This window comes from Halomonas sp. LBP4, assembly GCF_003202205.1.
GTDB classification, from domain to species: Bacteria; Pseudomonadota; Gammaproteobacteria; order Pseudomonadales; family Halomonadaceae; genus Halomonas; species Halomonas flagellata.
This window is the reverse complement of sequence record NZ_PDOG01000002.1, coordinates 413742-526545: the sequence shown is the minus strand read 5'-3', so window position 1 is coordinate 526545 and position 112804 is coordinate 413742. Positions and strand designations below refer to the sequence as shown.

The 112804-nt window shown below is 66.5% G+C and carries 101 protein-coding genes and 11 tRNA genes (1 of these 112 running past the window's edge); 44 read left to right on the top strand and 68 right to left on the bottom strand.

Annotated elements, in window-relative coordinates; genetic code table 11:
- The 4 genes in view from CR157_RS09505 to CR157_RS09490 are tightly spaced (each overlapping or abutting the next) and all read right to left on the bottom strand, a layout consistent with a single transcriptional unit that may run on beyond the window.
- Positions 1-346, bottom strand: partial view of a Na+/H+ antiporter subunit D gene (locus CR157_RS09505; protein WP_110283280.1) — the beginning only. 1190 nt of this gene lie to the left of the window's left edge; only the first 346 of its 1536 coding nucleotides appear in the window; the start codon lies at positions 344-346; the stop codon falls past the left edge of the window.
- Positions 343-690, bottom strand: coding sequence for a Na+/H+ antiporter subunit C (locus tag CR157_RS09500; RefSeq protein ID WP_110283279.1), 348 nt, complete (start codon positions 688-690; stop codon positions 343-345). Before CR157_RS09500 ends, CR157_RS09505 begins: the two co-directional genes overlap by 4 nt.
- Positions 678-1130, bottom strand: coding sequence for a Na+/H+ antiporter subunit B (locus CR157_RS09495; RefSeq protein ID WP_110283278.1), 453 nt, complete (start codon positions 1128-1130; stop codon positions 678-680). Before CR157_RS09495 ends, CR157_RS09500 begins: the two co-directional genes overlap by 13 nt.
- Positions 1123-3453, bottom strand: coding sequence for a putative monovalent cation/H+ antiporter subunit A (locus CR157_RS09490; RefSeq protein ID WP_110283277.1), 2331 nt, complete (start codon positions 3451-3453; stop codon positions 1123-1125). Before CR157_RS09490 ends, CR157_RS09495 begins: the two co-directional genes overlap by 8 nt.
- Positions 3454-3660: 207 nt before the next feature.
- Here CR157_RS09490 and CR157_RS09485 point away from each other — a divergent pair, with 207 nt between their 5' ends.
- The 6 genes from CR157_RS09485 to CR157_RS09460 are packed head-to-tail and all read left to right on the top strand — an operon-like array spanning position 3661 to position 9573.
- Positions 3661-6552 carry a monovalent cation/H+ antiporter subunit A gene (locus CR157_RS09485; protein ID WP_110283276.1) on the top strand — a complete coding sequence of 964 codons (2892 nt, stop codon included), beginning with the start codon at positions 3661-3663 and terminating at the stop codon, positions 6550-6552.
- Complete coding sequence (locus CR157_RS09480; RefSeq protein WP_110283275.1) at positions 6552-6896, top strand: Na+/H+ antiporter subunit C; 345 nt, start codon at positions 6552-6554, stop codon at positions 6894-6896. The genes CR157_RS09485 and CR157_RS09480 overlap by 1 nt, the downstream gene beginning before the upstream one ends.
- On the top strand, positions 6893-8401 hold the full coding sequence (locus CR157_RS09475) for a monovalent cation/H+ antiporter subunit D (RefSeq protein ID WP_110283274.1): 1509 nt from the start codon (positions 6893-6895) through the stop codon (positions 8399-8401). The genes CR157_RS09480 and CR157_RS09475 overlap by 4 nt, the downstream gene beginning before the upstream one ends.
- Positions 8398-8895 (top strand): Na+/H+ antiporter subunit E, encoded by a 498-nt coding sequence (locus tag CR157_RS09470; RefSeq protein ID WP_110283273.1) that lies wholly within the window; start codon positions 8398-8400, stop codon positions 8893-8895. Before CR157_RS09475 ends, CR157_RS09470 begins: the two co-directional genes overlap by 4 nt.
- Positions 8889-9158: a K+/H+ antiporter subunit F gene (locus tag CR157_RS09465; protein WP_110283272.1), complete on the top strand. Its 270-nt coding sequence runs from the start codon at positions 8889-8891 to the stop codon at positions 9156-9158. Before CR157_RS09470 ends, CR157_RS09465 begins: the two co-directional genes overlap by 7 nt.
- A 22-nt stretch (positions 9159-9180) precedes the next feature.
- Positions 9181-9573: a Na+/H+ antiporter subunit G gene (locus tag CR157_RS09460; RefSeq protein ID WP_110283271.1), complete on the top strand. Its 393-nt coding sequence runs from the start codon at positions 9181-9183 to the stop codon at positions 9571-9573.
- A gap of 27 nt (positions 9574-9600) precedes the next feature.
- Here CR157_RS09460 and hemH read toward each other — a convergent pair whose 3' ends face one another.
- The 10 genes from hemH to rnr all read right to left on the bottom strand — a co-directional run bounded on the left by hemH (position 9601) and on the right by rnr (position 18989).
- Positions 9601-10695, bottom strand: a complete 1095-nt coding sequence (hemH, locus tag CR157_RS09455; protein ID WP_110283270.1) for a ferrochelatase — start codon at positions 10693-10695, stop codon at positions 9601-9603.
- 200 nt (positions 10696-10895) lie between these two features.
- Positions 10896-11198 (bottom strand): DUF6482 family protein, encoded by a 303-nt coding sequence (locus tag CR157_RS09450; protein WP_110283269.1) that lies wholly within the window; start codon positions 11196-11198, stop codon positions 10896-10898.
- A gap of 149 nt (positions 11199-11347) precedes the next feature.
- On the bottom strand, positions 11348-11641 hold the full coding sequence (locus CR157_RS09445) for a hypothetical protein (RefSeq protein ID WP_110283268.1): 294 nt from the start codon (positions 11639-11641) through the stop codon (positions 11348-11350).
- 68 nt (positions 11642-11709) lie between these two features.
- The gene (gene dnaB / locus CR157_RS09440) at positions 11710-13098 is read right to left on the bottom strand and encodes a replicative DNA helicase (protein WP_110283267.1); all 1389 of its coding nucleotides are present in this window, start codon (positions 13096-13098) and stop codon (positions 11710-11712) included.
- A 344-nt stretch (positions 13099-13442) separates the two neighbouring features.
- On the bottom strand, positions 13443-13889 hold the full coding sequence (rplI, locus tag CR157_RS09435) for a 50S ribosomal protein L9 (protein ID WP_110283266.1): 447 nt from the start codon (positions 13887-13889) through the stop codon (positions 13443-13445).
- 15 nt (positions 13890-13904) lie between these two features.
- Complete coding sequence (locus CR157_RS09430) at positions 13905-14756, bottom strand: hypothetical protein (protein WP_110283265.1); 852 nt, start codon at positions 14754-14756, stop codon at positions 13905-13907.
- 11 nt (positions 14757-14767) lie between these two features.
- The gene (gene rpsR, locus CR157_RS09425; protein ID WP_016853668.1) at positions 14768-14995 is read right to left on the bottom strand and encodes a 30S ribosomal protein S18; all 228 of its coding nucleotides are present in this window, start codon (positions 14993-14995) and stop codon (positions 14768-14770) included.
- A gap of 33 nt (positions 14996-15028) precedes the next feature.
- Positions 15029-15400, bottom strand: a complete 372-nt coding sequence (gene rpsF / locus CR157_RS09420; RefSeq protein WP_110283264.1) for a 30S ribosomal protein S6 — start codon at positions 15398-15400, stop codon at positions 15029-15031.
- 374 nt (positions 15401-15774) lie between these two features.
- Positions 15775-16575 carry a 23S rRNA (guanosine(2251)-2'-O)-methyltransferase RlmB gene (gene rlmB, locus CR157_RS09415; RefSeq protein WP_110283480.1) on the bottom strand — a complete coding sequence of 267 codons (801 nt, stop codon included), beginning with the start codon at positions 16573-16575 and terminating at the stop codon, positions 15775-15777.
- A gap of 32 nt (positions 16576-16607) precedes the next feature.
- The gene (rnr, locus tag CR157_RS09410; RefSeq protein ID WP_110283263.1) at positions 16608-18989 is read right to left on the bottom strand and encodes a ribonuclease R; all 2382 of its coding nucleotides are present in this window, start codon (positions 18987-18989) and stop codon (positions 16608-16610) included.
- A 237-nt stretch (positions 18990-19226) separates the two neighbouring features.
- Between rnr and CR157_RS09405 the strand changes: the two genes are divergently transcribed.
- The 3 genes from CR157_RS09405 to CR157_RS09395 all read left to right on the top strand — a co-directional run bounded on the left by CR157_RS09405 (position 19227) and on the right by CR157_RS09395 (position 19616).
- Positions 19227-19313, top strand: a tRNA-Leu gene (locus CR157_RS09405).
- A gap of 68 nt (positions 19314-19381) precedes the next feature.
- Positions 19382-19468, top strand: a tRNA-Leu gene (locus CR157_RS09400).
- 61 nt (positions 19469-19529) lie between these two features.
- Positions 19530-19616 (top strand) — tRNA-Leu (locus CR157_RS09395).
- Positions 19617-19742: 126 nt separating this feature from the next.
- Here CR157_RS09395 and CR157_RS09390 read toward each other — a convergent pair.
- The 3 genes from CR157_RS09390 to CR157_RS09380 all read right to left on the bottom strand — a co-directional run bounded on the left by CR157_RS09390 (position 19743) and on the right by CR157_RS09380 (position 21536).
- The gene (locus CR157_RS09390) at positions 19743-20612 is read right to left on the bottom strand and encodes a DNA/RNA non-specific endonuclease (protein WP_110283262.1); all 870 of its coding nucleotides are present in this window, start codon (positions 20610-20612) and stop codon (positions 19743-19745) included.
- 84 nt (positions 20613-20696) lie between these two features.
- Positions 20697-20972: an Lrp/AsnC family transcriptional regulator gene (locus CR157_RS09385; protein ID WP_043510462.1), complete on the bottom strand. Its 276-nt coding sequence runs from the start codon at positions 20970-20972 to the stop codon at positions 20697-20699.
- A gap of 102 nt (positions 20973-21074) precedes the next feature.
- A complete protein-coding gene (locus tag CR157_RS09380; protein ID WP_110283261.1) occupies positions 21075-21536 on the bottom strand; it encodes a methylated-DNA--[protein]-cysteine S-methyltransferase in 462 nt (153 codons plus the stop codon).
- 236 nt (positions 21537-21772) lie between these two features.
- On the opposite strand from CR157_RS09380, the gene CR157_RS09375 reads away from it, so the two are divergent.
- On the top strand, positions 21773-22087 hold the full coding sequence (locus CR157_RS09375) for a high-potential iron-sulfur protein (RefSeq protein WP_110283260.1): 315 nt from the start codon (positions 21773-21775) through the stop codon (positions 22085-22087).
- A gap of 88 nt (positions 22088-22175) precedes the next feature.
- Here the strand turns inward: CR157_RS09375 and CR157_RS09370 are convergent, their stop codons facing one another.
- From CR157_RS09370 to CR157_RS09325, 10 genes are all read right to left on the bottom strand, one after another.
- Positions 22176-23726, bottom strand: a complete 1551-nt coding sequence (locus CR157_RS09370; protein ID WP_110283259.1) for a SpoVR family protein — start codon at positions 23724-23726, stop codon at positions 22176-22178.
- Positions 23727-23744: 18 nt separating this feature from the next.
- Positions 23745-25028 carry a YeaH/YhbH family protein gene (locus CR157_RS09365; protein WP_110283258.1) on the bottom strand — a complete coding sequence of 428 codons (1284 nt, stop codon included), beginning with the start codon at positions 25026-25028 and terminating at the stop codon, positions 23745-23747.
- Positions 25029-25058: 30 nt separating this feature from the next.
- A complete protein-coding gene (locus CR157_RS09360; protein WP_110283257.1) occupies positions 25059-26981 on the bottom strand; it encodes a PrkA family serine protein kinase in 1923 nt (640 codons plus the stop codon).
- A gap of 279 nt (positions 26982-27260) precedes the next feature.
- Entirely contained in the window at positions 27261-29270 is a 2010-nt protein-coding gene (locus CR157_RS09355; RefSeq protein WP_110283256.1) for an NADPH-dependent 2,4-dienoyl-CoA reductase, read from the bottom strand.
- Positions 29271-29501: 231 nt separating this feature from the next.
- Positions 29502-29578, bottom strand: a tRNA-Asp gene (locus CR157_RS09350).
- A 3-nt stretch (positions 29579-29581) separates the two neighbouring features.
- Positions 29582-29658: transfer RNA gene (locus CR157_RS09345), tRNA-Val, on the bottom strand.
- 39 nt (positions 29659-29697) lie between these two features.
- A tRNA-Asp gene (locus CR157_RS09340) sits at positions 29698-29774 on the bottom strand.
- A gap of 28 nt (positions 29775-29802) precedes the next feature.
- Positions 29803-29879 (bottom strand) — tRNA-Asp (locus CR157_RS09335).
- Positions 29880-29922: 43 nt separating this feature from the next.
- A tRNA-Val gene (locus CR157_RS09330) sits at positions 29923-29998 on the bottom strand.
- A gap of 135 nt (positions 29999-30133) precedes the next feature.
- Positions 30134-30826, bottom strand: coding sequence for an alpha/beta family hydrolase (locus CR157_RS09325; RefSeq protein ID WP_258364121.1), 693 nt, complete (start codon positions 30824-30826; stop codon positions 30134-30136).
- Between the two features lie 194 nt (positions 30827-31020).
- Between CR157_RS09325 and ccoN the strand changes: the two genes are divergently transcribed.
- The 11 genes from ccoN (at position 31021) to fnr (ending at position 42105) form a co-directional block, all read left to right on the top strand.
- Entirely contained in the window at positions 31021-32445 is a 1425-nt protein-coding gene (ccoN, locus tag CR157_RS09320) for a cytochrome-c oxidase, cbb3-type subunit I (RefSeq protein WP_110283254.1), read from the top strand.
- Between the two features lie 22 nt (positions 32446-32467).
- A complete protein-coding gene (gene ccoO / locus CR157_RS09315) occupies positions 32468-33076 on the top strand; it encodes a cytochrome-c oxidase, cbb3-type subunit II (protein WP_110283253.1) in 609 nt (202 codons plus the stop codon).
- Position 33077: 1 nt separating this feature from the next.
- Positions 33078-33305: a cbb3-type cytochrome oxidase subunit 3 gene (locus CR157_RS09310; protein ID WP_110283252.1), complete on the top strand. Its 228-nt coding sequence runs from the start codon at positions 33078-33080 to the stop codon at positions 33303-33305.
- Positions 33302-34231: a cytochrome-c oxidase, cbb3-type subunit III gene (gene ccoP, locus CR157_RS09305; protein WP_110283251.1), complete on the top strand. Its 930-nt coding sequence runs from the start codon at positions 33302-33304 to the stop codon at positions 34229-34231. Before CR157_RS09310 ends, ccoP begins: the two co-directional genes overlap by 4 nt.
- A gap of 126 nt (positions 34232-34357) precedes the next feature.
- Entirely contained in the window at positions 34358-35797 is a 1440-nt protein-coding gene (gene ccoG / locus CR157_RS09300) for a cytochrome c oxidase accessory protein CcoG (protein ID WP_110283250.1), read from the top strand.
- A 2-nt stretch (positions 35798-35799) separates the two neighbouring features.
- Positions 35800-36315, top strand: a complete 516-nt coding sequence (locus tag CR157_RS09295; RefSeq protein ID WP_110283249.1) for a FixH family protein — start codon at positions 35800-35802, stop codon at positions 36313-36315.
- Between the two features lie 37 nt (positions 36316-36352).
- The gene (locus CR157_RS09290) at positions 36353-38821 is read left to right on the top strand and encodes a heavy metal translocating P-type ATPase (protein WP_110283248.1); all 2469 of its coding nucleotides are present in this window, start codon (positions 36353-36355) and stop codon (positions 38819-38821) included.
- A complete protein-coding gene (gene ccoS / locus CR157_RS09285) occupies positions 38818-39051 on the top strand; it encodes a cbb3-type cytochrome oxidase assembly protein CcoS (protein WP_110283247.1) in 234 nt (77 codons plus the stop codon). Before CR157_RS09290 ends, ccoS begins: the two co-directional genes overlap by 4 nt.
- On the top strand, positions 39051-39749 hold the full coding sequence (locus CR157_RS09280) for a sulfite exporter TauE/SafE family protein (protein ID WP_110283246.1): 699 nt from the start codon (positions 39051-39053) through the stop codon (positions 39747-39749). Before ccoS ends, CR157_RS09280 begins: the two co-directional genes overlap by 1 nt.
- Positions 39750-39844: 95 nt before the next feature.
- Positions 39845-41260 carry an oxygen-independent coproporphyrinogen III oxidase gene (gene hemN, locus CR157_RS09275; RefSeq protein WP_110283245.1) on the top strand — a complete coding sequence of 472 codons (1416 nt, stop codon included), beginning with the start codon at positions 39845-39847 and terminating at the stop codon, positions 41258-41260.
- Positions 41261-41361: 101 nt separating this feature from the next.
- On the top strand, positions 41362-42105 hold the full coding sequence (gene fnr / locus CR157_RS09270; RefSeq protein WP_110283244.1) for a fumarate/nitrate reduction transcriptional regulator Fnr: 744 nt from the start codon (positions 41362-41364) through the stop codon (positions 42103-42105).
- A gap of 170 nt (positions 42106-42275) precedes the next feature.
- Here fnr and ttcA read toward each other — a convergent pair whose 3' ends face one another.
- From ttcA to CR157_RS09255, 3 genes are all read right to left on the bottom strand, one after another.
- The gene (gene ttcA / locus CR157_RS09265) at positions 42276-43178 is read right to left on the bottom strand and encodes a tRNA 2-thiocytidine(32) synthetase TtcA (RefSeq protein ID WP_110283479.1); all 903 of its coding nucleotides are present in this window, start codon (positions 43176-43178) and stop codon (positions 42276-42278) included.
- 131 nt (positions 43179-43309) lie between these two features.
- Positions 43310-43936 carry a 3'-5' exonuclease gene (locus tag CR157_RS09260; RefSeq protein ID WP_110283243.1) on the bottom strand — a complete coding sequence of 209 codons (627 nt, stop codon included), beginning with the start codon at positions 43934-43936 and terminating at the stop codon, positions 43310-43312.
- Positions 43937-43984: 48 nt separating this feature from the next.
- Entirely contained in the window at positions 43985-45808 is a 1824-nt protein-coding gene (locus CR157_RS09255) for a DUF294 nucleotidyltransferase-like domain-containing protein (protein WP_110283242.1), read from the bottom strand.
- 526 nt (positions 45809-46334) lie between these two features.
- Between CR157_RS09255 and CR157_RS09250 the strand changes: the two genes are divergently transcribed.
- The 4 genes from CR157_RS09250 to CR157_RS09235 all read left to right on the top strand — a co-directional run bounded on the left by CR157_RS09250 (position 46335) and on the right by CR157_RS09235 (position 53065).
- The gene (locus tag CR157_RS09250; RefSeq protein WP_110283241.1) at positions 46335-46595 is read left to right on the top strand and encodes a DUF4212 domain-containing protein; all 261 of its coding nucleotides are present in this window, start codon (positions 46335-46337) and stop codon (positions 46593-46595) included.
- A 6-nt stretch (positions 46596-46601) separates the two neighbouring features.
- The gene (locus CR157_RS09245; RefSeq protein WP_110283240.1) at positions 46602-48398 is read left to right on the top strand and encodes a sodium:solute symporter family protein; all 1797 of its coding nucleotides are present in this window, start codon (positions 46602-46604) and stop codon (positions 48396-48398) included.
- Positions 48399-48493: 95 nt separating this feature from the next.
- Positions 48494-49009 carry a hypothetical protein gene (locus tag CR157_RS09240; RefSeq protein WP_110283239.1) on the top strand — a complete coding sequence of 172 codons (516 nt, stop codon included), beginning with the start codon at positions 48494-48496 and terminating at the stop codon, positions 49007-49009.
- 105 nt (positions 49010-49114) lie between these two features.
- Complete coding sequence (locus CR157_RS09235) at positions 49115-53065, top strand: hybrid sensor histidine kinase/response regulator (RefSeq protein WP_110283238.1); 3951 nt, start codon at positions 49115-49117, stop codon at positions 53063-53065.
- Between the two features lie 373 nt (positions 53066-53438).
- On the opposite strand, the gene CR157_RS09230 is transcribed toward CR157_RS09235, so the two are convergent.
- The 3 genes from CR157_RS09230 to CR157_RS09220 all read right to left on the bottom strand — a co-directional run bounded on the left by CR157_RS09230 (position 53439) and on the right by CR157_RS09220 (position 57020).
- Positions 53439-54101, bottom strand: coding sequence for a LuxR C-terminal-related transcriptional regulator (locus CR157_RS09230; protein ID WP_110283237.1), 663 nt, complete (start codon positions 54099-54101; stop codon positions 53439-53441).
- Positions 54102-54351: 250 nt separating this feature from the next.
- Positions 54352-56301: an acetate--CoA ligase gene (acs, locus tag CR157_RS09225; protein ID WP_110283236.1), complete on the bottom strand. Its 1950-nt coding sequence runs from the start codon at positions 56299-56301 to the stop codon at positions 54352-54354.
- Positions 56302-56465: 164 nt separating this feature from the next.
- Positions 56466-57020 carry a SprT family zinc-dependent metalloprotease gene (locus CR157_RS09220; protein WP_110283235.1) on the bottom strand — a complete coding sequence of 185 codons (555 nt, stop codon included), beginning with the start codon at positions 57018-57020 and terminating at the stop codon, positions 56466-56468.
- A 166-nt stretch (positions 57021-57186) separates the two neighbouring features.
- Here CR157_RS09220 and CR157_RS09215 point away from each other — a divergent pair, with 166 nt between their 5' ends.
- Positions 57187-57840, top strand: a complete 654-nt coding sequence (locus tag CR157_RS09215; RefSeq protein WP_110283234.1) for a YecA/YgfB family protein — start codon at positions 57187-57189, stop codon at positions 57838-57840.
- Between the two features lie 263 nt (positions 57841-58103).
- Here the strand turns inward: CR157_RS09215 and CR157_RS09210 are convergent, their stop codons facing one another.
- Complete coding sequence (locus tag CR157_RS09210) at positions 58104-59225, bottom strand: phospholipase D-like domain-containing protein (RefSeq protein ID WP_110283233.1); 1122 nt, start codon at positions 59223-59225, stop codon at positions 58104-58106.
- A gap of 128 nt (positions 59226-59353) precedes the next feature.
- Between CR157_RS09210 and plsB the strand changes: the two genes are divergently transcribed.
- Entirely contained in the window at positions 59354-61813 is a 2460-nt protein-coding gene (gene plsB / locus CR157_RS09205; RefSeq protein WP_258364120.1) for a glycerol-3-phosphate 1-O-acyltransferase PlsB, read from the top strand.
- A gap of 12 nt (positions 61814-61825) precedes the next feature.
- On the opposite strand, the gene CR157_RS09200 is transcribed toward plsB, so the two are convergent.
- From CR157_RS09200 to ampD, 6 genes are all read right to left on the bottom strand, one after another.
- Entirely contained in the window at positions 61826-62530 is a 705-nt protein-coding gene (locus CR157_RS09200; RefSeq protein WP_258364132.1) for a class I SAM-dependent methyltransferase, read from the bottom strand.
- 62 nt (positions 62531-62592) lie between these two features.
- A complete protein-coding gene (tsaB, locus tag CR157_RS09195) occupies positions 62593-63297 on the bottom strand; it encodes a tRNA (adenosine(37)-N6)-threonylcarbamoyltransferase complex dimerization subunit type 1 TsaB (RefSeq protein WP_110283231.1) in 705 nt (234 codons plus the stop codon).
- Between the two features lie 267 nt (positions 63298-63564).
- On the bottom strand, positions 63565-64221 hold the full coding sequence (gene adk, locus CR157_RS09190) for an adenylate kinase (RefSeq protein WP_110283230.1): 657 nt from the start codon (positions 64219-64221) through the stop codon (positions 63565-63567).
- A 250-nt stretch (positions 64222-64471) separates the two neighbouring features.
- The gene (gene aceF, locus CR157_RS09185) at positions 64472-66445 is read right to left on the bottom strand and encodes a pyruvate dehydrogenase complex dihydrolipoyllysine-residue acetyltransferase (protein WP_110283229.1); all 1974 of its coding nucleotides are present in this window, start codon (positions 66443-66445) and stop codon (positions 64472-64474) included.
- Positions 66446-66506: 61 nt separating this feature from the next.
- Positions 66507-69179 carry a pyruvate dehydrogenase (acetyl-transferring), homodimeric type gene (aceE, locus tag CR157_RS09180; RefSeq protein ID WP_110283228.1) on the bottom strand — a complete coding sequence of 891 codons (2673 nt, stop codon included), beginning with the start codon at positions 69177-69179 and terminating at the stop codon, positions 66507-66509.
- A 335-nt stretch (positions 69180-69514) separates the two neighbouring features.
- Positions 69515-70111: a 1,6-anhydro-N-acetylmuramyl-L-alanine amidase AmpD gene (gene ampD, locus CR157_RS09175; protein WP_110283227.1), complete on the bottom strand. Its 597-nt coding sequence runs from the start codon at positions 70109-70111 to the stop codon at positions 69515-69517.
- Positions 70112-70197: 86 nt separating this feature from the next.
- Between ampD and nadC the strand changes: the two genes are divergently transcribed.
- Positions 70198-71040 carry a carboxylating nicotinate-nucleotide diphosphorylase gene (nadC, locus tag CR157_RS09170; protein ID WP_110283226.1) on the top strand — a complete coding sequence of 281 codons (843 nt, stop codon included), beginning with the start codon at positions 70198-70200 and terminating at the stop codon, positions 71038-71040.
- A gap of 17 nt (positions 71041-71057) precedes the next feature.
- On the opposite strand, the gene CR157_RS09165 is transcribed toward nadC, so the two are convergent.
- Positions 71058-71603: a GNAT family N-acetyltransferase gene (locus tag CR157_RS09165; RefSeq protein WP_110283225.1), complete on the bottom strand. Its 546-nt coding sequence runs from the start codon at positions 71601-71603 to the stop codon at positions 71058-71060.
- A 128-nt stretch (positions 71604-71731) separates the two neighbouring features.
- On the opposite strand from CR157_RS09165, the gene tsaA reads away from it, so the two are divergent.
- A complete protein-coding gene (gene tsaA / locus CR157_RS09160) occupies positions 71732-72466 on the top strand; it encodes a tRNA (N6-threonylcarbamoyladenosine(37)-N6)-methyltransferase TrmO (RefSeq protein ID WP_258364119.1) in 735 nt (244 codons plus the stop codon).
- A gap of 59 nt (positions 72467-72525) precedes the next feature.
- Here tsaA and purC read toward each other — a convergent pair whose 3' ends face one another.
- Genes purC through dapA form a run of 4 tightly spaced genes read right to left on the bottom strand, consistent with a single transcriptional unit; the run spans position 72526 to position 75985 of the window.
- The gene (purC, locus tag CR157_RS09155) at positions 72526-73239 is read right to left on the bottom strand and encodes a phosphoribosylaminoimidazolesuccinocarboxamide synthase (RefSeq protein ID WP_110283224.1); all 714 of its coding nucleotides are present in this window, start codon (positions 73237-73239) and stop codon (positions 72526-72528) included.
- Between the two features lie 41 nt (positions 73240-73280).
- Positions 73281-74072: an MBL fold metallo-hydrolase gene (locus tag CR157_RS09150; protein WP_258364118.1), complete on the bottom strand. Its 792-nt coding sequence runs from the start codon at positions 74070-74072 to the stop codon at positions 73281-73283.
- Positions 74073-74083: 11 nt separating this feature from the next.
- Complete coding sequence (locus tag CR157_RS09145; protein WP_181422022.1) at positions 74084-75052, bottom strand: lipoprotein, NlpB; 969 nt, start codon at positions 75050-75052, stop codon at positions 74084-74086.
- A 48-nt stretch (positions 75053-75100) separates the two neighbouring features.
- Positions 75101-75985, bottom strand: a complete 885-nt coding sequence (dapA, locus tag CR157_RS09140; protein WP_110283222.1) for a 4-hydroxy-tetrahydrodipicolinate synthase — start codon at positions 75983-75985, stop codon at positions 75101-75103.
- Positions 75986-76197: 212 nt separating this feature from the next.
- Here dapA and CR157_RS09135 point away from each other — a divergent pair, with 212 nt between their 5' ends.
- Positions 76198-76674: a peroxiredoxin gene (locus tag CR157_RS09135; protein WP_110283221.1), complete on the top strand. Its 477-nt coding sequence runs from the start codon at positions 76198-76200 to the stop codon at positions 76672-76674.
- A gap of 30 nt (positions 76675-76704) precedes the next feature.
- Here the strand turns inward: CR157_RS09135 and CR157_RS09130 are convergent, their stop codons facing one another.
- Positions 76705-77805 carry an AI-2E family transporter gene (locus CR157_RS09130; RefSeq protein ID WP_110283220.1) on the bottom strand — a complete coding sequence of 367 codons (1101 nt, stop codon included), beginning with the start codon at positions 77803-77805 and terminating at the stop codon, positions 76705-76707.
- A complete protein-coding gene (locus CR157_RS09125; RefSeq protein WP_110283219.1) occupies positions 77802-78050 on the bottom strand; it encodes a sulfurtransferase TusA family protein in 249 nt (82 codons plus the stop codon). The genes CR157_RS09130 and CR157_RS09125 overlap by 4 nt, the downstream gene beginning before the upstream one ends.
- 151 nt (positions 78051-78201) lie before the next feature.
- On the opposite strand from CR157_RS09125, the gene CR157_RS09120 reads away from it, so the two are divergent.
- On the top strand, positions 78202-79665 hold the full coding sequence (locus CR157_RS09120) for a M48 family metalloprotease (RefSeq protein WP_373681014.1): 1464 nt from the start codon (positions 78202-78204) through the stop codon (positions 79663-79665).
- A gap of 117 nt (positions 79666-79782) precedes the next feature.
- Here the strand turns inward: CR157_RS09120 and nadA are convergent, their stop codons facing one another.
- Entirely contained in the window at positions 79783-80811 is a 1029-nt protein-coding gene (gene nadA, locus CR157_RS09115; protein ID WP_110283217.1) for a quinolinate synthase NadA, read from the bottom strand.
- Between the two features lie 349 nt (positions 80812-81160).
- Between nadA and CR157_RS09110 the strand changes: the two genes are divergently transcribed.
- From CR157_RS09110 to CR157_RS09100, 3 genes are all read left to right on the top strand, one after another.
- The gene (locus CR157_RS09110; protein ID WP_110283216.1) at positions 81161-81406 is read left to right on the top strand and encodes a hypothetical protein; all 246 of its coding nucleotides are present in this window, start codon (positions 81161-81163) and stop codon (positions 81404-81406) included.
- Between the two features lie 188 nt (positions 81407-81594).
- On the top strand, positions 81595-81753 hold the full coding sequence (locus CR157_RS09105; RefSeq protein WP_110283215.1) for a YqaE/Pmp3 family membrane protein: 159 nt from the start codon (positions 81595-81597) through the stop codon (positions 81751-81753).
- A gap of 9 nt (positions 81754-81762) precedes the next feature.
- Positions 81763-82149, top strand: a complete 387-nt coding sequence (locus CR157_RS09100) for a DUF4112 domain-containing protein (RefSeq protein ID WP_219999921.1) — start codon at positions 81763-81765, stop codon at positions 82147-82149.
- A gap of 116 nt (positions 82150-82265) precedes the next feature.
- Here CR157_RS09100 and CR157_RS09095 read toward each other — a convergent pair whose 3' ends face one another.
- Complete coding sequence (locus CR157_RS09095; RefSeq protein ID WP_181422020.1) at positions 82266-83330, bottom strand: endonuclease/exonuclease/phosphatase family protein; 1065 nt, start codon at positions 83328-83330, stop codon at positions 82266-82268.
- A 521-nt stretch (positions 83331-83851) separates the two neighbouring features.
- On the opposite strand from CR157_RS09095, the gene CR157_RS09090 reads away from it, so the two are divergent.
- Entirely contained in the window at positions 83852-84454 is a 603-nt protein-coding gene (locus tag CR157_RS09090; protein WP_110283213.1) for a PAS domain S-box protein, read from the top strand.
- Between the two features lie 57 nt (positions 84455-84511).
- Positions 84512-87064 (top strand): chemotaxis protein CheB, encoded by a 2553-nt coding sequence (locus tag CR157_RS09085; RefSeq protein WP_219999920.1) that lies wholly within the window; start codon positions 84512-84514, stop codon positions 87062-87064.
- A gap of 102 nt (positions 87065-87166) precedes the next feature.
- Here the strand turns inward: CR157_RS09085 and CR157_RS09080 are convergent, their stop codons facing one another.
- From CR157_RS09080 to CR157_RS09070, 3 genes are all read right to left on the bottom strand, one after another.
- The gene (locus CR157_RS09080; RefSeq protein ID WP_219999919.1) at positions 87167-87421 is read right to left on the bottom strand and encodes an AI-2E family transporter; all 255 of its coding nucleotides are present in this window, start codon (positions 87419-87421) and stop codon (positions 87167-87169) included.
- 96 nt (positions 87422-87517) lie between these two features.
- A complete protein-coding gene (locus CR157_RS09075; protein ID WP_110283210.1) occupies positions 87518-87910 on the bottom strand; it encodes a PRC-barrel domain-containing protein in 393 nt (130 codons plus the stop codon).
- Complete coding sequence (locus tag CR157_RS09070) at positions 87907-88086, bottom strand: CsbD family protein (RefSeq protein WP_110283209.1); 180 nt, start codon at positions 88084-88086, stop codon at positions 87907-87909. The genes CR157_RS09075 and CR157_RS09070 overlap by 4 nt, the downstream gene beginning before the upstream one ends.
- Before the next feature lie 471 nt (positions 88087-88557).
- Here CR157_RS09070 and CR157_RS09065 point away from each other — a divergent pair, with 471 nt between their 5' ends.
- Positions 88558-88995: a PRC-barrel domain-containing protein gene (locus tag CR157_RS09065; RefSeq protein ID WP_181422019.1), complete on the top strand. Its 438-nt coding sequence runs from the start codon at positions 88558-88560 to the stop codon at positions 88993-88995.
- A 114-nt stretch (positions 88996-89109) separates the two neighbouring features.
- On the opposite strand, the gene CR157_RS09060 is transcribed toward CR157_RS09065, so the two are convergent.
- Entirely contained in the window at positions 89110-89832 is a 723-nt protein-coding gene (locus CR157_RS09060; protein WP_219999918.1) for a Crp/Fnr family transcriptional regulator, read from the bottom strand.
- A 213-nt stretch (positions 89833-90045) separates the two neighbouring features.
- Positions 90046-90765, bottom strand: coding sequence for a Crp/Fnr family transcriptional regulator (locus CR157_RS09055; RefSeq protein ID WP_110283206.1), 720 nt, complete (start codon positions 90763-90765; stop codon positions 90046-90048).
- Positions 90766-91331: 566 nt separating this feature from the next.
- Between CR157_RS09055 and CR157_RS09050 the strand changes: the two genes are divergently transcribed.
- From CR157_RS09050 to CR157_RS09045, 3 genes are all read left to right on the top strand, one after another.
- The gene (locus CR157_RS09050; RefSeq protein ID WP_110283205.1) at positions 91332-92759 is read left to right on the top strand and encodes a diguanylate cyclase domain-containing protein; all 1428 of its coding nucleotides are present in this window, start codon (positions 91332-91334) and stop codon (positions 92757-92759) included.
- Positions 92760-92964: 205 nt separating this feature from the next.
- Complete coding sequence (locus tag CR157_RS23010; RefSeq protein WP_258364117.1) at positions 92965-93099, top strand: hypothetical protein; 135 nt, start codon at positions 92965-92967, stop codon at positions 93097-93099.
- A gap of 91 nt (positions 93100-93190) precedes the next feature.
- Positions 93191-94522 (top strand): peptidoglycan-binding protein, encoded by a 1332-nt coding sequence (locus tag CR157_RS09045; RefSeq protein WP_181422018.1) that lies wholly within the window; start codon positions 93191-93193, stop codon positions 94520-94522.
- 69 nt (positions 94523-94591) lie between these two features.
- On the opposite strand, the gene CR157_RS09040 is transcribed toward CR157_RS09045, so the two are convergent.
- The 8 genes from CR157_RS09040 to CR157_RS09005 form a co-directional block, all read right to left on the bottom strand.
- A tRNA-Lys gene (locus CR157_RS09040) sits at positions 94592-94667 on the bottom strand.
- Between the two features lie 30 nt (positions 94668-94697).
- Positions 94698-94773 (bottom strand) — tRNA-Lys (locus tag CR157_RS09035).
- Positions 94774-94852: 79 nt separating this feature from the next.
- Positions 94853-95710 (bottom strand): 23S rRNA pseudouridine(2605) synthase RluB, encoded by an 858-nt coding sequence (rluB, locus tag CR157_RS09030; RefSeq protein WP_110283203.1) that lies wholly within the window; start codon positions 95708-95710, stop codon positions 94853-94855.
- Positions 95707-96573: an SMC-Scp complex subunit ScpB gene (scpB, locus tag CR157_RS09025; RefSeq protein WP_110283202.1), complete on the bottom strand. Its 867-nt coding sequence runs from the start codon at positions 96571-96573 to the stop codon at positions 95707-95709. Before scpB ends, rluB begins: the two co-directional genes overlap by 4 nt.
- On the bottom strand, positions 96570-97496 hold the full coding sequence (locus CR157_RS09020) for a segregation and condensation protein A (RefSeq protein ID WP_110283201.1): 927 nt from the start codon (positions 97494-97496) through the stop codon (positions 96570-96572). Before CR157_RS09020 ends, scpB begins: the two co-directional genes overlap by 4 nt.
- A 106-nt stretch (positions 97497-97602) precedes the next feature.
- Positions 97603-97851: a DUF2442 domain-containing protein gene (locus CR157_RS09015; RefSeq protein WP_110283200.1), complete on the bottom strand. Its 249-nt coding sequence runs from the start codon at positions 97849-97851 to the stop codon at positions 97603-97605.
- Entirely contained in the window at positions 97835-98077 is a 243-nt protein-coding gene (locus CR157_RS09010) for a DUF4160 domain-containing protein (RefSeq protein ID WP_110283199.1), read from the bottom strand. The genes CR157_RS09015 and CR157_RS09010 overlap by 17 nt, the downstream gene beginning before the upstream one ends.
- Before the next feature lie 63 nt (positions 98078-98140).
- Positions 98141-99934 (bottom strand): DEAD/DEAH box helicase, encoded by a 1794-nt coding sequence (locus CR157_RS09005; RefSeq protein ID WP_110283198.1) that lies wholly within the window; start codon positions 99932-99934, stop codon positions 98141-98143.
- Between the two features lie 379 nt (positions 99935-100313).
- Here CR157_RS09005 and CR157_RS09000 point away from each other — a divergent pair, with 379 nt between their 5' ends.
- Positions 100314-100862, top strand: a complete 549-nt coding sequence (locus CR157_RS09000) for a hypothetical protein (RefSeq protein WP_110283197.1) — start codon at positions 100314-100316, stop codon at positions 100860-100862.
- A gap of 74 nt (positions 100863-100936) precedes the next feature.
- Here CR157_RS09000 and purL read toward each other — a convergent pair whose 3' ends face one another.
- On the bottom strand, positions 100937-104890 hold the full coding sequence (gene purL / locus CR157_RS08995) for a phosphoribosylformylglycinamidine synthase (RefSeq protein ID WP_110283196.1): 3954 nt from the start codon (positions 104888-104890) through the stop codon (positions 100937-100939).
- A 157-nt stretch (positions 104891-105047) separates the two neighbouring features.
- Between purL and mltF the strand changes: the two genes are divergently transcribed.
- Positions 105048-106511: a membrane-bound lytic murein transglycosylase MltF gene (mltF, locus tag CR157_RS08990; RefSeq protein WP_110283195.1), complete on the top strand. Its 1464-nt coding sequence runs from the start codon at positions 105048-105050 to the stop codon at positions 106509-106511.
- 6 nt (positions 106512-106517) lie between these two features.
- On the opposite strand, the gene tadA is transcribed toward mltF, so the two are convergent.
- Positions 106518-106988: a tRNA adenosine(34) deaminase TadA gene (tadA, locus tag CR157_RS08985; protein WP_110283194.1), complete on the bottom strand. Its 471-nt coding sequence runs from the start codon at positions 106986-106988 to the stop codon at positions 106518-106520.
- Positions 106989-107080: 92 nt separating this feature from the next.
- On the opposite strand from tadA, the gene CR157_RS08980 reads away from it, so the two are divergent.
- Positions 107081-107890: an acyl-CoA thioesterase gene (locus CR157_RS08980; RefSeq protein ID WP_110283193.1), complete on the top strand. Its 810-nt coding sequence runs from the start codon at positions 107081-107083 to the stop codon at positions 107888-107890.
- 61 nt (positions 107891-107951) lie between these two features.
- Positions 107952-108027, top strand: a tRNA-Thr gene (locus tag CR157_RS08975).
- Between the two features lie 66 nt (positions 108028-108093).
- On the opposite strand, the gene CR157_RS08970 is transcribed toward CR157_RS08975, so the two are convergent.
- From CR157_RS08970 to CR157_RS08955, 4 genes are all read right to left on the bottom strand, one after another.
- Positions 108094-108969: a bifunctional nuclease domain-containing protein gene (locus CR157_RS08970; protein ID WP_110283192.1), complete on the bottom strand. Its 876-nt coding sequence runs from the start codon at positions 108967-108969 to the stop codon at positions 108094-108096.
- A gap of 190 nt (positions 108970-109159) precedes the next feature.
- On the bottom strand, positions 109160-110725 hold the full coding sequence (locus CR157_RS08965; RefSeq protein ID WP_110283191.1) for a Y-family DNA polymerase: 1566 nt from the start codon (positions 110723-110725) through the stop codon (positions 109160-109162).
- 582 nt (positions 110726-111307) lie between these two features.
- Positions 111308-112348, bottom strand: coding sequence for a cytochrome c oxidase assembly protein (locus CR157_RS08960; RefSeq protein WP_181422017.1), 1041 nt, complete (start codon positions 112346-112348; stop codon positions 111308-111310).
- Positions 112349-112388: 40 nt separating this feature from the next.
- Positions 112389-112804 (bottom strand): c-type cytochrome (locus tag CR157_RS08955; RefSeq protein ID WP_110283189.1); only part of this gene is annotated, 416 nt, incomplete at its 5' end.

Sequence of the window (112804 nt, the reverse complement as noted above, 5' to 3'; positions counted from 1 at the left end):
GCAGGTGCATCAGCGGGAAGTAGCCGTAGGCCTCGTGGCCGCGGCCGGTGGTGGCCAGCGAATAGAGCGCCACCGCGAAGCCGATGATGCCGGTCAGCACCACCATGATGGTGCCCAGCAGGTCGGCCACCAGGCTGATGCCGAAGGGGGCGGGCCAGTCGCCCATCTGCATCACCAGGATGCCGTCGCGACTGACCGTGGCCAGCAGCCACAGGCTGGTGGCCAGAAGCCCCCCGGTCCCGGCCACGGCCACGAATCGCTGCATGCCCCGGGAACGCCAGAACACCAGCGACACGGCACCCGCCAGTAGCGGAATCAGGATGGGCAGCGCGATCTGCGGATTCACGTGTCGGTATCCTTCATCCTGTCCAGGTCATCGGCCCGCACGATCTCCCAGGCGCGACGCACCAGCACCACGGCGAACGACAGCACGCCGAAGGCGATCACGATGGCGGTGAGCACCAGGGCCTGGGGCAAGGGATCGGCCACCACCCCCTCCGGTGCCGTCAGCCCCTGGGCAACCAGCGGCGGCGCCCCGCGGACCATGCCCGCGGTGGAGAAGATCAGCAGGTTGGCGGCGTTGGAGAGCAGCATCAGCCCGATCACCAGCTTGACGATGGACCGCCGCAGCATCATGTAGATGGCGGCGGCGAACAGGATGCCGATCGCAACGGCCATCAACGGCTCCATGGGACCTCCCTGGCGTCGTCCTCGTGGTCGGTCTTGACCAGCGCCGTGATCGCCGTCAGCACCGACCCCAGGACCACCAGATAGACGCCGATGTCGAAGATCAGCGGTGTCGATGCCTTGAAATCGATGACCGGGATCGTCCACCACTGGGCGGTGAAGAAGGGGTCGCCGTGCCACCAGGCCGGTAGCGTCGAGACCACGCCGAGCAGGAGCCCCATGCCGACCAGGTCGCGGGGCGACACCTTGAGCATGGCGTGCATGGCGCGTCGGCCGTAGGCGAAGAGATAGAGCGCGAAGCCGCCTGCCGCCACCAGGCCGGCGATGAAGCCCCCCCCCGGCTCGTCGTGGCCACGCAGCAGCAGGAACAGCGAGAACAGCAGTTGCAGCGGCAACAGCAGGCGCGCCGCCACATTGAGGATCAGGGTGCCGGATCTAACCATCGTCTCTCTCCGGTGGGGCCGCGGGACGCCTGGCGTCATACTCCCCGGCATGGAAGCGCAGCATGGCATAGACCCCGATGGCCGCCAGCGCCAGCACGAACATCTCGCCCAGGGTATCCAGGGCCCGGAAGTCCACCAGGATGACATTGACGATGTTGTGGCCATGGCCCAGTGGCTGGCTGTTGGCGACCATGTAGTCGGAAATCCTCGGCAGGCGCTCACCGCCGAGTACGGAGAGCATCAGCAGGGTGACCATGCCGCCGACCAGGGTCGCCACCACCAGGTCGCGCAGGCGTTCCTGCGGCGTGGAGAGGGTGGCGAAACGCGGCAGCCGGAACAGCACCAGCACCAGCAGGATCACCGTCAGGGTCTCTACCAGCAGCTGGGTGATCGCCAGGTCCGGGGCGCTGAAGAGCACGAAGGTGAGGGCGATGGAGAAGCCCATGATGCCCAAGGCCGCCACCGCCGCCAGGCGCGAACGCATCACGCAGGCGGCCACCGCACCGGCGACCATCAGGCCCGCCGCCACCGCCTCGTGGAAATAGAGGTCCAGGGACAGGGCGAAATCCAGTGAATGGCGGAAGAAGAGCGCATGCCCGACCAGGCCCAGCAACACCAGCAGGGTCATCACCAGGTAGTTGCGGATATAGCCGTTCTGCAGCATGCCGGTCTGCCACTCGGCCACCCTGACCAGCCCCCGCATCAGCGCCTCGTAGCCGGCCTCGGGGCCTCGGGCGATGATCGGCTCGAGGCGCGCCAGCCGCCCCCGCAGTCGGTCCCAGTGGCGGAACACCAGGCCACCCAGCAGCAGACTCGCCAGCGACAGCGCGAGCGGCAGGTTGACCCCATGCCAGAGGGCCAGGTGCACCGACGCCTCACCGGCGCCGATGGCCGCCATCGTCGCCACCACCAGGTCATCGAGCATGCCCGGCACCAGGCCCGCCAGCAGCGACAGCGTGGCCAGCAACGCCGGGCCGGCCAGCAGGCCCCAGGGGGGCTCGTGGGGCACCTTCGGGGTCTGCCTCGATGCGCCGAAGAAGGGCCGCAAGGCGACGATGGCCGCCACCGCCAGGGTCAGGAAGGCCGCCACGAAGGCCAGCAGCAGAATCAGTGGACGATAGGCGTCGACCTCGAGCACCGACTCGAACATCAGCTCCTTGCCGAGGAAGCCCAGCAGCGGCGGCAACCCGGCCAGCGACAGACCGGCAACCAGCGCCACGGCGGCGGTCAGCGGCATGGTATGCCTGAGCCCGCCCATGGCGGTGACGTCCTTGGTACCGGTCTCGTGGTCGAGGATGCCGGCGACCAGGAACAGGGCCCCCTTGTAGAGCGAGTGGGCCAGCAGGAAGACCACGAAGGCCACCAGGGCCCCGTCGGTGCCGATACCCAGCAGCATGGTCAGGGTGCCCAGCGCCATCACCGTGGAGTAGGCCAGCAGCTTCTTGATGTTGGTGTGACGGATCGCCAGGAAGGCACCGGTGGCCATGGTGAGTGCCCCCACCAGTGAAAGCGTGACGACCCAGACCTCGGTGCCGCCCAGGGCCGGGTGCAGCCGGGCCAGCAGGTAGACGCCGGCCTTGACCATGGTCGCCGAGTGCAGGTAGGCCGAGACCGGCGTGGGCGCGGCCATGGCGTTGGGCAACCAGAAATGGAAGGGAAACTGGGCCGACTTGGTGAAGGCACCGACCAGCACGCAGATCAGCAGCGGGGGGTAGAGCGCATGGGCGCGCAACGCCTCGCCGCGGGTGGTGAGCTCGGCCAGCGACCAGCTGTCGCCGGCCACGGCCAGCATGACGAAGCCGGCGATCAGGGCCAGGCCCCCGCCCACGGTGACGATAAGCCCCTGCAGTGCCGCCTTGCGGGCCGACAGGTCGGTATGATTGAAGCCGATCAGCAGATAGGAAGTGATGCTGGTGAGCTCCCAGAACACGAACAGGGTCACCAGATTGTCGGCCAGCACCAGGCCGAGCATCGACATCATGAAGGCGGTGATCACCACCAGGAAGCGCGGCAGGTCGCGATGCCCGCGCAGGTAGTCTCCCGAGTAGACCAGCACCAGGGCACCGATCACCGTGATCAACAGGGCAAACAGCCAGGCCAGACCGTCGATGAGGAAGGTCAGGGTGATCTCCAGCCCCGGTACCCAGGCCCACTCCAGCAGCAGCACCTCGCCGGCGGCGATGGTCGGCCACTGGCCCAGTAGCCAGAGGGCCAGGGCGGCGGGCAGCAGCGCCATCACCAGCGGCGTCCTGGCCCCGAACCAGTGATGCAGGAGTGGCGCCATGCCAGCCACCACGAAGCCTCCCAGCACGGCCAGTTGCATAAGGCGTCCTCCCCGTCGTTCCGGGCGGCCGGGGCCTGTCACCGTGACCACCGCGGGTTCGAAGCATCAACTCTATAGACACAAGGTGTTGAAAGGCAAGGAGGGCGCGAGAAGCGCTCCTTTGCGGTAAAGTGTGCAGTCGAATGCCATTGGTGGGCCTTTCAGATAACGCCCTTTGCTTAACGGAGCCGCCAGGATGACCGATCGATGACATTGCTATGGATAGCCCTGCTGCCCTTGCTCGGCGTAGTCGTGCCGGCGCTCAGCGCCGGCCGCGGGCGCCGCGACTGCTCCCTCGCCACCGCCGTCTTGCCGGCCATCGCCCTGCTGCTGACCCTGTCGCAGCTGCCGGCCCTCGCCGCCGGCGAAGCGCTGCGCTTCAGCGTCGACTGGGTGCCCGCGCTGGGCCTCGACCTGGCCTTCCGGCTGGACGGCCTGTCGCTGCTGTTCAACCTGCTGATCGTGGGGATCGGCCTGCTGATCCTGCTCTATGCGCACTATTACTTGTCGCCGGAGGAGCCCTTCGGGCGCTTCTACGCCTACCTGATCCTGTTCATGGCCTCCATGGTCGGCATCGTGATGTCCGACAACCTGCTGCTGCTGTGGCTGTTCTGGGAGCTCACCGGCATCTCCTCCTTCCTGCTGATCGGCTTCTGGTCGCGGCGCAGCGATGCGCGCAAGGGGGCGCGCATGGCCCTGACCGTGACCGGCGCCGGCGGGCTGGCGCTCCTGGCCGGGTTTCTGCTGCTGGGTGACATGACCGGCAGCTTCGACATGAACGTGGTGCTGGCCAGCGGCGACATCATCCTGGCCGACCCGCGCTACCCGGTCATGCTGGTGCTGGTACTCCTGGGTGCCTTCACCAAGTCGGCCCAGTTTCCCTTCCAGTTCTGGCTGCCTCACGCCATGGCCGCCCCCACCCCGGTCTCGGCCTACCTGCACTCGGCGACCATGGTCAAGGCCGGCATCTTCCTGATGGCGCGGTTGCACCCGGCCATCGCCGGCAGCGAAGCGTGGTCGGTGATCGTCTCCCTGATCGGCATGACCACCATGCTCTACGGTGCCTGGTTTGCCCTGATCAAGACCGACCTCAAGGCGATCCTGGCCTTCTCCACGGTCAGCCACCTGGGGCTGATCACGGTGCTGCTGGGCATCGGCAGTCCCATGGCGGTGCTGGCCGCGCTCTTCCACATCCTCAATCACGCCACCTTCAAGGCGGCGCTGTTCATGGGGGCGGGCATCATCGACCACGAGACCGGCACCCGCGAGCTGGGCCGGCTGGGTGACCTGCGGCGGGCCATGCCGGTCACGGCGCTGCTGATGTCGCTGGCCGCCGCGGCCATGGCCGGGGTGCCGCTGTTCAACGGCTTCCTCTCCAAGGAGATGTTCTTCACCGAGACCCTGGCCACCCCGGTGCTGGGCGGGCTGAGCTGGCTGCTGCCGCTGCTGGCGACGCTCGGCGGCATCCTCTCGGTGGGCTATTCGCTGCGCCTGGTGCATGCCGTCTTCTTCAAGCCAGCCCGCGAGACCCTGCCCAAGTCGCCCCATGAGCCGCCGCGGCTGATGCGCGCCCCGGTGGAGTTGCTGGTGGGCCTCTGCGTGCTGGTGGGCCTCTTCCCCGCCGCCCTGGCCACCGGGGTACTCGACATGGCCACCCGGGCGGTGCTCGGCGAGCCACTCGACTTCCACCTGGCGATCTGGCACGGCATCAACCTGCCGCTGCTGATGAGCCTGGTGGCCCTGGTGGCCGGGGTGGCGAGCTACCTGCTGCACGCCCAGTTGCTCCGGCTGATCAAGAGCTTCCGCCCGGTGGACGCCCGGCTGGTGTTCGAGGCCGCCCTGCAGCGGCTGGGACGATACGCGGAAACCGGCGTGGCACGCTTCGAGGGTGGCTCGCTGCAGCGCTACATGAGCCTGCTGCTGCTGGCCGCCCTGGCCATGGGCGGGCTGGGCCTCGTCGGCATGCCGGTGCTCACCGGCGAGCAGGGGAACCAGCCGCTGGACGGCATCCTGATCCTCGGGGCGGCCCTGCTGATCTTCGGCGGCATCGGCACCGTGGCCACCCACCGCCACCGGCTGGTCTCGCTGCTGATGCTCTCGGTGGTGGGGCTGGTGGTGTCGCTGACCTTCGCCCGCTTCTCCGCCCCCGACCTGGCCCTGACCCAGCTGTCGGTGGAGGTGGTGACGATGATCCTGCTGATGCTGGCGCTGTTCTTCCTGCCCCAGAAGACGCCGCGGGAATCCTCGCCGATGCGCAACCTGCGCGACGTGGGACTGGCAGGCGCCTTGGGCATGGTGGTCGCCAGCCTCAACTACGCCGTGCTGACCCGCGACAATGCGGCGATCTCCGGCTTCTTCCTGGACAACAGCGTGCCCGGCGGGGGCGGCCACAACGTGGTCAATGTCATCCTGGTCGACTTCCGCGGCTTCGATACCCTGGGCGAGATCACCGTGCTGGCCCTGGCGGGCCTGGCGATCTTCAAGCTGCTCAACCGCCTGCGCCTGTTCATGCCCCACAGCGATGGCGAGGGACGGGTCTGGTCGCCGGACCGCTACCCGGCCATCCTGACCTCCATCTCCATGGCCCTGCTGCCCCTGGCCCTGCTGGTCTCGGCCTTCATCTTCCTGCGCGGCCACAACCTGCCCGGCGGCGGTTTCATCGCCGGCCTGATCACCGCCGTGGCACTGATCCTGCTTTACATGGCCCGCGGTGTGGAGTGGACCCAGCGGCGCCTCGACTTCCCCTACCAGCCGGTGGCCGTCGCCGGCGTGGGTATCGCCACGCTCACGGGCCTGGGCAGCTGGCTGTTCGGTCGCCCTTTCCTGACCTCGGCCTTCGGCCACTTCCACCTGCCGCTGCTGGGCGAGTTCGAGCTGGCCACCGCCATGCTCTTCGACCTCGGCGTCTACCTGGCGGTGGTCGGGGCGACGCTGATGATCCTCGCCAACCTGGGCAAGGTCACCACACCCCATCGCCCGGCCAAGGAGCCCGTCGCCGAGACGGAGCGGACCCGTCCCCTCAAGGAGCCCGCCCGCCCCCGCAAGGAACCCGCCCGTCCTCACGAGGAGCCCACTCCTCCCCACAAGGAGAAAGCCTGATGGAAAGCCTCTACGCCATCACCACCGGCGTGCTGACCGCCTGCGGCCTCTACCTGACCCTGCGCGGACGCACCTTCCCGGTGGTCGTCGGCCTGACCCTGCTCTCCTATGCGGTGAACCTCTTCCTGTTCTCCATGGGCGGGCTGACCACCAACGGCGCGGCCATCGTCGACGGCGTGGCCGACTATGCCGACCCCCTGCCCCAGGCCCTGGTGCTCACCGCCATCGTCATCGGCTTCGCCATGACCGCCTTCGTGGTGATCCTGGCGATGCGCGCGCGCAGCGAGGCGGGCAATGACCACGTCGATGGGCGCAAGCGGGAAGTCGGGGAGGAACGCCCATGATGCAGCACCTGATCGCCCTGCCCATCGTGCTGCCGCTGGTGGCGGGCATCCTGCTGCTGTACAGCCGCCAGGGGGAGACGCGCCTCAAGCGCCTGGTCGGCGTGTTCGCCACGCTGCTGCTGGTGGTGGTGGGCATCGGCCTGGTGGCCCGCGCCGCCGGTGGCGAGGTCACCTACTACGCGCTCGGCGACTGGCAACCGCCCTTCGGCATCGTGCTGGTACTCGACCGGCTATCGGCGCTGATGGTGCTGCTCACCGCGGTGCTGGCACTGGGCGCCGTGGTCTTCGCCTGCGCCGGCGATGACGAGCAGGGCAGCAACTTCCATGGGCTCTTCCAGTGGCAGCTGATGGGGATCAACGGGGCCTTCCTCACCGGTGACCTGTTCAACCTCTTCGTGTTCTTCGAGGTCCTGCTGCTGGCCTCCTATGCCCTGCTGCTGCACGGCGGCGGCAAGGCACGCATCCAGGCCGGCGTGCACTATGTGGTGCTCAACCTGGCCGGCTCGTCGCTGTTCCTGATCGCCGTGGGCGTGCTCTACGGCGCCACCGGCACCCTCAACATGGCCGACATGGCGGTGCGACTCGCCGAGCTGCCGGCCGAGCGGGCCGGCCTGGTCAGTGCCGGCGCCCTGATGCTGCTGGTGGTGTTCGGCCTCAAGGCGGCGATCCTGCCGCTCTACTTCTGGCTGCCGCGGGCCTACGCCGCGGCCCCGGCCCCGGTGGCGGCCCTCTTCGCCATCATGACCAAGGTGGGCATCTACGCCATCCTGCGGGTCTATTCGCTGATCTTCGGCGAACAGGCCGGCCCGCTCGCCGCCCTCGAGCAGCCCTGGGTCTGGTGGCTGTCGCTGGCCACCCTGGCGGCGGCCGGCGTAGGGGTGCTGGCCGCTCGCGACCTTCGCCTGCTCGTCGCCTACCTGGTGCTGGTCTCGGTGGGCACCCTGCTGGCTGGCATCGGCATGCGCTCTCCCGAAGCCACCGCCGCCCTGCTCTACTACCTGGTGCACACCACCCTGGTCACCGGCGGGCTCTTCCTGCTCGCCGAGCTGATCGGCCTGCAGCGCGGCAAGGCCGGCACGCGCCTGGTCAGGGGCCGCCCGCTGCGGCAGGGCGGCTGGCTGGCCGGCCTGTTCTTCCTGGGCGCGGTGGCCGTGGCCGGCCTGCCGCCGCTCTCCGGGGCCATCGGCAAGGCACTCGTGCTCCAGGCCGCCGACGCCGGTCAGCGCCTCTGGCTGTGGCCGATCCTGCTGGCCACCGGCCTGTTCACGCTGATCGCCCTGTCACGGGCCGGCTCCACCCTGTTCTGGCGCAGCCGGGGAGAGCCCGGCGGTGAGCCGCTGTCGCGGCGCCGCTGGTTCGGGGTCGCCTGGCTGCTGGGCGCCTCGCCGCTGCTGGTGGTCCTGGCCGGCCCGGTCAGCGACTATACCCGCGCCACCGCCGACCAGCTGGCTCGCCCGGCGATCCTCATCGACTCCCTTCTGTCCACTGCCGGAGACGCCCCATGATCCGCTCTCGTCGCTGGCTCCCGACCCCCCTGCTGTCGATCCTGCTGCTGGTCGTCTGGCTGCTGCTGGTGCGCAGCCTGGCCTTCGGCCATATCCTGCTGGGCACGGTGCTCGCGATCACCATCCCACTGGCCACCTCCCGCTTCTGGGACGCTCAACCCCATGTCGCCAGGCCCTGGCTGCTGCTGCGCTTCGTGCTGCGGGTCCTGGGCGACATCTTCATCGCCAACCTCGAGGTCGCCTGGCTGATCGTCAACCCCTGGCGACGCCTGCGCCCCCACTTCGTGGAGTACCCGCTGATGCTGGAAGACCGCTTCACGGTCACCCTGCTGGCCAACACCATCAGCCTGACCCCCGGCACGGTGTCGGCCAACCTGCGCATGGACGGCAAGACGCTGCTGATCCATGCCCTGAACGTGGAGGACGAGGAGGCACTCATCGCGCACATCCGCGAACGCTACGAGCGGCCGCTCAAGGAGATCTACGCATGCTAGACATCGCGCTGAAGATCAGCCTGGCCCTGGTGGTATTGGCCCTGCTGCTGAATGTCTATCGCCTCACCGTGGGACCGGACATGCCCGACCGCCTGCTGGCGCTGGACACCATGTACATCAACTCCATCGCGCTGATCGTGCTGATGGGGCTGTGGCTCAACACCAAGACCTACTTCGAGTCGGCGCTGCTGATCGCCATGCTCGGCTTCATCAGCACCGTGGCGGTCTGCAAGTACCTGCTGCGCGGCGACATCATCGAATAGTCGAGCCGGGGAGGAAGGAAAGATGACCCATTACGTGATTCTCGAGGGCGTGATCGCCTTCTTTCTGGTCGCCGGCGGAGCCTTCGCCTTCATCGGTTCGCTGGGCATGGCCCACCTGCGCGACTTCTACATGCGCCTGCACGGCCCCACCAAGGCCACTACCCTGGGCATCGGCTGCATCCTGATCGCCTCGATGCTCTATTTCTGGGTCACCGAGGGCAAGCCCGACATCCAGGAGATGTTGATCACCCTGTTCCTGTTCATCACCGCCCCGGTCAGTGCCCACCTGCTGGCCAAGACCGGGCTGCACCTGCAACTCCGGCACATCGACATTACCGGCGGCCGCCCCCCGGAGCTGCGCCACGAGGAGATCGGCGAGAAACCGGTGCCCCACCCCGACCGGGGGCACGGCTGAGGCGCAGCGCCTGGCCGCCCCGCGCGTTCACGGCTCGACCCAGCCGGCCAGCTCGTTCCTGATGATCGCCTGCAGCGCGACGATATGGTCGTCGCGGTCGTTGAGGCAGGGAATGTAGGTGAAGCGTTCGCCGCCGGCCTCGAGGAAGCTCGCCTTGATCTCCTCGTTGATCTCCTCGAGGGTCTCCACGCAGTCGGCGGCGAAGGCCGGCGAGACCACTGCGATGTGCCGGCGGCCCTGGCGGGCCAGCTCGGCCACGTGCTCCACCGTGGCCGGCCCCACCCACTCCTCGGGTCCGAACTTCGACTGGAAGGTGGTGACGATGGCGTCATCGTCCCACCCCAGGCGCTCCTTGAGCAGCCGCGTGGTCTTCTGGCACTGGCAGTGATAGGGGTCGCCCTCCATCAGGTAGCGCTTGGGCACGCCATGGTAGGAGGCCACCAGCACCTCCGGGGGAGACACGGCCGCGTCATAGGCCTCGCGCACCGACGCCGCCAGGGCCTCGAGATAGGCCGGGTGGTCGAAGTAGGCCGGTACCGTGCGGAAGGCGGGCTGCCACTTGAGCCTCATCAACGTGCGGAAGGCCTGGTCGTTGGCCGTGGCGGTGGTCGGCGAGGCGTACTGGGGATAGAGCGGGAAGAAGAGGATCCTCTCGCAGCCCTGGGCCTGCATCCGGCGCAGCACGCTGTCGGTGGAGGGGTTACCGTAGCGCATGCAGAAGTCGACCTTCACCCGGTCGCCGTACAGCCCGTGGAGTCCCTCGGCCACCTTGCGGGCCTGGTCACGGGTGATGGTCAACAGCGGGCTCTCGTCCTTCTCGCGGTTCCAGATCCCGCGATAGGCCTTGCCGGAACTGAAGGGACGGCGGGAGAGGATGATCAACTGCAGCAGTGGCTGCCACTTCCAGCCCGGGTAGTCGACGACCCGCTTGTCGGAGAGGAACTCGCTGAGGTAGCGGCGCATCGACCAGTAGTCGGTGGCATCCGGCGTGCCCAGGTTGGCCAGCAACACTCCGACCCTCTTCCCGGGCACCGGCGGGTGATCGGCCGGGGCCTGTGCCAGGCGTCCGCTGCCGGGCCTCTCCAGGCCGCACGGATCCTGCTCCAGTTGGCGAGTGGTCATGCGCTGCGCTCCTCCTGATCATTGGCTGACGGGCGTGACGACAGTCTATCAGGCGAGGCAACGGAAGGGCGGATGAAGCTGTACTATCGGCTCGATTTGTACAGCTTGAGTTGAGCTCTCGAAAGACCGCCGGGAGCCGGACACGGCGCGCCGCCGACACCGGGAATCCCGATGGGCGGCGATATCAGGCAGGATGGGAGTCAGAATACCAGGGGCATGCGCGAGGTAAGCGGGTCCCGGTAGTGGGCCTCGCGGCCGACCATCTCTTCATGGGGCACCTGCTGCACCAGGTAGGCACGGTGGATGCCGGCGCGCTTGAGCTCGAGATAGACATCCTCGAGGGTGCGAAACAGCACCGGCTTGCCGGTGCGGGTCAGCATGTGGCGAGCCCCCTCCACGTCCTCCAGCTCCACCTGATAGACGTGGCTGCCGGCATGACCGATCACGCGGATCTCGAAATTGTCGTGGCGATCCACGAAGGTCTTGAGGTCGTTGAATTCCATGGTTCCCTCCAACTTGTCTGACGACGTGCCCGGACGTCGTATTGCGGATGACGGATACAAATTGGGCACAGCATGGCTGCGCCCGATGACGGCGTCGTGTACCCGACGTTATTGTTTTGTGACACTGGCCGCGTCGACAGGTTCCGGGCTCACTGGTAATCGGAGGGATCGATGGCCTTGCCCAGGGAGTTGCGGTCGACCCACTTGCCGGCCTTGGTCTCCTTGTAGCGGAACACCACCCGGTCGCCGATCTGCACCGGCAGTTCGGCGTCCTCGGTCTGGTAGCTGTAGCTCTCGCCGTCCACCACGAGCTGGTAACGGTAGAGGTCGGGCATCCCCAGCCACTCCTTGAAGGGGCCTTCCCGCTCCAGCGACTGGAGCTCGCCGCGGGCCTCGAGTTTCGGGGTACGACGGCGATTGCCGCGTCGGAATCCGCCTGCCATGCTGCCTCCTTCGCTGTGATCCAGGGGTGGGGATTATACGGGGCCCGGGGCCGGACTCAAGGGCCCGCCTACTCGCCGAAGCCACCGCCGTAGCTGTCCGGCGCCAGGTCCTCGAAGCGCGTGTACTTGCCGATGAAGGCCATGTGCACGGTGCCGATGGGTCCGTTACGCTGCTTGCCGATGATCAGTTCGGCGAGCCCCTGGTTGTCCGGGTTATCTGGATTGTAGACCTCGTCACGGTAGACGAAGGCGATGATGTCGGCGTCCTGCTCGATGGCCCCCGACTCCCGCAGGTCCGACATCACCGGGCGCTTGTTGGGACGCTGCTCCAGCGAGCGGTTGAGCTGGGAGAGCGCGATCACCGGGCAGCCGAACTCCTTGGCCAGGCCCTTGAGCGAGCGGGAAATCTCGGAGATCTCGCCGGTACGGTTCTCGGAGAAGCCGGGAATCTGCATCAGCTGCAGGTAGTCGATCATGATCAGCGACATGTTGCCGTGCTCGCGGACCACCCGGCGGATCCGCGAACGCATCTCGTTGGGCGAGAGCGCCGCGGTGTCGTCGATGAACAGCTGCTTGTCCTTGAGCAGGTTCACCGCCGAGGTGAGCCGCGGCCAGTCCTCGTCCTCGAGCTGACCGGTCCGCACCCGCGTCTGGTCGATTCGCCCCAGCGACGAGAGCATCCGCAGCATCAGCGACTCGGCGGGCATCTCCATGGAGAACACCATCACCGGCTTCTCGCTGGCGATCACCGCATGCTCCACCAGGTTCATGGCGAAGGTGGTCTTGCCCATGGAGGGGCGCCCGGCAATGATCACCAGGTCCGAGGGCTGCAGCCCCGAGGTCATCTCGTCGAGGTCGCGGAAGCCGGTGGACAGTCCGGTCATCTCGCCCTGCATGTTGAACAGCTCGTCGATGCGGTCCACCGCCTTGGCCAGCAGCTCGCTCATGCCGATGGGGCCACCCGACTTGGGACGCTCCTCGCTGATCTGGAACACCAGGCGCTCGGCTTCGTCGACCAGTTCGTCGGCCGGCCGTCCCTGGGGGCTGAAGGCACCGTCGGCGATCTGGCTGGCGGCGCGGATCAGCTTGCGCAGGGTGGCCCGCTCGCGAACGATATCGGCGTAGGCGCGGATATTGCTCGCCGAGGGCGTGTTGCGGGCCAGCTCGGCGAGATAGGCCAGCCCGCCCACGGTGTCGAGCTGATCGCGCCCTTCCAGGGCCTCGGAGAGGGTCACCACGTCCATCGGCCGGGTGGCCTCGGCCAGCCCGACCATGACGTTGAAGATCAGGCGGTGCTCGTAGCGATGGAAGTCGTCCGCCACCAGCCGGTCGGCCACGCCGTCCCAGGCCTGGTTGTCGAGCATCAGGCCACCGAGCACCGACTGCTCGGCCTCCAGCGAGTGCGGCGGCACCTTCAGCGCAGCGGTTTCCTGATCGAACGCGACGGAGTCGTTCATGACGGCCAAGGTCCTCGGGGCAACACGGAAAGCGGGCTCATTCTACCCCAACAGCCAGCTGCACCCTATGCTCCGCGGCCACCCCGACATGAAAAACCCCGTGGGCGACGCCGCCCACGGGGAAAGATCGAAACAGTGAGCCGGCCGTCGCAACGCGCCCGGGTCGCCGTTACCTGCAAGTATGGTCGAATTTGGCCGATCGTCGCGAGAAATACGGATTTCGAGTCAAGTTCATCGATCCGATGAGGCGAATAGCGAGCTACTTGACGAATCAGACCGAATGAAAAGGGGCGCGGGGAAGATTTCCTCGCGCCCCTTCGGGTGCCTCCGGTGGCGGGACGAGCTTACTCGGCCACGACCACCACGCGCACGGTGGCGTCGACTTCGGTGTGCAGGTGCAGGTCGATGTCGTACTCGCCGGTCTGGCGGATCGGGCCTTCCGGCATGCGGACTTCGCTCTTGGCGACATCGATGCCGGCGGAGGCGATGGCCTCGGCCAGGTCACGCGGGCCGATGGAGCCGAACAGCTTGCCCTCGTCACCGGCCTTGGCCACCAGCGACAGCTCGATCTCGCTGAGCTGGGCGGCGCGGGCCTCGGCGACGGCCTTGCGCTCGGCGGCCTGGGCCTCGAGCTCGCTGCGCTGGGCCTCGAAGGCCTGCACGTTGTCCTTGGTCGCCGGCACGGCCAAGCCGTAGGGCACCAGGTAGTTGCGGCCATAACCGGGCTTGACGGTGACCTTGTCACCCAGACCACCCAGCTTGCCAATCTTGTCGAGCAGAATGACTTCCATCTCGTTAACCTCTTGTCAGTCGCTTCTGGCCAGTCGCCCGCGAAAATCCGCGAACGTGTCGATGAAGGCCAGCAGCAGCACGATGAGAATCATGGGCCAGGTCGTGATCAGCAGCACATAGAAGGCTACCAGCCACAGCCCGTTCATTCCCTTCAATCCGATGAAACCGTGAACCAGCGCGATGCCTGTCACCAGCAGCGGCACCCAGGCCAGCAGGCCCAACGACGGGATCCCCAGCACCATGCCCACCACCCCGAGCACCACCAGCACGGCGAGCTCCCGGGGCACCAGACGCAGGGCGTGGAACTCCTCGCGAAAGCCGCCGGGATTGTAGAGCCCCGCCTGCCAGCCGCGTGCCAGCGCCAGGCAGGCCACGGCAGCCAGCAACACGATCAGGCCGGTGACCCCGCTGATCAGCAGCGACGCCAGTTGCTCGGTGTCGAGGCCCTGGGCGGCGAGCTCACGCAGCATGCCATCGATCTCGGCCGAGCCCTGGCGCAACTGCTCCAGCATGGGACCGGCACCGCCGGGCGGCAGGAAGACGCCCAACTGGATCATCGCCGCGCCGGCCAGGGCCCCGGTGATCAGCGCCTCGCTCCAGCGCATGCGCGAACGCAGCACCACCGCCATCAGCGTGACCAGCAGGATGCTGGCCAGCGGGATGGCGTCGCCCTGGGTCCACCACCAGCCGGCCGGGAGCGCCGCGGCAATGATCACCGGCAACGCCGGCGACAGGCCGCGACGCAGGGTCATTAGCGCGGCGATGGCGGCACCCAGCCAGAACAGCCAGGGGATGAGCGAAGCGAGGGCCGCCCCGCCAACGGCATGGGGCGTGCCCCGCATCATCCAGCGGGCGATCGGCAGCATCACGTCGGTTCTTACTGGTGGCTGTCGGTGTAGGGCAGCAGCGCCAGGTAGCGAGCCCGCTTGATGGCGGTGGACAGCTGGCGCTGGTAACGGGCCTTGGTCCCGGTGATACGGCTGGGAACGATCTTGCCGGTCTCGGTGATGTAGGCCTTGAGCGTGTCCAGGTCCTTGTAATCGATCTGCTTCACGCCTTCAGCGGTGAAACGGCAGAACTTGCGGCGACGGAAAAAGCGTGCCATGGAAAGACTCCTTCAAACGTGCGATGGGTGGGCTCAGGCGGTTTCGGCGCTGCGCGGCTTTTCGTCGCGACGGGCACGCTTCTCTTCCGCCGGCTTCATCATCGGCGAAGCCTCGGTGACAGCTTCCTTGCAACGCACCACCAGGCTGCGAATGATGGCGTCGTTGAAGCGGAAGATGTTCTCGATCTCGTCGAGGGTCTCGCCGCGGCACTCGACGTTCATCAGCACGTAGTGAGCCTTGTGGATCTTGTTGATCGGGTAGGCCAGGTGGCGGCGCCCCCAATCCTCGAGGCGATGCACGGTACCGCCGTTCTCGGTGACGAGGCCGGTGTAGCGCTCGACCATCGCCGGTACCTGCTCGCTCTGGTCCGGGTGGACCATGAACACGATCTCGTAGTGACGCATGGGATCTCCTTGCGGTTTGACAGCTTCCTCATTGAGGACCTCGGTCGCTCAGGGGAAGCAAGGAGTGGTTGTCGAAGGTTCTCGACCACAGGGTGTCTGGCTCAAAAAGCCGACGCCCGCTCGGCAGACGAACGGGCGCAAACATTCTAAAGACTGGCGACGAGCTTAGCAAGCGGGCAAGCGCAGTGCCAGAAGTCGCGGCTTTTCCGGCGACAGGCCTTCGAGGAGGCGCTGTGCCCCCCCTTCCCTGGGCGCTACCTCTGCCATCCGTGGCAGAGGACCTCCTCTACACGGCCTATCCCCAGCGCCGCTCACCAAGGCGGCGCCCCGAGCGTAGCCGTGGTGGGGTTTCTTCCAGCCGCACAGCGGCATTCTTACAGCTTACGGCTCCCCGAAGGGGTCCGCTGACGCACCGCCTCGAACAGGCAGACCCCGGTGGCCACCGAGACATTGAGACTCGAGACGCTGCCGGCCATGGGCAGCTTGACCAGGGTGTCGCAGGCCTCGCGGGTCAGCCGGCGCATGCCCTTGCCCTCGGCGCCCATCACCAGGGCCACGGGGCCGGCGAAATCGGCCTCGTAAACACTCGACTCGGCCTCGCCGGCGGTACCGGTGACCCAGACGCCGAACTCCTTCATCCTCGCCAACGCCCGCGCCAGGTTGGTGACCTGGTAGACGGGCACGCTCTCGGCGGCGCCGCAGGCGACCTTGCGCACCGTGGCATTGAGCGGGGCGGCCCTGTCCTTCGGCACCACCACGCCATGGGCGCCGGCGGCATCGGCACTGCGCAGGCAGGCGCCGAAGTTGTGCACGTCGGTGATGCCGTCGAGGACCAGCAGCAGCGGCGGGGCCTCATGGGGCCAGGCCTCCAGCTTCAGCCACAGCGAGGCCTCACCCTCGGCGGCGAGCGGCGGGCAGAAGGCGGCGATGCCCTGATGGGCCGCGCCCTGGGCCAGGCGGTCGAGTTCGTCGCGGGGCCGCATCCGGACTCGGGCCCCGCAGGCACGGGCCTGGTCGACCAGCTCGGCCAGGCGCTGACCGGCCTCGCCCTCCTGCACCCAGAGCTCCCGCGGGCTCTCGCCGCGGTCGAGCAGGGCGCGCACCGCGTGCACGCCGAACACGGCGTCGAGCCCCCCGGGCATCCCCGGGGGGCGGCATGAGGCCCCCTTCTTCATGTCGCGATGGCGCCCCTTGCGTGCCATTGCCATCAGCCGCGCGCACGGGGCTTGGGCTTGCGCGCCACGCGACGACGCTTGCCGCCCTTGCCCCCCTGGTCGTCGGCCTTGCCACCCCCGGCGGTGGCCGCACCGGTAGTGCGGCGCTTGCGCGGCTGGCGCTTCGGACGCGGCTTGTCGTCGGCCAGCTCGAAGTCGATCTTGCGATCGTTCATGTCGACCCGCGCCACCTGGACGGTGACGCCATCGCCGAGCCGGTAGCTCATGCCGCTGCGTTCGCCCTTGAGGCGATGCTTCTCGGCCTCGTAGTGGTAGTAGTCGGAGGGCAGCGAGGTGACATGCACCAGCCCCTCGACATAGACCTCATCGAGGCGCACGAAGATGCCGAACTGGGTCACCGAGGCGATGGTGCCGTCATAGACCTCGCCCAGCTTGTCGGACATGAACTCGCACTTGAGCCAGTCCTCGACGTCGCGGGTGGCGTCGTCGGCGCGCCGCTCGGTCATCGAGCAGTGCTCGCCGAGCTCGAGCATCTGCTCGAAGGTGTAGGGGCACCACTTGCTGGGCGGCTCCACCTTGGCCCCCTCGGCACGCAGCACGGTATTGGTCTGGCGCGGGCCGCGGATCACCGAGCGGATCGCCCGGTGCACCAGCAGGTCCGGGTAGCGACGGATCGGCGAAGTGAAGTGGGCATAGGCCGGGTAGGCCAGGCCGAAGTGCCCCTCGTTGTGGGGCGAGTAGACCGCCTGGCTCATGGAGCGCAGCATCACCGTCTGGATGATGTCGGCATCCGGACGTCCCTTGATGGCCTCGGCCAGGACCTGGTAGTCCTGGGGGGTCGGCTCGTCGCCCCCGCCTACCGACAGCCCCAGCTCGGCGAGGAACAGCCGCAGCTTGTCGAGGCGCTCCGGCGAGGGCCGCTCATGGATGCGATAGAGCGCCGGCAGGTCGTGCTTGTCGAGGAAGCGGGCGGTCGCCACGTTGGCCGCCAGCATGCACTCCTCGATGATCTTGTGGGCGTCGTTGCGCGAGCGCGGCACGATCTTCTCGATCTTGCGCTCGTCGTTGAAGACGATCGCCGTCTCGGTGGTCTCGAAGTCGATGGCGCCGCGGGCCACGCGCGCCTCGCGCAGCAGGGTATAGAGGGCATGCAGGTTGTGCAGCGAGGGCACCAGTTCGCGATGCTCCTCGCGCAGTGCCGCGCCCTCCTCGCCGTCATCATCGAGGATGGCGGCGACCTTGTTGTAGGTGAGGCGAGCGTGGGACTGGAACACCGCCTCGTAGAAGCGGTAGCGACTGATGGCGCCGGTCTGGGAGATGTTCATCTCGCAGACCAGGGCCAGGCGGTCGACAGCCGGGTTCAGCGAACAGAGCCCGTTGGAGAGCAGCTCGGGCAGCATCGGCACCACCTGCCCGGGGAAGTAGACGGAGTTGCCCCGGGTGATCGCCTCCTGATCGAGGGCACTGCCGGGCCGCACATAGTGTGAGACGTCGGCGATGGCCACCAGCAGCTTCCAGCTACCGGACTTGGTCTTCCAGGCGCAGACGGCATCGTCGAAGTCCTTGGCCGACTCGTCGTCGATGGTCACCAGCGGGACATCGCGCAGGTCGATGCGGTGCTGCTTGTCGCCCTCGGCGACCTCGGCGGACATGCCGGCGATCTGGTCGTGGACCTCCGGCGGGAACTCCGCGGGAATCTCGTAGCTGCGGATGGCGATGTCGATCTCCATCCCCGGGTCCATGCGCTCGCCGAGCACCTCGACCACCTCGCCCACCGGCTGCACCCGGGTCTCGGGCTGCCGGACGATCTTCGCCGAGATCACCTGGCCGTCCTTCGCGCCCCCGCAGGCGCTGTGGGGTATGATCACCTCCTGGGTGATGCGCGGATTCTCGGGAATCAGCACCCCGAACTCCGGGTTATTCTCGCGGTAGACCCCGACGATGGTCTGGGTGTTGTGCGAGAGCACCTCGGCGATGGTCGCCTCGTCGCGGCCGCGGCGATCACGACCGCTGATGCGCGCCAGCACGTAGTCGCCGTGGAAGACCCGACGCATCTGCCGCGGCGGCAACACCAGGTCGGGCTTCTTGCCATCCTCGCGCAGCAGGAAGCCGAAGCCGTCGCGGTGGCCCAGCACCTTGCCCTTGACCAGGTCGAGCTTGTCGATCAGCGCATAGGCGCCACGGCGGTTGCGCAGCACCTGGCCGTCGCGCTCCATGGCCGCCAGCCGCCGGCGTACCGCCTCCTGGAGGTCCTCGTCCTCGAGGCCCAGCAGGCGGCTCATGTTCTCGTGGGTGATCGGCTTGCCATACTCCTCCAGCCGCGCCAGCAGATATTCGCGGCTAGGGGCGGGGTTGTCGTACTTGTGGGCCTCGCGGCTGGCGTGGGGGTCGTCGCTGAGCGTCCAGTGGGTCATGCGTAAGGCATCCTTGACAGCATCGGGAGCAGCGTCCTCGAGAAGGCGCCGGAGAAGCGCCGCGGGCATAAGGTGTTGCGATTGAGGTCTATTGTCATGGCCGCAGTATAGCGCCGCCGGCGACACGACCCAACCTCGGCCGAGCATTCGGCCGCTGCCCGGCTCCCCATTATTTCATTCGTGGCGGGCCGGTCGCTATTGCATTGGCCGAGAAATTCGGTACCATACGCATCGCCTGCCCAGATGGCGGAATTGGTAGACGCGCTAGCTTCAGGTGCTAGTGTCCTTACGGACGTGGAGGTTCAAGTCCTCTTCTGGGCACCATCGATACCCTGCGGGGTATCCGGGAGTTCGCTCCCAGGCTCTTTGTCAGCTCGAGATCGCTCGTGTTCGCCCAGGTGGCGGAATTGGTAGACGCGCTAGCTTCAGGTGCTAGTGTCCTTATGGACGTGGAGGTTCAAGTCCTCTCCTGGGCACCATCACCCCGACCGCCGTGACGGCGAACGGTGATGGCCGCGAACACGACGAGATGCATGATGCGCCCAGGTGGCGGAATTGGTAGACGCGCTAGCTTCAGGTGCTAGTATCCTTACGGATGTGGAGGTTCAAGTCCTCTCCTGGGCACCACCCCTCAGTACCCGCGTCATGCAGAGCAACGAAGCCGCATCCCCCGCGGATGCAATGAGATGCAGCGAAGAGAACCGCGACTCGATCGCGGTTTTTTTGTGCCTGTCCGTCGGGCGGGATCGGCGTCTATTGAAACCTGCCCGGCAGCCTCGCCACCTCGTCGAGCCCCCACCCCTCGGTTACCACCTCGCCCTCCAGCACCTCTGCCACCTCCCCGGGCAAACGGGGAAAGAAGTCCAGGCCGGTGCGCGCCTCCACCTCGTCGATGCTCACCAGGTAATCGTCGAGCGGCTCGCCGCCGCTCACCTCCTGGGGCATGAGGAAGGCCAGTGCCCTGGGCTCCTCGGCCGGCACGACGATGATCTTGTAGAAGGCCTCGGGCACCTCCACCAGGCCCACCCGGTTGGTGACGTTGTCCAGCCAGCGCGGGGGAAACACCGGACCGGTGATCACCTGCACCACCCCGAAGCGCGGCACGAAGTGATCGATCACCACCTCCTCGAGACGCTGCCACAGGCGGCGGTTGAGGTCGGGACGCTGGGGCGACATGTTACTCATGGTGAAGGTGTCGCGCTGGGCCTCGCGACCATGCACCACCGCGATGGCATAGTTCGGCGCCAGGTGGCCACGATCATAGCCGCTGCCGAAGTAGCTATCGGCGGCGATGGGCCAGAGGGTGCGCCAGTCGCGCCGGAAATCGGGGCGCGCCCCGGCCCGGGGCTCCTCCACCGCATGCAACAGATAGCTGACCCACAGCGGGCTGACCCGCACATCGGACCAGCCGACCAGAAAGCCCTGGTTGCGCAGGACGCGATGGAGGGTCAGCGGCGAGGGGGCCTCCCAGGTGGGCACCCCCATCCAGCTGAGCTGGTCGCGATAGTCACGCTCCTGGGCGTACCAGAGGCCGCTACCGACGACCACGAACAGCAGGCTGATGCCGAAACGCCGCGCCTGCCGGCGCCAGCGGGAACGAATGGGGATTCGGCGGCGAGTCATCCTTGAGCGCATCGCCTCCAGTCGGCGGGGGGCAGGCCCCAACCCCCGACATCGCCGCGGGGGTGGGGGCGCGGAACAACGACGCTACCAGCCCAGCGAGAACATGGTCTCGAGGTCGTGGCGCGAGTGCACCTGCATGGCATTGAGGGTCTCGGTGTCGCGGATGCCCTCGACGGCATTGAGGCGCTCGGTCACCAGTTCGGCAAGACTCTCGAAGTCACGGGTGCGGGCGATCGCCACCAGGTCGTAGCGTCCGCAGGTGGAATAGACCTCGCTGATTCCTTCGACATCGGCCAACCGCTCGGCCACCGCCTTGACCTGCCCCTTGTCGGTGTTGATCAGAATCACGGCATTCTGCATCGGGCACTCCCCTGCTCAAGAATGGCTTCCCGGCCGACCGAGACGTCACCGGAACTGGCGCGAGTATAGCAGGGCACCCGGTCGGGCGGCATCCGCCACCACTCATGCCACCCCCTCCAGGGTCAGCAACCGGCGCTTGAGGGCCGGGCCGCCACTGTAGCCACCGAGGCCATCGGCGGCCACCACCCGGTGACAGGGGATCAGCAGCGGCAGCGGATTGGCGCCACTGGCCGTCCCGATGGCGCGCGCCGCACCCTCGCGACCGAGCCGGCGGGCCAGGTCGCCGTAGGTACGGGTCTCGCCATAGGGTATGCGCAGCAGCGCTGCCCACACCTGACGCTGAAACTCGCTACCGCCCGGCGCCAGGGTCAGGCTGAAGTGACGACGCCGGCCATCCAGATAGGCCAGCAGCTGTTTCCGGGCATCCAGGAGAGCGGCCTCGTCGCGACGCGCCTCCAATGGATCGGGGGTTTCCTCGGCGGCCAGCACTAGGCGACGCAGGCCCTGGCCGTCGCCACACAGCAGGATCTCGCCGACGGAAGAGGCAAAGCGGGTGAAGATCATGGATGACTCCTCTGAGCGATTGGTCGGCGGCGCGACCGATTGCCGCACTGCCGGCGGTCGGGTTCGCGCCGGTTCGGGCACTCCACTACCATGAAGCAGCCGAACTCCACAGCGCAGCTTCTGTCGGAGTAAGGGTGATTCACGTAGAGGTGGGCTACCACCCGAAGAAGGACGAGGGCATCCCGACATGCCCCATCGTGACAAGACGCCACATACCGTGATGACAAGGAGATACCATGGCCAAGCAAAGCCGCCGTGATTTCATGCGCCACAGCCTGCTGGGCATCGCCGCCCTGCCGCTGGGCGCCGGGATCCTGTCCAAGTCCGCCTTCGCCCAGGACCTGCCACGCCTCGACCCGAGTTCCGACCAGGCCCAGGCCCTGAACTACGTCGAGAACGCCAGCGAAGCCAGCGACCACCCGGCCTACGAGGAGGGCGAGACCTGCAGTAACTGCATGTTCTTCCAGGCCGACAGCGAAGGTTGCCAGCTGTTCCCGCAGAACAGCGTCGAACCCGGCGGCTGGTGCCAGTCGTGGACCGCCCAGGGCTGAATCATCCCGGGGTTCCGCCCAGCCTGCCGACACGAGACCCGCGCCACGAGCGCGGGTCTCGTCGTTTCGGGCACCGATCCGGTGAGGCCTACTCCTGGCGCGCCTCGTCGGGCAAGGGCCACTGGTAGCGACGCACCACCTCGTCGCCCTCCACCGACTCCAGCTTCACTGGGAAGCCCCACAGCTGGTGCAGGTGGCGGATCACCGGGTAGACGCTGCGCGCCAGCGGCCGGCGACTGTCCTGGACATGGCGCAGGGTCAGCGAGCGGTCGCCGCGGATGTCGGCCGAGTAGACCTGGATGTTGGGCTCGCGCACCGAGAGCGCGTACTGGATGGCCAGGGACTCGCGAATGCGCCGATAGCCCCGCTCGTCATGGATCGCCGCCACTTCCAGCATCTCCTCCTGATCGTCATCCACCACCATGAACAGCTTGAGATCACGGATCACCTTGGGCGAGAGGAACTGCTGGATGAAGGACTCGTCCTTGAAGTTGCGCATGGCGAAATCCAGGGTCTCACACCAGTCGCTGCCCGCGGTATCGGGAAACCACTCGCGGTCCTCGGCGGTCGGCGCCTCGCAGATACGCCTGAGGTCGGTGAAGATGGCGAAGCCCAGGGCATAGGGGTTGATGCCACTGAAATAGGGGCTGTCGAAGGCGGGCTGGCTGACCACCGCGGTGTGGGACTGCAGGAACTCCAGGATCAACCCCTCGTCCACCAGGCCCTCTTCATAGAGCCGGTTCATCAGGGTGTAATGCCAGAAGGTGGCCCAGCCCTCGTTCATCACCTGGGTCTGGCGCTGCGGGTAGAAGTACTGCGCCAGCTTGCGCACGATGCGCACCACCTCCCGCTGCCAGGGCGCCAGCAGTGGCGCATTCTTCTCGATGAAGTAGAGCAGGTTTTCCTGGGGCTCGGCGGGATAGCGCCCCCCCTCGTGCAGCCCCAGGGGATCCTCCTCGTCGGCATCGCCGGGCAGCGACTCGAGCGACTCCCGCCCGGGAATGGTCCGCCACAGGGTGTTGACCTGGGCCTGCAGGTACTCCTCACGCTCCTTCTGGCGCTGCGCCTCCTCGGCGGGGGAGATCGGCGAAGGACGCTTGTAGCGATCGACCCCGTAGTTCTGCAGCGCATGGCAGGCGTCGAGCAGCTGCTCGACCGCGGTCACGCCATGACGCTCCTCGCACTCGGCGATGTACTTCCGTGCGAACACCAGGTAATCGATGATCGAGGAGGCATCGGTCCAGGTGCGGAACAGGTAGTTGCCCTTGAAGAAGGAGTTGTGGCCATAGCAGGCGTGGGCGATTACCAGCACCTGCATCATCAGGGTGTTCTCCTCCATCAGGTAGGCGATGCAGGGGTCGGAATTGATCACCAGCTCGTAGGCCAGCCCCATCTGGCCACGCCGGTAGGCCTGCTCCACCGCCAGGAACTGCTTGCCGAAGGACCAGTGGTGATAGCCCACCGGCATGCCCACGCTGGCATAGGCATCCATCATCTGCTCGGTGGTGATGATCTCGATCTGGTTCGGATAGGTGTCCAGGCGATACTCGTCGGCGAGACGCGCGATCTCGCGCTCGAAGTCGGTCAGGGTGTCGAAGCTCCAGTCGGAGCCGGTGGCGATCGGCTTGCGTCGGGTCATGGTGCCTCCTGGGCCGTCTCACTGCACGACACGGCGCCGAAACAGCTCGCGGAACACGGGGTAGATGTCGCCGGCCTCGACGATCTGTCGCATGGCGAAACGCTCGGGGAATTCGGCAGCCACGCTCTCGTACTCTTCCCACAGCGCCTGGTGGGCGTGGGGCGTGATCTCCACATAGGTAAAGTACTGCAGCCGCGGCATCAGGGTCTTCAGCAGCAGGTCACTGCAGGTGACCGAGTCGTCGTCCCAGTTGTCGCCATCCGAGGCCTGGGCCACATAGAGGTTCCACTGCCCCGGCGGGTAGCGCTTGGTGATGATCTCGTCGACCAGGGCCAGGGCACTGGAGACGATGGTGCCGCCGGTCTCGCGGGAGTAGAAGAACTCCTCCTCGTCCACCTCCTTGGCGGCGGTATGGTGGCGCACGAACACCAGTTCGACCTTCTCGTAGTTGCGCTCGAGGAACAGGTAGAGCAGCAGGAAGAAGCGCTTGGCGATGTCCTTGTGGGCCTGGGTCATCGAGCCCGAGACGTCCATCACGCAGAACATCACCGCCTTGCTCGAGGGCTGCGGCTGATTGATCAGGTTGTTGTAGCGCAGGTCATAGGTATCGATGAAGGGCACCGCTTCCAGGCGCTTCTCGAGGCGCTCGATCTCGGTCTTGAGCTCATTGATCCGCGCCGGGTTGCGCAGTACCGGGTCCTTGGTCTCCTCCTCCTTCAGCGCCTCCCGGGCCTCGCGCAGGGCACGACGGATGGGCGCGCGCATGGCGATGCGCCGGGCATGCGCCTCGCGCATGGAGCGCACGATATTGATCCGTGCCGGCACCCCCTCCTTGGAGACCCCGGCACGCACCGGCCGCACCTCGTCGATATCCACCAGCGACTTGCGCTCCAGATGCGGCAACTCGAGGCCGTCGAAGACGAAGTCGAGAAACTCCTCGCGGGAGAGGGTGAAGGCGAACTCGTCCATGCCTTCGCCCTGGTTCGAGGCGCCCCCCTCGCCGGCGCCGCCACCCCCGCCGCCGCCACTGGGGCGCCGCAGCCGGTCACCCTCGACGAACTCCTTGTTCCCGGGCGCGACGATGGTGCGCTTGCCCCCCGTTCCGTGCTGGAACACCGGTTCGGAGATGTCCCGGCTGGGAATCGACACCTTCTCGCCACGCTCCATGTCGGTGATCGAGCGGCGGTTCACCGCCTCCTCGACCGACCGCTTGATATGGGTGCGATAGCGATCGAGGAAGCGCTGGCGGTTGACCGCACTCTTGTTCTTGGCATTGGCACGGCGATCGATGAAATAGGTCATGTGACCTCCCGGCCTGTGGCCGTCACCCCGTCATTGCGACTTGCGCACCCGCAGGTACCACTCGGAGAGCAGGCGGACCTGCTTCTCGGTGTAACCGCGGTCGACCATGCGCGCCACGAAATCCTCGTGCTTCTTCTGATCCGCCGTCGATGCCTTGGCGTTGAAGGAGATCACCGGCAGCAGCTCCTCGGTGTTGGCGAACATCTTCTGCTCGATCACCCCCTTGAGCTTCTCGTAGGACTGCCAGCTGGGGTTCATGCCGTTGTTCTGGGCCCGCGCCCGCAGCACGAAGTTGACCACCTCATGACGGAAGTCCTTGGGGTTGGAGATGCCGGCCGGCTTCTCGATCTTCTCCAGCTCCTCGTTGAGGGACTGGCGGTTGAGGAACTCGCCGGTCTCGGGATCGCGGTACTCCTGATCCTGGATCCAGAAGTCGGCATAGGTGACGTAGCGATCGAAGATGTTCTGGCCGTACTCGGAGTAGGACTCCAGGTAGGCGGTCTGGATCTCCTTGCCGATGAAGTCGACGTAGCGCGGCGCCAGGAACTCCTTGATGAAGCGCAGGTAGCGCTCGAAGGTCTCCTTGGGCAACTGCTCCTGCTCCAGGCGCTGCTCGAGCACATAGAGCAGGTGCACCGGGTTCGCGGCGATCTCGTGGTTGTCGAAGTTGAACACCTTGGACAGGATCTTGAAGGCGAAACGCGTCGACAGCCCGTCCATGCCCTCGTCGACCCCGGCGGCGTCGCGGTACTCCTGGATCGATTTGGCCTTGGGGTCGGTATCCTTGAGGTTCTCGCCGTCGTAGACCCGCATCTTCGAGTAGATGCTGGAGTTCTCCGGCTCCTTGAGCCGCGACAGCACCGAGAACTGCGCCAGCATGCGCAGGGTGTCCGGTGCACATGGCGCCTCGGCCAGCGAGGAGTGCTCGAGGAGCTTCTTGTAGATGTTGATCTCCTCGGTGACCCGCAGGCAGTAGGGCACCTTGACGATATAGACCCGGTCGAGGAAGGCCTCGTTGTTGCGGTTGTTACGGAAGGCCTGCCACTCGCTCTCGTTGGAGTGGGCCAGCACGATGCCCTCGAAGGGGATCGCCCCCATGCCCTCGGTGGGGTTGTAGTTGCCCTCCTGGGTGGCGGTGAGCAGCGGATGCAGCACCTTGATCGGCGCCTTGAACATCTCGATGAACTCCATCAGGCCCTGGTTGGCCTTGCACAGCCCACCGGAGAAGCTGTAGGCGTCCGGGTCGTCCTGGGAGTGCAGCTCGAGCTGGCGGATGTCCACCTTGCCCACCAGCGAGGAGATGTCCTGGTTGTTCTCGTCACCCGGCTCGGTCTTGGAAATGGCGATCTGGTTGAGCCGCGAGGGATAGAGGCGCGCCACCCGGAACCGGGAGATGTCACCACCGTACTCCTTGAGCCGCTTGGCCGCCCAGGGCGACATCACGCTCTTTAGATAGCGCGGTGGGATGCCGTACTCCTTCTCGAGGAGCTCACCGTCCTCCTCCGGCGAGAAGAGCCCCAACGGCGACTCGAAGACCGGCGAGCCCTTGATGGCATAGAAGGGCACCCTCTCCATCAGCAGCTTGAGGCGCTCGGCCAGCGACGACTTGCCCCCGCCCACCGGGCCCAGCAGGTAGAGGATCTGCTTGCGCTCCTCCAGCCCCTGGGCGGCGTGGCGGAAGTAGGCCACGATCTGCTCGATGGCCTCTTCCATGCCGTAGAACTCGGAAAACGCCGGATAGCGGCGGATCACCTTGTTGGAGAAGATTCTCGAGAGCCGCGAATCCTTGGCGGTGTCGATGACCTCGGGCTCGCCGATGGCTTCCAGCATGCGTTCCGCCGCGGTGGCATAGGCCACGGGCTCCTGGCGACAGAGTTCCAGGTACTCCTGCAGGGTCATCTCTTCCTGCTGGACACGCTCGAAGCGATTCTGCACATGATCGAAGATACTCATCGATGCCTCCTGTATGCCCGGTTCCCCGGCCGTCAGAGGTGAAGAGGCGACGCGGGGTGGGTACCCATCAGCGTAGACAGCATCAGCGGATAACGGTTTGCCGATCAAATCAACGCTCGGAGCCCTCTCCCCCTATGAACCCGCGAGAGGGGGGCGGTTCGCGAAAGAATTGTGCAGTTTTAACGCTGGGTCCACCCTGCCCGCCGCAGCCGTCGGCGGGCAGCGCTCAGGCAGAGCGTCTCAGGCCCGGGGGCCGGGGCGCAAGCTGCCCGGCGACGATCACAGCCGGGCCGCCAGCCGAGTCCCCTGATCGATGGCGCGCTTGGCATCCAGCTCGGCGGCCTCATCGGCACCCCCGATGACATGTACCTCCACCCCGGCGGCCGCGAGGGGGGCGAACAGCTCGCGCACGGATTCCTGGCCGGCACAGACCACGATGCTGTCCACCTCGAGACAACGTGGCTCGCCATCGATGCGGATATGCAGCCCCTCGGCGTCGATACCGACGTACTCGCAGCCGGCCAGGGCCTCGACGCCCCGGTGACGGAGCGACGCCCGATGCACCCAGCCGGTGGACTTGCCGAGACCCTCGCCGGGCTTGGAGGCCTTGCGCTGCAGCAGGGTGACCTGGCGCGGCGTCTCGGGACGATTCGGCGCCTTGAGACCGCCACGGCTGCCCACGGTCAGGTCCACGCCCCACTCGTCGCACCAGGTGTCGCGATCCAGCGCGGGATGGCCGACATGGGTCAGCAACTCCGCCACGTCGAAACCGATGCCCCCGGCGCCGATGATCGCCACCCGGCGGCCGACCCGCTCGGGGTGAGTGATTGCCACGGGGTAGCTCATCACCTTGGGGTGGTCGATGCCCGGCAGCTCGAGGCGCCGAGGACGCACGCCGGTGGCCAGCACCACGGCATCGAAGTCGCGCAGGGCGTGGAGGTCCGCCTTGCTGTTGAGACGCACCCGTACGCCGTGCTTGTCCAGCATCACGCGGTAGTAGCGCAGGGTCTCGTCGAACTCCTCCTTGCCGGGGATACGACGGGCATGATTGAACTGGCCGCCCAGCTCGGCGTCGCGCTCGAACAGCGTGACCCGGTGGCCACGACTCGCCGCGGTGACCGCGGTGGCCAGGCCCGCCGGGCCGCCGCCGACCACGGCGATCTCCCTCGGCGCCTCGGCTGGCACGATGACCAGTTCGGTCTCGTGGCAGGCTCGCGGGTTGACCAGGCAGGAGGAGATCCAGCCCTGGAAGGTGTGATCCAGGCACGCCTGATTGCAGGCGATGCAGGTATTGATCTCCTCGGCGCGCCCGGCGGCGGCCTTGGTCAACCAGGCCGGGTCGGCGAGGAAGGGCCGCGCCATGGAGACCATGTCGGCATGGCCCTCGGCCAGCACCCGCTCGGCCACCTCCGGCATGTTGATGCGGTTGGTGGTGATCAGCGGAATCGAGAGCTCCGTTTTCAGGCGCCGGGTTACCTCGGTGAAGGCGGCCCGGGGCACACTGGTGACGATGGTCGGTACCCGCGCCTCGTGCCAGCCGATGCCGGTATTGATCAGGTCGGCGCCGGCGGCCTCGACGGCGCGGCCCAGGGCGACGATCTCATCAAAGGTGCTGCCCTCCTCCACCAGGTCGATCATCGACAGGCGAAAGATGATCAGGAAGTCGTCGCCCACCGCCGCACGCAGGCGACGCACGATCTCGACGGGAAAGCGGATGCGGTTCTCGAAGCTGCCGCCCCAGTCGTCGTCGCGATGGTTGGTACGCGGGCAGACGAACTGGTTGATCAGATAGCCCTCCGAGCCCATGACCTCGACGCCGTCGTAACCGGCCTCGCGGGCCAGGGCGGCGCAGCGCACATAGTCGTCGATCTGGGTCTCGACCTCGTCGGCGGAGAGCTCACGGGGCGTGAAAGGATTGATCGGCGCCTGGATCGCCGAGGGGGCCACCAGTTCCGGGGTATAGGCGTAGCGACCGGCATGCAGGATCTGCAGGCAGAGCCGTCCGCCTTCGCGGTGCACGGCCTCCACCACCTGGCGATGCTCCGCCACCTGCTCGGGGCGCTGCAGGGTCGCCGCCCCCCGGAAGACGGCGCCCTCGGGATTGGGCGCGATGCCCCCGGTGACGATCAGGCCGACGCCTTCCCGGGCGCGCTCGGCATAGAAGGCCGCCAGCCGCGCGAAGCCACCGGGCGCCTCCTCGAGGTTGGTGTGCATGGAGCCCATCAGCACCCGATTGGGTAGCGTCAAGTGGCCCACCTCGAGGGGGCGAAAGAGATGCGGATAGCGCACGCCGAGTTCCTCCTGCTGGTCACGTCACGGCCAATATTCAAACAACTGTATGATGGATAGCCGCAAAGCGCAAAGCGCAAAGCGCTCACCGGCGTGGCAAAGGGGCAGATGGCGTAAGGCAAGATAGGCGAGGCGGCGGGCGGGCAGCAAGACGGGCGGAACCGGGGCATGGGTAACAGGCAGGCACGCAAGAACCCCGAGCCGTGGGACTCGGGGTTCGGGAATTCGTGATGGCGGACCGGACGGGACTCGAACCCGCGACCTCCGGCGTGACAGGCCGGCATTCTAACCGACTGAACTACCGGTCCGCATGGTGGGTGATACCGGACTCGAACCAGTGACCCCCAGCATGTGAGGCTGGTGCTCTAACCAACTGAGCTAATCACCCACGAACATCGAACTGCTTGCTGCGACTGCCTGGCCATCGTGGCGGACCGGACGGGACTCGAACCCGCGACCTCCGGCGTGACAGGCCGGCATTCTAACCGACTGAACTACCGGTCCACAAGATGACGTGCAGCCAGGAAGACGATGGCGGACCGGACGGGACTCGAACCCGCGACCTCCGGCGTGACAGGCCGGCATTCTAACCGACTGAACTACCGGTCCGCTGCGTGCTTCCTACTTACGTGACACTCCATCGCCGAGGCCATGGTGGGTGGTACAGGGTTCGAACCTGTGACCCCCAGCTTGTAAGGCTGGTGCTCTCCCGGCTGAGCTAACCACCCCGGTCACGTGGCGCTGCATTCTACAGGGGCACCGCCCGATGTCAACGCTTTTCGTATCGCCACGGCGCCCTGCCGCCCACCTCATAACCACCACCGTATCATCGACTTGCCGGTGCTGCCCGCGGCATGGAGGCGTCATGGGTGGGCGGCCATGAAGGCGGCGATCACCCCAGCCGCCTCGGCAATCAGCTGTCCCTGGTCCCGTCCCGATGCCCGCCTGGGCCGCCAGTCGTGATCGCCATCCTCGAGCCAGTGCACCCGCACCACCTCGGGCAGGGCATGACCGGCCAGCTCCTCCCGGGTGCCGAAGGGGTCGCGACTGCCCTGCACCACCAGGGTCGGACAGGCGAGCAGTGGCCAGTGGGCCAGACGCCAGCTCCCCGGCCGACGGGGCGGGTGGAAGGGATAGCCGCAGAGCACCAGCCCGGCCGCCTGGTCGCGCGCGGCGAACAGGCTGGCGGCCCGCGCGCCCATGGACTTGCCGCCGAGCCACAGGGGGGCGAGCTCCGGATGCGACACGGTGTCGCACCAGCGGGCCAGCTCGTCGACCAGGTGGTCGATCCGGGGAGGGGGACGACGCCGCGCCTCGCGACGCATCTGCTGCATGTAACCGAACTCGATGGCCAGGGTCTGGACACCCATCTCGGCCAGCGCCTCGCGCAGCTTCACCATCAGGGACGAGTCCTGCCCGGCCCCCGCCCCGTGGGCGATCAGCAGGCGTCCGTGACGGGCCTGCCCACGGACCTCGAGGGGTCCGAGCCCCTCGACCAGCCAGCTGCCCCGCCCCCCCGACAGCAGGTGGTCGCGGAGCCGACGCGGGGAGATCACGGCTTCGACTTGACAGAAATATTCCGACACTCGGCGGCCTCTCGAGTTCATGAATTAGCACTTCGGCGTGTTCAGGTTGATGCGGGCCTGCGCTAGAATCCCGGCTGGATATTGACCTGCATCATCCCGCGGGAGGCCGACCCGGGGCAGAATGCCGCGGGGCAACCCAATACCGCATTCGATGGAAACCTGACATGAGCACAGCACTTGAACACCCGACCTACAACTACAAGGTAGTTCGGCAGTTCGCGATCATGACGGTGGTGTGGGGCATCGTGGGCATGACCCTCGGTGTCATCCTCGCCGCACAGCTGGTATGGCCGCAACTCAACCTGGGGCTGCCGTGGACGAGCTTCGGCCGCCTGCGCCCCCTCCACACCAACGCCGTGATCTTCGCCTTCGGCGGCTCGGCGCTGTTCGCCACCTCCTACTACGTGGTGCAGCGCACCTGCCAGACGCGATTGTTCTCGGACAAGCTGGCGGCCTTCACCTTCTGGGGTTGGCAGGCGGTGATCCTGGCGGCCGTGGTGACCCTGCCCATGGGCTACACCGAGGTCAAGGAGTACGCCGAGCTCGAGTGGCCGATCGACATCCTGATCGCGGTGGTGTGGATCAGCTATGCCATCGTCTTCCTCGGCACCATCAAGCTGCGCAGGACCTCCCACATCTACGTGGCCAACTGGTTCTTCGCCGCCTTCATCCTCACCGTCGCGGTTCTGCACATCGTCAACAGTGCGGCCATTCCCGTCTCCGCGATGTACTCCATCTCCCTCTACTCCGGGGCCATCGATGCCATGGTGCAGTGGTGGTACGGCCACAACGCGGTGGGCTTCTTCCTGACCGCCGGCTTCCTGGGGATGATGTACTACTTCGTGCCCAAGCAGGCCGAGCGTCCCGTCTACTCCTACCGCCTGTCCATCGTCCACTTCTGGGCGCTGATCATGGTCTACATGTGGGCCGGCCCGCACCACCTGCACTACACCGCCCTGCCCAACTGGGCCCAGTCCCTGGGCATGATCATGTCGATCATCCTGCTGGCCCCCTCCTGGGGCGGCATGATCAACGGCATGATGACCCTCTCCGGGGCCTGGCACAAACTGCGCACCGATCCGACCCTGCGCTTCCTGGTGGTCGCCCTCTCCTTCTACGGCATGTCCACCTTCGAGGGCCCGATGATGGCGGTCAAGACCGTCAACGCCCTCTCCCACTACACCGACTGGACCATCGGCCATGTCCACGCCGGGGCACTCGGCTGGGTGGCGATGATCACCATCGGCTCCATGTACCACCTGATCCCGCGCCTGTTCGGCCGCACCGAGATGTACTCGGTGGGCATGATCGCCGTGCACTTCTGGCTGGCGACCATCGGCACCGTGCTCTACATCGCCGCCATGTGGGTCAACGGCATCCTGCAGGGCCTGATGTGGCGCGCCATCAACCCCGACGGCACCCTGATGTACACCTTCGTCGAGGCCGTCGAGGCCAGCGGCCCTGGCTACATCGTACGCCTGATCGGCGGCCTGTGCTGGGTCACCGGCATGCTGATCATGGCCTACAACGTCACCATGACGGTCAAGCGCAGCGACACCGCGCGCCAGCCGATTCCGCAGACTGCCTGAGCCAACGGGGAAACCGACACCAATGAGACACGAGATCGTCGAAAAGAACGTCGGCCTGCTCGCCGTACTGGTCCTGGTGGTGATCAGTTTCGGTGGCCTGGCCGAGGTCGTGCCGCTGTTCTTCCAGAAGCAGACGACCGAACCCGTCGAGGGGCTGCGCCCGCTCTCCGCCCTGGAGCTGGAGGGGCGCGACATCTATCGCCGCGAGGGCTGCGTCGGCTGCCACTCCCAGATGATCCGCCCCTTCCGCGCCGAGACCGAGCGCTACGGCCACTACAGCGTGGCCGGCGAGTCGGTCTACGAGCACAACTTCCTGTGGGGCTCCAAGCGCACCGGGCCGGACCTGGCACGCGTCGGCGGCCGCTACAGCGACGACTGGCACCGCGCCCATATGTACAATCCGCGTGACGTCGTGCCGGAATCGATCATGCCGGCCTACCCCTGGCTGTTCGAGAACACCCTCGACGGGCGCGCCACGCCGCGCAAGATGGAGGCCCTGCGCAGCCTCGGCGTTCCCTACACCGACGAGCAGATCGAGAACGCCACCAGCGAAGTGCGTGGCCAGCAGGAGATCACCGCCCTGGTCGCCTACCTGCAACAGCTGGGCACCGTGCTCGAGGGCACGCGCTGACATGGATACCGGGACCTTTCGCGGCATCATCACCGGGCTGCTGATCCTGGCCTTCATCGGCATCACCGCCTGGGCCTACTCCAGGCGCCGCAAGCCGGACTTCGACGAGGCGGCCAACCTGCCCTTCGCCGACGATGATGAGAAACCGACCCGTGACAAGCGCCTCTCGCCGGAAGAGCGGACGAACGAGGCCGATTCCCGAGAAGACAAGGGAGACAGGAACGCATGAACAATCTTTGGGATGACTCCCTTTCAGGCTTCTGGAGCGCCTGGATCATCGTCATCACGCTGGGCTCCATCGGGCTGGCCTTCTGGCTGCTCTACGCCAACCGCCGCACCGACAAGGCCCCCGACGCCGAGGGCAACATCGAGACCACCGGCCACGCCGCCGACGGCATCGAGGAGTACGACAACCCGCTGCCGCGCTGGTGGTTCCAGCTCTATGTCGGCACCGTGATCTTCGCGCTGGGCTACCTGCTGCTCTACCCGGGGCTGGGCAACTTCGCCGGCGTCCTGGGCTGGACCCAGGAAGGCCAGTGGGAAGAGGAGGTGGCGCGTGCCGAGGAGCGCTTCACGCCGATCTTCGCCCAGTACGAGGAGGTGCCGATTCCCGAACTGGCCGAAGACGCCGAGGCGATGCAGGTGGCCGAGCGCATCTTCCTGAACAACTGCGCGGTGTGTCACGGCTCCAATGCCCGGGGGGGCTACGGCTTCCCCAACCTGACCGACGACGACTGGCTCTACGGCGGGGAACCGGAGCAGATCCTGACCACCCTGCACCAAGGCCGCAACGGCCTGATGCCGTCCTGGCAGCAGCTGGGCGAGAACAACATCGAGAACCTCACCCAGCATGTGCTGTCACTCTCGGGACTGGAGCACGATGCCGAGCGCGCCGAGCAGGGCGCCGCGCTCTTCACCTCGGTCTGTGCCGCCTGCCACACGCCCGACGGCACCGGCAACCAGGCCCTGGGGGCGCCCAACCTGACCAACGATACCTGGCTCTACCGGGCCCCGGGGCAGAGCGTCGCCGATGCGGTGCGCCAGACCCTGCGCAACGGCCGCAACGGCCACATGCCGGCCCAGGCGGCCTATATCGGCGAGGAGCGGGTCCACCTGGTCGCCGCCTATGTCTACAGCCTGCGCCTCCAGGACTGAGGCGGCCCGCACGGGACGGACAGGGTGCGGCCTCGGGTCGCACCCTGTCCTGTTGGGTCGAGGGGCCGATACAATGAACCGCGCTCGTTCCTGCCCTCCTCCCGTTGAGCCCTCCGTGAGCCTGCCATGAGCGACAAGATACCGACGACAGACGTCACCCCGACCCCGGTCGGCCATCATGCGCCCGGGGAAACCGTCACCCAGGAGATGTACGCCAGCCGGCGCCACATCTACGTGCGCGAGATCAAGGGGCTCTTCCAGCGCATCCGCCGCGGTGCCAACTGGGGGCTGATGCTGCTCTTCTTCGGCCTGCCCTGGCTGCAGTGGGGAGATCGCCCGGCGGTCTGGTTCGACCTGCCGGGGCGCGAATTCCACATCTTCGCCGCCACCTTCTACCCCCAGGAGTTCATGCTGCTCTCCTGGCTGCTGATCATCTGCGCCTTCGGCCTGTTCCTCATCACCGTCTTCGCCGGCCGCGTCTGGTGCGGTTACACCTGTCCCCAGAGCGTCTGGACCTTCCTGTTCATCTGGTTCGAGCATCGCCTGGAGGGGCCGCGCAACCGGCGCATCAAGCTCGACAGGGCAGCGATGACCCTCGACAAGGCCTGGCGCAAGGGGACCAAGCACGCCGTCTGGCTGGCCATCGCCCTGGCCACTGGCGTCACCTTCGTCGGCTACTTCACGCCGATCCGCGACCTGGTGGTCGAACTGCCGACGCTGCAGGCCCATGGCTGGTCCTACTTCTGGGTCGGCTTCTTCCTGGTCTTCACCTATCTCAACGCCGGCTGGCTGCGCGAACAGGTGTGCATCTACATGTGCCCCTACGCCCGCTTCCAGTCGGTGATGTTCGACGCCGACACCCTGATCGTCTCCTACGACGAGGCCCGCGGCGAACCCCGCGGCCCCCGCAAGCGGAGCCTCGGCCACCAGGAGGCGCGCGAGGCGGGGTACGGCGACTGCATCGACTGCGACCTCTGCGTACAGGTCTGCCCCACCGGCATCGACATCCGTGAGGGGCTGCAGTACGAGTGCATCACCTGTGCGGCCTGCATCGATGCCTGCGACAGCGTGATGGACAAGATGGGCTACCCGCGGGGCCTGATCCGCTACACCACCGAGAACGCCTTGGAGGGCAGGCCGAGTCGCATCCTGCGCCCGCGCCTGCTCGGCTACCTGGCGGCGCTGCTGGTGATGGTCGGCGCCTTCGCCTGGGCACTGTCCGAGCGCATGCCACTGGGCTTCGAGGTCGAGCGCGAGCGCAACCAGCTGTTCCAGATGACCCGCGAGGGGCGCGTCAGCAATGCCTACACGCTGACCATCCGCAACCTCGACCGCGAGGATCACGTCTATCGCCTGGAGGTCAGCGGCCTGCCCGGCCTCGAACTGGATACCGACAGTATCCAGGTGCCCGCCGGCGAATCACGCCAGGCCGTGGCGAGCATCACCGCCGCCCCGGACGTCATCGAGCTGCCGAGCCACGATATCCAACTGCACCTCGCAGCCGAGGGCGACGACCGCATCCGCCTGACGCACGACACACGCTTCATCGGACAGATCCGGAGATAACCGTGCAAGCCCATCCCGTGACCCCCTGGTACAAGCAGTTCTGGCCCTGGTTCCTGATCGGCCTGCTGCTGTCGGCGATCACCGTCAGCACCACCTTCGCGGTGCTGTCGGTGCGCTCCTTCGACGGCATGGTGCAGGAGGACTACTACGAGCACGGCCGCGCCATCAACATGGTGCTGGCCAAGCAGCAGCGCGCCGCCGACCTGGGCCTCGAGGCCCGGCTGCGCATCGACCCCCTCACCAGCGACGTGGTGCTCGACCTGGGGGGCGACACCCGCCCCGAGCGGCTGGTGCTCAAGTTGATCTTCCCCACCGCGGCCGATCGCGACCAGGAGTTGGTGCTCGAGCATGTCCGCGAGGGTCGCTACCTGGCCCAGGCGCCGGACAACCTGCGCTATCGCTGGTACCTGCAGCTGCAGCCCGCCGGCGAGGGCCCGGAATGGCGGCTGGTCGGCGAGGCACGCTTCCCCGACGAGGGGAGCATCGCCCTGACCCCGGGTCGCCCGGCGGCCGAATGACCGCTATCCGCCTCGTCGTCGTGCCCCCGACCCGCCCATGACCGTAGAAGCCACCGCCGCTACCGGCCACGACTGCTACCACTGCGGCAACCAGGTGCCCGCCGGGGCCCCCTGGTCGATCACCCTCGACGACCGGGCGCGGCCCCTCTGCTGCCCCGGCTGCGAGGCGGTGGCCCATGCCATCGTCGACGGCGGTCTCGCGAGCTACTACCGCTTCCGCACCGAGCTGCCCGAGCGCCCCGACGACCGCCAGGCGGTCAGGGCCGAGACCTGGGCGGTGTTCGACGACGCCGGCCTACAGCGCCAGTTCGTGCACCCGGAGGGCGACAGCGGCCAGGTCCATGCCACCCTCGCGGTGGACGGCATCACTTGTGCCGCCTGTGCCTGGCTGATCGAGCACCGGCTCAACGCCCTGGAGGGCATCGACTCCAGCGCCGTCAACCTGACCCACCACCGGGTGCGGGTGAGCTGGGACCCGCAGCGGGTCAAGCTGTCGCGGATCCTCGCCGAGATGGCGGCGATCGGCTACCAGGCCCAGCCCTACGAGCCCGACGAGGCCCAGAGCCGCCTGCAGCGGGAGGAGCGCATGAACGTGCGCCGACTGATCGTCGCCGCCGTGGGCATGGCCCAGGTAATGATGTTCTCCATCCCCATCTATGTGTCCGCGCCCGGCGAGATCAGCGACGACTTCCTCGCCCTCTTCCACTGGCTCTCCTTCGCCCTGGCCACCCCGGTGGTGTTCTTCTCGGCCCTGCCCTTCTTCCGCAATGCCGCGCGCGACCTGCGCACCCGGGTACTGGGCATGGACGTGCCGGTGTCGCTCGCCATCGGCGGCGCCTACCTCGCCAGCGGCTATGCGGTGCTCTCCGGCACCGGCGAGGTCTACTTCGACTCGGTAACCATGTTCACCTGCTTCCTGCTCTTCGGCCGCTACGTGGAGGCCCGCGCCCGGCGCCGCAGCGGTCACAGCGGCAATGCCATGACCGGCGTCCTGCCGCTCTCGGCGATCCGGCTCACCGACGAGGGCGAGGAGCGCATCCTGCCGGCCAGCGAACTCGCCCCCGGCGACCGGGTACTGGTCAAGCCCGGCCACGGCGTGCCCGCCGACGGGGTGATCGAGGATGGCGAGTCGAGCCTCGACGAATCGATGCTCACCGGCGAGTACCTGCCGGTGGCGCGCCGCCCGGGCGAGACCGTCACCGGCGGCAGCCAGAACGTCGAGAGTCCGCTGGTGGTGCGCGTCACCCACGCCGGGCGCGAGGCCCGGGTCGCCGGCATCGTCGACCTCACCGACCGCGCCTTCGCCAGCCGTCCGCGACTGGCCCGGATGGCTGCCCGCATGTCGCACCTCTTCGTGCTGCGCCTGCTGCTGGTGACCGCCTGTGTCTCCACTGCCTGGTGGTTCATCGACCCCTCACGGATGCTCTGGGTCACCCTCTCGGTGCTGGTGGTGACCTGCCCCTGCGCCCTGGCGCTCGCCACCCCCACGGCGCTGACCGCCGGCCACGGCCAGCTGCGCCGCCGCGGCGTGCTGGTGACCCGCGCCAACGCCATCGAGGCGCTCTCCCGGCTCGACAGGGTGATCCTCGACAAGACCGGCACCCTGACCACAGGGCGCATGGCACTGGTGGAGACCCGCCCGCTCGGCGAGCTCGACGAGGCACGCGCCCGGGTGCTGGCCGCGGCCCTCGAGGCGAGCTCGGAGCACCCCATCGCCCGCGCCTTCCATCCACACCGCGACGCCACGGTGCGCGCCCGGAACCCGGTCAGCCGCACCGGCCAGGGCCTGGAGGGCGAGATCGAGGGACGCCCCTGGCGCCTGGGCAAACCCGATTTCGCCGCGCCGGCACAGCCGCCGAGCCCGCCGGGCGAGGGGCAGTGGCTGCTGCTCGCCGAGGCGGGCGAGCCACGCGCCTGGTTCATGCTGCAGGATCATGTGCGCGAGGATGCGGCCGACACCATCACCGCCCTCCAGGCGCTGGGGCTGCAGGTGGAGTTGCTCTCCGGCGATACTCCCGAGGCGGTGGGCCGGCTCGCCGCGCGGCTCGGCATCGCCACCTGGCAGGCCTCGGCCAGCCCGGAGGACAAGCTCGCGCGCATCCGCTCCCTGCAGGCCGGGGGCGAGAAGGTGGCCATGGTCGGCGATGGCATCAACGACGTGCCGGTGCTGGCCGGGGCCGACGTGGCCATCGCCATGAACGGCGCCACCGACCTGGCCCGCACCAGTGCCGACGCCGTCTTGCTCAGCCCACGGCTGGCGCGTATCGTCGAAGCCATCGAGATCAGTCGGGCCACCCGCCGGGTCATGCGCCAGAACATGATCTGGTCGGTGTGCTACAACGTCTCGGCACTGCCGCTGGCGGCCATCGGCATCGTGCCGCCCTGGGTCGCCGCGCTGGGCATGTCGGCCAGTTCGCTGGTGGTGGTGGGCAATGCCCTGCGACTCAACCGCTTCCGCTCGGCCGCCGCGCCCTTCGTTCCGACCCCACGGCTGGTGAACGCATGAGCATCCTCTACCTGCTGATTCCGCTGTCGCTGATCCTGCTCGGCCTCGCCGTCTGGGCCTTCTTCTGGGCGGTGAAGCATGACCAGTTCGAGGATCTCGAGGGCCCCGCCCATCGCATCCTCTTCGACGAGGACGAGAACGATCTCCCCCCCGAGGAGCGCCAGCGCCGGCGACAATCGCGTGGCGAGGTCGACGACGCCCCCGCTGACCGGGAGGAACCGCCGCGCTGATGGATCCCACCGGCCTGGGTCTACCGCCCCTGCTGGCGGCCTTCGTCTTCGGCCTGCTCGGCGGCGCCCACTGCATCGGCATGTGCGGCGGCATCATGAGTGTGCTGACCTTCGCCGTGCCCCCCAGCATGCGCTCCCCGACACGGCTCTCCGGATTGCTGCTCGGCTACAACCTGGGGCGCATCACCAGCTACATGACCGCCGGTGCGCTGGTGGCCGGGCTCGGCACCCTGGTCGCCATCACCCCCACGGCCCGCCTGGTGCTGCAGGGGCTGGCCGCGGTGATGCTGATCCTGATGGCGCTCTATATCGCCGACTGGTGGAAGGGGCTGCTCAGGGTGGAGGCCGTCGGCAAGCGGCTGTGGCGCCACCTGGAGCCGCTGGGCCGGCGGCTGATGCCGGTGGTGAAGGTTCCCCAGGCGGTGGCGCTGGGGGCAGTCTGGGGCTGGTTGCCGTGCGGGCTGGTCTACTCCATGCTCGCCTGGAGCCTGGCCACCGCCGCCCCGCACCAGGGCGCCCTGCTGATGGGCGCCTTCGGCCTGGGTACCCTGCCGGCCCTGCTGGTCACCGGCCTGGCGGCACGCCAGCTCGGCAGCCTGATCCGCCACCGCGCCACCCGCACCCTGGCCGCGGCGTCGATCATCGCCTTCGCCCTGTGGCAGCTCTGGATGCTGCTGCCCGCCGGCGGCCACGCCTGACTCCCCGACGATCTCGTTCCCGCTTGACGCAGCTCAACACGGCCGGGGGTCGCCCTCGCTACCATCGAGGCATGTCCATCATCCGGAGTGCCGTCATGTCCGCTCACGCGACGCGCGAAGGCCCAGGGGGTTCCGCCCGGTTCGCCTGGGACCCGGTACTGCTGCGCCGCTACGACGCCTGCGGCCCGCGCCCCACCTCGCATCCCACGGCCCTCGGCTTCCGGGAGGACTTCGGGCCCGACGACTTCACCTCGGCCCTCGCCCGCAGCAACGACGCGGGCCGTGCCTTGTCGCTCTATGTCCATATGCCCTTCTGCCGCCAGGCCTGCTTCTACTGTGCCTGCAACAAGATCGCCACCGGGGACACGCGGCTGGCCGAGCCGTACCTGTCGCGCCTCGACCGGGAGATGGTGCTCACCTCCCGCCATCTCGACGCCGCCCGGGAGGTCCAGCAGCTGCACTGGGGCGGCGGCACCCCGACCTTCCTCACCCTCGACCAGATGAGCGACCTGATCGATCGCCTCGATGCCCGTTTCGGGCTCTCGGGCTCGAGGGAGCGTGACTACGCCATCGAGATCGACCCCCGGGAGGCCAATGTCCTCACCCTGCGCCATCTGCAGGCACTCGGCTTCAACCGCCTGAGCCTCGGCGTCCAGGACCTGGACCTCAGGGTGCAGCAGGCGATCAACCGGGTCCAGCCCCGGGTACTCACCGAGTCGCTGATCGACGAAGCCGACCGCCTCGGCTTCCGCTCGCTCAACCTCGACCTGATCTATGGCCTGCCGCTGCAGACCCGCGACAGTTTCGCCGAGACCCTGGCGCAGGTGATCGCCATGGCCCCGGCCCGGCTGTCGGTGTTCCACTATGCTCACCTGCCCGAACGCTTCACGCCCCAGCGCCGCATCCACGCCGAGGACCTGCCCGGGCCCGAGGAGACGCTGGCGATGCTGCATACCACCCTCGAGATGCTGACCGCGGCGGGCTATGTGCACATCGGCATGGACCACTTCGCCCGCCCCGACGACAGCCTGGCAAAGGCCCAGCGCCAGGGTAGCCTCACGCACGACGTCCGGGGCTACTCCAGCCACGCCCGGTGCGACCTGGTGGGGCTCGGCGTCTCGGCGATCAGCCGGGTCGATGACGCCTACGCCCGGAACCCCGTGGGGCTCGCCGCCTACGAGGCGGCGCTGGATGCCGGCCGCCTGGCCACCGACCGCGGACGGCGCCTGACATTCGACGACTGCCTGCGGCGGCACGCCAGCGAGCGCCTGATAGGCGACCTGGCCCTCGATCTCGAGGCGCTGGGCCAGGCCTTCGGGGTCGATGCCGAGGCCCGGCTGGCCGATGTCCTGGCCCGGCTGGAAGGAGCCGAGCACGATGGCCTGGTGGAGCGTGCCGGCCCCCGGCTCGTCGTCACGCCGATCGGTCGGCTGCTGCTCCGGCACCTCGCCATGGCCTTCGACGCCCCCCTCCCGGAGCAGCGGGCATCGCCCCGCTCACGCCTGCGGTGAGGGACTACCTCCGATGCCCGGAGGCTACCTCCAAAGGGATGCTATGCCGGCCCGGACGAATCCCCCATAATGGTGGCAGAGTCACCATCATGGAGGAGAGCATGCCTGATACCGCGACCGGCAGGCGGCGTTCCCTGCTGCACGAGACACGCTGCCAGACCTGCAGCCTCAGCTCGCTCTGCCTGCCGCTGGCACTCGAGCTCCAGGACATGGACCAGTTCGACGCCATCATCCGGCGCCGCGCTCCCCTGAAGAAGGGCGAGGCGCTGTTCCGCCAGGACAGCGCCTTCACCAGCGTCTACGCCGTGCGCTCGGGCAGCCTCAAGCAGGTCACCACCGAGGGCAGCGGCGAGGACCAGTTGACCAACTTCTACCTGCCCAGCGAACTGGTGGGCCTCGATGGCATCGACGAGGCGCGCTATCCCGGCACGGTGGTGGCGCTCGAGACCACCACCGTCTGCGAGATTCCCTTCGACCGCCTCAACGCCCTCTCCGAGGAGCTACCGGAGCTGCGCACCCAGCTCTACCGCAGCATGAGCAAGGAAATGCGCGACGACCGCCGCATGATGCGGCTGCTGTCCCGCAAGACCGCCGACCAGCGCCTGGCGACCTTCTTCGCCGGCCTCTCCGACCGCTTCCGCCGCCGCGGCTACTCGCCCTACAGCTTCCGCCTCTCCATGTCCCGGGCCGATATCGGCAACTACCTGGGGCTGGCGGTGGAGACGGTGAGTCGCATCCTCGGCCGCTTCCAGTCCCAGGGGCTGGTGGCCGTCTCCGGCCGCGAGGTCAACATCCTCGACCTGGCGGCCCTGGCACGGGTCGCCGAGGAGGAAGGCGCGCGCTGAGGCGCTGCGCGCCAGCTCGAAGCTCGAAGCTCGAAGCTCGAAGCTCGAAGCTCGAAGCTCGAAGCTCGAAGCCAGCCTGAATCGAATCGCCCCCGTGACAAGGTCACGGGGGCGATTGTCTTCCAGCTTACGGCTTAAAGCTTACAGCTCCGGGCGAAGCCCGGTATGGCTTATAGCTCCTGATGGATATCGATGCGGTCGGCCTGCCGCCGGGCCTGCTTCTCCTCCAGGCCGGCGAAGTCGAAAAGCTCGCGGTCGGCCAACTGCGAGGGCGCCACGTTGGTCACCGCCTTGAACATGCTCTCGAGCCGGCCGGGGTGCCTGGCCTCCCATTCGGCGAGCATCTCCTTGACCACCTGGCGCTGCAGGTTGGGCTGGGAACCGCAGAGATTGCAGGGGATAATCGGGAAGTCCATCAGCCGTGCGAACTCGGCGATGTCCGCCTCCCGGCAATAGGCCAGCGGACGGATGACGATGTTCCGGCCGTCGTCGGAGAGCAGCTTGGGCGGCATCGCCTTGAGGCTGCCGCCGAAGAAGAGGTTGAGGAACAGCGTCTCGAGGATGTCCTCGCGATGGTGGCCCAGGGCGATCTTGGTGGCACCGATCTCCTCGGCGAAGCCGTAGAGCGAGCCGCGACGCAGCCGCGAACAGAGCGCACAGGTGGTCTTGCCCTCGGGGGTCTTCTCCTTGACCACCGAGTAGGTGTCGCGCTCGAGGATGTGGTACTCCACCCCGATGCCATCCAGGTACTCGGGCAACACCTGCTCGGGGAAACCGGGCTGCTTCTGGTCGAGGTTGACCGCCACCAGCGAGAAGCGCACCGGAGCATTGCGCTGCAGGCTGCGCAGGATCTCGAGCAGGGTGTAGCTGTCCTTGCCGCCGCTCAGGCAGACCATCACCCGGTCGCCCTCGCCGATCATCTCGTAGTCGATGATGGCATTGCCCACCTGGCGTCGCAGGCGCTTCTGCAGCTTGTTGAACTCGCGCTTGCCCCTGGCATCGAGGGTGGTGGCGCCGCCTGCTGTGGCGGGAGCATCGGCAGGGTTGGGGTCGAAGATCACGGCGTCTTGCATGGTCGGGGCGCTGCCAGAGCGGCTGGAAATCACGGGTGCCTATCCTACCACCACCGCCGCCGCCTGGCGACGGCACGGCGTCGACGGCCCGGAGGATGCCCATGCCGTGGCTGACCCTCGAGACGAGGGGCTCACGAGCTCCGCTTCGCCAGCATGGCGCCTCGCTCCAGGCGCAGATACATCAGCGCCGTGGTCACGGCATCGCCCAGGGCGGTGTGGCGTCCCATCACCGGCACCCCCAGGGCGCCGGCCACCTGCTCGAAGCGCAGGCCCGGCTCGACCTCGGGATGGCTGCGGCGTAGCTGACGGACATAGGCATGCGCCACGTCGATGCCGGCATTGGGCAGGTCGAAGCCGAAGCGCGGCCGCAACTCCCGGTTGATGATCGACAGATCGAAATCCAGGCACCAGCCCACCAGCGGCCGGTTGCCGATGAAGTCAAGGAAGCGGCCCAGTGCCGCCCCGATGCTTTCGCCACCCTCCAGGTCGATGCCACGCAGGCCGTGGATGCGTATCGAGTCGCCACTCAGCGACGCGGGCCGCTGCAGGCGCAGGTCCAGTGATTCGCTGGCCAGCACCCGATCGCCGCGAATCTTCACCGCCGCCAGCGACACCAGTTCGGCACTGCGGGTATCGAGCCCGGTGGTCTCGCTATCGATGGCGACCAGCTCGTCGCCGGTGTAGGGCTGGAACAGCCAGGCATAATAGCCGTCGGCCTGGCGACGCCGGTCGGCGGCCCGGCGCAGTACCTTGAGCATGGAGTGACCTCCTGTTGTTGTTGTCGATCCCTGAAAGAGCGCCGCGCGTCATGAATATTCCAGATGGAAGCGATGCGACAGGCGCTGCTTGAAATCCTTGACGATGTGCAGCGCCTCGCGGAGCAGGTCGCGCTCCAGCGACGAGAGTTCCTGCACCACCACCCGATCGGGCTTCCCGCCCTTGCTGCCATCGCCGTCCAGGCGCGCCAGCTGCTGCTCGAGGCGCAGCTGGGTGAACAGTGACAGCGCCTCGCCCAGGTCCTCGGCGAAACGAGCCTCCAGGCGACCGTCCTCGGCCAGGGCGTCGAGGCGCTCCAGCGTCGAGGTCACGCGGATGCCGCGCTCCAGGGCCATGGCACGCACCCCGTGGACGATGGGAAAGATGCCGCCCTTCTTGATGTCGATGCCGTGCTGGGGCTTCTTCAACGAGCCGAACAGGGTCAGCGGCGTGGAGAAGCGCAATGCCGGGCGGGCAAAGTAGGAGAGCAGGATCTCGTCCCGGGAGCAGCGCTCGAACAGCTCCTCGCGGACCTGCTCGAGCAGGGTCGGGTTGCCTGCCACCGCATGGGAGTCGAGCAGGATGGCGAGCTTCATCAGGCTGTCGCCGTCGCGGCCCGCCGCCCAGCGGGCGATGCGGCCGCGCCACTGGGTCACGCTGCCCACCCACTCCGGGTTGGAAACCATGATATTGCCCGGGCAGGGCGGATAGCCGAGCTCGATCAGGGTGTCGGTGAGTCGCTGCATCTGCTCGGCACAGTCGGGCCAGTCGAGGTCATCGGCCAGGATCAGGCCATTGTCCTGATCGGTCTTGAGAATCTGTTCCCCGCGCCCCTCGCTGCCCATCACCATCAGGCAACTGTCACCGTGGTAGCGCTCGTCGATCAGAAAGCCCCAGGCCTTGTTCATGATGCGGCCGTTCAGCGCCGCCAGCAGCCCCATGGCGAAGCGCAGCTTGACTCCCTGGGCCATCAGCGCCCTCACCAGCTCCGGGGTACGCCGGCTGGCCGCGGCCAGCGCCTCGAGGCTGTCCGCCTGCGCCACCTGCAGGCTGACCACGTAGCTGCGGCTGGAGAAGTAGCTGAGCACGTCGGTCAGCTCGACCACGCCGCAGGGCGCGCCCTGCTCCATGACCACCACCCGCTCCACCTTGTGGCGAGTCATCACCACCAGCACCTCGAACAGGTACTGGTCCGGCGTCACCGTCACCAGCTCGAAGTGGGCCACCGCCTGCACCGGGCTGTCCTGCTCACGCCCCTCCAGCACCAGGGCGTTGAGCAGGTCGGTCTTGGTGACCATGCCCGCCCCCTGCTCGCCGTTGACCAGCAGACTATCGGCGTGACTGTCATGCAGGGTGGCCACCGCCTCGGCGATGGTCGACGCCGGCCCCACGCAGAGCGGCTGGCGCATGCACTCGCTGACCCTGGCCAGCATGAAGCCGGCCATGGTCACCCCCCCCTCGGCGCGCTGCTCGGTCAACAGGCGGGCCTTGTGGGCCAGGGTCTGGCGGAAGAACTCGGCGAAGGCCGGATAGTCGTCGCACAACTGCAGGAACAGGGCCTTCGGCAGCAGATAGCAGAGACTCTCCTGCTCGGCGCGGAAGCGATAGCGGCTCTTGCCGTTGAGGATGCTGATGGCACCGAACAGGTCGCCATGGGTGTAGTGGCCGATGCGCTCGCGCGCACCGGGAAGGGTCGTGTCCAGTTCCGCGACCTCGCCCTTGTGGATGATGAAGACGAACTCACCGGGCTGGCCGGCCTCGAGAATGATCTCGTCACGATCGAAATAGGCCAGGTCGATACCACTGCGAACGCGCGCGCGTCCTTCATCATCCAGAAAGGTGAAGGGCGGTTGAGAGAGATCGACATCGACCATGGGGCTGTCCTCGTTAGGCGGCTGTCTCACCCCGCAGGTTCATAGGCCCGTCACGGCCACGGTGACTTCAAGATAGCAAAGTGATGATCCAGGAAAGAACCTAGACAATCGTCCTATCCTTTCCGAATTAGACCAACGTCATAGCGCCCTGCGTGATTAGACCATCGTCCCATACCTGGCCGGCTAGACCATCGTCCCATGCCCCCTCTGGATGACTCGCAACCCACGGCCACAACATCTAATAAGTTACTGATATATATAGAAAAGTACAAACGACATTCCATCGCTATTTATTCATGATACCAAAGTCTGGGATTTATTTTTCCCGTTCATTGCCCAGTATCCACCATGAGTCATGCGGGGCAATCGCACGTCGACAATCCTTGTCACCGACAGGCTGGCAACATCCTCGTACAGGAGGACCGTTCGAGGGAGAGTCGTTGTATACGTGCGATTGCCCCGATGGGGCTTGTGGAATGATCGGCGCACCTTCTCACCCTCTCAATAACAAGTGGAGAGCAACACCATGGCAGATGAGAAATCCAATGCCGCTGCTTACTGGAAGGCGAACATCCGTCTGATTGCCGGCTGCCTGATCGTCTGGGCGCTGGTGTCCTACGGATTCGCCATCCTGCTACGTCCCCTGCTGTCAGCCATCCCCATCGGCGGTACGGACCTGGGCTTCTGGTTCGCCCAGCAGGGTTCGATCCTGACCTTCATCGGCATTATCTTCTTCTACGCGTGGAAGATGAACCGACTCGATAAACAGTTCGGACTCGGGGAGTAAGCCAGCATGAGTCAGTTTGCAATCAACCTGCTGTTCGTAGGGGCCTCCTTCGCCCTCTACATAGGCATCGCGATCTGGGCCCGTGCCGGATCGACCAAGGACTTCTACGTGGCCGGTGGCGGCGTGCACCCGATCACCAACGGCATGGCGACCGCCGCCGACTGGATGTCCGCGGCCTCCTTCATCTCCATGGCGGGCCTGCTGGCCTCCGGGGGCTACGCCAACTCCACCTTCCTGATGGGCTGGACCGGTGGCTACGTCATCCTGGCCATGCTGCTGGCGCCCTACCTGCGCAAGTTCGGCAAGTTCACGGTGCCCGACTTCATCGGTGACCGCTTCTACAGCAACACCGCCCGCCTGGTCGCCGTGATCTGCCTGGTCGTCGCCTCGATCACCTACGTCATCGGCCAGATGACCGGTGCCGGCGTGGCCTTCTCCCGCTTCCTGGAAGTCTCCAATACCTGGGGCATCTGGATCGCGGCCTTCATCGTCTTCCTCTACGCGGTCTTCGGCGGCATGAAGGGCATCACCTACACCCAGGTGGCCCAGTACATCGTGCTGATCATCGCCTACACCATCCCGGCCGTGTTCATCTCGCTGGAGCTGACCGGCAACCCCATTCCCGGCCTGGGCCTGTTCAGCACCCACTCCGAGTCCGGTGTGCCGCTGCTGGCGAAGCTGGATGACGTGATCAATGCGCTGGGCTTCCGCGACTACACGGCCGATGTCGACAACAAGCTCAACATGGTGCTGTTCACCCTGTCGCTGATGGTCGGTACCGCGGGCCTGCCTCACGTCATCATCCGCTTCTTCACCGTGCCGAAGGTGGCCGATGCGCGCTGGTCTGCCGGCTGGGCCCTGGTGTTCATCGCCCTGCTCTACCTGACCGCTCCCGCGGTGGGGTCCATGGCACGCCTGAACCTGATGACCACCGTCTATCCGGATATGGCCGGCCAGGTCGAGAACTACGATGAAGCCGCCACCAACCCCATCCTCTACGAGGAGCGTCCCGAGTGGGTCCGGACCTGGGAAGAGACCGGCCTGATCACCTTCGAGGACAAGAACGGCGACGGCCGCATCCAGGTCTACAACGACGGCAACGAAGCCTTCGCTTCAACCGCCGCAGAACGTGGCTGGGAAGGCAGCGAACTTACCGTCAACAACGACATCCTGGTCCTCGCCAACCCGGAGATCGCCAACCTGCCGAGCTGGGTCATCGGCCTGATCGCCGCCGGTGGTATCGCCGCGGCACTGTCCACGGCCGCCGGCCTGCTGCTGGCCATCTCCTCGGCCATCAGCCATGACCTGATCAAGACCATGATCAACCCGAAGATCACCGAGAAGGGCGAGATGCTGGCGGCGCGGATCTCCATGGCCGGCGCCATCCTGCTGGCGACCTACCTGGGCCTGAATCCCCCGGGCTTCGCGGCACAGACGGTGGCACTCGCCTTCGGTATCGCCGGTGCCTCGCTGTTCCCGGCGCTGATGATGGGCATCTTCTCCAAGCGGGTGAACAACAAGGGCGCCGTTGCCGGCATGCTGACCGGCCTGGGCACCACCCTGCTCTACATCTTCACCTACCTGGGCTGGTTCTTCATTCCGGAGACCAACATGCTGCCCAACACGCCGGACAACTGGATCCTGGGCATCTCGCCGCTCTCCTTCGGTGCGGTCGGCGCGATCTTCAACTTCGCCGTGGCCTTCGCCGTCTCCAGCGCCACCGAGGAGCCGCCGCAGGAAATCCAGGACCTGGTGGAAAGCGTCCGCTATCCGAAGGGTGCTGGTATCGCGACCGGCCACTAAGCCATAATGGCTGCCCGACCCGGGCTCCGGGTCGGGGACCCAAACCGGATCGGGCTTCCATGGGGAAGCCCGATCTCTTTCAGGAAGGTCGATTTATGTTATGGCATTTGATCGGGGCGATTTTTGCCGGCCTGGGCGCCGCGGGGATCGGCCTGCTGCTGCGTCTCGTCAGCGGCAAGCGGCTGCCACGCTGGATCATCCCCGTCTGTGCCGGCCTCGGCATGCTGGGCTACCAGATACACTACGAGTACTCCTGGTTCAGCCAGAAACAGTTCCAACTGCCCGAGTCGGCTCGGGTCGTCTCCATCGAGAAGGGCGGCGCCTTCTGGCGTCCCTGGACCTACATCTTCCCCATGACCACGGCCTTCAGCGTCGTGGACCGGGACAACCTGGTCCCGACGCAGGTGGAGCACCACCGACTGGTCGAGTTCATTCTCTATCGCTTCGAGCGACAGTACGTGGACCAGGTGTCACACCAGGCCTGGCTGATGAACTGCACCACGCAATCCAAGCTGCCCCTCGTGGGTGAGGAGCGCCGGCCACGCTTCGCCGAGCTGAGCAGTGTCGACGCCGACGCCCCCCTGTTCCGGGCGGTATGCACCGAGGAGTGAGCCTGCCTTCCCTGGCAACTGACGGCCAGCGGTCGACCGAGCGACGCCCGGCTGCCCTCTCGGGCGGCATTGCCCTAGAATGGGCGCACACAGGGGGGAGTGCGCATGTTCGCTGGCTGGCTGCTGATTGCCGTTTCGTTGCTCTACATCGCCGTGCTGTTCGCCATCGCCTGGCGGGGCGACCGGCATGCCCGCGAGCACGGCGCCAGCCGGCGCCGCCCGGTGATCTACAGCCTGGCGCTGGCCATCTACTGCACCTCCTGGACCTTCTATGGCGCCGTGGGCCAGGCGGCCACCGCCGGCTGGTCCTTCGCCAGCATCTATGCCGGGCCGATCCTGACGTTCCTGCTGTTCTGGCCGGTGCTGGCCAAGATGATCCGCGTCGCCAAGCACCAGAACGTCACCTCGATCGCCGATTTCATCGCCTCGCGCTACGGCAAGACCCAGTCGCTGGCGGCCTTCGCCAGCCTGGTGGCGCTGATCGGCACCCTGCCCTACATCGCCCTGCAGCTGAAGGCGGTGGCCACCTCCTTCGCCGTGCTCACCGATGCCACCGACATCACCCGCACCCCGCTGTTCGGCGACACCGCCTTCTACGTGGCGCTGGTGATGGCGGCCTTCGCCATCCTCTTCGGCACTCGCCACACCGACGCCACCGAGCACCACGAGGGGCTGATCCACGCCGTGGCCTTCGAGTCGCTGGTCAAGCTGCTCGCCTTCCTGATACTCGGCGCCTACGTCACCTGGGGCATGTTCGACGGCCTCGGCGATCTGCTGGGGCGGGCCGAGACCCAGCTGGAACTGCAGCGTCAGCTCGCCCAGCAGGACTTCGGCCAGAGCTTCTGGGCCCAGACCCTGCTCGCCATGCTGGCCATCCTCTGCCTGCCCCGCCAGTTCCACGTGGCGGTGGTGGAGAATACCCACCGCGACGACGCCACCAAGGCACGCTGGCTCTTTCCGCTCTACCTGGTGGCCTTCGCCTTCTTCGTGCTGCCGCTGGCCGCCGCCGGCCTGACGATGTTCGCCGACAGCGGCATCGAGCCGGACACCTATGTGCTGGCGCTGCCGATGGCGGCGAACAACGAGTGGCTGACCCTGCTGACCTTCATCGGCGGCTTCTCGGCGGCCACCGGCATGGTGATCGTGGCCGCGGTGGCGGTATCGATCATGATCTCCAACGAGATCGTGATCCCGGCGCTGTTCCGCCTGCGCTGGTTCGACACCAAGGCACGCGACTACGGCCGCCTGGTGCTGCGCGCGCGGCGCATCACCATCGCCGTGATCCTGGGGCTGGCCTACGGCTTCTACCAGCTGATCGGCGAATTCACCTCGCTGGCCTCCATCGGCATGCTGTCGTTCGCCGCCGCCGCCCAGTTCGCCCCGGCCCTGATCGGCGGCCTCTACTGGAAGCGCGGCAACCGCCTCGGGGTGATCGTCGGCATGAACGCGGGCTTCGCCATCTGGGCCTACAGCCTGCTGATGCCGGCGATGATCTCCGCCGGGGTGCTGCCGGGGCACTGGCTCGCCGGCGGGCCGCTCGGCATTGCCTGGCTCACCCCCACCTCGCTGTTCGGCCTCAATGTTGGCGACAGCTTCACCCACGGCGTGATGCTCTCGCTGGGCATCAATCTCTTCTGCTACATCTTCATCTCGCAGATGACCCCCCAGCGGGTGGTCGAGCGCATCCAGGCCTCGCTATTCGTCGACAGCGTCGAGACCCGCCAGACCTCGGTGAACCGCCCCTGGACCGGTGCCACCACCGTCGGCGACCTCAAGGTGCTGTGCGAGCGCTTCCTTGGCGCCGGCCAGGTGAGCCGCGCCTTCGACGACTATGCCCGGCGCACCGGCAAGACGCTGGACGACAGCACCCGCGCCTCGATCGACGTGATCCAGTTCACCGAGCGCTTCCTGGCCTCGGTGCTGGGTGCCTCCTCGGCGCGCATCGTGGTCAACTCGGCCCTGCAGGGGCGCGGCATCGGCATCTCGGACGTCATCTCCATCGTCGACGAGGCCTCCCAGGTGCTGGAGTTCAACCGTGCCCTGCTGCAGGCCACCATCGAGAACATCAACCAGGGCATCAGCGTGGTCGACCAGAACCTGCGGCTGGTGGTGTGGAACCAGCGTTACCTGGAGCTGTTCCGCTTTCCCGACCACCTGATCCGGGTCGGCGCCCCGATGGACAAGATCTTCCGCTACAACGCCCACAACGGCGAGTACGGCCCCGGCGATCCCGAGGAGCACGTGCGACTGCTGATTGACAATATCCGCGAGGGTCACCCCCATCGCTACGTGCGCTACCGCCAGGACGGCAGTGTGCTGGAGGTGCAGGGCAATCCCATGCCCGGTGGCGGCTTCGTCTACACCTACCAGGACATCACCCAGCAGAAGCGCATCGAGGAAGCGCTGATCCGCTCGGAAAACAACATCCGCATCTACACCGACAACGTGCCGGCGCTGATCGCCTACTTCGACAAGGAGTGCCGCTACCTCTTCACCAACCGCGCCTACGAGCAGGCCTTCGGCATCGACCGCAACGCGGTGATCGGCAAGCACATCGAGCAGGTGATCTCGCCGGGGATGGCCCGCAACCGGGCCCCCTGGATCGAGCGAGCCCTGAGCGGCGAGCGGGTCAGTTTCGAGGTCTCGTTGCCCCTCTCCGAGGGGACCCGCTACATGCTGGTCACCTACACGCCGCATTTCGGCGACAGCGGCGCCATCCTCGGCTTCTTCGCCCTCTACCAGGACATCACCGAGCGGCGCCTGGCGGAGATCGCCCTCAAGGAGACCAACGAGACCCTGGAGGAGCGGGTCCGCGAGCGGACCCAGGCGCTCTCCGAGGCCAACGCCGCCCTGCGTCAGGAGAACCGGGTACGCGCCGAGGCAGAATTGGCCCTGCGCCAGGCCAAGCAGGTGGCGGAAGACGCCAACGCCTCCAAGACCCGCTTCCTGGCCGCGGCCAGCCACGACCTGCTGCAGCCACTCAATGCCGCGCGGCTGTTCACCTCGGCGCTCTCCCAGGAGATGGATGCCGCCGACATGAAACGCACCATCGGGCATATCGACAACTCGCTGCAGGCCGCCGAGGAGCTGCTCGGCACCCTGCTCGATATCTCCAAGCTAGATGCCGGCGCCCTGACCCCGCGGCGCAGCCACTTCGCCCTGGCCGACATCTTCCGCCCCCTGCGTGCCGAGTTCGAGGTGATGGCCGAGGACCGCGGCCTCGACCTGGTGGTGGTGCCGACCCGTTCCTGGGTCGACAGCGACCCCCAGATGCTGCGCCGGATCATCCAGAACTTCCTGTCGAACGCCATCCGCTATACCCAGGAGGGGCGCGTGCTGCTGGGGTGCCGTCGCCACGGCGAACGGCTCGCCATCGAGGTGTGGGACAGCGGCCCGGGGATCCCCGACTCCAAGCAAGCCGAGATCTTCCAGGAGTTCCGCCGCCTCGACCAGGCCTCACGGCACAAGGAGAGCGAGAAGGGGCTCGGCCTGGGCCTCTCCATCGCCGACCGCATGAGCCGGGTGCTCGACCACCCCATCAGGGTGCACTCCCGGCAGGGCGTCGGCACCATGTTCTCGGTCAGTGTGCCGGTGGTGGCCGCGCGCACCGAGGCCCAGCAGGCCGAGGATGCCGCCCCCAGGCGGGCCGGCAACAAGCTGGCCGGCACCCGGGTGCTGTGCATCGACAACGAGTCGCTGATCCTCGAGGGCATGAAGGCGATGCTCTCGGGCTGGGGCTGCGAGGTATTCACCGCCACCACCATCGGCGGCGCCAAGTCGGTACTGCGCCATCTGGACGGCGACCCGGACGCCATTCTCGCCGACTACCACCTGGACAACGAGGTCACCGGCCTGATGGCCCTGGAGGCCCTCGGCGAGCGGCTGGAGGGAGCGACACCGGGCATCGTCATCACCGCCGACCGCACCGAGGAGGTGGCCGAGGAGATCAAGCGCAGCGGCTACCAGCTGCTACTCAAGCCGGTGCGCCCCGCGGCCCTGCGCGCCCTCCTTACCCGCACCCTGCAGGCGAGCCGGGCGGCCAGGCAGGAGGGGTAGCGCCCAGCCCCACGGAACAAGACGGCACTGCAGTGAAGCGAGATATACCCGGGAACGCTGGCATTGAGCGAAGTGGCGCGTGGGAATCGGCAGGGATGCCGATTCAGGGCCGGCAAGAGGGACCTTGTTCCGGCCCGACGCGCAGGCCGCAAGCGAAGTGCCAGGGTTTCGTTCCCGGGATCGCGAGCGCAGTGGCCGTCGTACCCGGCAGCAGGCTGGTGGGGAGAGAAGTCGCGGCTTACCCGGCGACAGGCCTTCGCGGAGGCGCTGTGAACCCATCCCTGGGCGCTACCTTTTCCATCCCTGGAAAAGGACCTCCGCGCCGGCCTGGCCCCGGCGCCGCTCGCGTAGGCGGCTATCTTCCAGCTCGGGCTTACGACTCGACCTTGGGCGGCTCGACCTCGAGCTTCTGGGCGGCGATCACCGCCTGGGTGCGGGAGTGCACCCCGAGCTTGCGCAGGATGGCGGTGACATGGGCCTTGATGGTCGCCTCGGAGACGTTGAGCTCATAGGCGATCTGCTTGTTGAGCAGCCCCTCGGTGAGCATGTTGAGCACCCGGAATTGCTGGGGGGTCAGCGAGGCGATCGCCTCGGCGAAACGGGTCTCCTCCTCGTCGGATTCGCCCATCGCCTCGGCGAGCTCGGCCGGCAACCACACCTCGCCGTCGAGGATCTCGCCCACCGCCTCGGCGATCAGCGCAAGCGATGACGACTTGGGAATGAAGCCCGAGGCGCCGTAGTCGATGGCGCGACGCACCACATGGGGCTCGTCGCTGCCCGAGACCACCGCCACCGGGATGTCCGGCGTCTGGCCGCGCAGCTGGATCAGGCCGGAAAAGCCATGGGCACCAGGCATGTGCAGGTCGAGCAGGATCAGGTCGGCATCGGGATGGCGGGTCACCACCTCGGTGGTGGCCTCCATGGTGTCCGATTCGACGATCTCGGCCTGGGGCGCCAGCTGGCGTAGTGCCTGGGTCAGGGCTGCACGGAACAGCGGATGGTCATCGGCGACGATGAATTTCTGGGCAAAGGCCATGGATTCTCCTCCGGTTCCTCGAGCAGCGGGCCGGCGGCCGCCACACTGGGCTCTTCTATCGATGACGGCATGTTACCCCATGCGGGAAGGCTTTCCCAAGCGCTCGACGAGCGCTGTCGACAAAGGGCGTCAACGAATACGCAAAAGCCGGCCACGGGGGCCGGCAGGGAAAGGGGAAGGCGGGGCGCTGGCGTGCTCTCCCGGCACGAACCGGCATGCACGGGAGCGCCCCTGCCGACGGTCTCTACCGTCAGCGATTGGCGCGGTGCTCGATCAGTTCATCGACCACCGACGGGTCGGCCAGGGTGCTGGTGTCGCCCAGGCCGTCGCACTCGTTGGCGGCGATCTTGCGCAGGATACGACGCATGATCTTGCCCGAGCGGGTCTTGGGCAGGCCCGGGGCCCACTGGATGACATCCGGTGAGGCGATCGGCCCGATATCCTTGCGCACCCACTGGGTCAGCTCCTTCTTCAGGGCGTCGCTGGGCTCCACGTCATCGGTCAGGGTGACGTAGATGTAGATGCCCTGGCCCTTGATGTCATGGGGGAAGCCGACCACGGCGGCCTCGGCCACGGCATCATGCGCGACCAGCGAGGACTCGATCTCGGCAGTGCCCATGCGGTGGCCGGAGACGTTGAGCACGTCGTCGACCCGGCCGGTGATCCAGTAGTAACCGTCCTCGTCGCGACGGCAGCCGTCGCCGGTGAAGTACATGCCCTGGTAGGTGGAGAAGTAGGTCTGGACGAAACGGTCGTGGTCGCCCCAGATCGAGCGGGCCTGGCCGGGCCAGGAGTCCAGGATCACCAGGTTGCCCTCGGTGGCCCCCTCGAGCAGGTTGCCCTCGTTGTCGACCAGCGCCGGCACCACGCCGAAGAACGGCAGGGTCGCCGAACCGGGCTTGAGGTCCATGGCGCCCGGCAGCGGGGCGATCATGATGCCGCCGGTCTCGGTCTGCCACCAGGTATCGACGATCGGGCACTTGGAGTTGCCGATCACCCGGTAGAACCACTCCCAGGCCTCGGGGTTGATCGGCTCGCCCACCGAACCGAGCAGGCGCAGGCTGTCGCGCTGGCTCGAGGCCATGACGTCATCGCCATGGGCCATCAGGGCACGCACAGCGGTCGGCGCAGTGTAGAGGACGCTGACCTTGTGCTTGTCGACGATCTCGCCCATGCGGCCGTGGGTCGGATAGCTCGGCACGCCCTCGAACATCAAGGTGATGGCACCATTGGCCAGCGGCCCGTAGACGATGTAGCTGTGGCCGGTGACCCAGCCCACGTCGGCGGTGCACCAGTAGACCTCGCCGTCCTGGTAGTCGAAGACGTAGTGGTGGGTCAGGCTGGCGTAGGCGAGGTAGCCACCGGTGGTGTGCTTGAGCCCCTTGGGTGCGCCGGTGGAACCGGAGGTGTAGAGGATGAACAGCGGATCCTCGGCGTTCATCTCCTCGGCCGGACAGTCGGTGGCCTGCTTCTCGACCAAGTCGTGGTACCAGACATCGCGACCGTCCTGCCAGTCGATCTCGCCGCCGGTGCGCTTGACCACCAGCACCTTCTCGCAGACCTCGGTGCCCGGACGGGTCAGGGCCGCATCGACGTTGTCCTTCAGCGGCACCTGCTTGCCGCCGCGCACGGCTTCGTCAGCGGTGATCACCAACTTGGAGTCCGCCCCGATGATGCGCTGGGCCACGGCATCCGGCGAGAAGCCGCCGAACACCACCGAGTGGACGGCCCCGATGCGCGCACAGGCCAACATGGCCACGGCAGCCTCGGGAATCATCGGCATGTAGAGCGTGACCACGTCACCCTTCCTGACACCCAGCTCCTTGAGGCCATTGGCCAGTTGGCAGGTGCGATCAAAGAGCTCGCGGTAGGTGACGTGCCGGGAATCGGCGGGGTCATCGCCCTCCCAGATGATGGCGGTCTGGTCGCCACGGGTCGCCAGGTGGCGGTCGAGACAGTTGGCACTGGCGTTGAGGGTGCCGTCCTCGAACCAGCGGATGTCGACGTTGTGCGAATCGAAGCTCGTATGCTTGATCTTCGTCGGCGCCTTGATCCAGTCGAGACGCTTCGCCTGCTCGGCCCAGAACCCTTCCGGATCGTCCAGCGACTGCTGGTACATGGCCTGGTACTTGGCCCAGTCGGCGTGGGCATTGGCGGCGAAATCGTCGCGTACCGGATGGACTTTCTGCTGTTCGGTCATGGTTTGCCTCTTCCGGGAGATGCACCCTGGTTAACGTCGCCGGCCGCGTCGTCGTCGGGCGCGCCGGCACCATATAAGGTGACACCAGCATATACCGCCGGCCACGGCCTTCCCTTTAGACATTGGTAGCAACATTTTTCCTTTTTAGCACAATGAGTTACGCACTAGTTTTCGAGCGCGGCACGGCCGAGATAGACCAAGGTCTGAGCACAGTGACGGCAGCGGTAGCGATGTCCCCGGCGGGCCATGGCGTGACGACGGGCGGTGAAGCCGTGCTCGCGGCAACCGCAGCGGTAGCGGTGCGGCGCGGGGCTCGCCCGGCGGGTGTCGAAGCGGTGGGTGGTGCGTGGCTCGAGACCGAAGAGCCGGCGCATCACCGTCTGCCACTCGCGGCCATGGGGCCGGGCCAGGTGGCCATCGTCGAGATGCTGAACCAGCCAGTGGGCCATCTCGTGGGGCACCACCTCGACCAGGAAGGTCTCACGGTTCTCGGCCAACAGCACCGGATTGAAACGCAGCCCACCGCGCCCGAAATGGGCCTGGCCGGCGGACTTGCCGCGCAGGTCGCACCACAGCCGTGGCCGCGGCAGCCCGGGGTGCACCTCGTGGCACAGCCGCCAGGCGGCCTCGACCCGCTCGTGCAGGGCCGCCAGCAGCGCCTCGTGGTCGAGGGCGGCCAGCCGGTCGGGGTCGGGATGGGGCAGCACGGGAGTGTTCATGGGATGCTAGAATGGCCGTTCGCCCGCCGGGCGTAAAGTCTCTACCCCCGTCCGTCAGGGCTATTGCAGTTGGCCATTGACGAGGGGCGCCGGGATAGCCCCGCCCCACCAAGGTGGGCAAAGAAACGTTAATAGCCATTGTCCTGTCTCTTCCGTGAGAGTACCGATGTCCGATACCCCGCAGCCCGCTCCCCTCCTCGACGACGATGCCCTCGACCTGCTCGACGACTTCCTCGATTCCGAGCGGGTCGACGCCGATGCCCTGGACCTGATCGGCGCCCACGGCTTCCTGGTGGCGCTGGCCGTGGCGCCCAGCGACGTGCCCCCCGCCAGCTGGGTCGCCGAGCTCTTCCACGGGGAGCCGGCCTTCGCCGACGACAATGAGCGCGAGACCATCCTCGGGCTGCTGGAGCAGCTCAGGCGCAACGCCATCGCCGCCCTGGAACAGGGCCTGCTGCCGGAACTGCCCTTCGAACTCACCCTCGACGGCCTGGCACCGGAGGAGACGCCGATCGGCGACTGGTGTGCCGGTTTCATGGAGGGGGTCTTCCTCGACGAGGCGGCCTGGTTCGAGGACGACGAGGAGGCCGCCGCCACCCTGCTGCTGCCCTTCATGGCACTCTCGGGGCTGTTCGACGAGGAGCCGGACATGGCCGAGTTCACCGCCGACACCGTGCGACTCGAGGCCCTGGTCAGCCAACTGCCGGAACTGGTGCTGGACCTCTACCTGCACTACCGCGTCCCGCCGGAAACCCCCAAGCCTACCCCGCGCAAGAAGAAGCCCGCCGGTCGCGGCGGCAAGGGTGGCCGCAGGCGTTAAGGCCCAAGCAGCGGATTACCGCGACGCAAACGGCGCCGGGGATAGGTCGCAGCGGAGGTCCTATGCCAGGGATGGCATCGGTAGCGCCCAGGGAGGGGTTCACAGCGCCTCCGCGAAGACCTGTCGCCGGTAAAGCCGCGCCTTGAGCGCCCTGATCAAAGACCTCCGACGTCATGGCCAAACCTTAGGTTGACACCACCGGGAGGCCTTCGGCCTCCATTCGCCCAGCGGAGCTGGGCTCCTACAGGCTACCCAAAGAGCGCTTACCTCAGTCGCGTCAGCAGCCCGTCCAGGCTGCCGAACAGCCACTCCTTGAGGCGCTGCCAGCGGGGACGCCGAGACCACTCCTCCCGCCGGATCTCGCGGCTGGTGGCGAAGTTGCGCTCGAACAGCTCGGCCACCTCCTCGGCGAAGCGGTGGTCATCCACCTCCTGGTTGGCCTCCAGGTTCCAGTGCAGGCTCCAGTGGTCGAAGTTGCACGAGCCGATGCTCGCCCAGTGATCGGCCAGCGAGAACTTGGCGTGGATGAAGGTGGGCTGGAACTCGAAGATGCGCACCCCGGCCTTGAGCAGGCGACCGTAGAAGCGCTGGCCGGCGTAGCGGATGCCGGGATGATCGTGCAGCTCGCCCGGCAGCAGCAGGCGCACGTCGACCCCGCGGCGGGCCGCCCGCGCCAGCCGCAGGCGCAGGCTGAAGGTGGGCACGAAATAGGGCGTGCAGATCCAGATCCGGCCTCGCGCCGACGACACCTGGCGCTGCAGCGAATGGCGGATCGCCTGGTAGCGATAGCCCTGGCCCCAGACCACCCGCCCGCGCATGCCCCGGTAGTCCTCGTGGGGCGACACATCCAGGCGCAGGTTGTGCACCAGGTCGGGCTGGCCGCTGCCCCGGGTCAGCGGCGAATCCCACAGGCGGCAGAACAGCCGCACCCAGTCGGCCACTACCGGCCCCTCGATACGCACCGCCACCTCGTACCAGGCGTCGAGGAACTCGTCGACCGCGCCGAAGCCGCCGGTATAGGCCACCCGGCCATCCACCACCAGCAGCTTGCGGTGGTCGCGAGTCAGGTTGCGGGTCAGCGAATGGAAGCCCAGGGGGTTGAAGAAGCGCAGCGCCACCCCGCCCGCCTCGAGGCGCGCCCGGTCGTCACTGGAGAGCCCCATGGCGCCATAGCCGTCGAGCATCAGCATCACCGCCACGCCGCGTTCGGCGGCCTTGAGCAGTGCATCGGCAAGCGCCGAGGCCAGGCGGCCGGATTCCATCAGGTAGAGTTCGATCAGTATCGACTCGCGCGCCGCCTGGACCGCCTCGAACATGGCCGGCAGGAAGCGTGCCGACTCCGGCAGCAGCTGGAAGTGATTGCCGTCTCTCCACATGCCGTGCATGACCGCGTCCCTGTGCGATTTTCCACCGCATTGACGCACGTTTGCCGGGCCAGGAAAAGCCGCGCCCCTGACCGGCCGGTCCGCGATGGCTATACTGGCCACCTCGTCTCCTCAGCCAAGGCAATCGGATGGCCTTCATACGCACGCTGATGACCCCCTTGCGCGCGCCGCTGCGACGGCTGATCGCCTCCTGGGTGGAGTTCCGGCTGATCGAACCCGCCACCGACGAGCTCGACCTCGACCCGACGCTGCCGGTGCTCTATGTCCTGCCCCACCCGTCCCTCTCCGACACCCTGCTGCTCGAGTCGCTCTGCCGCGCCCGCGGCCTGCCCCCGGCCGCCGGCCTGTGCCGCGCCGGCGAGATCGCCCTGCCGGCCTGCCTCGCCCTGCCCTCACCCCGCCGCCACCTGTGGCGACGCGCCTCGCGGCGGGAAGAAGCGCCCTTCCTGGCGCTGCTAGAGCAGCGCCGGAGGCATCCCGAACACGAGGTACAGCTGGTACCGGTCAGCGTCTTCTGGGGCCGGGCGCCGGGCAAGCGCTTCGGTTTCTGGAAGATGCTGGCCGCCGACAGCTGGCAGTTCACCGGCCGCCTGCGCCGGGCGCTCTCGGTGCTGCTCAACGGCAAGAACGTGGAGCTGCACTTCGGGGCCCCGCTCCGGCTCGGCGACCTTCTCGACGAGCGCGGGGCGGCGCTCGCCAACCGCAAGGCGGCCAGGCTGCTGCGCGTGCACTTCCGCCGCCTGCGCACCCGGGTACTGGGGCCGGACCTCTCCCACCGGCGCACCCTGATCGAAGGCGTGGTGCGCAGCCCCGAGGTGCGCCAGGTGATCGAGACCCTGGCCGAGGAGGAGCGAACCTCCCGGGCCCGCCTGCAGCAGCGCGCCCTGCGCTACGGGCGCGAGATCGCCTCCAACATGGCCTACCCGGTGCTGCGCTTCATGGACGGCCTGCTCAGGCGTCTCTGGAACCGGCTCTACGATGGCGTGGAAGTCCGTGGCCTGGAGCGGGTCAAGGGCCTGGCCGGTGACCATACCCTGGTCTACGTGCCCTGCCACCGCAGCCACATCGACTATCTGCTGCTCTCCTACGTGCTCTACCGGGATGGCCTGATGCCGCCGCACATTGCCGCCGGCCGCAACCTCGACATGCCCCTGATCGGCCCGCTGCTGCGCCGTGGTGGCGCCTTCTTCCTGCGCCGCAGCTTCCGCGACAACCGGCTCTATGCGGCGGTGTTCAACGAGTACCTGCACCGGCTGCTCTCCCGCGGTCACCCTCTGGAGTACTTCATCGAGGGCGGACGGTCGCGCAGCGGGCGCCTGCTCGCCGCCCGTCCCGGCATGCTGCTCATGACCCTGCGTTCCTACCTGCGCCGCGCCGCCGGCAGCGGCCAGCAACGGCTGGCCTTCGTGCCGATCTACATCGGCTACGAACGGATCATCGAGAATGCCAGCTACCAGCGCGAGCTGCGCGGCGGCAGGAAGCGCAAGGAGAGCCCGCTGGCGCTGCTGCGGGTGCTCGGCCAATTGCGCCAGCCCTTCGGCCGGGTGGCGGTGAACGTCGGCGAGCCCCTCACCCTGGCCGACTACCTGGACCGGGAGGTGGGCGACTGGCGCCAGACCCTGGGCGAGGAACGCCCCGCCTGGCTCACTCCCCTGGTGCCGCGGCTCGGCGAGGAGCTGTGTCGACGCATCAACGCCGCGGCAGCCCTCAACCCGGTCAACCTGGTGGCCCTGGTGCTGCTGGCCACGCCTCACCATGCCATCGAGGTCAGCCTGCTCGAGCGCCAGCTCGCCCTGCTCGTCGACCTGCAGCGGCACCATCCCGGCGGCGCCCACACCAGCCTCCCGGAGGGCACCCCTGTCGAGTGGATCGACCAGGTGGTGGCCCTGGGCATGGTCGAGCGGCGAGCCCATCCGCTGGGCGACATCCTGGTCGCCGATGCCGGCCAGGCCGGCCTGCTGGCCTGGTATCGCAACAACGTGATGCATCTCTTCGCCCTGGCCGGCCTGGTCGCCTTCGCCTTCCGCCACCAGCCGACCCACCGCCTGGATACCCTGGAGGCGCTGCTCTCGCCCAGCTGGCCGATACTCGCCCGGGAGCTGGTCATCGAACCGCCGGCCTCACTGCGCGCGGCGCTGGCCGAGATGCTCGACCTGCTGGTCGACCAGGGGCTGCTCGAGCGCGCCGGCGAGGGGTGGCGTCGCCCCGAGGAACCCCTCGAGGCCGGCGAACGGCTGCGCCTGCTCGGCCAACTGATGCAGCCTTCGCTGGAACGCGGCTACCTGCTGCTGGCGGTACTGCTCGACGCCGGCCCGGGCGAGCTGGTCGCCGAAGAGCTGGCCGAGCGCAGCCGCCAACTGGCCGAACGGCTGGCCCTGCTCTCGGGACTCGATGCCCCGGAGTTCTTCGATACGCGGCTGTTCGCCAACCTGGAGGAGAGCCTGGAGCGAGAAGGCTGGCTGTGGCGCGAGGGAGAGCGACTCATGTTCGACGAGCGACTGCGCCGGGCCGCCCAGCGCTCGCGCGAGCTGTTCGACCCGGCGCTGCGCCACCGGCTGCAGCTGCTCACCCGCCGCCGGGAAGCCTGAGTCGCGCGCCCTTCAGCCGCTGGTCAGCGAACGGTGCACGTAGAGGTCGTAGCGACTGGTCTTGCCCGCGATGACGTGCCGGGGCGCGGGCCCCGCAATGGGCGGCGCCTTGCGTGGTCGCTTGACCACCACCCGGTGCGTGGCCACGTCCAGCGCCGCCTCCAGCAGCCGTGGGGCGTCGTTGTCGTCACCGGCCAGCAGCCGGAAGAGCCGCATCTCCTTCTTGACCAGGGACGACTTGTCGCGATGGGGAAACATCGGATCGAGATGGACCACCTGGGGGGCCACGCCGCTGGCCGCCACCAGGGCATCGAGCTCCCGCGTGGCATCGCCGTGGACCAGGTGCATCCGGGCGGCGACCTCGGCGGTCTCGGGGTCCGCCAGGGCCCGGGCCACGCCATCCTCGAGCAGGGCGAAGATCGCCGCCACCCGCTCCACCAGCAGCACCTCGGCACCGAGGCTCGCCAGCACGAAGGCGTCGCGCCCCAGTCCCGCGGTGGCGTCCACCACCGACGGCATCACGCCCTTGCCCAGGCCGCACGCCCGGGCGATCAGCTGGCCACGCCCGCCGCCGAAACGGCGCCGATGGGCCGCCCGGCCGGCGACGAAGTCCACCGCCAGGGGGTGGCCGTAGCGCCGGGGATCGCCGGCCAGCACCAGTCGGTCCTCGCGGCGTTCCAGGGTCAGCTCGGCCTCCTCCGGCTCGCCGAGGGGCATCCCGAGCCGGGCGGCCAGTTCCGCCAGGGCCGCCCCGTGAACCACCAGGGGCGGACGCTCGCTCATCGCGCCTTCTTCCAGGCCACCCGGTCGCGCAGATAGACCGGCTGGGCCTCGTGGGGGGCTCGCCCCTCGCCCGCCTCGAAGGCCCGGGCCGCCAGCAGCACCATGTCGGCGGCGTCGGCCTCCATCTCGGGCAGGTGCTGGCCGATGCCGACCTGTACCTCGGCGGGCATGGCATCCCATAGCCCCCAGCCGGAACCGACCCCCACCCAGTCATGATCCTCGTGGCCCGACGGCAGGCGCAGCCGTGCCGGCGGCATCACTGCCTCCTCGGCGAGCGGCTCGGGGACGCCGTCACGGCACTGCCAGGCGGCCACGTAGATCTCGCCCATGCGGGCGTCCAGGGCGGTGACCAGGTAGCGGAAGTGGTGGCGACGATGCCCCCCCAGGGCCAGGGCGGCGAGCGTCGAGACACCGATCAGCGGCCGGTCGAGGCCATAGGCCAGCCCCTGGGCGGCCCCGGCGGCGATGCGCAGCCCGGTGAAGGAGCCGGGGCCGTGACCGTAGGCCACGGCGTCGAGGGCCGTCGCCTCGAGGCCGGCCTCGGCAAGCACCTCGTCGACCAGGGGCAGCAGCCGCCGGGTGTGCTCCCGGGGGGCCAGTTCGAAGCGGGAGAGGAGTTCGTCATCGGCCCCTGCGCGGCGCCGCAGCAGGGCGACGGAACAGGCGCTCGAGGAGGCATCCAGGGCCAGCAGGATCGACATGGGGCTCGGCCATCACAGCGAAATGGGGGGTCATTATACGTGGCCTGGCCAGAAACGACGATGGCCCGCTTAAGCGGGCCATCAGAAGGCAGTCGGGCATGCTCCAAACGCTTCAGGAGCGGGGCTGGTCCGGCGACAGGCCTGCGAGGAGGCGCTGTGAACCCCTCCCTGGGCGCTACCGATGCCATCCATGGCATCGGACCTCCTCTTCGGCCTATCCCCGGCGCCCCGCAACCACCCAACTGTTCTGCCCTATATCGGGGAGAATCAGCCCTCCAGGGCCTCGAGCACCTGACTGGTGATCTCGTCGACGCTGCCGACACCCTCGACGCGGTGGTAGGTTGGGGCGGCCTCCGGGTCCTGTTCGGCCCACTGCCGGTAGTAGTCGACCAGCGGCGCGGTCTGCTCGTGGTAGACCGCCAGGCGGTTGCGCACGGTGGACTCGCGGTCGTCGTCGCGCTGGATCAGCGGCTCGCCGGTGACGTCGTCCTTGCCCGCTTCCTTCGGCGGATTGTACGCGACGTGATAGACGCGGCCGGAGCCCGGGTGGACGCGACGGCCGGCCAGGCGCTTGACGATCTCCTCGTCCTCGACGGCGATCTCCAGCACGTGGTCGATCTTCACCCCCGCGTCCTTCATGGCATCGGCCTGGGGAAGGGTGCGCGGGAAGCCGTCGAACAGGAAGCCGTTCTCGCAGTCCGGCTGGGCGATGCGTTCCTTGACCAGGGCGATGATGATGTCGTCGGACACCAGGCCCCCGCTGGTCATGATCTCCTTGACCTTGAGCCCCAGCTCACTGCCCTCCTTGACCGCGGCGCGCAGCATGTCGCCGGTGGAAATCTGCGGAATCTTGAACCGCTCGCAGATGAACTGGGCCTGGGTGCCCTTGCCGGCACCCGGGGCGCCCAACAGGATCAAACGCATGTTCTTGTACCTCGGTAGGTAAGTGGTCGTCACAAGCGAAGAAAGGGATGGGAGGGAACGATAACCGTGGCATCGTCCGTAGACAAGCGACCCGACCCGAAAGTCGTGGAGAAAGCGGAAAAAACCGGTTGCAGATCAATTCGCTGACTGCCGAATAGCACTTTGGTCTTCCCTGGGCCATGGTGCCCGATCGGCGCACCAAACAGCGACGGCGCCTCGCGGCGCCGTCGTCGATCCATCGCCCGGGCAATTACAGCAGCAGGCGGCGGATATCGGTCAGCAACTGACCGAGCAAGGCGGTGAAGCGCGCCGCATCGGCGCCATTGACCGCCCGGTGGTCGTAGGAGAGGCACAGCGGCATCGTCAGCCGTGGCTCGAAGGCCTTGCCGTCCCACACCGGCTTCATCTGCGCCTTGGAGATGCCGAGGATGGCGACCTCCGGGGCGTTGACGATCGGCGTGAAGGCGGTGCCGCCGATGGAGCCCAGGCTGGAGATGGTGAAGCAGCCGCCGGTCATCTCCTCGCGCTTGAGCTTCTTCGACTGGGCCTTCTTGGCCAGTTCCACGGACTCCTTGGCCAGATCGATCAGCGACTTCTTGTCGGCGTCGCGGATCACCGGGACCATCAGGCCGTCCGGGGTGTCCACGGCAATGCCGATGTGGACGTACTTCTTCCACACCACCGTCTCGCCGTCGGACGTGAGGCTGACGTTGAACTGCGGGTACTGACGCAGGGCGAAGGCGCACGCCTTGATCAGGAAGGGCAGCGGCGTGAGCTTGGCGCCCTGGGCCTCGGCCTCGGCCTTCATGGACTTGCGGAAGGCCTCCAGCTCGGTGATGTCCGCCTCGTCGAACTGGGTGACGTGGGGCAGGTTGACCCAGCTGCGATGCAGGTTGGTGGCGCCCATCTTCATCAGGCGGCCCATGGGCTTCTCTTCCACCTCGCCGAACTGGCTGAAGTCCTGGTCCGGGATCGGCGGGATGCCGGAACCGCCGGCGGCCGCCGGGGCGGCGGCAGGCGCTTGGGCCTTGCCGGCCATCACCTGCTTGACGTAGGCGTGGACATCCTCCTTCAGCACCCGCTCCTTCGGGCCGCTGGGCTTGACCAGCCCCAGGTCGACCCCCAACTCGCGGGCCAGCATGCGTACCGCCGGACCGGCGTGGACCAGCTTGCTGTCGCGGGGCTTGTGGGCCGCCATCTGGGCTTCCGGGCTCGGCGTCCCGGCCGGTGTCGGTGCCGGCTTGTCGGCCTTCGGCGCCTCGGCCTTCCGCTCGGCCGGCTTCGGTGTCGGCTTGGCACCCGCCACTTCGATATAGCCGATCAGGTCGCCCTCGGAGACGGTATCGCCCTCGGCGACGGAGAGCCCCACCAGCTTGCCCTTGAAGGGGCTGGGCACGTCCATGGAGGCCTTGTCGGATTCCAGGGTGATCAGCGGGTCTTCCTCGTCGAGATCGTCGCCCACGGTGGCGACGATCTCGATCACCGGCACATCGTAGGAGCCGGAGAGATCCGGCACCCGGATCTCGCGGCGCTCGGGCTCGCCGCTGGCGACCTCCTCTTCCTCGGCCGGAGCGGGCTCGGCACGGGATTCGGCGGCCGCGGGCGTCTCGGCCTCACCGCCGCCCTCACCGGCCCCCCCGTCCGCGATCTCCATGGTACCGATGACATCGCCCTCGGAGACGGTATCCCCCTCCTTGACGGTCAACGAGACGAGCTTGCCGGCGTGGGGGCTGGGCACGTCCATGGAGGCCTTGTCGGACTCCAGGGTGATCAGGGTGTCCTCTTCGGCGACCTCGTCGCCCTCGGCCACCGCCACCTCGATGATCTCCACGTCGGACGAACCACCGAGATCCGGCACCTTGACCTCCACGGTACGCTTGCCACCAGCAGCCGCGGCCGCTGGCGCCGCCGGCGCAGGAGCCGGTTCGGGCGCCGGCGCCACAGCAGGCTGCTCGGCGGCCGGTGCGGGATTGGCGGCCCCGCCGCCGGCCACCTCCAGCTCGACGATATCGTCGCCTTCGGAGACGGTGTCGCCCTCCTTGACCAACACCTTGATGACCTTGCCGCCCTTCGGCGCCGGTACATCCATGGAGGCCTTGTCGGACTCCAGGGTGATCAGGGTATCCTCGACGTCGATCACGTCGCCTTCCGACACCGCGATCTCGATGATTTCCACATCGGTATCGCCACCGATGTCGGGAACTTTGATGATTTCGCTACTCAAGGTCGCGCTCCTTCCAAATCGTGCCTGGAACAGGCGGGCCCCAGGCCCGCCAGCCACCTGATCAACTGGTCAGCGGATTGGGCTTGTTGGGATCGATGCCGTACTTCCCGACTGCCTCGCCCACCACCTTGCGGTCGAGTTCGCCGCGGTCGGCCAGCGCCTTGAGCGCGGCCACGGTGACGAAGTAGCGATCGACCTCGAAGAAGTGACGCAGCTTCTTGCGGGTATCGGAGCGGCCGAAGCCGTCGGTCCCCAGTACATGGTAGTCGGTCGGCACCCAGGCACGGACCTGGTCGGCGAACAGACGCATGTAGTCGGTGGAGGCGATGGCCGGCCCCTGGCGGCCCTCCAGGCACCGGGTGAGGTGCGGCTTGGCCGGCTCGGCATCCGGGTTCAGGAACGCCTCGCGCTCCAGGCCCAACGCCTCGCGGCGCAGCTCGTTGAAGCTGGTGACGCTCCAGATGTCGGCGCCGACACCCCAGTCGGAGGCCAGCAGCTCGGCGGCCGCCTCGACCTCGCGCAGGATGGTGCCGGAACCCATCAGCTGGACGCGGCCCTTGTCGCCCTGAGTCTCGCGCAGCAGGTACATGCCCTTGATGATGTCCTCGGCGGGCACCGTCTCGAGCGCGGGATGCTCGTAGTTCTCGTTCATCACCGTCAGGTAGTAGAAGCAGTTCTCCTTGTCGGCGAACATGCGCTTCAGGCCGTCCTGGACGATCACGGCGACCTCATGGGCATAGGTCGGGTCGTAGCTGCGGCAATTGGGGATGGTCGACGCCTGGATGTGGCTGTGACCATCCTGGTGCTGGAGCCCTTCGCCATTGAGGGTGGTGCGACCGGCGGTGCCACCGACCAGGAAGCCGCGCGCCTGCATGTCGCCGGCGGCCCAGGCCAGGTCGCCGATGCGCTGGAAGCCGAACATCGAGTAGTAGACGTAGAACGGCAACAGCGTGGTGTTGTTGTTCGAGTAGGAAGTGGCCGCGGCGATCCACGCCGACATGGCCCCCGCCTCGGAGATGCCTTCCTCGAGGATCTGGCCCTGCTTGTCCTCGCGGTAGAACATGATCTGGCCCTTGTCGACGGGCTCGTACTTCTGGCCTTCGGAGGTGTAGATACCGAGCTGGCGGAACATGCCCTCCATGCCGAAGGTGCGCGCCTCGTCGGGGATGATCGGCACCACCTGCTTGCCGATCTTCTTGTCCTTCACCAGGCCGTTGAGGATGCGCACGAAGGCCATGGTGGTGGAGACCTCACGGCCCTTGGAACCGCCGGTCTGAGAGGCGAAGATCTTGTCGTCCAGGTCGGGGATCGGCAGCGCCTCGAAGTCGCTGCGACGCTGCGGCAGGTAGCCGCCCAGGCGCTCGCGCTGCAGGTGCATGTACTTGAGCTCCGGGGAGTCGTCCTCGGGCTTGTAGTACGGCACCTCCTTGAGCTGCGCGTCGGTCAGCGGAATGCCGAAGCGGTCGCGGAAGGTGCGCAGCGCCTCGTACTCCATGGTCTTGACCTGGTGGGCCTCGTTGGCCGCCTCGCCGTCGCCGCCGCCCATGCCGTAGCCCTTGACGGTGTGTGCCAGGATCACGGTGGGCTTGCCGTTGGTGGTATTGACCGCCTGGTGGTAGGCCGCATAGACCTTGAACGGGTCGTGCCCGCCGCGGTTGAGCTTCCAGATGTCCTCGTCGGACATGTCCTTGACCATCTCGGCGGTTTCCGGGTACTTGCCGAAGAAGTGCTCCCGGGTATAGGCGCCGCCGTTGGCCTTGTAGTTCTGGTACTCGCCGTCGACCGCCTCGTCCATGCGCTTCTGCAGGATGCCCTTCTTGTCCTTCTCGAACAGCGGGTCCCACAGGCGGCCCCAGACCACCTTGAGCACGTTCCAGCCGGCACCGCGGAACACGCCCTCGAGCTCGTCCATGATCCGCGAGTTGCCGCGCACCGGACCGTCGAGGCGCTGCAGGTTGCAGTTGATGACGAAGATCAGGTTGTCGAGGTTCTCGCGGCCGGCCAGGGAGATGGCGCCCAGGGATTCCGGCTCGTCGCACTCGCCGTCGCCCATGAAGCACCAGATCTTGCGGTCATGCATGTCCTTGAGCTCGCGGGAGTCAAGGTACTTCATCACATGGGCCTGGTAGATCGCCTGGATGGGACCGAGACCCATGGAGACGGTGGGGAACTGCCAGAAGTCAGGCATCAGCCAGGGGTGCGGGTAGGACGAGAGGCCATCGCCGTCGACTTCCTGGCGATACTTGTCCATCTGCGCCTCGGTCAGGCGCCCCTCCAGGTAGGCGCGGGCATAGACGCCCGGTGCCACATGGCCCTGGATGTAGACCAGGTCACCCTCGAAGTCGCCCTTCGGGGCACGGAAGAAGTGGTTGAAGCCCACGTCGTAGAGAGTGGCCGCCGACATGAAGCTGGCGATATGGCCGCCGAGGCCGGGATTGGCCCGGTTGTTGCGAATCACCTGGGCGATGGCGTTGTAGCGGATCAGCGAGCGGATGCGCCGCTCCATGAAGAGATCGCCCGGCATCGGCGCCTCGCGGTGCACCGGGATGGTGTTGCGATGCGGGGTGGTCACCGAGAAGGGCACCTGCATGCCGTCCCGGCGCAGGCGGTCGGCCAGGCGGGTCAACAGGTACTGGGCACGTTCCTCGCCCTCGCGATCCAGCACCGATTCCAGGGAATCCAACCATTCCGTGGACTCGATCGGATCGAGATCCTCTCTTGTCTCCAGACTCATAGACGTCTCTCCGAATGACGATGGGGTGTCGATTGCCCCACATTGCTGGGGCAGGGGTGCTCTCTCTTTTTTTTTGAGATGCCGTGCACGCCGCATGTCGGGGGTGGTGTAGTAATTTTACAAGACGGCTCGGCATACCCGCCGCTGGTGGCGGAGAAGATACCGTAAACGCCTCGCCCTGCCAATTCAAGGTGAAAATGGAAATATTTTTCATAAACTGACATTGCGACGCAACACAAGGCATTACGTGCGCGTAAAGGCCACGAATTCGACTAAGGACAAGGGCTTGTAGCCGAACTACCGTATGAATCAAGCGTGCCATCCAACTTGATCGTTCATGTCCATCTACCGCCCCGAACTGCGTAGTCGTTCCAACATTGCCGGCCCAGCAACTGGCGGAAGTAGGCCCAGTCGAAGGCCGGGCCGGGGTCGCTCTTGCGCAGCGGCGCCACCCGGGCATGGCTGGTGATGCGGCGCCCGGTCAGTGCCGGGTAGGTGGCCAGCAGCTCGACGGTGGTCGCCGCCAGCGCCCGGTACTGGGCGAGCGTATAGGGCGAGACCTCGTCGCCTTCCAGCTCGATACCGATGGAGAAGTCGTTGAGGGCGGTGCGCGGCCAGCCGTCATCGCACCAGTGCGACCGGCCGGCGTGCCAGGCCCGCTCCCCGAAGGGCACGAACTGCACGCACTCGCCGTCACGCCGGATCAACAGGTGCGCCGAGACGCGCAGCTCGGCGATGCCGGCGAAGTAGGGGTGGGCCTTCGGGTCGAGGCGATTGGTGAACAGGCGCTCGATGTGCTCGCCGCCGAACTGCCCCGGCGGCAGGCTGATGGAGTGCAGCACCAGTAGCGAGACCTCGCCCTCGGGGCGTGCATCCCGGTTGGGCGACGGCACCCGCCGAGCGCCTGACAGCCATCCCGCCTCGATCGGCATCGCCTTCCCCTGACGTCTTCCGTGTGGATTCCCTATAATGGACGCCTCGAACGCTCATCGCACCCCCTGGAGAGTGACAGGCCGCCATGCATTATCAGGACGCCCTTGCCGAAGAGATCCGCGACGCCGCCGCCCGGCTGCTGGCCGAGGATGTCGGCCCCGGTGACATCACCGCCCAGCTGATCCCCGACCGCCAGTGGGCGACGGCCCGGGTCATCACCCGCGAGACCGCCGTGCTGTGCGGCGTTGCCTGGGTCGACGAGCTGTTCCGTCGCCTCGATGCCAGCGTCACGCTGCGTTGGAGCGCCGCCGACGGCGACCGGCTCGAGGCCGGCCAGGCCTTTCTCGAGCTCGAGGGTCCGGCCCGCAGCCTGCTGACCGGCGAACGCGCGGCGCTCAACCTGCTGCAGACCCTCTCGGCCACGGCCACTCGCACGCGCCACTACGTCGACCTGCTCGCCGGCACCGGGGTGCGCCTGCTCGATACCCGCAAGACCCTGCCCGGCCTGCGCCTGGCGCAGAAGTATGCGGTGACCTGCGGCGGCGGCCACAACCATCGCATCGGCCTGTATGACGCCTTCCTGATCAAGGAGAACCATATCGCCGCCTGCGGCGGCATCGCGGCGGCGGTGCGGGAAGCCCGCGACATCGCCCGCGACCTGCCGGTGGAAGTGGAGGTGGAGACCTTCGACGAGCTCGACCAGGCCCTCGCGGCCGGCGCCGACATCGTGATGCTCGACAACTTCTCGCTCGACGACATGCGCGAGGCGGTGAAGCGCAACGCGGGGCGCGCCACGCTGGAGGCCTCCGGCAACGTCGACGAGACCACCCTGCGCGCCATCGCCGAGACCGGCGTCGACTGCATTTCCAGCGGCGCCCTGACCAAGGACCTCAAGGCCATCGACCTGTCGATGCGCCTCATCGACTAGGTAGGGAAGAGGTGGACTCAGGTCTCCACGGCGACCAGGGATTTCTCCAGGCGGTGACGGCACAGCCGCTCGCCGCCGCGCTCCACCCACTCCTCGCCGAGATCGCGCCAGCCCCGGCGCACCAGGCCGTCGGCCAGCATCAGGCTGGCATCGATGCGGGCCCGCCCCACCCCGTGCTCGAGCAGCAACCGCTCGGCATGCACCAGCAGGGTCGAACCGATGCCGCGACGGGCCAGCGACGGCCAGACATAGAGCGTCACGATGCGCCCCCGGGGAATATCGAGCTCGAGGAACCCGACGCAACGACCGTCGCAGGTCGCCACCAGAGTGGTGAAGAGCGCCTGGCGTGCCGCCCAGGCGCAGGCTTCCCGGGGCAATGCCGCCGCCCAGGCCTGGCGCTCGGCCAACCCGTAGTGGGCCGTGGCTCCCTGCATCACGGCGTGATGGAAGACCTCGGCCTGGTCGGCGGCGTCCTTGGCCAGGGCGCCACGGTAGAGGATCCGCGGTGCCCGCGGCGCCTGCCCGGCACCCGCTGCCCCGTGCTCGGTGGTGATCTGGCTCATCGGTGTCTGCCCTGCGATGGGTCGGGGATCGAAAGCGGCACGCCCGGTGCCGAGCAGCAGCCTACACAAGCCGGGCGCCGCGGCCAATCCCCCTCGCCCCGACGCCGACGAGCCGGCATAATCCCGACATGATCGCGACGCCCACCTCCCCTGCTGCCCCCGGCTTCGCGATGACCCCGATCGGCGTCATCGAGAGCGACTACCCGGACAAGTTCGGCATTCCCCGCCAGCCGGGGCTGGCCCCGGCCGCCCGTGCCAGCCTGATGCTGACGCCCCCCTTCGACGACCCGCTGGCGGTACGCGGCCTGGACGCCTTCAGCCACCTCTGGCTGACCTTCGTGTTTCACCACAGCCCTGACCGCTGGACGCCCCTGGTGCGCCCCCCGCGGCTCGGCGGCAACGCCAGGGTCGGGGTCTTCGCCAGCCGCAGCACCCACCGCCCCAACCGCCTGGGGCTCTCGCTGGTGGAGCTGGTCGAGATCGACACCCGCCGCGGGGTACGCCTGGTGCTGGGCGGGTGCGACCTGGTCAGCGGCACCCCGGTGCTCGACATCAAGCCCTACCTGCCCTGGGCGGAAGCCCGCCCCGAGGCCCGCGCCGGCTTCTCCCCCGAGGCCCCGCCGCTGCTGCCGGTGACCTTCTCGCCCGAGGTCGAGGCGACCCTGGCCGAGCGCCCCGACGGCGCTTCGCTGCGCGAGCTGATCCGCCAGGTGCTGGCCCAGGACCCGCGCCCCGCCTACCGCAAGGGGGCCGAGGAACGGACCTACGGGGTGCGATTGCGCGACGTGGACGTGCGCTTTCGTGCCGAGGCCGATCCGGCTGGAGACATCCGACTACGGGTCGTCGAGATCGTCCCGGCCTGAACCCTCCATAACGACGAAGGGCCCGACAGGGCCCTTCGTGGATCACGCTCTTGGTACCATCAGGAGAAATCGACCCCGATACGCCGCCCCACCTCCTCGTAGGCCTCGATCACCCCGCCCAGGCCCTGGCGGAAGCGGTCCTTGTCGAGCTTCTCGCGGGTCGCAGCGTCCCACAGGCGACAGCCGTCCGGGGAGAACTCGTCGCCCAGCACGATCTCGCCCTTGAACAGGCCGAACTCCAGCTTGTAGTCGACCAGCAGCAGGCCGCCCTCGGCGAACAGCGTCTTGAGCACCTCGTTGACCTTGAAGGTCAGCACCTTCATCTCCCTGAGCTGGTCGGGCGTGGCCCAGCCGAAGGTCTCGGCCAGTGACTCGTTGATCATCGGGTCGTGCAGGGCATCGTTCTTGAGGAACAGCTCGAAGGTGGGCGGGGTGAGTTCGCGGCCCTCCTCCACGCCCAGGCGCTTGACCAGGCCACCAGCGGCGATGTTGCGCACCACGCACTCCACCGGAATCATCTCGAGCTTCTTGACCAGGCTCTCGGTGTCGGAGAGCAGGCCGTCGAAATGGGTGGGAATGCCTGCCTCCTGGAGCTTGCCCATGATGAAGGCATTGAACCTGTTGTTGACCGTCCCCTTGCGTGCCAGCGACTCCATGCGTTCGCCGTCGAAGGCACTGGTGTCGTCGCGGAAATGCAGGACCAGGTGGTCCGGGTCGTCGGTGGCGAAGACCGACTTGGCCTTGCCGGCGTAGAGTTCTTGACGCTTTTCCATGGGAGCCTCCACAGGCTGCGGATACGAGACAGTATGGGAAATCAGCCGATGGCCTGCCACGCCAGGCCGGTGTCCTGGGCGGCGACCATCAGCCGGGATTCATCGCCGTCGAGCAGCGGCACCAGGGCCTCCAGCGCCAGCTCGGGGCGGTTGTTGTGTTCGGAAAGGTGCGAGCAGACGATGCGCTGCAGGCGATCGAGCCCCAGTCGCGCGAGCAGTGCCGCGGCCTGGCCGTTGGCCAGGTGGCCCCAGTCGCCCCCCACGCGCCGCTTGAGGGCGCGCGGGTAGGGGCCCTCGGCGAGCAGGCGCACGTCATGGTTGCACTCCAGCACCAGGGCGTCGCAGCCGGCGAAGGCCCTGGCCACATGGTCGGTGGGATGGCCGAGGTCGGTCAGCACGCCGAGGCTGCGCCCCCCGGCATGGAAGCGAAACTGCACCGGCTCGCGGGCGTCGTGGGGCACGGTGACCGGGTCGATGACCACCCCCTTGATGGCGAAGCGGGCCTGGGGGGTGATCCAGTGGTGGCCGGGCAGCTCGCCGAGGCGTCTCGTGCCCCAGGTGCCCGGGGTCAGGTAGACCGGTACGCCGTGGCGGCGGGCCAGGGGACCGACCCCACGCACATGGTCGCCATGCTCGTGGGTCACCAGCACCGCATCGAGCTGGCGCGGATGCAGGCCGAACTCGGCCAGCCGGCGCTCGGTCTCGCGCAGTCCGAAGCCGCAGTCGACCAGCAGGTGGGTGTCGCCGTCGCTGACCAGGGTCGCGTTGCCCTTGCTGCCGCTGCCCAGGGAGGCGAAGCGCAGCGTACCGGCGGGTGGGCGCGATTCGGCCACCCGGGTCGCCATCAGCGCAGCAGACCCGACACCCGCTCGAGCAGCTCGCGCTGATCCTCGGGGGTGAAGGCGCGATCGCTGGCGTTCTCCGCCCGCAGCACGGTCCGGTCGGGACCGGCGGACTCCAGTACCAGGCGAATCCGCTGGGACATCTGGCGCACGTCGGGGCTGAAGACGATCTGCAGCGGATTGCGATCGCGCTCGCTCCGGGTCATGTAGCTGATCAGGAAGTCGTGGGCGGCGGGGTCGCTGTCGAGCAGCTCGCGGCGCTCTTCCACGGTGAAGTCCAGCTGCAGCTGGTGATCCAGCTCGGCCCAGGTCCGATCGATATCCAGCGGAATGGCCACCACCCAGTCGTCGCCCCGCTGCTCGAGGCGCAGGCGTTCCTCGCCGGCCAGGCGCTGGGCGGCCAGCGACGACGAGCTGGCCGAGGCGCTGCGCGCGCCGAAGAACTGCTCCATCTCCTCCAGGCAGGCCGCCACCGGGACACCCCCCCGGTCGCAGCGCACCTCGCTGTCACCGGCGCGCAGCCCTTGACGCACGCTGAGGCGCGCCTGGGGGGTCTCGATCACGCCACGGGAGGTGTCGCTGGCGGTCACCTGCAGGCCGCGAGTACGGGCGAAGTCCTCGAGCTGGGGCCATACCGTACCGGGATCGGCGCCGACCACCAGCCAGCTGTCGCGGCCGATGTTGCGGCGCTCGACGAAGTCACCCTCGGTGGCACGCCCGGCCGCCAGCGGCTGGGGGCTCGGGGCCTCGAAGCCGTCGTCCCGTGCCCGGAAGTCGCCTACCGCCTCGGGCACCGGCATGGCATCCCGGTAGCGATCGGGGTTGCGCGTCTCGGGCAGGACCAGCGGCGAGCTGCCGCCGGCGTCCGCATAGTCGATGCTGCGGTCGTGATAGTAGCCGTCGCGGGCACAGCCGGCCGTGGCCAGGGCGATGGCCGCCACCAGCGGCATCCATTTCAGCGCAGAGTTCATGCATCCACCTTGCGTCAGGTTGTCCAGGTTCCGGCGCCCGAGCGCCGGTCAATCGTCGGTCAGGCCGGCCAACTGCAGGGCCTCGCCGATGGTGGAGTGATACTTCTCGGACAGCCATGTCAGGGGCAGACGGATGCCGGGCTCGATCAGGCCCATGCGGTGCAGCGCCCACTTGACGGGGATGGGGTTCGACTCGACACCGAGATTGGTGTGCAGGGGCATCAACCGGGTGTTGATCTGGTGAGCCTTGTCGGCGTCGCCGGCCACGGCGGCGGCGCACAGCTCGTGCATCGCCCGGGGGGCGACATTGGCGGTCACCGAGATATCGCCATGGCCCCCCATCAGCATGAAGTCGCAGGCGGTGCCGTCGTCGCCGGAATAGAGCATGAAGTCGCTGCCCCGGAGGCGGGCGATCAGGTCCTCGGCGCGCTCCAGGTTGCCGGTGGCGTCCTTGAGCCCGATGATGTTGTCGACCTCGGCCAGGCGCAGCACCGTCTCGTTGTAGAGGTCGGAGCAGGTACGCCCCGGCACGTTGTAGAGGATCACCGGCAGCTTGCTGCCCTCGGCCACCGCCTTGAAGTGCTGGTAGAGGCCTTCCTGGGTCGGCTTGTTGTAGTAGGGGCACACCGACAGGCAGTAGTCGGCCCCCACCTCGCCGGCGTAGCGGGCCAGCTCGACGGCCTCGGAGGTGGCGTTGGCCCCGGTGCCGGCGATCACCGGGATGCGCCCGTCGACCTCCTCCACCACCGCGCGAATCACGTCGAAATGCTCGGCGAAGGACATGGTGGTGGGCTCGCCGGTGGTACCGGCGGCGACGATGCCGTCGGTGCCATTCTCGAGGTGGAAGTTCACCAGGCGGCGCAGCGCCTCCCAATCGATGTCGCCATTGACCTTCATCGGCGTCGCCATGGCGACGATACTGCCAGTGATCATCCTCTCATTCCTCTCGATGCAACTACGCGATACGACTGCTGCGTCTGCCGCCCCCGAATGCGGGGACACGCCTCGGACAATGGCACCAACGCCAGAGAGTAGATGGTACTCAGGCGATCAAAGCCTGTACAGCACGGGCAGGCGAGACTTTACAGCTCGGCCGCGGTTGCGTGTAATCGGGAGCCACGTCCCACCGGCACAAGGAACCTTCCATGAGCGTCAGCATCGGCCAGCCCGTGCCCGACTTCACCGCCAGCGCCACCAGCGACAGCCGCGTAAGCCTCTCCGAACTGCAGGGCCGGCAGGTGGTGGTCTATTTCTATCCCAAGGCCAGCACCCCGGGCTGCACCACCGAGGGTAGCGACTTCCGCGACCGCAAGGACGCCTTCGACGCCGCCAATACCGTGATCCTCGGCGTCTCCCGCGACGGCCTCCGCGCCCAGGAGAACTTCAAGGCCAAGCAGGGCTTCAACTTCGAGCTGATCTCCGACAAGGACGAGGCCGTCTGCCGGCTGTTCGATGTCATCAAGCTCAAGAAGCTCTACGGCAAGGAGCACCTCGGCATCGAGCGCAGCACCTTCCTGGTCGACGCCGAGGGCAGGCTCGCCCGGGAGTGGCGCAGGGTCAAGGTGCCCGGCCATGTCGAGGAGGTACTCGAGGCCGCCCGGGAACTGCACGCCGCTTCCTGACTCTTCCGCCCGGTGCGTGGGCGGTGGCCCTCACTCCTTGACCAGGGACTCCACCGCCTCGTTCTTCTGCCGCTTCTTGATGCCCCGGGGCCAGGCGTAGACGAGCGCCTTGAGCAGGGTCGCCAGCGGAATGGCGAAGAAGACCCCCCAGAAGCCCCAGATTCCGCCGAAGAAGAGTATCGCCAGGATGATCGACACCGGGTGTATGTTGACCGCCTCGGAGAACAGGATCGGCGACAGGACGTTGCCGTCCAGCGCCTGGATGACGCCGTAGGCGAGCACCACGTAGAGGAACTCGTCGGTCATGCCGAAGTGAAAGCCGGCCACCGCCGCCACCGGCAGGGTGGCCACCGCGGCGCCGATGTAGGGCACCAGCACCGAGAAGCCCACCAGCACCGCCAGCAGCGCCGAATAGGGCAGGCCGAAGAAGGCGAAGGTCAGGAAGGCCACGGTGCCGACGATGATGATCTCGACGAACTTGCCGCGCACATAGTTGGCGATCTGGTCGTCCATCTCCTGCCAGATCCGCGTCATCAGGGTGCGCTTCTGAGGCAGCAGCGACACCATGAAGGCCACCAGCTTCTCGCGATCCTTGAGCATGAAGAACACCAGGATCGGCACCAGGATCAAGTAGACGATCAGGGCGATGACATTGCCCAGCGAGGCCAGCGACAGCGTCAGCGCCCGCTGCCCGAACTGGGTCATCTCGCGCCCGGCCACGCCGATCCAGTTCTGGATCTGGTCGGGGGTCACCAGGTTGGGGTAGCGCTCCTGGAGGTCGTCGAGCAGCTGCTGGCCGCTGGCGAACATGCGCGGCGCCTCCTGCACCAGGCTGACAAGCTGGTTCCAGATCAGCGGCATCAGGATGAAGGCCATCGCCAGCAACACGCCGATGAAGCCGAGAAACACCAGGGTCACCGCCAGCAGATGCGGCACATGGCGCCGGGTCAGGGCCGACACCGCCCCCTGCAGCAGGAAGGCGATCACCAGGGCGATGAAGAAGGGCGCCAGCATGCGCCCGAACCAGATCACCGCGGCGAAGCCCAGCACCAGCACCACCAGCAGGATCACCGCCTCCTCGTCGGAGAAGTAGTGGTCGATCCAGCTCTTGAAGACGGCGCGCAGGCTCATGAGCCGGGCTCTCCGCCCTTGCGAATCCAGTAATGGAAGACCGGGCCACGCTCCTCCCTGGCCGGCATCTCGTGGATGCTCTGCTCGATGAAGGTCTCGAAGTCACGCCAGGAACCGGCATCGGTGGCCATCACCTCGAGCAGCTGGCCAGGCTCGAGGCGCGCCAACGCCTGCTTGGCCTTGAGCAGGGGCAGGGGGCAGGGAAGACCGCGGGCGTCGAGCACGTCATCAGGTTGCACAGCCATGTTGTCTCCCGGGAGAATGCATTCAGGGCATGTCGGCCGCCAGGCAGGAGCCGCTCGACATGAAACCCTTGAGATTTAAAGGCACTTTACGGGCCGAATCAATGTCGGAGGGTAACTCCCGCCGCCTGCCCTGCCGGAAGAGAGGATGGCCATGCCCCGGATCGCCACAACCTGCCTCGCCGCCTTGCTGAGCCTGGCGCTTGCCCAGCCCACTGCCGCCCAGTGGATCGACAGCCGGGCGAGTGACGACTACGGCCTGCCCAGCCTGACCAGCAGCGGCAGCCAGGCGGTCAGCGGCGAGGAGGCACGCCTGGGCCGCGCCTGGCTCAGGCAGTTCCGAGCCCGCGCGCCCGGCTGGGATGACCCCATCGCCCAGGAATACGTGGAATCGCTGGTCACCCGGCTACTGCCCCACAGCGACCTGGTCGACACCGACACCCTCGTCACTCTGGTCGAGAGCCGCATGCTCAACGCCTTTGCCGTGCCGGGCGGCGTGATCGGCGTGAACGCCGGCCTGTTCGCCTTCGCCGACGAGGAGGCCGCCCTGGTCTCGGTACTCGCCCACGAACTCGGCCACCTCTCACAGCGCCACTATGCCCGGAGCCTGGCCCGCGCCGAGCAGACCCAGATCCCCACCATGGCCGCCATGCTGGCCGGCATGCTAATCGCCGCCGGTGGCGGTGGCGATGCCGGCATCGGCGTGGCCATGGGTTCCCAGGCGGCCTTCATTCAGGACCAGCTCGCCTACTCCCGCCGCTTCGAACAGGAGGCCGACCGCATCGGCCTCCAGGCCATGGCCCAGGCCGGCTACGACCCCCAGGCCATGGTACGCATGTTCCGCGCCATGCAGCGCATGGCCAGCCTGCAGGGCGGCAACCCGCCGGAGTTCCTGCTGACCCACCCGGTGACCGAGTCCCGCCTCAGCGACACCCAGGATCGTGCCAGCCAGCTCCGGCTCGACAGCCCTCGCGACGAGGACCTTCAGTACTCGCTGGTCAGGGCCAGGGCATTGTTGGCGATTCACCGCCGCGACCCGCGGCAGGCCGCCACCCGCCTGGCCCAGGGAGACGCGCCCGAGGCTGCCCGGCGCTACCTGGCGGCGCTGATCGACGCCGAGCGCGGCAATACCGATGCGGCCCTGCGCGACCTCGACGCCCTGGCCCGGGAGTTTCCCGACCTGGCGCTGCTGCCCGCCTCGGCCACCGAGGTGGCGTTCGAGGCCGGCCGCTACGACGACACCATCGAGCGCAGCCGTCGCCAGTTGCGGCTGATGCCCGGCCATGTGCCCACCACCCGGCTGCTCGGCGAGGCGCTGCTGCAACGCGACCCCGACGAGGCCTGGCAGGTGCTGCGGGAGCTCTCCGAGCGCCGCCCCGAGGATCCCCAGGTGTTTACCCTGCTGGCCGAGGCCGCCGGACGCAGCGATCGCGAGGCCTGGGGCCACCTGGCCCGGGCCGAGCAGATGCAGCTCACCGGCCGCATCGACAGCGCCATCCGCCAGCTCGACGTGGCCAAGGGGGTCGCCGAACGCGAAGGCGACACCACCGCCGCCAGCCGCATCGAGCAGCGCCGCAAGGACTTCCTCGGCTATCGGGAGACGATGGAGAAGTTCTGACAGCTGGAAGCTGGAAGGCATCATCTTGCCACCAGCGCTGGCATCAAGGGTTGATCTTCCGGCTTCAGGTTTCCAGGCGCGAAGCGCCGCTCTTCCAGCTCCAGCGCTAGGCGAAGCCTAGCGCTGGAAATTCAGCATCCGCTCCAGCGGCTTGAGCGCGGCCCGGCGCAATTCGGCGTCGACGAAGATCTCGCCGCTGCCATGGCGCAGGGCGCCGGCCAGGTTGTCCAGGGCGTTCATCGCCATCCACGGGCAGTGCGCGCAGCTCTTGCAGGTCGCGCCGTTGCCGGCCGTCGGGGCCTCGAACAGGGACTTGCCCGGCACCGCCTGCTGCATCTTGAAGAAGATGCCGCGGTCGGTGGCCACGATCAGCTTGTCGTTGGGCAACTCCTTCGCCGCCTTGATCAGCTGCGAGGTGGAACCCGCCACGTCGGCCAGCTCGACCACTGGGGCCGGCGACTCCGGATGCACCAGCACCGCCGCCTCCGGGTAGAGCGCCTTGAGGTCCTCGACGCCCTTGGCCTTGAACTCCTCGTGGACGATGCAGGCGCCATCCCACAGCAGCATGTCGGCACCGGTCTGCTTCTGGATGTAGCCACCCAGGTGCTTGTCCGGGGCCCAGAGGATCTTCTCGCCGCGGGCCTGCAGGTGCTCGATCACCTCCACGGCGATGGACGAGGTCACCACCCAGTCGGCGCGGGCCTTCACCGCCGCCGAGGTGTTGGCATAGACCACCACGGTGCGGTCGGGATGCGCATCGCAGAAGGCACTGAACTCGTCGGCCGGGCAGCCCAGGTCCAGCGAGCAGGTCGCCTCCAGGGTCGGCATCAGCACGCGCTTCTCCGGCGAGAGGATCTTGGCCGTCTCGCCCATGAAGCGCACCCCGGCCACCACCAGGGTCTCGGCCTCGTGGCGGGCGCCGAAGCGGGCCATCTCGAGGGAATCGGCCACGCAGCCGCCGGTCTCCTCGGCCAACTGCTGGATGGCATCGTCGGTGTAGTAGTGCGCCACCAGGACGGCGTTGTTGGCCTCGAGGAGTCGCTTGATCTCGTCGACGCGGGCCTCGTCCTCGGCGGGAATCCGGGTGGGGCAGTAGGCGCGTGCCAGGTGCTCGCGCACCTCGACACGGGAAGTCATGATCGTCATCGTGTCTACCACTGTGACTGGCAGGGGCTCCCCCTGCGATTTACCAGGTACCGCCGCTCGCGCGCTCCGCACGGGGCGATACACCTGAGGGTCGACCCTTGCGTCTTTCGCCACGATCGACCCGAGCCCTCATTCTAGACCAGAACACTGGGGTATTGACCACCCCCGGCCGGAAAAGCGTCATGCGAATGGAATGGGGGGCGGCCGGCGGGGGATCGAGGGGCACTCGAGGTGGCTGCATGGATGGCATCAGTGCGTTAGCGCACCGACGGCGGCCTGCCGTTCCGCCAGAGTCGTGCTACCGATGCTTCACGACATCGTGAAGGCCGGACAGTGACACGAGGTCGCCATGCCATCCCCCATCCAGCACACCACCCTTCCCACGACTGCATTCAAGAAATTCACGCGCCTGCCCGACCGCGAGCCAGGCGAACAGCAGCACGGCTATCCCTTCAAGCCGGAACGCTTGCCCGAAGCACCACTTGCGACACTTCCCGACGAGGAGCTCGACGAGCCTGCCAGGCGCGCCGCCGCAGGCGACGATGATCTGATGAGCCAGGATATCAACGCGATCGTCCCCAAGATGCCGTCATGACATCCCGGCGGGTGCGCCCTTCCCAGGGCGCACCCGCCGATTTCATGGTGCCTCCCCTTCGATGAGGACCTGACGGTAGATGCGCCGATCGGAGGCATAACAGCCGCAGGAGGCCTCGAGCAGCCCCGCCCGGTCCAGCACCGTGATGTCCACACGGTGGTAGCGAGACAATCCCTGGAGCACAGCCATTGGACCTGTTACGCATCATCATCGCGATCTTCCTGCCGCCGCTCGGCGTCTTCCTGCAGGAAGGCATCGGCAAGTATTTCTGGATCAACATTCTGCTTACGCTGCTCGGCTATGTTCCCGGCATCGTTCACGCCGTGTGGATCATCGCCAGGCGATGAACACGGCGTTTGCGCAATCGCGCCGCGATGTCACCAGCTGACGCGCCGCAGCGCCGGCCCACCGACGCTCGCACCCGCGTGCATCGGCTCGCGCGACTGATGGACAGTTCGGTCCGTCTGCCCGGCGGTTTCCGCGTCGGGGTCGACGGGCTCATCGGGCTAGTGCCGGGGGTCGGCGATCTCGCGGCGGCCGGGGTGTCGTTCTACATCGTCGCGCAGGCGGCGCACGCCGGCGTACCGGCCAAGGTGCTTGCGCGCATGGTGCTGAACGTCGCGCTGGATGCCGTGGTCGGCGCGATCCCGGTGCTCGGGGACGTGTTCGATGTCGCGTTCAAGGCCAATCTGCGCAACGCCAGGCTGATGGATGCGTATCTGGATCGAAGCGCACCGCGCTGAAATTCGGTTCTTCTCATTCTCACGAGAACCGACACCTCCATCGAACCGGTGTCGGTGGGCATCCGTTTGCGGCTTGTACCGTTGCGGTGGCTGCCGGGCGGCCGATGCTGACAGGCTCAATCGTCCGGGTGCTGCTTACCCTCTTCGATCTTTTCATCTACCTGCTCCCCTTCCGTCCGGTTCATATCCGGCTTTTTCTGCTCGGCTTCTGCACCGGCGTCCAGGCTGAGTTCGATAAAGATAGGAAAATGATCCGATCCCCAGGCGGGTCCTCTGTCCATACGGACGAGCTTGAAATGATCGGTGTGGAAGACGTGATCGAGCGGCCAGCGCAGGAGCAGGTTCTTGGCGTGGTAGGTGTTGTACATACCCCGCCCGACGCGCGGGTCGAGCAGACCACTGGTTTTCTGAAACAGGCTCGTGGTGTAGGACCAGGCGACATCGTTGAAATCGCCTGCAACAATGGTTGGCCTATCGCGTTTCTCCACTTCCCGGCCCACGATCAGCAGTTCCGCATCTCGTTCCGTCGTCTCGCTCGCATACATCGGGTTGGGTGGATCGGGGTGAACGAAATGCATATAGACCCGGTCATCTGACGGCAACACCACCTGCATGTGCATCGACGGGATGCTGTCCTTGAGAATAAACCGGACCTCGGGATCGATCATCTCCAGTCGACTATGCAGGAGCATGCCATAGGTGTTGTCGAGTGGGTTCTTGAGCGTGTGCGGATATTTCTCTTCCAGTGGCCCGAGCGCTTCCTCCCACCACTGGTCTGTCTCCACGGTCAAGACCACGTCTGGATCATACTCGCGCACGATATCCAGGAAGGCCTCCGACTTCCGGTTTTCCATCAGTACGTTTGCAACGAGCAGCCTGAGGTTGGCATCGTCCAAGCGAGATTCAGTCGACAGTACCTGTTTGGGCATCAGCACCGTGTATGGAAGTATTTTTACTACCTGATATCCCACGGCCAGCACCAATAGCCCGAGAACAACGAATTCGTAGACGCGATGCATTTCCCAGAGATAGAGATAGAAGGAAAGAAGTACGATGCCTGCGATGGTAATCTGCGCTCTTGGAAAATCAAAAGCGCGAATCCACCATTGGTCGAACCGCAGAAGCGGAAGAACCGTAGCAATCACCAGCAGCAGCGCCAGTACGACCACTACAATTTTCATAGGATTTGCAAGGGCTCCTCGGATGAGCATGACTTGACCCACGATGCTATCAATACGATAAATGCATTATTCAGAATTCATAAATGATTGCAAAAGGCATCCCTTTCGTGCCGTGCTGCGGTAACGCTCATACACGGCAGGTAGGGTTATATTACATCATGACAGCATTTCGTGGAATGATCTGTACGCCAGCGCACACACCGCTCACACTGGGCTGCCCTCGGTTGACTGGTCACTTGGCATTATAGAATCTCTCCATCGGACATCGAAACCTGCATTGCCGTGTCTTCAAGTGACGGGGAATAGTTCGTCTCTGCTAGTGGTCCTCCCTTATATTTGCTTTGAGTGTCGAGAAAAAGGTTCTGGAATTCCGCAACGGACTGTCGGAACGAAGCCACGTCAAACCGGTACGACCAGGCTCTAAGCGCCAATCCCTGAAGATAGCCAAAACATTCATACCAATTCCTGTCGCGATAAGCTACTATGATAACTGTATCCGGAGAGTAAGCTTGGAGTCAGGTATGCCCACAACCACTAATGAATCTAACGTCTATACACAGCTGCGAGACAAGGCTGAAGCGCAGTTGCAGACGGGCACGACAGCGAGTCACTGGTCGGTGGGCGTTGACGCCCTGCGTCTGCTCCACCGGTTGTCCAGCAACCCCGACAACGCGGAAGACGCCCTCAAGCTGCTCCATGAATTGCAGGTTCACCAAGTGGAGCTTGACTTGCAGAACGAGGAGATTGCCGCCAATGAACGGGCACTTGTCGAGGATTTGAGCCTTTACCGGAAGCTTTACGATTCCGCCCCCCTTGGCTACTTTCTCGTCGACTTCGAGGGCAAAGTTATTCAGGGTAATCTTGCCGCGGCCGAGCTCTTTGGCGTTGGCCAGAACGACCTGGAAGGACAGCGCATCGACACCTTTCTGAAACCGCAAAATCGGCAGCAACTGCTTGGCCTGCTACAGCGTGTCGCACAGAGCGGCGCCAGGGATTGCTGCGTAGCCGAGATGGGTGGGCGTGCACAGGGTTCCCGTCACTTACAGTTTCTGGCATCCCTCCCTCCAGGGCGCGAGCATATCCTGTTGGCCTGCTGCGAGTGCGCCAGTGCGGATAACCCCTAATAGCCGTTCCACGCCATGGCTGCCTTGCCCCCTGCTGATTCACCGATAGAGCCCCTGGTGGTTGTACGTGTCCTGGGCATTGGTGCATCCGCCGGCGGCCTGGCGCCGCTGGAAGAGTTCCTTGCCCGGATCCCGCCCCACAGCCACATGGCCTATGTGGTGGTACAACATCTCGATCCCACCCACAAGGCATTGCTCCCGGAATTACTCCAGCGCGTTACCCCGATGTCGGTACGGCAAGCGACCCAAGGCATGCCCATCGAGCCTGACTGCGTGTACGTGATTCCGCCGAATACGGAACTCAGCGTTGTCGACGGCTTGCTGAACCTGGCAAAGCCCATGGAACCCAGGGGCATGCGTCTGCCGATCAACGTGCTGTTTTCTTCCCTGGCCCGCGCCCAGGGGGAGCAAGCCATCGGGGTGGTACTGTCCGGCATGGGCACCGACGGCACCCTGGGCTTACAGGCGATCAAGGCCGTGGGCGGCCTCACGGCGGTGCAACAGCCCGACACGGCACAGTTCGATGCCATGCCCAAAAGCGCCATCGCCGCAAACTGTGCCGATATCATTGCCCCTCCCGGCGACTTGCCCACCCGCATCCTGGCCTGCCTTGCCCAGGCACCCGACCAGTTCGCCTCCGGCGGGCTTTCGGCAGGACCAGTGGCAGAACCTGAGCTCGAATCAACGCCCTTGCAGCGCATTCTCCGTCTGCTTCAACAGCGAACCCGCCACGACTTCTCCCTCTACAAGCCCAGCACCCTGCACCGCCGCATGGAGCGACGCATGGCGATCCATGAAATCGCCACCTTGACGCTTTACGCGGATTTTCTCCAGCGCAATCCCCAGGAGATCGACCTGCTGTTCAAGGAGGTGCTCATCGGGGTGACCAGTTTTTTCCGTGATGCCCAGGTCTGGCAGTATCTGGCGGATATCACCCTGCCAGAACTGCTGGCACGACAGCACAGGGAGCCCCACCTTCGTGCCTGGGTGGTCGGCTGCTCAACCGGCGAAGAGGCCTACTCCTTGGCCATGCTCTTCACGGAGGCGCTGGACAAGTTGCCACGCCCCCATGACCTTACCCTGCAGATCTTCGCCTCCGACCTGAGTCCGGACGCCATTGCTACTGCTCGCCGCGGCCATTACCCCGCCGACATCAGCAGCAGTGTCTCGGCGGAGCGCCTGGCGCGCTTTTTCAGTGTTCATGATGACGGCTACCAGATCAACAGGGATATCCGCGACCTGGTGCTGTTCGCCCAGCAGGATGTGGTGCTTGACCCCCCCTTCACTCGCCTCGACCTGATTTCCTGCCGTAACCTGCTGATCTACTTCGATCAGAGCCTGCAACGCAAACTCATTCCCCTGTTTCACTACAGCCTGCGCGCCGGGGGGGTACTGTTGCTGGGGAGCTCGGAGACGGTAGGGCGCTACACTCAGTTGTTTGCTCCCATTCAATCCAAACTGCGAATTTATCGGCGCCAAGATAATGCCCAGAGCCGCGACACCCGGTTGCCGGTAAAGTCGTTTCCACCCCTGGCCTGGATAGCCAAGGAGCTTCCCGTGATCCCCAGCAATTCATCCTCCCACACAAATGATAATCTGCAAGCGGCAGCCGACCAGGTGTTACTGCAGGTCTACGCCCCCGCCGCGGTGGTGGTCAACGATGAGGGTGATATCGTCTATATCAGCGGGCGCACGGGAAAGTATCTGGAACCTGCCGCCGGCAAGGCCAACTGGAATTTTTATGCCATGGTGCGGGAAGGCCTGCGAACACCCATCGCCAGCGCCCTGCGCCAGGCCGCGAACCAGAGCGAACCGGCGCACTTGCAAGGCCTGCAGGTGCAACTGCCCGGCGGGGCCACGCAGAGCGTCGATATCACCGTACAGGCGCTGCGCGAACCTACCGCCTTGCGCGGGATGAAGATGATCGTTTTCCGCGATATCACCCCGGTTGATGCCAGTCCGGCCAACAAAAACAAGACGAAAACAGCCACGCAACATACTCATGCCACAGAGCTGCAACAGTACCAGGATGAAATCCAGACTCTGCGGGAGGAAAACCGCGCGTCCCGGGAGGAGTTGCAGTCAGCCAATGAGGAATTGCAGTCGACCAATGAGGAATTGCAGTCGACCAACGAAGAGTTGACCACTTCGAAGGAGGAAATGCAGTCCATGAACGAGGAACTGCAAACCATCAACGCGGAGATGCAGACCAAGCTCGACGATCTCGCCCTCGCCCAGAGCGATATGAAAAACCTCCTCAACAGCATCGAGATAGCCATTCTGTTTCTCGACCAGAACCTGAATGTTCGTCGCTACACTGACAGGGCCTCAAAGATCATCAACATCCGCGAAGGCGATATCGGCCGCCCCCTCAGTGATCTCACCACCAGCCTGCAGTATCCGGAACTGAACGACGATGCCCTTACCACCCTGAGCACCCTGGCATTTTCCGAGAAGCAGATACCCGCCACCGACGGCCGCTGGTTTACGGTACGGATCATGCCCTATCGCCGACTGGACAATGTGATTGACGGGGTGGTGATCACCCTTGTCGATATCACCGCGACAAAGGAATTGGAACAGTCCCTTCGCAAGGATTTGCAATCGTGACGGAAAGGCCATAATCCCATGCACGGGAATCGTCGGTCGGCCGGATCTTGGGAGGGATCCGCTTCCTTTATGCCCCGGCATCTCGGCTGCCCAGCGTGTGTTTCAGGCTGGCCTTGATCTCGCTCCAGATAGCGACGAAAACGCCGTCAGAGGAACCGCGAGTACCATGCCGATAATACCACTCAAGCCCGCACCCCAGAAGAACAGGAAAATAACCACGGGTGCAGGGTGCAGGCCCGAGAGATTGGCCATGATCTTCGGTGTCAGCAGCCAGCTTTCCGTTAGTTGCACCGCCGCGAAAACCAGTCCGGCCAGGACCAGTAACTCAACGCCGACATCCGGCTGCAGATAGGCCATGGGCAGGACCACCTGACGCATGGCCTCGTCGGCACGGTTGATCCGGATAGGCGATACTATCCGGACCCTCCGCGCTCAGCATCATGAGCTATCCGATCACCTGATGTAGTAGGACTCGACGGTCGAATTCCAGGTGGCGTCAGCCATATTCGGCCATTGATCCTTGCCGAAGCCCGGTGCGTTCTTTAAGCGCTCCGCATCTACGTCGAGCATGAAACGCTTGTTCTCCTTGTCCTGCTTCAAGGCCTTCCACGGAACAGCGAACAGGCGATCACCCATGCCCAGAAAACCGCCCGACGCCAATACTGCGTAACGTATCTTTCCCTCAGCCATATCGAGCATAACGTCATGAATCTTACCGATCTTTTCATCCTGCATGTTACAGACGTCGTCGCCGGTAATGGTGGAGGCACTCAGCAACGCGGACCCGGCCTGCATGTCATCATCGGCGCCGTATCTAGTCTTCGACTGTGTCATTGAATCGTTCATTTCGTTGCCTTCTTGGTATCGCTCTTGAGATCTCCGTACTTGGCTTCAGCCTTGCCGCCATGCTTTTCGGCTTTACCCTTGTTCTCCATGCTTTTGTCGCCGGTCACCTTGCCGGCAACCTCCTTGACCTTCCCCTTCGCCTCGTTCGCATGACCTTCGACCTGGTTCTTGTTCATGAGATGATCTCCAGATGATTGTTCCGTTTGGGTTATGCCTCTCACCATGAACTCATGTAGAGGCAGGGTGAGGCTCCAAATACCTATATAGTTGAAGCTCGAGGTCTGGTCGGTGCGGTGTCTAACATATGTGGAGACATTTTTTCAGACAAGTCTCCGCCCCCCGTACATCGTGGCTGGGATTGAATCTGCCCCTCATCCGGGCTGACGCTCACACGGAAAGGCATGCACGCGTGACTGATCGCACCGCAGTCTCCGAACAGAAATGCATGAAAACACTGGGGTCAACCCTGCAAGAGTGCCTTGAAGGCGCATGGTAGCTGCGTCACAGGACAACGACTATGTGTGTGGTACTGCACCGACGAATCGTTCGCTTATGCCCAAGTTGAAATGGCATTCCCGCGACTCGGGAACTGCTCTCTAGACCCACGAGGGTCCGGCAGACTGTCGTCTGACAGAGGTGAAACAATGATGAAGAAGCTAACCGCGTTGATCCTTTCCGCCGCCATTGTCCCGGCATTGGCACTGAGCACGGCCGCCATGGCGGAGGACCACGTCGAAATGCAGCCAGACACCAAACAGCATGTCGATGAGCAGCGTACCGGCGAGCAGCAGATGAGCGGTAAGCCCGCTGGTGCGTTCTACGCCGACGACGTCATCGGCAATACCGTCAAGCACCGCAGCTCAGATGAGGACGTTGGCAAGATCCAGGATCTGATCATCGGCGAAGACGGCCGCATCGTCGGCGTTGTGGTGAAGACAGGTGGCTTCCTAGGGCTCGGCGGACAGGACATTGGACTGGGCTGGGATCATATAGAGCACACCATGGAAGATGATGAATCCGTGTTCTACACGGATAATATTGACGAGGAAACGCTGCGGAGCTCGCCCAAGTACGAGCGCGATTGATCCAACCTACAGTCAGCGGGGGCACATCGTGCCCCCGCTGACTGAGCACCGCCGAAAAACTTCGATCAAGAGCACTAAACCCAACAGCACCACTTGCGACACTTCCCGACGAGGTCATGGTGCCTCCGCTTCGATGATGAGCTGACGGTAGATGCGTCGATCGGAGGCATAGCAGCCACAAGAGGCCTCGATCAGCCCCGCCCGGTCCAGCACCGTGATGTCTCCACGGTGATAGCGGATCAACCGGCGCGTCTGAAGCGCCATGGCGGCCAGGGTGATGCCGGCACGACGCACCCCCAGCATCATGGCCAGGAACTCGTGGGTGAGATGCAGCTGATCCGAGTGCGCACGATCCTGGGTCATCAACAGCCAGCGAGCCAGCCGGGCCTCGAGCTGATGAAAGTGGGTACATGCCGCCACCCGGGATAGCTGGTGCATCAGCACATAGAGATAGCGCCCCAGCAGTGCCTGAAGCGCGGGGCTCTGCTCCAGGTGACGGCCAAAGACAGCCGCCGGTATGCGCAGTGCCGGCCCGGCGCCCTGCACCAGGGCGCGCAATGGCGACTCATCGAGCCCCAGGATCAAGGGCATCCCCAGCATACCTTCACTGCCGACCATCGCCACTTCCAGCCGCTCGCTGTCACTCAGGTTGGCAATCAAGGAAATGAAGCTGTTGAGGGGAAAATAGACATGCGAGATCCGCCCGCCGGGCTCGGCGAGCACCTCACCGAACACCAGGTCGACGACCTCGCAGTCGGCAAGGAACGATGCCCTGTCTTGATGCGGCAAGCTGTCGATAAGGTGGTTGGTCATTGGACCGAGGGTCGAAGGCTTCATGTGCACGCTCCTGGTTGCAAACCGGCAATCGGCACATGGCAAGAAATCACTAGGGTCCGACGTCGACGGCAGCCAGAGGGTGATCAGGCAATCACCAACAAGCCGCTAAGCGAACACTGGCATGTCCATCATCATGCCGTCGGTGCGCCAGGATACACACGCAGGACACGCCCTGCTTGCGTACCCTACCGGTCCGCGAGGGAAATAGACCCTTCACCCGGGGCGATGATAGCTCAGCAGGCGATCGTACTCCTTCTTGACGACCACATAGCATTCACAGACCCGCGCTTCCAGGCCAGGCCTGTCCAGGATGTTGATATGCCCGCGATGGTAGGAAATCAGGCCGGCCCTCTGCAGCTTGCCGGCCGACTCGGTGACGCCCTCCCGACGAACGCCAAGCATATTGGCGATCAGTTCCTGGGTCATGACCAGCTCGTTGGTCGGCAAGCGATCCAGGCTCAGCAACAGCCAGCGACACAGCTGCTGATCCAGGCTGTGATGCCGATTGCATACCGCAGTCTGAGCCATCTGGGTGATCAGTGCCTGGGTATAACGCAATAGCAGGTGCTGAAGCGTTCCCGCGCGATCGAACTCGTCCTTCAGCAGCTGCCCCTTGAGGCGATAGGCGCTGCCGGCACTCTGCACGATGGCACGGCTCGGTGTGGTTTCGCCTCCCATGAACAGCGAGATGCCGACGATACCTTCGGCTCCAACGACGGCAATTTCCGTCGAGTCGCCATCCTCCATGACGCACAGTAGCGATACGATGGAGTCCGTCGGAAAATAGACATGCTGCATGACCTTTCCCGACTCGGCCAGCGAATCCCCCAGCGTCAGTTCGACCCGCTCCAGGTAGGGCGCCAAACGCTGATATTCATCCTTCGGCAGGGCCGCCAGCAAGTGGTTCTGACGAGGATCATGTTGCAGGGGCATGACTGACACTCCCATATCTGGCAAGCCCCCCGACTACAGGGTACGAAGAGCGGACTTGTCCGATGGTGGCTGACGACACGAGAAATCCAACAACCAATTGAATTTTAATGAAAAAATAACTCTTATGGACCTTACCCTCCGACACGGGCGCAGGAACCGAAGTCCATATTGTGTACGCTAGCGCACGGAAGCAACTCCATCATGTCACTACGCTCGCTGAATGACCAACCAAGCCCCAGGGCTCAGGTCAGGCAGTGCCGCCCCACCGGGGGCACACGCAGGCGGAACAGGAAACCGACTCATGGTGGTGCCAACGTCTCTGATGATCACGTCCCTTGTCTCGCTGGTTCTAGCGCCGCACCAGTCCAGGCCGTGCCGCTCCCATGGTAACGGCAGCTTGATGACGGGATCGCCCCAACGACTGGAAGCTGATTGGTGCCATTCTCTGTACGCTAGTGCACGGAGTGAAACCACAACCTTGACTAGCCTCCTAGCTATGCGTATCGATCTGTCGACTGGTTATCAGCGACTGGCGTTTTACTGACTTAGCACTGACGGAGTGAGTCATGGACCGACTTATAGCAGCAAATCCAGCGCCAAAACACGTGAATTACGAGCGAGACTCGCATCTTTACGCCATGAGTGACGCCCTACCTATTGGCGCGCTGGTCACCGATATACAGGGCAACGTCCGACACGGTAATGCTGCTTACGTCAGCATCTGCGGCTTGACGGCTGCCTCGTTGCAGAATAGGCACTGGGTGAGTGCGCTACATCCGGATGATCGCTCGCGAGCCAGCCATGAGTGGCAACAGGCACTCGATAGCGACATCCCATGCCATATCGAGGCACGCATACTGCGCCCCGATAGCAGCATTGCATGGGTCAGCATCAATTCCACCCGCCTGGCCGAAGGCCAAGGCCATATCCAGACCGTGGAGGACATTTCCATCCGAAAGCAGCAAGAATATATGCTGCAAGCTGCGGAGGAGGCCTTGTATCTCGAGAAAGAGCGTGCTCAGGTCACGCTGAACTCTATCGGAGATGCGGTCATCTCAACCGATATTGCCTGTCGAGTGACCTACCTCAACCGTGTGGCCGAAGAGATGACCGGATGGGCCCAGGAAGACGCCCTTGGCAGGCCCATCACCGATGTCTTCCATATCATAGACAACCAGTCGCGCCAATTGGCCAGCAACCCCGCCCGACGGGCCATCGAGGAGAACCGTATTGTCGGCCTGGCAATGGGCACAATCTTGATTGGACGCGATGACAGTGAACTGGCGATCGAGGATTCAGCAGCCCCGATTCGCGACCGTAACAGTCAAATCACCGGAGCGGTAATCATATTTCACCACGCCAGCCAATCCTTCACTATAGCCAGCCGCATGGCGCATCTGGCTCAGCATGATGCCCTAACCAACCTACCCAACCGAGTGCTGCTGGAAGAACGCCTGGCACGCGCTATCGGCCTGGCCCAGCGGCATCAACAGCAGGTAGCCCTGTTGTTCATCGACCTCGATGCCTTCAAGGCCATCAATGACCGCCTGGGTCACGCTGCCGGCGATACGCTTTTGCAGTCCGTTGCCAGACGATTTGAAAGCTGTGTGCGTAATACCGACACGGTCTGCCGCCTGGGCGGTGACGAGTTCGTGATTCTATTGACCGAATTGAATAGCATCAATGACGCTCGCAGGGTGGCCGAGGCCATCTTCCATACTTTGCTGTCGCCACACCACATTGACAAGCAAGCGATAGATATAACCGCCAGCCTGGGCATCAGCCTGTATCCGGAAAATGGGACTACTCCAGAGGAGCTGATTCATTGCGCTGACGCCGCGATGTACCGCATCAAGCGGGAGAGCAGCAATAACTACCGGTTTTTTACCAGTGACATGCTCCTCGACCATCAACACCGTCAGCCAGGTTCGAGCGATCCGACAAGAGACTCGACGAGCCGGCCAGGCGTGCCGCCGAAGGCGACGATGCTCTGATGAACCAGGATATCAACACAATCCCCCCATGTACCGCCATGACGCCCCAACTGGTACTGCGCAGCCTGCTGGTGAATTAATGAGCCTTGCGTGCGCCAGCGCACAGACGGGGGGGCGCCGTTGGCATAGCCTCAACATGCGGTGTGGCAAGGGAACAGCCTGTACAGGGAGTTGCACCACGCGTCGCACGGATTGCGACGCCATCATGACACGGACCATCCCGCAGCATCCTGAAACAGGAAAATGCGCCGCAGAGGAAAACTTCATGAACAATATCGTCTATATCGTCGGCGCAGTCGTCATCGTGCTGGTGGTTCTTTCCGTCCTCGGTCTTCGTTGAGACAAGCGACGAGAGAAGTTGAATGGCAAGACAGCACGGTGAAGCCGGGAGGCTGCAGGCCGAAGATGCCTTCTCTCACTGGAGACGCCCCGTGACCATCATCAAAGGATTCGTGTTCCTGCTCTTTCTGTTCGGTCACATCGCGCTGGCCAACGCCGATTATCGCTACACCGATGCCCTGCGGACATACGAGCGCCAGGAGTACCGCCAGGCCTTGCAGATGTTCGACCGGCTTGCCACCACCGGCGACGCCGACGCCCAGTACATGCTGGGGCAAATGCACGAGGCCGGCCAAGGGACGCTCCAGGACTTCGTGGAGGCGCACAAGTGGTACAACTTGGCTGCGGCTCGCGGCCACCGCCATGCCGCCGCTGCGCGCGATGCCGTGGCGGCGCGGATGACCGCGCAACAGATCAGCGAGGCCCAACAGGCAGCCCGCGCCTGGCAGCCGAGGGCGGCACCGTCAGGGATAGCACCCGAACCATCGCCTCCCGTCGAGACCCTGTCCGGCCGACAGCTGGTGGCCGAAGTCCAGCGTGAACTCAACCGGCTCGGCTACGAGGCCGGCCCGGTGGACGGCCTGATGGGAACTCGCAGCCGTAATGCGATTCGTGATTACCAGGGCACGGTGGGCCTGGCCCAGGACGGTCAACCGACGACGGCACTACTGGCTCGATTACGGCAGACGGGCCGGGAGCCGGCGGCCACGGTGCCACCCGAGCCGGAGCCGACACCGGCAAGACGAGTCGCCCTGGACGACGCCTTCAGCGACGGCGATTTCCGGCGCAACCCACCCTGGACCGTGCTCAGCGGACGCTTCGACATCGATGATGGCGGGTTACGCAGCATCGTGGAGAAACCGCAGGTGGTCACGCCCGCCTCACCGACGCTCCGCCCGGAACGACCGGAGGAGATCGGCCTGGCGATGCTCCAGTTGATCCTCGGACAGGAGGGCGGGCTGAAGCCTGACGCGGCATCGCCGGAGGCGACGGAGGTCGAGTTCGGGGACGCGGCCCGGATTTTCGTCCATGCACCGGTCGACAACGCCTTCAGACTGGAGCTGGAACTGGCCTCCTACCAGCGGCCGGGCAGCCTGGCACTGGGGCTGTTCCAGGGCAACCAGCCCGGTGGAGGCTACCGCCTGGTCTACAATCCCGGCTCACGGCCCGGGCTTAGCCTGGTACGGATGACGGCCGATGGGGGCGAGGTGATCGCCAGCAGCGAGGGCACGCTCGACCTCGAGGATGGCCGTTTCCATATGCTGAGCTGGACCCGCGACGAGAGCGGGAACATGCAAGTCTGGGTGGATGGCCGGCGTGTGCTGCAGGCACACGATCGGCGCCTGCGCCAAGGCTTCCAGGGCTTCGTGCTGGTGAATCATGGCGGCGATTACAACCTCCGCCGGGTGCGGCTGGAGCATTAGGGGGTCAAGTGGACCCTATAGACAAAGCGCCCTCGCTTTCTGGAAGCGAGGGCGCTTTGTTTGGCAATCTGGTGGGTCGTGTAGGATTCGAACCTACGACCAATTGGTTAAAAGCCAACTGCTCTACCAACTGAGCTAACGACCCGGTGCTTGCGGACAAGCATACAGGCTCGGATGGTGGGTCGTGTAGGATTCGAACCTACGACCAATTGGTTAAAAGCCAACTGCTCTACCAACTGAGCTAACGACCCGTCCGAACGGGTGCAGATACTACTCACCCAGCCCCCTGAAAGCAAGCGCTTTTTTGCCTTTGGTCGCAGGCTCGTCGCCTCAGCGGCTGCGGTGGCCCTTCGGCTTGCGCATCGCCTGCACCGGCCGGCGCTTGTGCTTGTCGCGGCTCCAGCGATTCTTCTCGTCCGGGGTCAGCTCCGGCACCTTGCGCGGCGCCAGGCCGGCCTGGGCCGCCAGGTCGTCGATCTCGTCCTGGGAGAGCTCCGTCCACTCGCCGGCCTTGGCCCGCTTGTCGAGGAAGATGTTGCCGTAGCGCACCCGCTTGAGGCGGCTGACGGTGAGCCCCTGGGACTCCCACAGGCGGCGCACCTCGCGGTTGCGGCCCTCCATGATCACCACATGGAACCAGGTGTTGATGCCCTCGCCGCCGAATTCCTGGACGTCGGTGAAGCGCGCCGGGCCGTCGTCGAGCATCACCCCCTCGACCATGGCCACGATCTGCTCCCTGGTCACCTCGCCCATCACCCGCACCGCGTACTCGCGTTCCACCTGGGTGGAGGGGTGCATCAGCCGATTGGCCAGTTCGCCGTCGGTGGTGAACAGCAGCAGGCCGCTGGTGTTGATGTCGAGCCGGCCGATGGCGATCCAGCGCTCGCCCTTGAGGCGCGGCAGGCGATCGAAGACGGTACGCCGTCCTTCCGGGTCCTTGCGGGTGCAGAGCTCGCCCTCGGGCTTGTTGTACATGATCACCCGGCGCGGCACCTCCTCGGCGCCACGCAGGGTCACCGGCCGGTCGTCGACGCTGACCCGGTCGCGCATCTCGATGCGGTCGCCCAGGGTCGCGACCTTGCCGTTGACCTTGACCCGGCCATCGGCGATGGCGGTCTCCATCTCGCGGCGCGAGCCCAGCCCGGCGCGGGCCAGGACCTTCTGTAGTTTCTCGGTGGTGTTGCTCATCGGTCGTCGGTCTCACTGGATGTGGATTCCGCCCCCGGGGCAGCGTCATCGTCGACGCAGCCCCGGGCACGTTCGGACAGGCGGGCCTCGAGATCGGCGAAGCTCAGCCCGGTCCGTTCTGACGCCGTCCCGGCGTGGTCATCGTCGGCCGTCCCGGCCGTCGGTTCGGAGACCTCGGCGGCATCGGCCGGCGCGAGGTCATCATGATCAAAGGCCTCTCCATCGGCCGTCGTCTGCTCGCCCCCCTCGTCGGGAGGGGCGTCGGCCTGGGCCAGCAGCGCCTCCTGGGGCGGCGGTGGCGCGTCCTCCTCGAAGAGCGGCTCGTCGAACTCCTTGAGCTCGTGCATCGGCGGCAGCTCATCGAGGGTCTTGAGGCCGAAGTCGTCGAGGAAACTTCGGGTGGTGGCATAGACCGCCGGTCGCCCCGGCACGTCGCGGTGCCCTACCACCCGGACCCAGCCACGCTCGAGCAGGGTGCGCATGATCGAGCCGCTCACCGTGACCCCGCGCACCTCCTCGATGTCGCCGCGGGTCACCGGCTGGCGGTAGGCGATCAGCGCCAGGGTCTCGAGCAGCGCCCGGGAGTAGCGCTGGGGGCGTTCGTCCCACAGCCGTGAGACCCAGGCCGAGAGCCGCGGGCGGATACGCAGCTGGTAGCCCGAGGCGGTCTCGATCAGCTCCATGGCGCCGCGCTCGTGGCGGATGCCGAGCCGCTCCAGCGCCTCGCGCAGGGCGCGACGCGGCGGCCGCTCGTGATCGTCGAACAGTGCCTCCAGCCGGTCGAGGCCAAGCGGCTCCCCGGCGGCCAGCAGTGCCGCCTCGAGGATCTCGTCCAGGGCATCGGGAAACTCCATGGCGGTCATGCCGGCGCACTCCCCTCATCGTCCTCGAAGGGGCTCTCGCCGCCCGCGTCACCCTCCGTCTCGAAGACGTCCTCCTCGTCCGCCGCCAGCGCCGCCCGGGCCCGCACATGGATCGGCGACAGCGGGGCGTTCTGCACGATCTCGATCATCGCCTCCTTGGCCAGCTCGAGGATCGCCATGAAGGTCACCACCACCCCCGCCCGGCCCTCTTCCAGGGTGAACAGCGCCTCGAAGGGGGTGAAGTGCTCGTGGCTCAGCCGCTCCATGATCCTGAGCATCCGCTCCCGGGTCGAGAGCACCTCGCGGCTGATCTGGTGCGCCTGGTTGAGCTCGGCGCGACGCAGGATGCCGGCCAGCGCCCCGAGCAGCTCGTCGAGTTCGACATCGGGATGGATCAGCCGGGATTCCAGCGGCGGCAGCACGGCCCGCGCCGGGAACCAGTCGCGCCCCAGGCGCGGCAGCTCGGCCAGCGCCTCGGCGGCACTCTTGAGCTGTTCGTACTCCTGCAGGCGGCGGATCAGCTCGGCCCGCGGATCCGCCTCCTCGTCGTCGCCGCCCTCCTTCGGCGGGCGCGGCAGCAGGGTGCGCGACTTGATCTCGGCGAGCATCGCCGCCATCAGCAGGTACTCCCCGGCCAGCTCGATCTCCAGCGCCTTCATCAGCTCCACGTACTCGATGTACTGGCGGGTGATGGCGGCCACGTCGATGGCCAGGATATCGAGGTTCTGGCGGCGGATCAGGTAGAGCAGCAGGTCGAGCGGCCCCTCGAAGGCCTCGAGGAAGACCCGCAGCGCCTCCGGCGGAATGTAGAGGTCCTCCGGCAGCTCGGTGATCGGCTCGTCGAACAGCCGCCCCAGCACCGCGGCCTGCTGGGCCGCGACGGCTGTCTGCTCGGGGCTGGCGGTATCGGGGGTGGTACTCACGCGGCGTGCCTCTCCGGGGACGCGGGATCAACGCGCCAGTCTAGCAAGAGCACGCCAAGGGAAACAGTATGAACCCGGTGGCGCCACGACAACCATTGGACAACTTCTATGCCACCGCCTGACGGTGGCGCGTTATGTCACCACGCCCGGCCAGGATGCCCTCCACGGACACATCTTCATCCAGGGCGTCCCAATGGATCCCTCGAGGACTCAGCTCATAGTCGGCCAGCTGCCCGGGAGTGGCATTCAGCAGCCGCGGGTACCAGGCAAGGGGCACACCGATCGTACGACCGTCACTCAGCTCAACCCAGAAGCTATCTTCGTCAAACGTCACACGTTTAGGCGAAATATTCATGCCAGGCCTCCTCCAGTGCCTTACGATGCTGCGCGACCATAGCGGAAATTCGACGCAGCATCCGTGCATCGAAACCGTCATTCCGAGCCAGCTGAACCTCAGGAACCAACCAGAACTTGGCTTCAGAACCCGCCTTGAAAACATGGATATGCGGTGGCTCTCTGGGATCACCTTCATCTGAATAGAAGAAGAACTTGAAGCCATCCAGACGCAGCACGGTTGGCATGTCTGACTCCCCCGGCGACCCAAGGGTCATTCAACCGCGGCCATCTTGAGATAGCAAGCCACCCTACTCCGCCGCCTCTGCCTTGCGATAGCGCCCGGTGTAGTCGAAGAGCTTCTCGCGCACCTGCCAGAGGCGACCCACCTGGCGCCCCACCACGAAGTCCGGAGCACGCAGCCGCCGCTCCCCCTCGATCACCGCCTCGGGCGTGGCGGGCTGCCAGCGCGAGCCCGGCGCGCGCAGGTGGTCGCGCAGGAAGACCGCGGCGAAGGCGCGCCGCTGGGCCGGGGTCTCCAGGGCGAACCACTCGGCGAGCGTCGCGCCATCCTCGTCGTGATAGGTCACCTTCAGGCGCGGCAGGCCGCGGCCGTTGACGGTCGCCTCGAGCTGCATGCCGCTGACCCGCAGCACTCGGGCGTCCTTCAGGCGCAACGCCTCCCGGAGCTTGACGTCGGCATCGACCAGCAGCGTCTGGCAGCCGTGGCAGCGCCGGGCGGCGATGTCGTTCTCGGCACCACACTGCTCACAGACCTTGAAGCGGTAGCGGAAGTCGCACTGGCGCTTTTTACAGTCGCTCGACGCATCGTCAACGAGCCCCTGGCAGCGGCGGCCGAAGTGCTCGATGACGATGTCCCCCTCACGCCGCCCCCAGAACAGGTTGGCGTGGCCGCAGGCGGGGCACGCGACCTGCACCGGCTCGGTGTCACCGGCGGGCCTGGGGCTGCCCACCTCGGGCGCATAGAGGTCCCAGGGGTTGCCGGCATAGTCGAGGATCAGGCAGTCGGCCTTGCCCGGGGCGAGGCGCAGGCCGCGGCCGACGATCTGCTGGTAGAGGCTCACCGACTCGGTGGGCCGCAGGATCGCGATCAGGTCCACATGGGGGGCATCAAAGCCGGTGGTCAACACCGCCACGTTGACCAGGTACTTGAGCCGCTGCGCCTTGAAGGCGGCGATGATCGCCTCGCGCTCGGCGGAGGGCGTCGCCCCGGTGACCAGCGCCGCCGCCTGGGCCGGCAGGTAGCCGAGGATCTCCTCGGCGTGGGCCACGCTGGCGGCGAACAGCATCACGCCCCGGCGCTCGCGGGCACGCTCGACCACCTCGGCGATGATGCCCGGCGTGGCACGGTGGCCGGCCACCACCCGGTTGAGCTCCTCCTCGCGGAACAGCCCGCCGGCCGAGGGGGTGAGCCGCGAGAAGTCGTAGCGTTCGACGGCGGCATCGATCCGCGTCGGTTTCGCCAGGTAGCCCTGCTTGACCATCAGCCGCAGCGGCTGCTCGAACACGCAGTCGCGGAAGAAGCAGTCCTCCCCGCCTCGCACCATGCCGTGGTGGTGGCGGTGGTAGATGAAGCCCTGACCCAGCCGATAGGGCGTCGCGGTCAGCCCCAGCACCTTGAGGCGCGGATTGCGGGCGCCCAGGTGGTCGATCACCCGGCGGTAGCTCGACTCCTCGTCCAGGGCGACCCGGTGACACTCGTCGATCACCAGCAGGGTGAAATTGCCGTCGTCGAAACTCTCGAGGTTGCGCACCACCGACTGCACCGAGCCGAACACCACCTGGCGGGCCGCCTCCTTGTGGCCGAGGCCGGCGCTGAAGATATCGGCCTCGAGCCCGTAGGCGAGGTACTTGGCGTGGTTCTGCTCGACGAGTTCGCGCACATGAGCCAGCACCAGCACCCGCCCCCGGGCCAACCGCGCCAGCTCGGCGATCACCAGCGACTTGCCGCTGCCGGTGGGCAACACCACCACCGCCGGGTCGTCCACGGCGCGGAAGTGCGCCACCACCCGGTCGACCGCCTCCCGTTGATAAGGACGCAACGCAGGAGGCGACGGGGAGGTAGCGACGAACTCGGTGGGCATGGCGGAACCGGGACAGCGAGGAAACGTCGCCATCTTACCCGCCACCACCGCCCCCGTCAGGGGTCAGAGAAGTGTGGCTGACTACCGGCAACATTCCTGACGCGCAGCCGAAGAGCTTTCGCCTTGAAGAACTTTCATCCGTGAACCTCGGCGTCTGGACTATAGTGAGCAGACCGCCATGTATCAGACCAATGTCCAAGACGTGATGGCGATACTCATCACTGGAGTTTGATATTTCTCATCACAGAGGTAGGAGATCACCGATCAAAGGGACTTTGATCCTCGACACTTGACGGGCATCCCCCCGCCGGTCGCCCTTGTTCAGCATGCGGCTGTCGGAATACTCGATGTCACTCCCTTCCAACGAGAGGACACCGCCGTGCCGACGACGACATCCACCCGAAGTCCCTCGCCTCCCCCGCTCTCCCCCCGCCAGAACCCCTGGCGTGTCGACCAGCTGCTGGCCCTTGCCGGCAGCCACGAGCTGGCCGAGCTCACTCGCTACCGCCACCTCGCCTTCAGCTTCCTGACCTTCAATACCGCGATCAGCCGCTTGCTGGCTGGCCTGGGCATCGAATGCGAAACGCGCCTGAAGAAACTGGCCCACATCGCCCAGCGGCTGGAGCTGCTGTACCCGCTCTCGAGCAGCGAGCGCTACTATGCCAAGCTGCACGCCAAGCTGCGCCAGAAGGATGCCGCTCCCTGCCATTTCATCGGCAGCGAAGACATGGCCATCGACGCCTTGACCCAGGCCCTGATGGACGCCGAGGCGTCACGATGCTTCTATGAGCAACTGCGTGAGGCCAGCCCCGCCAGCCTTCACTTCCTGCTGGCCGCCATCGTCCAACAGAAACAGGCCGAGCTCGGCGTGCTCAGCGAGCGCTTGACCAGCGGCGAGGGCCTCACCCAGCCCGCCGCCCTGTGCTAGGCCTCGTGCCCTCTCAACGACAAGAGGCGGCCTTAGGGCCGCCTCTTGTCGTTCAGGCCGTCACCGCCGGAGGATCACCCCAGCCACACCCGGGCATTGCGGAACAGACGCAGCCAGGCGCCGTCCGTCGTCCACTCGGCCGGCCGCCAGGAGTTGGTCACCGCCCGCGCCACCCGCTCGGGGTGCGGCATCATGATGGTGACCCGGCCATCCGGGGTGGTCAGGCCGGTGATCCCGGAGGGTGAACCGTTGGGGTTGGCCGGATAGTGAGCGGTCACCTGGCCGTAGTTGTCGACGTAGCGCAGGGCCACCTGGCCACTGCCCTGCATGCGGCGCAGGTGGGCACTGTCGCGGAACTCGGTGCGCCCCTCGCCGTGGGCCACGGCGAGGGGCAGGCGCGAGCCTTCCATGCCGGCGAGCAGGATCGACGGGCTCTTCTCGACCTGGACCATGGAGACCCGGGCCTCGAACTGCTCCGACTCGTTGCGCACGAAGCGCGGCCAGTTATCGGCACCGGGAATCAGCTCCTTGAGCTGGGCGAGCATCTGGCAGCCGTTGCACACACCGAGCGCGAAGCTGTCGTCGCGGCCGAAGAAGGTCGCGAACTGCTCCCGGGCGCGGGGGTTGAACAGCACCGACTTGGCCCAGCCGCCGCCGGCCCCCAGGACGTCGCCGTAGGAGAAGCCGCCGCAGGCCACCAGGCCCTGGAACGCCTCGAGGCTCACACGCCCCTCGAGGATATCGCTCATATGCACGTCGATGGCCTCGAAACCGGCGCGGTCGAAGGCCCAGGCCATCTCCACCTGGCCGTTGACGCCCTGCTCGCGCAGCACCGCCACCGCCGGGCGGGTCTTGTTGAGGTAGGGTGCCGCGATGTCCTCGTCCACCTCGAAGGTCGGACTCGCCGACAGGCCCGGGTCGCGATCGTCGAGCAGGCCGTCGAACTCGCTCTTGGCGCAGTCGGGGTTGTCGCGCAGCGCCTGCATCCGGTAGCTGGTCTCGGCCCAGGTCCGCTGGGTGAGCAGCCGGGTGGTCTCGAGCAGCGGCTCCTCGAACAGGGTCACCCGCACCTGGTCGTCGTAGCGCGGGCGGGCGATGACACCGCAGGTCTCGATGCCCGCCGCGGCGAACTGGGCCAGCACCTCCTCGGTGTACCGGCGGTTGACCTGGATCACCGCGCCGAGCTCCTCGGCGAACAGCGCATCCACCGCCTCGGCGGGCTCGTCGACCAGCCAGTCGAGCTTGATCTCGAGGCCGGCGTGGGCGGCGAAGGCCATCTCCAGCAGGGTCACCAGCAGGCCGCCGTCGCTGCGGTCGTGGTAGGCGAGCAGCCTGCCCTCGGCGTTGAGGCCCTGGATCACCGCGAAGAACGCCCGGAGGTCCTCCGGGTCGTCCAGGTCGGGGCAGTCGTGGCCCACCTGGCCGTAGACCTGGGCCAGTGCCGAGCCCCCCAGGCGGTTACGGCCACCGCCCAGGTCGATCAGGATCAGGTCGGACTCGTCCTGCTCCAGGTTGATCTGCGGGGTCAGGGTCTTCAGCGCATCGGTCACCGGGGCGAAGCCGGTCACCACCAGTGACAGCGGCGAGGTGACGCTCTTCTCCTCCGCCTCGCCCTCGTCGTTCTCCTCCTGCCAGGCGGTACGCATGGACATGGAGTCCTTGCCCACCGGAATAGCGATGCCGAGCGCCGGGCAGAGCTCCATGCCCACGGCGTGCACGGCGTCATACAGGGCCTGGTTCTCGCCCGGATGATCGGCGGCGCTCATCCAGTTGGCGGAGAGCTTGATGTCGGAGAGCTTGTCGATCGGCGCCGCGGCCAGGTTGGTGATCGCCTCGGCCACCGCCAGGCGGGCGCTGGCCGCCGGGTCGATCAGCGCCACCGGCGGGCGCTCGCCGAGCGCCATGGCCTCGCCGGCATGGGTGTCGAAGCTGGCCGTGGTCACGGCGACATCGGCCACCGGCACCTGCCAGGGACCGACCATCTGGTCGCGGGCCACCTGGCCGGTGATCGAACGGTCGCCGATGGTGATCAGGAAGCTCTTGGAGGCCACGGTGGGCAGGCGCAGCACCCGATCCATGGCCTCGCGCAGGTCGAGGTTGTCGAGCATCACCCCCGGAAGATCGTTCGCCTCGCGGCTGAACTCGCGCAGCATCTTGGGCGGCTTGCCGAACAGCACGCTCATCGGCAGGTCGACGGGCTTGCTCTCGAAGTGGCCGTCGCGCACCTCGAGGTGATGCGCCGCGAGGGCCTCGCCAACCACCGCATAGGGGCAACGCTCACGGGCACAGAGGGCATCGAAGGTGTCGAGGTCTTCCGGGGCCACCGCCAGCACGTAGCGCTCCTGGGCCTCGTTGCACCAGATCTCCAGCGGGCTCATGCCCGGCTCGGCGTTGGGCACGGCACGCAGGTCGAACAGGCCACCGCGCTCGCCGTCCTTGACCAGTTCCGGCAGGGCGTTGGAGAGGCCGCCGGCGCCCACGTCGTGGATGAAGCGAACCGGGTTGCCCTCGCCCAGCGCCCAGCAGCGGTCGATCACCTCCTGGGCACGGCGCTCGATCTCGGGGTTCTCGCGCTGCACCGAGGCGAAGTCGAGATCGGCGCTGGAGGCGCCGGAGGCCATGCTCGAGGCCGCTCCGCCACCGAGGCCGATCAGCATCGCCGGGCCGCCCATCACGATCAGCTTGCCGCCCACCGGGATCTCGCCCTTCTGGACATGGCCGTCGCGGATATTGCCGTAGCCACCGGCGATCATGATCGGCTTGTGGAAGCCGCGGCGCTCGATGCCGTCACGTCCCAGGGCGTCCTGCTCGTAACTGCGGAAGTAGCCGGCCAGGTTGGGCCGGCCGAACTCGTTGTTGAAGGCGGCACCGCCGATGGGGCCGTCGAGCATGATCGACAGCGCCGACTGCATGCGCTCCGGCTTGCCGTAGTCGAAGGCCTCCCAGGGCTGCACGAACTCGGGGATGCGCAGGTTGGAGACGGTGAAGCCGGTCAGGCCCGCCTTGGGCTTGCCGCCGATGCCGGTGGCGCCCTCGTCACGGATCTCGCCGCCGGCACCGGTGGCGGCACCGGGATAGGGCGCGATGGCGGTCGGGTGATTGTGGGTCTCCACCTTCATCAGGATATGGATCGGCTCGCGGTGGGTGCCGTAGACGGCCTTGTCGGCGGCCCTGCCGGTGAGCGGGGCAGCGAAGAAACGCCCCGCCTCGGAGCCCCGGATCACCGCGGCGTTGTCGCTGTAGGCCGAGAGGATGTTCTCGGGAGAGGCCTCATGGGTGTTCTTGATCATCCTGAACAGCGAGTGCGTCTGCGCCTCGCCGTCGACCACCCAGTCGGCGTTGAAGATCTTGTGGCGGCAGTGCTCGGAGTTGGCCTGGGCGAACATCATCAGCTCGACATCCGAGGGGTTGCGCCCCAGCCCCCGGAACGCCTCGCACAGGTAGTCGATCTCGTCCTCGGCCAGGGCCAGGCCGAGTTCGACATTGGCGGTCGCCAGCGCTTGCCGGCCGCCTGCGAGGATGTCGACGCTGCCCAGCGGGGCCGGTTCATGGTGGGCGAAGAGCCGGGCCGCATCCGAGGCATCGGCCAGCACGCTCTCGGTCATGCGGTCGTGCAGGGTGGCGACGATGCCCGCGAAGGCCTTCTCCGAGAGCATGCCCTTGAGCTTCACCCGGTAGGCGATGCCGCGCTCGATGCGTCGCACCCGGGCCAGGCCGCAGTTACGGGCGATATCGGTGGCCTTGGAGGACCAGGGCGACTGGGTGCCGATGCGCGGCACCACCAGAAAGAGACGGCCCTCGCTGCTGCCGGCGGCCTCCTCGCCCCGGGAACCCACGCCCCGGGAACCATAGTCGAGCAGCTGCTCCAGCACGGCCAGGTCATCATCGGCCAGCTCGCCGTCATGGTCGACGAAGTGCACGTAATCGGCGTGCAGCGACTCGACGGCGGCAACGGTGTCGCGCAGGGCGGCCAGCAGCTTGGCATGACGGAAGGCGGAAAGGGCGGGCGCGCCTCGCAGTTCGAGCATGTCTTGGAGCCTCTGAAACGGATATATCGGGGGGCCGCGGCGCTGCGGCAACGAGCGCACATGATACTGGAAAGCACCGGGCGCGAGAAATCGTGGAGATGACAGCCCGCCGTCCACTGGTTATGGTGACGGGTCCCCGTCGTCATCCAGCAGTCGAATGCCCACAGCCCTTTCCGACCACCTCCGACGCTCATGGCGCGGCTATGCCGCCTCGGCCGTCGCACTGCTCCTGGGCCTGCTGCCCGAGCGCCCCGGCGTGCCCGATGGCCGACATCTCGAGGCGATACTGGCACGTGACTTCATCAGCGTGCACACCCGCAACACTCCCACGACCTACTACCTGGGACGCCAGGGTCCCACCGGCTTCGAGTACGAGCTGATGCGACGCTTCGCCGACCACCTCGGCGTCAGCCTGACCCTGGACGCCAGTCACAACATCCCCGAGGTGATCGAGGCGGTCCGGCGCGATGGCGACCTGGGCGCCGCCGCCCTGCCACTTGACCCGACCCGGCAAGGCGTGATCTTCAGCCGACCGATCCTCGACCTGCGGCCGCTGCTGGTCTACCGCCGGGGACTGCCTCCGGTGAAAAGCCTCGACGACCTGGACGGCCTGGCGATCGCCACCCTGGGAGGCTCCGGCACCGACCTGGTACTTCGCGAGCTGCAGGCCGAGCATCCCGGGCTGAGCTGGCAGGAGTCCACCGACCTGGAAGTGGCCGAACTGCTCGGCCGGGTGGAGGACGGCACCCTGGACGCCGCAGTGGTCTTCGACCATCAGTTCCGCCTCAACCGGCTGTTCTTTCCCGGCGTCGAGCGGGGCTTCGAGCTGGGCGAGCCACTCTCCATGGCCTGGGCCTTTCCCGCCGGGCGCGGCCTGGGGCTGGTGGAGTCCGCCAACCGCTTCCTGGACGAACTACGGGAAGGGGGTGAACTGGATGACCTGATGGCCCGCTACTTCGGTCACGACGACTATCTCGAGTATGTCGGCGCCCGCACCTTCATCAACCATGTGCACCAGCGCCTGCCGACGTATGCCGAGTTGTTCCGCGAAGCCGCACGGAATACCCGCTTCGACTGGAAACTGCTCGCCGCACTGGGCTATCAGGAGTCCCACTGGGACCCGGAGGCCACCTCCCCCACCGGGGTGCGCGGCCTGATGATGCTGACCCTGCCCACCGCCGGCGAGCTGGACGTCGACGACCGCCTCGACCCGGAGCAGAGCATCGACGGCGGGGCCCGCTACCTGCGCAGCCTGAAGGAGCGCCTGCCCGAGTCGATCACGGGAGACGACCGGCTGTTCATGGCCATGGCCGCCTACAATGTGGGGTTGGGGCATCTCTACGACGCCCGTGACATCGCCGAGATGCGCGGCGGCGATCCGGATCGCTGGGCCGACGTGCGCGAGGCACTGCCGCTGCTGCAGGAGCGGGAGTGGCACAGCAAGACCCGGCACGGCTATGCCCGCGGCGGCGAGCCAGTGATCTACGTGCGCAACATCCGTCGCTACTACGAGATCCTCGCCTATGTGGATCGCAGCCAGCAGCAGTTCCATCGCCTCAATGCCCGGTTGCCCGACGAGCAGGAGAGCGGCGTGCTCGAACTCATCCCCCCGATCATGTAGGGCGGGTCAGCCGGCCTCCTCGCCTTCCCGCCGGGCAGCGAAGAACTCCCTGAGCAGCCGCGTGGCGCGCGCCGCCAGCACCCCGCCTTCCACCTTGACGCGATGGTTGTACCAGGGCTGGGCGAAGAGATTGGCCTTCGACTCCACCATGCCGCTGCGTGGTTCGGCGGCGCCATAGACCACCCGGGCGAGGCGAGCATGGATGATCGCTCCCGTGCACATCAGGCAGGGCTCCAGGGTCACGTAGAGGGTACAACCGTCCAGCCGGTAGTTGCCGAGGCGCTCGCCGGCAGCGCGCAACGCACGCACCTCGGCGTGGGCGCTGGGATCATGGCCCGATACCGGGGCATTGAAGCCGCGCCCCACGATCTCGCCGGCGGCGTCCACCACCACCGCGCCCACCGGCACCTCGCCGGCGGCCAGCCCCTCACGGGCCTGGTCCAGCGCCCGGTGCATGTAGAATTCGTCACTGCGCATCGGCATCGACTCCGGTAGACTGAACGCCATGAAACGATCGTATGACAACGTCGGCTTCGCGCCATGCCGGCGGCCCCTGGAGGATAGCGACAATGCCTGACGCCCTGAATGCCCTGGTGGACCTGCTCGGCCTTGAGGCCCTCGAGGAGAACCTGTTCCGCGGCACCAGCCAGGATCTCGGCCTGCCCCAGCTGTTCGGCGGCCAGGTGCTGGGCCAGGCCCTGTCGGCCGCCAGTCGGACCGTCGACCCCGCGCGACGCGCCCACTCGCTGCACGGCTACTTCCTGCGCCCGGGCGACGCCCATCGCCCGGTAGTCTATCAGGTCGATGCGGTGCGCGACGGCGGCAGCTTCACCACCCGCCGGGTCACCGCCATCCAGAAGGGGCGGCCGATCTTCTTCTGCAGTGCCTCCTTCCATGGCGAGGAGGGGGGCTTCGCCCATCAGCCGGCAATGCCCGAGGCGCCCTTCCCCGAGGCGCTGGAGAGCCCCGATGCCCGGCTAGAACGCTTCCCCGGCCATCCCATCGAGTTCCTTCATCTCGGTGATGAGGCCAAGCCGGGGCAGCCCGCCCGCAAGCGGCTCTGGTTCCGCCTGGCCGGCGAGTTGCCGGACGACCCGGCACTCAATCGCTATCTGCTCGCCTACAGCTCCGACTTCAACCTGCTGACCACGGCGCTGGTGCCCCACGGCATCACCTTCGGTGACCCGGCCCTGCAGATCGCCAGCCTCGACCATGCGCTCTGGTTCCATCACGACGTCAAGCTCAACGACTGGCTGCTCTACGACATGGACAGCCCCTGGGCCGGCGGCGCCCGTGGCTTCGCCCGCGGCAGCATCTACGACCGCCGGGGCCGTCTGGTCGCCTCCACCGCCCAGGAGGGGCTGACGCGGCTACGCTGAAGCACCGCCCCTTCCGGTTGCTGGCAATGCCCCGGAGTTGTCATTATCATCGCCAACGAAGGCCGGTGTAGCTCAGTCGGTAGAGCAACGCACTCGTAATGCGTAGGTCGTAGGTTCGACTCCTATCACCGGCACCATGAAGACACCACGAGACAGCCGCCCGGCAGATGCCGCGCGGCTGTCTTCGTCTGCACGGGGGGCGCTCAGGTCTCGATACCTGGCGTGGCCGGCTCGCGGCGGCGTGAACGAGGGGCCGGCACATCGGTGGAGAGGTCGAGCTCGTGCTCCTCGCCTTCCTGCCAGTAGCGCAGGTGGGCATCCTCATCCTCGGGAGTGTCGCGCACCAGCTCGAGGAAGTGCATCGGGTTCTCGGGGGGGGCGCCGTTCACCTCGAGCAGCAGCGCCCCCGGCGCCATGCCGGCCTCCTCGGCCGGGCCGCTGACGTCACTGACCAGCAGGCCGGTGTCGTCCGGCAACCCGAGGGCCTCGCGCAGGTCGTCGTCGAGGGGCGTGACCGTGATGCCGAGCGCCACCACCGCCTGGTCGGCGAATCCTTCGTACTCGATCTCGCGCGCGGCATCCAGCACCTGGGGGGCAACGAGGATGCTCGCCCCGGCGGTGAGCGCCAGGGCGATGGCATCACTGGGCCGGCTGTCGATGCGTATCGGGTCATCGCGACCCGCCAGGCGCAGTTCGAGCATGCCGAGGAAGGTGTTGTCGACGATGGCGTCGACGTAGACCCGCTCCAGGCTCACCTTGATGCCGTCGAGCACGTCGCCGAGCAGTTCATGGGTCATCGGCCTGCGCGGCCGGTCACCGCGCAGGCCCCGCAGGATGGCACCGGCCTCCACCGGGCCGATGAAGATCGGGATCACTTCTCGAGCACCGGGCTCGCGGAGCAACACCACCGGTACGCCACCGACCCCGGATATGCCGATGGTGGCGACCTCCACCTCGACCATGGTGTCCGGGTCGGCGGCGAGTTCCCGTGCGGCCGCCTGCCCCCAGGCAACCAGCAGCACGACGAGCAGCGGCAGCGCCAGCAGGCGCCGCAGGGTAGGCAGGCGGGGGGATGACATGGGGCGCCTCGCGACCGCCGACCCCGACGGCTGGGCAGGGTCGTGCCGGCGGTTGAGTGAATGCCCTTTCAGAATGGCAGCCTCGTCGCCGCTGCGCCATTCGGGCAGCAGGCATCGCCAAGCCGGCCTCGGGACAGCCCGGAACGGCGCTGATGCCGGGCCGTTCGACCGCCCTGCTGCCGCACGCTGCTCAGCCGATCTTGACCCTCATCAACTCGTCCCAGCGGGTGGTATAGCGCGAGGTGCGCCGCTCGCAGCGCAGCGTCCAGGCGTTGTCCTTGCCAGGCAGGCCGAAGCGCACGGTATCGCGCCCCATCTCGCGGTTGAGTCGGTCGACCGTCGCCATCAGCCGCTGGCTACGGTCGCGTTCGGCTTCGCTCCGGGACTCCTCCAGCAGCGAGAGCTGTCGCGCCCGGTCGTCCACCAGGTCGAGCAGCATGACGCCGCACTTCTGGTAGCGGTAACCGTCGCGGAAGATCGCCGCGAGCCCGCGACCGGCGGCCACGAGCAGGTCGCGGCTATCGGCGGTGGGTCCTGCCAGCGGCACCACCACGCTGTTGCGGTACTGGGGCTCGCCGACCTGGAAGGGGCTGGTGCGCAGGAACACCTGGACGGCCCGAGCCAGGCTGCCCTGGCGACGCAGCTTCTCGGCCGCCCGGGCGGCGTGCTGGCGCACCGCCGCCTGCAGATCGCCGGGCTCGCCGGTCAGGCGCCCGAAGGAGCGCGACACCAGGATGCACCGGCGCGGTTCGGCCAGGTCGTCGAGGTCGATGGCGGGGTGGCCACGCAGCTCCCAGACCAGCCGCTCCAGCACCACCGAGAAGGCCCGGCGGATGCGCCCGGGGTCCGCCTGGCGCAGCTGCCAGGCCGTGTCGATGCCCATCAGCGCCAGCCGCTCGCCGGTTCGGCGCGCCACCCCCCACAGCTCGACCACCGGCAACCGTTCGAGCACATGGCGCGTCACGGCACTGTCGGCCTCGAGCCGACAGACCCCCTCGTAGGCCGACTGTTGCTTGGCCAGGTGGTTGGCCACCTTGGCCAGCACCCGGGTGGGCGCCAGCCCCACCCCCACTGGAATGCCGGTCCAGCGGCGCACGGTGTCACGCAGCCGGTGGCAGTGCGCCTCCAGCCCCGCGGTATCGAAACCGGCGAAGCCGATGAAGCTCTCGTCGATGGAATACATCTCCACGTCAGGCGAGAACTCGGCCAGCACCTGATTCACGCGCCGCGACATGTCACCGTAGAGCGCATAGTTGCTCGAGAGCAGCACCGCCTGGCGGCGGATGGCCGGCGGCAACAGGTGCAGGGGCGCCCCCATGGCCACCCCCAGCGCCTTGAGCTCCCGGGAGCGCGCCACCACGCAGCCGTCGTTGTTGGAGAGCACCCCCACCGGCAGGCCCTCGAGCCGCGGGGCGAAGGCTCGCTCGCAGCTGACATAGAAGTTGTCGCAGTCGACTAGGGCAATCACGGCGATGATGACGACCCGCCCGGGCTGCGGCTCGAGGCTGCGATCCACCACCAGCAGGTCGCCGTCGTGGATACCGTCGCCGAGCATGGAGTCGCCCTCGGCACGCACGAAGTAGGTCGAGGCCGGCCGATGCACCACATGGGCATGCAGGTCGATCTCGACGTCCAGGTGGTCATCCGCGGGGCTGGGGAAGCCGGCCCGCACCCGGCAGCCCATCAGTGGCTGCCCCCCGCTACCGGCTGCGGGGGCGGCACGGCCGATCACGCACACCAGAGAAGCGAACGACATGGGCACCTCCCGATAATACTGTATTTAAACACAGTATCCGGCAGACCACGGCGCTTGGCAAACGAGGAGGTGTCCATAGGCGATCCAGCCCCCGTGTTCGGAGCTGATTCAGACCGGGAAGCTTTCCTTTCCACTGCTGCTGGGCGAGATCGACGGCCGCTGGTGGGTCATTTCTATTGGCCATCGACAAATGGCATAACCGACGGGCCGGCGGCGTCCAGCGCGCCATCGCCGGGCTCGAGGGCCCGGCGATGTCGGCGTAATGCTCCGCTACTGGCTGGCGAATGCCGTGCGCCTTGTTCGGCTCCGTGGCACATCTTACCGAGCGATAAAGGCCAGTTCCTGATCGTTGTCGATAACGGCCTGGTCGTGGGTGAACTGCTTATGCCACTGCAGGCGAATCTGCCGTTTGCAAAGCAAGATGCGACTTGCAGCTTGCACTGTGTCGAGGAAAAGGTATTTTGGCAGCAGGTTAGCAAGGCCTCATGTCGAGCAGGTGCACGTTGACAGAAGCTCCTTTTACTACAGAAGTGGATCGAAATCTTGCGGGAAATCGAGCCCGGCTTCCATGATAAAGGGATATTATACTCTGATCGCCAGGGAAAGAAACATCACCGATATCAAGGCAAGGAAGATTCCCCCACTGAATAGCCCTAGCATCCAGCCCAGGCGCCGGGTATTTTCGGCTGTCTCTCTCGGACCCTTACGAACCGCATCACTACCCGCAGAGGTGACAGTCATCCTTGCCTTTCTCATTCGGTCTTTCTTATAGCCCCAGTGTCTGATAATCACCAGAAACGGCACCAGCGACATCATGCTGCCAAGGATCCAGACAATGAGCCCTCCCAGCAGCTCATCCATGTCGCCATCAACCCACAACCGTCCCAGCTCATCGTAGACCGGGAATAATACGCCTGTCTTCATCGTCAGGTAGGCACCCAGGGCAATGTTAGCGGTCGTGGCAATCCACAACATGGCCAGTCGAGTTCCATAGCGCGTGCTCGAGGGGCGGGTATCGAAGATGCACCACCAGAACAACAGCCCGGACCCCAGCATGGTGACGTGCATCAGGTAATGCACCATGTCATTGCGCAAGGCCAGCTCGAAATACGGTGGATACTGCCAGACATAAGCCAGGCCTGCAAACAACAGGGTTGCCGTGATCGGATGCGCCAGTACGCCGAGTCCCGTCACGCGTCCCACTCGACCTAACACCCGCCGAACATGAGTATTCAGGCCGGATATAAAGGTTGTCTGTGGGGAGGGAAGAAACAGCAGCATGGGCCCCAGGGTGCGTAATAAGAGATGCTGCACCTGGTGCATGGAGAAGCTTCGCTCGCCGAGCGGATCGATGGGCGACTGGAGGGCGAGGAAAAGCATGAAGAGTCCCAGAAATACCAGAGAGGTCTCTCGATGACTCGTTAGTCGTCCGCGTTGTTGGCGTTGCCGTATACCACGTAGATAGACGAAGCACACCAGCGCCAAGGGCAGCATGAAATCCAGATCAAAGGACCAGGAAAACCAGACATTAGCCGCCAGCGCACCATCGCTATGCGCTGCCGCCGGTGTCGCAAGCAGCACCAATAGTAGGCACATCCAGTACCGCTGTCGAGAAGTTGCCATGGCACTCATCCTTGATTGGAAATATCGACCGAGAGCATCGCTACTCACTTTGCGTCGGAAATGGGGCTCCCTCGCTCTCTTCCGCCTGATGGCGGCGTTGCTCCGGCGTCCATAACGTCTTGAGGTAGTTCACCACGGCACGGATCTCGGCAGGGCTCAGGAGATCCTTGAAGGCCGGCATGGTGAGTCGCTCGGTCTTGTTCCAGGGGTCACGCCATCCCTCGGAGACAATCCGGTAGAGCATGGCATCGGAGTGCTTCCAGGTATGGCCCTCCGGCCCGTGCGGGGGAGCCGGCAGTTCGCCCTGGGCATTCTGGCGCTCCCAGTTCGGCATGCCCTCGCCCTGAGGTCCGTGGCAGCTGGCACAATACTGCAGGTAGATCCTTTCCCCGTCTTCCAGCGGAGAGGCATCGCTCGAAGAGGGACCACCCTCCGCCATGGCCTGACCGGCAGCAC

Coding starts and splice junctions, on each gene's coding strand:
- CR157_RS09310 (WP_110283252.1), top strand. CDS start 33,078: ATGGATACCGGGACCTTTCGCGGCATCATCACCGGGCTGCTGATCCTG.
- acs (WP_110283236.1), bottom strand. CDS start 56,301: ATGACCGAACAGCAGAAAGTCCATCCGGTACGCGACGATTTCGCCGCC.
- CR157_RS09060 (WP_219999918.1), bottom strand. CDS start 89,832: ATGAAGCCTTCGACCCTCGGTCCAATGACCAACCACCTTATCGACAGC.
- CR157_RS09375 (WP_110283260.1), top strand. CDS start 21,773: ATGGCCAAGCAAAGCCGCCGTGATTTCATGCGCCACAGCCTGCTGGGC.
- purC (WP_110283224.1), bottom strand. CDS start 73,239: ATGGAAAAGCGTCAAGAACTCTACGCCGGCAAGGCCAAGTCGGTCTTC.
- CR157_RS08980 (WP_110283193.1), top strand. CDS start 107,081: ATGCCTGACGCCCTGAATGCCCTGGTGGACCTGCTCGGCCTTGAGGCC.
- CR157_RS09280 (WP_110283246.1), top strand. CDS start 39,051: ATGGATCCCACCGGCCTGGGTCTACCGCCCCTGCTGGCGGCCTTCGTC.
- CR157_RS09250 (WP_110283241.1), top strand. CDS start 46,335: ATGGCAGATGAGAAATCCAATGCCGCTGCTTACTGGAAGGCGAACATC.
- CR157_RS09500 (WP_110283279.1), bottom strand. CDS start 690: ATGGAGCCGTTGATGGCCGTTGCGATCGGCATCCTGTTCGCCGCCGCC.
- CR157_RS09075 (WP_110283210.1), bottom strand. CDS start 87,910: ATGAACGATTCAATGACACAGTCGAAGACTAGATACGGCGCCGATGAT.
- fnr (WP_110283244.1), top strand. CDS start 41,362: ATGCCTGATACCGCGACCGGCAGGCGGCGTTCCCTGCTGCACGAGACA.
- scpB (WP_110283202.1), bottom strand. CDS start 96,573: ATGACCGCCATGGAGTTTCCCGATGCCCTGGACGAGATCCTCGAGGCG.
- CR157_RS09095 (WP_181422020.1), bottom strand. CDS start 83,330: ATGAAAATTGTAGTGGTCGTACTGGCGCTGCTGCTGGTGATTGCTACG.
- CR157_RS09010 (WP_110283199.1), bottom strand. CDS start 98,077: ATGCCAACCGTGCTGCGTCTGGATGGCTTCAAGTTCTTCTTCTATTCA.
- CR157_RS09380 (WP_110283261.1), bottom strand. CDS start 21,536: ATGATCTTCACCCGCTTTGCCTCTTCCGTCGGCGAGATCCTGCTGTGT.
- CR157_RS09165 (WP_110283225.1), bottom strand. CDS start 71,603: ATGAGCCAGATCACCACCGAGCACGGGGCAGCGGGTGCCGGGCAGGCG.
- tsaB (WP_110283231.1), bottom strand. CDS start 63,297: ATGTCGATCCTGCTGGCCCTGGATGCCTCCTCGAGCGCCTGTTCCGTC.
- CR157_RS09135 (WP_110283221.1), top strand. CDS start 76,198: ATGAGCGTCAGCATCGGCCAGCCCGTGCCCGACTTCACCGCCAGCGCC.
- CR157_RS09055 (WP_110283206.1), bottom strand. CDS start 90,765: ATGCCCCTGCAACATGATCCTCGTCAGAACCACTTGCTGGCGGCCCTG.
- aceE (WP_110283228.1), bottom strand. CDS start 69,179: ATGAGTCTGGAGACAAGAGAGGATCTCGATCCGATCGAGTCCACGGAA.
- CR157_RS09110 (WP_110283216.1), top strand. CDS start 81,161: ATGCCATCCCCCATCCAGCACACCACCCTTCCCACGACTGCATTCAAG.
- CR157_RS08970 (WP_110283192.1), bottom strand. CDS start 108,969: ATGTCATCCCCCCGCCTGCCTACCCTGCGGCGCCTGCTGGCGCTGCCG.
- ccoS (WP_110283247.1), top strand. CDS start 38,818: ATGAGCATCCTCTACCTGCTGATTCCGCTGTCGCTGATCCTGCTCGGC.
- CR157_RS09215 (WP_110283234.1), top strand. CDS start 57,187: ATGTCCGATACCCCGCAGCCCGCTCCCCTCCTCGACGACGATGCCCTC.
- CR157_RS09475 (WP_110283274.1), top strand. CDS start 6,893: ATGATGCAGCACCTGATCGCCCTGCCCATCGTGCTGCCGCTGGTGGCG.
- hemH (WP_110283270.1), bottom strand. CDS start 10,695: ATGACCACTCGCCAACTGGAGCAGGATCCGTGCGGCCTGGAGAGGCCC.
- CR157_RS09130 (WP_110283220.1), bottom strand. CDS start 77,805: ATGAGCCTGCGCGCCGTCTTCAAGAGCTGGATCGACCACTACTTCTCC.
- CR157_RS09365 (WP_110283258.1), bottom strand. CDS start 25,028: ATGACCTATTTCATCGATCGCCGTGCCAATGCCAAGAACAAGAGTGCG.
- CR157_RS23010 (WP_258364117.1), top strand. CDS start 92,965: ATGACACGGACCATCCCGCAGCATCCTGAAACAGGAAAATGCGCCGCA.
- CR157_RS09255 (WP_110283242.1), bottom strand. CDS start 45,808: ATGGTCGATGTCGATCTCTCTCAACCGCCCTTCACCTTTCTGGATGAT.
- CR157_RS09200 (WP_258364132.1), bottom strand. CDS start 62,530: ATGCCCCTCGGCGAGCCGGAGGAGGCCGAGCTGACCCTGGAACGCCGC.
- rlmB (WP_110283480.1), bottom strand. CDS start 16,575: ATGAAGAAGGGGGCCTCATGCCGCCCCCCGGGGATGCCCGGGGGGCTC.
- dapA (WP_110283222.1), bottom strand. CDS start 75,985: ATGATCACTGGCAGTATCGTCGCCATGGCGACGCCGATGAAGGTCAAT.
- CR157_RS09485 (WP_110283276.1), top strand. CDS start 3,661: ATGACATTGCTATGGATAGCCCTGCTGCCCTTGCTCGGCGTAGTCGTG.
- CR157_RS09290 (WP_110283248.1), top strand. CDS start 36,353: ATGACCGTAGAAGCCACCGCCGCTACCGGCCACGACTGCTACCACTGC.
- ccoN (WP_110283254.1), top strand. CDS start 31,021: ATGAGCACAGCACTTGAACACCCGACCTACAACTACAAGGTAGTTCGG.
- CR157_RS09015 (WP_110283200.1), bottom strand. CDS start 97,851: ATGAATATTTCGCCTAAACGTGTGACGTTTGACGAAGATAGCTTCTGG.
- CR157_RS09235 (WP_110283238.1), top strand. CDS start 49,115: ATGTTCGCTGGCTGGCTGCTGATTGCCGTTTCGTTGCTCTACATCGCC.
- CR157_RS08960 (WP_181422017.1), bottom strand. CDS start 112,348: ATGGCAACTTCTCGACAGCGGTACTGGATGTGCCTACTATTGGTGCTG.
- CR157_RS09465 (WP_110283272.1), top strand. CDS start 8,889: ATGCTAGACATCGCGCTGAAGATCAGCCTGGCCCTGGTGGTATTGGCC.
- ccoO (WP_110283253.1), top strand. CDS start 32,468: ATGAGACACGAGATCGTCGAAAAGAACGTCGGCCTGCTCGCCGTACTG.
- CR157_RS09210 (WP_110283233.1), bottom strand. CDS start 59,225: ATGCACGGCATGTGGAGAGACGGCAATCACTTCCAGCTGCTGCCGGAG.
- adk (WP_110283230.1), bottom strand. CDS start 64,221: ATGCGTTTGATCCTGTTGGGCGCCCCGGGTGCCGGCAAGGGCACCCAG.
- CR157_RS09145 (WP_181422022.1), bottom strand. CDS start 75,052: ATGAACTCTGCGCTGAAATGGATGCCGCTGGTGGCGGCCATCGCCCTG.
- CR157_RS09445 (WP_110283268.1), bottom strand. CDS start 11,641: ATGGCAGGCGGATTCCGACGCGGCAATCGCCGTCGTACCCCGAAACTC.
- CR157_RS09090 (WP_110283213.1), top strand. CDS start 83,852: ATGCCCACAACCACTAATGAATCTAACGTCTATACACAGCTGCGAGAC.
- CR157_RS09450 (WP_110283269.1), bottom strand. CDS start 11,198: ATGGAATTCAACGACCTCAAGACCTTCGTGGATCGCCACGACAATTTC.
- tadA (WP_110283194.1), bottom strand. CDS start 106,988: ATGCGCAGTGACGAATTCTACATGCACCGGGCGCTGGACCAGGCCCGT.
- CR157_RS09245 (WP_110283240.1), top strand. CDS start 46,602: ATGAGTCAGTTTGCAATCAACCTGCTGTTCGTAGGGGCCTCCTTCGCC.
- CR157_RS09370 (WP_110283259.1), bottom strand. CDS start 23,726: ATGACCCGACGCAAGCCGATCGCCACCGGCTCCGACTGGAGCTTCGAC.
- ccoP (WP_110283251.1), top strand. CDS start 33,302: ATGAACAATCTTTGGGATGACTCCCTTTCAGGCTTCTGGAGCGCCTGG.
- ampD (WP_110283227.1), bottom strand. CDS start 70,111: ATGCCGATCGAGGCGGGATGGCTGTCAGGCGCTCGGCGGGTGCCGTCG.
- ttcA (WP_110283479.1), bottom strand. CDS start 43,178: ATGCAAGACGCCGTGATCTTCGACCCCAACCCTGCCGATGCTCCCGCC.
- CR157_RS09230 (WP_110283237.1), bottom strand. CDS start 54,101: ATGGCCTTTGCCCAGAAATTCATCGTCGCCGATGACCATCCGCTGTTC.
- CR157_RS09390 (WP_110283262.1), bottom strand. CDS start 20,612: ATGACTCGCCGCCGAATCCCCATTCGTTCCCGCTGGCGCCGGCAGGCG.
- CR157_RS09430 (WP_110283265.1), bottom strand. CDS start 14,756: ATGCTGCCGATCGCCCGCTGGATGATGCGGGGCACGCCCCATGCCGTT.
- CR157_RS09065 (WP_181422019.1), top strand. CDS start 88,558: ATGAAGAAGCTAACCGCGTTGATCCTTTCCGCCGCCATTGTCCCGGCA.
- rplI (WP_110283266.1), bottom strand. CDS start 13,889: ATGGAAGTCATTCTGCTCGACAAGATTGGCAAGCTGGGTGGTCTGGGT.
- hemN (WP_110283245.1), top strand. CDS start 39,845: ATGTCCGCTCACGCGACGCGCGAAGGCCCAGGGGGTTCCGCCCGGTTC.
- CR157_RS09080 (WP_219999919.1), bottom strand. CDS start 87,421: ATGGCCTATCTGCAGCCGGATGTCGGCGTTGAGTTACTGGTCCTGGCC.
- CR157_RS09050 (WP_110283205.1), top strand. CDS start 91,332: ATGGACCGACTTATAGCAGCAAATCCAGCGCCAAAACACGTGAATTAC.
- CR157_RS09220 (WP_110283235.1), bottom strand. CDS start 57,020: ATGAACACTCCCGTGCTGCCCCATCCCGACCCCGACCGGCTGGCCGCC.
- rluB (WP_110283203.1), bottom strand. CDS start 95,710: ATGAGCAACACCACCGAGAAACTACAGAAGGTCCTGGCCCGCGCCGGG.
- dnaB (WP_110283267.1), bottom strand. CDS start 13,098: ATGAACGACTCCGTCGCGTTCGATCAGGAAACCGCTGCGCTGAAGGTG.
- CR157_RS09120 (WP_373681014.1), top strand. CDS start 78,202: ATGCCCCGGATCGCCACAACCTGCCTCGCCGCCTTGCTGAGCCTGGCG.
- CR157_RS09385 (WP_043510462.1), bottom strand. CDS start 20,972: ATGCAGAATGCCGTGATTCTGATCAACACCGACAAGGGGCAGGTCAAG.
- CR157_RS09495 (WP_110283278.1), bottom strand. CDS start 1,130: ATGGTTAGATCCGGCACCCTGATCCTCAATGTGGCGGCGCGCCTGCTG.
- nadC (WP_110283226.1), top strand. CDS start 70,198: ATGCATTATCAGGACGCCCTTGCCGAAGAGATCCGCGACGCCGCCGCC.
- CR157_RS09490 (WP_110283277.1), bottom strand. CDS start 3,453: ATGCAACTGGCCGTGCTGGGAGGCTTCGTGGTGGCTGGCATGGCGCCA.
- CR157_RS09125 (WP_110283219.1), bottom strand. CDS start 78,050: ATGGCTGTGCAACCTGATGACGTGCTCGACGCCCGCGGTCTTCCCTGC.
- rnr (WP_110283263.1), bottom strand. CDS start 18,989: ATGACCCACTGGACGCTCAGCGACGACCCCCACGCCAGCCGCGAGGCC.
- CR157_RS09240 (WP_110283239.1), top strand. CDS start 48,494: ATGTTATGGCATTTGATCGGGGCGATTTTTGCCGGCCTGGGCGCCGCG.
- CR157_RS09360 (WP_110283257.1), bottom strand. CDS start 26,981: ATGAGTATCTTCGATCATGTGCAGAATCGCTTCGAGCGTGTCCAGCAG.
- mltF (WP_110283195.1), top strand. CDS start 105,048: ATGCCCACAGCCCTTTCCGACCACCTCCGACGCTCATGGCGCGGCTAT.
- plsB (WP_258364120.1), top strand. CDS start 59,354: ATGGCCTTCATACGCACGCTGATGACCCCCTTGCGCGCGCCGCTGCGA.
- CR157_RS09460 (WP_110283271.1), top strand. CDS start 9,181: ATGACCCATTACGTGATTCTCGAGGGCGTGATCGCCTTCTTTCTGGTC.
- ccoG (WP_110283250.1), top strand. CDS start 34,358: ATGAGCGACAAGATACCGACGACAGACGTCACCCCGACCCCGGTCGGC.
- rpsR (WP_016853668.1), bottom strand. CDS start 14,995: ATGGCACGCTTTTTCCGTCGCCGCAAGTTCTGCCGTTTCACCGCTGAA.
- CR157_RS09005 (WP_110283198.1), bottom strand. CDS start 99,934: ATGCCCACCGAGTTCGTCGCTACCTCCCCGTCGCCTCCTGCGTTGCGT.
- nadA (WP_110283217.1), bottom strand. CDS start 80,811: ATGACGATCATGACTTCCCGTGTCGAGGTGCGCGAGCACCTGGCACGC.
- CR157_RS09260 (WP_110283243.1), bottom strand. CDS start 43,936: ATGCTCAAGGTACTGCGCCGGGCCGCCGACCGGCGTCGCCAGGCCGAC.
- CR157_RS09470 (WP_110283273.1), top strand. CDS start 8,398: ATGATCCGCTCTCGTCGCTGGCTCCCGACCCCCCTGCTGTCGATCCTG.
- CR157_RS09070 (WP_110283209.1), bottom strand. CDS start 88,086: ATGAACAAGAACCAGGTCGAAGGTCATGCGAACGAGGCGAAGGGGAAG.
- purL (WP_110283196.1), bottom strand. CDS start 104,890: ATGCTCGAACTGCGAGGCGCGCCCGCCCTTTCCGCCTTCCGTCATGCC.
- CR157_RS08965 (WP_110283191.1), bottom strand. CDS start 110,725: ATGTCGTTCGCTTCTCTGGTGTGCGTGATCGGCCGTGCCGCCCCCGCA.
- rpsF (WP_110283264.1), bottom strand. CDS start 15,400: ATGCGTCACTACGAGATCGTGTTCATGGTCCACCCGGACCAGAGCGAG.
- CR157_RS09480 (WP_110283275.1), top strand. CDS start 6,552: ATGGAAAGCCTCTACGCCATCACCACCGGCGTGCTGACCGCCTGCGGC.
- tsaA (WP_258364119.1), top strand. CDS start 71,732: ATGATCGCGACGCCCACCTCCCCTGCTGCCCCCGGCTTCGCGATGACC.